Origin of the sequence: Saccharopolyspora mangrovi (genome assembly GCF_035320975.1) — a bacterium.
GTDB classification, from domain to species: Bacteria; Actinomycetota; Actinomycetes; order Mycobacteriales; family Pseudonocardiaceae; genus Saccharopolyspora; species Saccharopolyspora mangrovi.
In genome coordinates, this window is record NZ_JAWLNX010000012.1 from 115101 (window position 1) to 199076 (window position 83976).

The window sequence follows — 83976 nt, forward strand, 5'->3', positions numbered from 1 at the left end:
CGAGGTGAAGAACCCGTCGGCCTACTACTTCCCCGGCGCCTGGGTCCCCTGCTGCGTGCTGACCAAGGGCCTCGACACCGACCAGCTGGCGCGCGCCTTCACCGCGCTCCTGCCTCCCGAACCGGTGCGGGCCGCGGTCCGCGAGGTCAGCGTCCTCGACACGCGCACCGGAGACACCGACGTCCTGCTCCAGGTCACATAACCGCAGATCATTACGAGTTGCCGGGACGCGATCTAGCGGCCACTTTGTACGTGCATTGCCTCCACTATTCGAGGGGAGGAATCATGTACGTCCTCGGCGCGGGCATCCTCGCGCACGGGATCGCCGCGAAGGGGCCGGAAGGCGTCGTGTTCGCCAACCTGGACCTCCGCGTCGAGCCCGGTTCGCTGACCGCGGTGACCGGGCCCAGCGGTTCCGGGCGAACGTCGTTGCTGCTGGTGCTGTGCGGGCGGCTGCGGATCATCACCGGTGAGCTGGACGTGGACGGTTTCGCGTTGCCGCGCAAGGCGCGCAGGGTGCGCAAGCTGATCCGGCCGGCTCGGTTGCGCCCGGGCTGCGAGCTGGAGGACCGGCACCGGGTCCGGGAGGCGATCACCGAGCGCAGGCTGATCAGCGGCACCAACAAGGCCTCCATCGAGCTGGGCTTGGAGCTCGTCGGACTGGACGTGGACCGATCGCTGCTGATCGGCGAGCTGCCGCCGGAGGAGCGGCTGCTGCTCGCGGTGGGGCTCGCCGCCGCCCCGGCGCCCGCCGGGATCGTGGTGGACGACGTGGACGAGGGCCTCACCCAGCCCGGCCGGGCACGGGTGTGGGCTGCGTTGCGCGAGGTCACCAGGATCGGGATGACGGTGATCGCCAGCACCACCGACCGCCCGTCCGGCGACGTCAACGTGGTGCGCCTGCCCGCGGGCCGGTTCCACGAGCCGACCGCGGAGATCGAGATGTCGGAAAAGGGCGGCAGGTGAAGGCCGTTCGACTCGCCTGGCTGGAACTGCGGCGCTTCCGAGGCCCGCTGCTCCGGCTGGTCCCGCTCGTCCTGATCCTGGTGCCGCTGCTGTACGGGTCGCTGTACCTGTGGTCGAACTGGGACCCCTACGGCAAGCTCGACCGCGTTCCGGTGGCGGTGGTCAACAACGACCGGGCGGTGGACCGGCAGGGCGAGCACCTCGACGCGGGCGTGCAGTTCATCAAGCAGCTCAAGGTCAACGACGTCTTCGACTGGCGGTTCGTGCGCGGCACCGACGCGCGGCGCGGACTCGCCGAGGGCCGCTACTACTTCGTCATCGAGGTGCCCACGGACTTCAGCGCCAAGCTCGCCGCGGCCGCCGACGGCAACCCGCAGCGCGCGGCCGTGCGGCTGACCAAGAACGACGCGAACGGCTTCATCGCCGGGATCATGGCCGACACCGTCAAGCCCGAGCTGCAGAACCAGATCAACGCCGCCGCGCACGCCAGCTTCGCCCGCGCCCTCTACGGCGAGCTCGGCCAGATGCGGGAGAAGCTGCAAGCCGCGTCGGAGGCGTCGAAGAAGCTGGTCGACGGCACCGCGCTGAGCCAGCAGGGCACGGCGGCGCTCACCCGCGGCCTCGGCGGCGTGCGGGACGGCACGAGCCTGGTGTCCAACGGGGTGCGGGACATCTCGCAGGCGACCGGTCAGCTGGACCGGCAGCTGAACACCATCGCCGACTTCACCGCCGACCAGCTGCCGGGCGCGGTGAACTCGCTGGTCAACGCCAGCGGTGTCGCGGTCAGCAGCTTGACCTCGATCTCCACCGCGACGGGGCTGCTGGAACAGCAGGCCGCGGACGGGCTTTCGGCGGTGCAGGGGCTGGGCAGGTCGCACCCGGAGCTGCGCGGTGATCCGGCGTACGAGCAGGCGCTGGACACCTCCGGCCGGATCGCGTCCGGCGCTGCCTCGGCCGACTCGCGGGCGCGCGAGGCGCTGCGCACCGCGGAGGAGGCCAACCGGCGGGCGCGGGCGGTGCAGTCGAGCATGGGCCCGCTGCAGGAGCGGGTCCGGTCGATCACCGCGCCGGTGGACACGCTGCACTCCGGGACGACACAGGTCGCGTCGGGTTCGCAGGGCATCGCGGGCGGGCTGAACTCGCTGGTGGCGGGCAGCAACGTGCTGCAGACCGGGGCGGGCCAGCTCAACGACGGGTCGCGGGACCTGCAGGGGATGATCGACGACACGCTGCGCCGGATCCCGCCGACCAACCCGACGGAGGTGTCCCGCGCGGCCGACGTGCTGGGGTCGCCGACCGAGATCCGCACCGACAACCTCAACCCCGCCTACGTCTACGGGCGCGGGCTGGCGCCGTTCTTCTTCGGGATCGCGCTGTGGGTGTTCGGGCTGTTCGCGTACCTGCTGCTCAAGCCGGTGAACCTGAGGGCGCTCGCGGACAAGGTCAACCCGTTCACGATCGCCGTCGCCGGGCTGCTGCCCGCGGCGGCGCTCGGGGTGATCGGCGGGCTGGTGCTGTTCGCGGTGGTCAACTTCGGGCTCGGGCTGAACCCGGTGAGCGTGTGGTGGACGGTCGGGCTGCTGTCGCTGGCGGCGGTGACGTTCGTGTCGATCGACCACCTGCTGCGCACCGCGCTGGGCGCGGTCGGCGACCTGCTGTCGCTGGTGCTGCTGATCGTGCAGCTCACCGCGTCAGGTGGGCTCTACCCGATGGAGACAACGCCGACGCCGTTCCAGGCGATCCACCCGTTCCTGCCGATGACGTACCTGGTGGACGGGTTGCGGGTGACGATCTCCGGTGGTCTGGAGGTGCACCTGTACCGGGACCTGATCGTGCTCGGGTGCGTGCTGCTGGCGGTGGTCCTGCTGACCACGGCCGTCGTGCACCGCCAGCGCACGTGGACGCTCGGGCGCCTGCACCCGCAGATCGAGCTCTGAGCCAACGCGGGTGAGATCGACGAGACACGGTGCGTCGGGGCGTTCGCTCGTAGGCTTGGCTCATGGCTGTTGTGAAGATCAATGCGATCGAGGTCCCCGAAGGTTCCGGCCCGGAGCTGGAGAAGCGCTTCGCTTCCCGGCACGGCTCGGTCGACGACGCGCCCGGTTTCCTGGGCTTCGAGCTGCTGCGCCCGGTGAAGGGCGACAACCGCTACTTCGTCTACACGAAGTGGGAGACCGAGGAGGACTTCCAGAACTGGGCCAACGGCCCGGCCAAGGAGGCTCACGCGGGCGAGCGCAAGAACCCCGTCGCGTCCGGCTCCAGCCTGCTGGAGTTCGAGGTCGTGCTGGGTTCGCACCCGGAGAAGTGAGTCAGCCGGCGACGCGCAGGGTCGTGAACACGGCCCTGTGGTCGCTGCCCGGGATGTCGACGACCTCGTAGTCCTCCGGCAGCACGCCGCCGGAGGACAGCACGTGGTCGATGGTCACCGGCGGCGCCGTCCAGCCCGACGGCCACGTCGGCGTCAAGCCCTCGCCGAGCGCCCCGGCGGCGTCGACGTAGCCGCGACCGATGAGGTCCTTGAGCCGCGTGTGGTCGAGGGTCGCGTTGAAGTCGCCCGCCATCACCCTGGGCTGCCCGGTCAGCGACGGTTCCGGCAGCGCGACCAGGTCGCGTTGCCAGACCGGTGTGGTGTCGGCGCCCATCGGGTAGATCGGGTGCACCGCCACGAACTCCACGTCCCGTCCGGTCGGCACGTCCACCAGCGCGGACGGTTGCGCCAGCGTCGTCGTCGGCACCAGTGAGAGCTCGCGCAGCGGGTAGCGGGAGACGATCCCGGTTCCGTCGGCCTTCGGGCCCGCTTGCAGCACCCGGTTCGGCAGCTCGGCGAACAGACCGGCCCGCTCCAGCTCGGTGACCATCTCCGGGGTGAGCTCCTGCAGGCTGAGCACGTCGACCCCGCGGTTGCGGACCTCCTCGACGATCTTGGCCGCGTCGGCGCCGCCGAAGTAGGTGTTGACCGACAGCACCCGCAGCGCCTCGCCCTCGGCCACCACCGGGTCCGGGATCACCCGCGGCGCGACCGTGTAGACCAGCGCCACCGTGGCGAGCAGCGCGAACAGGACGTTCAGCCAGCGCCGCAGCAGCAGGCCGAGCAGCACCAGGACCGCTCCGGCGATCACGGCGTACTGGGTCAGCGCGGTCAGCGCGACCGTGTAGCGCTCGACGTCGAGCTCGACGATCGGCAGCGCCGCCCAGGCGAGGAAGCCCAGCGTGAGCAGCGACAACAGCGCGGTCGTGCAGCCGCCACCGGGTTTGCGGGCGACGTCGTCCGCCGGATCGTCGAGCACTTCGTGCGCCGTCCGCGTCATCGCCGCCTCCGTCTTTCGCCGAGCTCCCGGCCATCAGGACGTCTGACGTCCCCGAATGGTTGTGCCGCCAGCGTGCCAAAGATCACCGGACACGCCGGAGAGTGCCACAGCTCACACCTCTCGGAGGTGAAACGTCCGATCCCGCTGGAATCATGGATTGAAACGGCATTCGACCCCGGAGTTCACCCCGCATGGATCTGACGACGACAGCCGCCACGTCCGCCCAGCCCACCGGCTTCACCGCCTGGGTCATCGGGGTGATGGAGACCCTCGGCGGGCCCGGCGCGGGTTTGATCATCGCCCTGGAGAACCTGTTCCCGCCGATCCCCTCCGAGCTGATCCTGCCGCTGGCCGGGTTCACCGCCAGCCAGGGGAACATGTCGGTGCTCGGCGCGGTCCTGTGGACCACGCTCGGGTCGCTGGTCGGCGCGATGGCGCTCTACGGGCTCGGCGCGTCGCTGGGCCGGGAGCGGACGCGGGCGATCGCCGCGAAGCTGCCGCTGGTGAAGCTCTCCGACATCGACAAGACCGAGGCGTGGTTCGCCAAGCACGGCGTGAAGGCCGTGTTCTTCGGCCGGATGATCCCGCTGTTCCGCAGCTTCATCTCGCTGCCCGCCGGTGTCGAGCGGATGCGGCTGAGCACGTTCGCCCTGTTCACGACGCTGGGCAGCCTGATCTGGAACACCATCTTCGTTCTCGCCGGCTACCTGCTCGGCCAGCACTGGTACCTCGTCGAGCAGTACGCGGGGCTGCTGTCCCGGGCCGTGGTGATCACCTCGGTGCTCACCGTCGCGGTGTTCGTGGCCGTCCGCGTCCGCAACAACCGCCGCGAGCAGGCCGTCTCGGAGGCCCCGACGGTGCAGTTCGCCCGCGTGTCGGCAGACCACCCCACCGAGGAGATTCACCGGATCCGATGACCTTCCCAGGTCAGCGGGCGGTCCTGCCGAGCAGTTCCAGAACCGCGGCCCAGTCGAGCGAAACGGCCCCCGCACCTGCGAGAGGTGCGGGGGCGGGGGCGCGGTCCGCGGGGGCGGGCGCCGCGGGGCCGGGGTCCTGCTGGTCCTCGCCCTGGGCGGAGACGCTGACCGGCGGGGCGTCCGGCACCGCGGACGGCTTGGGCTCACCGCGGAAGGTGAAGTGGGCCTTGTCGTCCGGCCCTTCGCCTTCCCAGCCCTCGACGTCGACGATGACGATCTGCCCCGGCTCGACCTCGCCGAACAGGATCTTCTCGGACAGCTTGTCCTCGATCTCCCGCTGGATCGTCCGGCGCAGCGGCCGCGCACCCAGCACCGGGTCGAACCCGCGCTTGGCCAGCAGCTTCTTCGCCGTGTCGGTGAGCTCCAGGGCCATGTCCTTGCCCTTGAGCGCCTTCTCCACGCGGTTGGAGAGCAGGTCGACCATCTGGACGATCTCGTTCTCCGTGAGCTGGTGGAAGACGATCACGTCGTCGATCCGGTTGAGGAACTCCGGCCGGAAGTGCTTCTTCATCTCCTCGTTGACCTTGGACTTCATCCGCTCGTAGTTGGACTCAGCGCCCTGACCACTGGAGAAGCCCAGGCCGACGGCCTTGGAGATGTCCTGCGTGCCGAGGTTCGAGGTGAAGATCAGCACCGTGTTCTTGAAATCCACCGTGCGGCCCTGGCCGTCGGTGAGACGACCGTCCTCCAACACCTGCAGCAGCGTGTTGTAGATCTCCTGGTGGGCCTTCTCGATCTCGTCGAACAGGACCACGGAGAACGGCTTGCGGCGGACCTTCTCGGTGAGCTGGCCGCCCTCCTCGTAGCCGACGTACCCGGGCGGGGCGCCGAACAGCCGCGAGGCGGTGTAGCGGTCGTGGAACTCACCCATGTCGATCTGCACGAGCGCGTCGTCGTCGCCGAAGAGGAACTCCGCCAGCGCCTTGGACAGCTCGGTCTTACCGACACCGGACGGGCCGGCGAAGATGAACGAGCCGGACGGGCGCTTCGGGTCCTTCAGGCCAGCGCGGGTGCGGCGGATCGCCTGGGACACGGCCTTGACCGCGTCGTTCTGGCCGATGATCCGCTTGTGGAGCTCGTCCTCCATGCGGAGCAGACGGGTGGTCTCCTCCTCGGTGAGCTTGAAGACTGGGATGCCGGTCCAGTTGGCCAGCACCTCGGCGATCTGCTCGTCGTCGACCTCGGCGACGACGTCCAGGTCACCGGCCTTCCACTGCTTCTCGCGCTCCTCCTTCTGGCCGAGGAGCTGCTTCTCCTCGTCCCGCAGGCGGGCGGCCCGCTCGAAGTCCTGCGCGTCGATCGCGGACTCCTTCTCGCGGCGGACCTCGGCGATCTTCTCGTCGAACTCGCGCAGGTCCGGCGGAGCGGTCATCCGGCGGATGCGCATCCGGGCACCGGCCTCGTCGATCAGGTCGATCGCCTTGTCCGGCAGGTACCGGTCGTTGATGTAGCGGTCGGCCAGGCTGGCCGCCGACACCAGCGCGCCGTCGGTGATCGACACGCGGTGGTGCGCCTCGTAGCGGTCCCGCAGGCCCTTGAGGATCTCGACGGTGTGCTCCAGCGACGGCTCGCCGACCTGGATCGGCTGGAAGCGGCGCTCCAGCGCGGGGTCCTTCTCGACGTACTTGCGGTACTCCTCGAGCGTGGTGGCACCGATGGTCTGCAGCTCACCGCGGGCCAGCATCGGCTTGAGGATGCTGGCGGCGTCGATCGCGCCCTCGGCGGCACCGGCACCGACCAGCGTGTGGATCTCGTCGATGAACAAGATGATGTCGCCGCGGGTCTTGATCTCCTTGAGCACCTTCTTCAGGCGCTCCTCGAAGTCACCGCGGTAGCGGGAACCGGCGACCAGCGAACCCAGGTCGAGGGTGTAGAGCTGCTTGTCCTTGAGGGTCTCGGGCACCTCGCCCTTGACCACCTGCGAGGCGAGGCCCTCGACGACGGCGGTCTTGCCGACGCCGGCTTCACCGATGAGCACCGGGTTGTTCTTGGTGCGCCGCGAGAGGACCTGCATGATCCGCTCGATCTCCTTGTCCCGGCCGATGACCGGGTCGAGCTTGCCCTCGCGCGCTGCCTGGGTGAGGTTGCGGCCGAACTGGTCCAGCACCAGCGACGACGACGGCGTGCCCTCGCCGCGGCCGCCGGCCTCGGCCGGCTCCTTGCCCTGGTAACCGGACAGCAGCTGCAGGACCTGCTGGCGCACCCGGTTGAGGTCCGCACCGAGCTTGACGAGCACCTGGGCGGCGACGCCCTCGCCCTCGCGGATCAGCCCGAGCAGGATGTGCTCGGTGCCGATGTAGTTGTGGCCGAGCTGCAGCGCCTCCCGCAGCGACAGCTCCAGCACCTTCTTGGCCCGTGGGGTGAACGGGATGTGTCCGCTGGGGGCCTGCTGCCCCTGGCCGATGATCTCCTCGACCTGCTGGCGCACGCCCTCAAGCGCGATACCCAGCGACTCCAGCGCCTTGGCGGCGACACCCTCACCCTCGTGGATCAAGCCCAGGAGAATGTGCTCGGTGCCGATGTAGTTGTGGTTGAGCATCCGGGCCTCTTCCTGGGCCAGGACAACCACCCGCCTCGCGCGGTCGGTGAACCTCTCGAACATTCGCACTCCCTGACTGCTGCGCCGGCGGTCTAGTTCCGGGACACGGCTTTAGCGCTACGCCGCGATCCACGACGGGTTCAGCACTCTTGGGGACCACTGTAGTAGCCAACCCCGGTCGCGGTCCGTGCCCGCTGCGCCACATTCTTGCGCGGCACACTGCCCAACGGCGCGTTGGCCTGCAGGATTCCTGATCTCGGGGCCGTTCCGCTGAGCGCGAACAGCTCCCGCCGAGCCGTGACGCACCGTGTTCACGCCTAGGCTCCGGCTCGCCGTCCCCCGATCGGGACCACCATCGGGGTACCCGCCACCGGATCGGGAATCACGCGGGCGCGGAGGTCGAACACGTCGGCCAGGAGCTCCTCGGTGAGGACCTCGTCCGGTTTGCCCGACGCGACGATGCTGCCGCCCTTCATCGCCACCAAGCGGTCGGCGTAGCGGGCGGCCAGGTTGAGGTCGTGCAGCACCATCACCACGGTCCGCCCGCTCTCATCGTGCAGCCTGCCGACCAGCTCCAGCACGTCCACCTGGTGCGAGAGGTCGAGGTAGGTGGTCGGCTCGTCCAGCAGCAGCAGGTCGGTGCCCTGCGCCAGCGCCATCGACAGCCAGGCGCGCTGCCGCTGACCACCGGAGAGCTCGTCGAGGGTGCGTTCCGCCAGGTCACCGATGCCCGTCATGGCCAGCGCCTCGGCCACCGCCGACTCGTCGTCGCTGGACCACTGCCGGTACCAGGACTGGTGCGGGTGCCTGCCGCGCGCGACCAGGTCGGCCACGGTCAGCCCCTCCGGCGCCGCGGGCGACTGCGGCAGCACGCCGAGGATCCGGGCGACCTCCTTGGTCGACATCTTGTGGATCTTCTTGCCGTCCAGCAGCACCTCGCCGCGCGCCGGTTGCAGCAGGCGTCCGAGGGCGCGCAGCAGCGTCGACTTGCCGCAGCCGTTGGGACCGATCACCGCCGTGATCGTGCCGCCGACGACCTCGAAGTCCAGCCCGTCGGCGACGACCCGCTCGCCGTAGGCCAGCTTCAGGTCCCGCGCGCGGAGCCGGTCGGTGCCGGCCGGAGCCTGCTCGGTGTGGGCAGAGGCGGACGCGGTCATGCTCGGACCTCCCGGTACCGACGGATGAGCAGGTAGATCAGGTACGGGGCGCCCAGGATCGCGGTCACGATGCCGACCGGCAGTTCCAGGGAGCCGAACGCGGTCCGGGCGATCACGTCCGAACCGACCACCAGCGCCGCGCCGAGCACGGCCGAGGTCAGCAGCGGCGGGCGCGAGGTGCGCGCGACCCGCAGCGCGATCTGCGGGGTGGCCAGCGCGACGAACTGGATCGGGCCCGCGGCCGCGGTGGCGATCGAGGCCAGCACCACCGAGGCGAACAGCAGGAAGCCACGCGCCAGGTCCATCCGCACGCCGAGCCCGCAGACCGTGTCGTCGTCGAACTGCAGCGCCCCCAGCACGTGCGCGCCGACGAGCGTGAGCGGGACCAGCACCGCCAGCGCGACGCCGGTCGGCACCACGTGCTCCCAGCCGCGCGCGTTGAGGCTGCCGGTCAGCCACACCATCGCCCGACCGGCGTCGTTGACGTCGCCGACGGTCAGCAGCCAGTAGACGGCGTTGCCGGCCAGCGCGCTGACACCCACGCCGACCAGCACCAACCGGTAGGAGTCCACGCCGCGCCGGTAGGCCAGCAGGTAGACCGCCACGCCGGTGATCAGGCCACCGACCAGCGCCACCGCAGGCAGCCCGTAGTCCGACAGCGCACCGGCCAGGCTGCCCGCGGTCCCGGCGAACACGATCACCGCGACCGCCGCGCACCCGGCGCCCCAGGTGATGCCCAGCATGTCCGGGCTGGCCAGCGGGTTGCGGGCCAGCGCCTGCATGATCGCACCGGCCAGGCCGAGCGCGGCGCCCACGAACAGGGCGGTCAGCCCGCGCGGCATCCGCAGTTCCCAGATGATGATCGACTGCGCCCGGTCGCCGCCGCCGAAGAGCGTGCTGAGCACCTCCGGCGGGCTGATCTGGTACTCGCCGATCCCGACGTCGAGGACGAACACCGCCAGCAGCACCAGCAGGCCGCCGACCAGCGCCAGCAGCGGCCGCAGCCGCAGCACGCCGGAGAACGGGCCGACGCGCAGCGGTCGGCGCCCGGTGACCTCCTCGACCGGGCGCTCCTGAACGGTCGCCGTCATAGCCGCACCAACTTCCGGCGTCGCACGAGCGCGATGAAGAACGGGGCGCCGACCATCGCCAGCATCACGCCCACCTGGACCTCCGCGGGCCGGGCGACGACGCGCCCGAGCACGTCGGTCAGCAGCACCAGCGAGGCGCCGAGCAGCGCCGCGAAGGGCAGCAGCCAGCGGTAGTCGGCGCCGGTGAAGTAGCGGGCGACGTGCGGCACGACCAGGCCGACGAAGCCGATCGGGCCGCAGATCGCCACGGCGGCACCGACCAGCACGCTCACCGCCGCGATCCCGGCGCGGCGCGCCCACACCACCCGGTGGCCCAGCGAGCTGGCCACGTCGTCGCCCAGCGACAGCGCGTTGAGGCTGGTCGCGTTGGCCAGGCCCAGCACCAGGCCGACGATCAGGAAGGGAGCGACCTGCGGCAGCACCGAGGCGTCGGTGATGGCGATCGAGCCGACCTTCCAGAACCGGTAGGTGTCCATCGTCTGCTGGTCGGTGAGCACCAGCGCGGAGGTGATCGCGTGCAGCAGCGAGCTGATCGCCATGCCGGCCAGCGCCAGCGTCACCGGGGTGGCGCCGCCGCGGCCCATCGAACCGATCGCGAACACCGCCAGCGCGCCGATCAGCGAACCGGCGAAGCCGAACCAGATGAAGCCGAACAGCGTGGTGATGCCGAAGGTGTAGACGGCGAGCACGACGCCGAGGCCCGCGCCCTGCGTGATGCCGAGGATGCCGGGGTCGGCGAGCGGGTTGCGGGTGTGGCCCTGCATCAGCGCACCGGCCAGGCCCAGCGCGGTGCCGGCCAGCACGCCGGCGAGGGTCCGCGGGATCCGCAGCTCCTGGATGATCAGGTCGTTCTCGGTGCCGCTGGGCGCGACCAGGCCGCTCCAGACATCGCCGAGCGGAATCGTCTTGGCGCCGACCGCGACGCTGAGCACGGCGCTGGCGATCAGCACGAGCAGCAGGATCCCGAGGCCGGTCAGACGGCGGGATCGTCTGCGCTTCAGGCGCTCACCAGGCGCGGCGGACGCGGTTTCCGACGTGGGCGGCCCCACCGGAGCCTCCGTTCGAGCCACGTCCCACTCCCCTTCGGTGTTCACCGGACGTGCCTAGGTTAGGACAACCTAAGCCGCACCGACAGGGCGGGTTCGAATGTTCGCCGTCACAGCCGATAGCGGCGGCAGTTGTTCCGCTCCCGGCCGGAAAAGTTGAAGAGCCGTTGCGGACGTGCCACCCGAGCCGTCATGCCAGCGATTTTCGGGAAGAGTTGATCAAACGCGTTAAACCAGGGAAATGAGTTATCCGAACGCAACAAGAGGCGTTTACCGGGCCCCGACGACCCGGCAAACGCCTCTTGAACGCGACTTCAGTTCGCCTGGTGGTACTGCTCGACGATGTCGGCCGGGATGCGGCCGCGGTCGGACACCTTCAGGCCGCGCTTGCGAGCCCATTCCCGAATGGCCTGGTTCTGCTCGCGGTCGGCGCTGGTGGAACCGCCGCCGCTGGAGGAACGCGATGCGGCCCCCGGACGCGGCCCCGGCTTCTTCCGGCCACCGGCGCGACGCGCGTTGGAGACGTAGTTGGCGAGCGCCTCCCGCAGGTCTCCGGCATTGTCGGCGGAAAGGTCGATCTGGTAGGAGACGCCGTCCAATCCGAACTCGACGGTTTCGTCGGCCTGCCCACCGTCCAGATCGTCGACAAGGGTGACAGTGACCTTCTGCGCCATCTTCTAAGTCCTCCCCGAGCAAAAACTGTGCATTAGCGGGACAGCAACCATCTGCTGGGAGCGGAAACCCCCTCGCCAGAACGCCAGCCGCACTTGGGCAAGTACGTCAGCCCTTGGACAAGCACGTCAAAAGCCGTCTCCGACACATTCTGAGGTCAGGTTAGCGCAGCAACTCCGATAATGCACTCATCCTGTCCACAAAATTCTGTTGAGCCGCCCTGATCGGGTCATTCCGGGCGGACCAACGGGAACAGGATCGTCTCCCGGATACCGAGACCGGTCAACGCCATCAACAACCGGTCGATACCCATTCCAACGCCGCCGCTGGGAGGCATTCCGTACTCCAGAGCGCGCAGAAAGTCCTCGTCGACCGGCATGGCCTCGTCATCTCCGGCCGCCGCGAGCTTGGCCTGCTCCTCCAGCCGCTGCCGTTCCACGACCGGGTCCACGAGTTCCGAGTAACCGGTCGCGAGCTCGAAGCCGCGAACGTAGAGATCCCACTTTTCCGCAACACCCGCCTTCTCGCGGTGCTGCCGAGTCAGCGGGGAGGTCTCCACCGGGAAGTCGCGGACGAACGTGGGGGCCGTCAAATGGTCACCGACGGTGTGCTCCCACAGCTCTTCCACGAGCTTGCCGTGGCCCATCTTCGGATCGACCTGCAATCCGAGCGCGTCCGCGTGCTTGCGCAGCGCCTCAGCCGGAGTTTCCGGGGTGATCTCGGATTCCAGCGCTTCGGACAACGACTCGTACATCGTCAGCGTCGCCCACTCGCCGGAGAGGTCGTACTCGGTTCCGTCGAACCACGTCACGACCTGCGAACCGGTGACCCGCTCGGCCGCTTCCTGGATGAGCGACCTGGTCAGATCGGCCATGTCGTTGTAGTCGGCATAGGCCTGGTAGAACTCGAGCATCGCGAACTCGGGCGAGTGGGAAGAATCACTGCCTTCGTTGCGGAAGTTTCGGTTGATCTCGAAAACCTTCTCGATCCCGCCGACAACGCAACGCTTCAGATACAACTCCGGCGCGATGCGCAGGAACAAGTCGATGTCGAAGGCGTTGGAATGCGTCGTGAACGGACGAGCGGCGGCACCGCCCTGCAACGTCTGCAGCATCGGGGTTTCCACCTCGACGTATCCGCGCTGTTCGAAGGAATCGCGCAGCGAGCGCTGCACCGCGGCGCGCGTGCGGACCGTGTCGGCGGCCTGCTTGCGCACGATCAGGTCGACGTAGCGCTGCCGGACGCGCATTTCCTCGCCGAGTTCCTTGTGCATGACCGGAAGGGGACGCAGCGACTTCGCCGCCATCCGCCATTCATCGGCCATCACCGAAAGCTCACCGCGCCGGGAGGTGATGACCTCGCCGTGCACGAAAACGTGGTCGCCGAGATCGACTTCGCCCTTCCAGGACGTCAGCGATTCCTCGCCGACCTGCTTGAGGCTGAGCATCGCCTGCAGCTCGGTCCCGTCGCCCGCGCGCAGCGTGGCGAAGCAGAGCTTGCCGGTGTTGCGCAGGAACATGACGCGGCCGGCCACGCCGACCTGCTCACCGGTCGCGGTGTCGGGCTCCAGGCCCTCGTGGGCGGAGCGGATCTCGGCGAGCCCGTGCGTGATGGGCAGCGTCACCGGGTAGGGGTCGACTCCGGCGTCGAGCAGGCGCTCCCGCTTCTCCCGCCGGATCCGCATCTGTTCCGGCAGGTCTTCGACGCCGTCAGCGCTGGTTGCCGGGGGATTGGAACGGTCCTGGTCAGTCACGCAAAACAGGGTACGTAGTGACTAGGAATGTCTTTCCAGCGGCCTGCTTGCCTGACGGTTGGGATCAGCGGAAGTTTCGGTCGTAGACCAGGCGCAGGCCCAGGAGGGTGAGGTCCGGGACGTGGTGGGTGATCGTCGTGGACTCGGAGAAGACCAAGGGGGCCAGGCCTCCGGTGGCCAGGACGGTGGTGGGTCCGCCGTGGGTGGCTTCGAGTTCGTCGACGATTCGGCGGACGAGTCCGTCGACCTGACCGGCGAATCCGAAAAGAATTCCGGATTGCAGGCATTCGACGGTGTTTTTTCCAATCACCGAACGCGGGCGGACCAACTCCACCTTGCGCAACTGCGCGGCGCGCGAGGCCAACGCGTCCAGCGAGATCTCCACACCAGGGGCGAAGGCACCGCCGAGGAATTCGCCCTTGGCGGAGATGACGTCGATGTTGGTCGAGGTGCCGAAGTCGACGACCACGCAGTTGGTGGCGTGCAGGTGGTGCGCGGCCAGCGTGTTGATCACGCGGTCGGCGCCGACCTCCTTCGGGTTGTCCACCAGCAGCGGCACCCCGGTTCGCACGCCGGGCTCCACGACCACCCGGGGCACGTCGGCCCAGTAGCGCCCCAGCATCACCCGAAGCTCGCGCAGCAGCGCCGGGACCGTGGACAGCGCCGCGATGCCGGTGATCTTCTCGGCGTACTCGCCGAGCAGGCCCCGCATGGTCAGCGCCATCTCGTCGGCTGTCATCCGCGGCTCGGTGCGCATCCGCCAGTCCCGGACCAACGTCGCGGCGAGATCCGGCGGATCATCGACGTCGTCGTACAGCCCGAGGACGATGTTGGTGTTTCCGACGTCAATGGCCAGCAGCACGAACTATCCCTTCACACGAAAGCACGCATCAGGCAAGCGCCGAAGGTGCTTTCTCCTTGCCCCACCTGAGCAATTGGCACCGCCGCGGGTTCTCAGACGTCTCCTGGTGAGGACAGCCGCAGCGCCGCGTATTGGTCGTCGCGGATCCCGGAGCCAGAAGACGTCTGCGCTCTCCCCCGGGGTTTCCGCTACCCGCACCGCTGAGCAAGCCGACCACAGACTCTTGATCCGATCAGTTCTCTGGTTGCTGGAGCAGTGCGTCCAGCTTGGCCGCGTCGTCGGTTTCGGCATCCGCCTGGGAGGTGAGCAGGCCCGAACCCTCCGGGGCGTGACCGGGGTTGTCGCCCAGCTCGACCGGCTTGTTGTCGGCGTCGACGAAGATCACCTTGGGCTTGAACGAGCGGGCCTCCAGCTCGTCCATCACGCCGTAGGCGATGAGGATGACGATGTCGCCGGGCTCGATCAGGTGCGCGGCGGCGCCGTTGATCCCGATGACGCCGGAACCGCGCTCACCGGTGATCACGTAGGTCTCCAGGCGGGCGCCGTTGGTGACGTCGACGATCGCCACCTGCTCGCCCTCGAGCAGGTCGGCGGCCTCCATCAGGTCCTTGTCGACGGTCACCGAGCCGACGTAGTGCAGGTCGGCCTGGGTGACGGTGGCCCGGTGGATCTTGGACTTCAACATCGTGCGGAACATCGCTGACCTCCTAGGGGCCGGATTTCACTCGCCGAGCAGGACCATCGCGTTGTCGATCAGCCTGGTGGAACCGACCTTCGCGGCCACCAGCAGTCGCGCCTCCCCGGACGCCGGGGCCGGGCCCAGCTCCGGATCGCGCAGTTCCAGGTAGTCCGGCTGCACCAGGGGTTCGGTGGCCAGCACCTCGCGGGCGGCCTTGAGCACCGCTTCCGGGCCGCCCACGGCGGCGTGCGCACCGGCGGTCAGCGACGCCGACAGCGCCAGGGCCGCGCGGCGCTGGTCGGAGTCGAGGTAGACGTTGCGGCTGGACAGGGCCAGCCCGTCGGACTCGCGGACGGTGGGGATGCCCTGGATCTGGGAGTCCAGGTTGAACTGCCGCGCCATCTTCCGGATCAGCACCAGCTGCTGGTAGTCCTTCTCGCCGAAGAACGCCAGGTCCGGGCGGACGATGTTGAGCAGCTTGAGCACCACGGTGAGCATCCCGTCGAAGTGCCCCTTGCGGGTGGCGCCCTCCAGCTCCTCGCCCAGCGGGCCGGCGTGCACCGACAGCTCGCGGCCGCCGCCGTACATCCCGTCCACCGTTGGCGCGAAGACCAGGCCCACACCGGCCTCGCGGCAGGCCTCGACGTCGGCGTCGAAGGTGCGCGGGTAGCGGTCGAAGTCCTCGTTCGGGCCGAACTGCAGCGGGTTGACGAAGATCGACACCACCACGACGGCGTTGATGTCCTGCTTCGCCCGCTTGATCAGCTCCAGGTGACCGCGGTGCAGCGCGCCCATCGTGGGCACCAGGTGCACCTTGCGACCGGTCGCCCGCAGCGCGCGGGTGACGCGCGCGAGCTCGGCCGGGTCGGGGTGCACGGTCAGCTCGCCGCGCTGGTAGCCGGGGTTGTTGGTCATCGTCGACTCCATGTCATCGCCGCGGGGACCGCGGTCAGGCCTGTTCCTCGTCGAGGGCCTCGCGCACGCGCGCGGCGACGTCACCGCGCAGCAGGCCGCTCTGCTCGGCCCGGAACGCCGTGCGGCGGGCCAGTTCGCGGTACCCGGGTACGACGTCCGGGTCGGCGTCCGACAACGCGCGCAGGTGCCCGCGCACCGTCCCGGAGTCACCGCGCACCACCGGGCCGGTGTAGGCGCGGTCGCCCAGGCGCAGCGCGTTGTCCAGCGACGCCGACAGCAGCGGCGCCATCACCCGGCCCGGCACTTCCACCCCGGCGTCGCGCAGCAGCTGCTGGCACTCGTTGACCAGCGTGATCAGGTGGTTCGCGCCGTGGGTGAGGGCCGCGTGGTAGAGCGGGCGGGCCTCCTCCGGGATGCGCACCGGCTCCATGCCCAGCTCGATCGCGATGCTCTCGGCGACGCTCCAGCCGGTGAGCTCGTTCGCGGTGATCACCATGCAGGCGTCGGAGAGCCGGTCGACGTCCTCGGGACGGCCGGTGAAGGTCATCGCCGGGTGCATCGCCATCGGCAGCGCGCCGATCGCGGCGGCCGGCTCCAGCGCGGTCACGCCCTGCGAACCCGAGGTGTGCATGACCAGCTGCGACCCGTGCAGCGCATCGGCGGAGACCAGACCCTGCACCATGCCGGGGAGGGCGTCGTCCGGGATGGCCAGGACCAGCAGTTCGGCGTTCTTGGCGACCGAGTCCGGCGGCTCGACCGGCACGCCCGGCAGCAGTTCCTCCGCCCGGCGGAGCGACGCGTCCGAGACGCCCGAGACCGCGACGACCTCGTGCCCGATCCGCTGCAATGCAGCGCCCAGCACGGCACCCACCCGACCTGCGGAGATGATTCCCACGCGCAGTCGAGGGCCCGTGGGTTCAGCAGACATCGCCACGTGTTCCCTCCAAAACCGTTCCAGTCCCGCTACCGGGTACCAGACAGCGCCGCGAGAGTAGCCCCAACACCCGGCACCGGGGCTACTCCGCGACCGTTAAAGGTGGCGAGAACCACCCTTTCCATACGTCACTCAGCTCGTGGCTCGACGCCGGAGCTCAGGCCCGCGGCTTCGGGACGCGGCGGGTGAGCTCGTCGATGTTGATCTTCGCGGTCTGGATGGCCTCCTGGCGGCCCGCAGCCGAACGGCGGGCCTGCTTGAGGTCGGCGATCAGCTTCTCCCGGCGGGCCCGGCGGGCGGCGCTGGTGGTCCGGCCCGCCTCCGAGCGGTGCTGCAGGAACGCCAGCTCGGTGACCGCGATCTGGTAATCGCGCACCGACTTCGCGGCCTGGACGCCCGCGCGCTTCTTGACCTTGCGCAGCCAGCCCTGCCTGCCGGTCAGGCTCGCCAGCAGCTCCATCTCGCTGCGCGCGATCAACCCGGCCCGCTCCAGCTTCGGCAGCTGCTCGTTGACGATGCGCTGCTCCCGCTTGCGCTGCCAGATGATCAGCGCGAAGGTGCCGAGGAACACCGGGACCATGATCAAGAAGTAGACGTTGATGAACCCGGTGCCGCCGAGGAACGTCGCCGAGTTCCACACCGCGTGCAGCAGCACCGCCACCAGGTAGCCGCCGACCAGCCAGCCGAGCTGCTGGAGCCGGCTGCGCGCGCCCCACGCGAAACCGACGGCGATGCCGAACATCGCGGTGAACAGCGGGTGCGAGAACGGCGCCAGCACACCGCGCAGCACGAACAGCGCCACGACCGCTCCCCCGGTCACGCCGCCGTCGGCGAAGGCCTTGCCGAAGTACAGGATGTTCTCGGTGAACGCGAAACCGGCGGCGGTCAGCGACGCGTAGACGATGCCGTCGACCAGACCGTTGAACTCGGCGCGGCGGCGCATCCACAGGCCGACCACGAACACGGCCTTGGCGGCCTCCTCCACCACCGGACCCATCACAGCGGTCAGGAAGAAGCGGTGATCGCCCTGGCCCACCAGCAGGTTCGTCACCGACTGGGAGGTGTTGTTGAGCAGCAACGAGCAGGCCGTGGCCCCACCCGCGCCCCACAGGAACGCGCCGATCATCAGCATCGGCGGCTCGGGCTCCCAGCGGTCGATCCACACCGTGGCGGTCACGACCATCCCCACCGGCAGCAGCGCGGCGGCCGCGCCGAACACGGCGGGCACCGCACCGACCCGTGACGTCGTGATCCCCAGCATGACCAGCCCGATCATCCCGAGCAGGATCAGACCGGCGATGGGCCAGCCGACGGCGTGGTGCTTGCGGCTCTGCAACCGGCGAGCGCGGGAGACGTCAGCGACCGGACCCGCGTGATCAGTACTCGACACGCCCCAGACCCTAGAGAACCCGATTCACGGCTGACCGAATGGTCGCCTTCTCACGATCTCAGGAACGGCGACGGCGGCGGCGCTGCAGGTCGGGAGTCCCGCCGTACGCGGCGATGAGGTCGTTGACCGAGGTGCCCGCGGTGTGCGCGCCCGCCGGATCCGGCTCGCTCGGCTTCTCGTAGGCCGTGCGGTCCGGGCGGCGCGGCGCCGACCGATCCGGAACCGGTTGGGCCACCTGGGTTTTCGGCGCTGGCTTCGGGGCGTCGTGCAGCGGGACCTCGCCGGAGAGCTTGGCCATCACGTCGGTCTTCGCGGCGGCGGGCACCGGCGCCTGCTTCTTCGGCTCAATCGGCTGCTGGATCGTCTTGGGGCGCTGCGGCGGGCGCTGGATCAGCTTCGTCTCGCCCTGCGAGCGCTCCGGCAGCGAGCGGACCCGGGTGGACTCGGCGCGCAGCGCGACCCGCTCGAAGAGCACGTCACCGCCGATCACCTGCTCCAGAGTCGTGCGCAGCTTAGTCAGCTCGGCCTGCAGAGCGCGGATCTGCGCGTCGGACTCCTCCGAAGCTCGGCGTCGCGCCTCCGCCTGGGCCTCCAGCTCGTACTCGCGGCGCGCGGCGATCTCGCGCTCCAGCTCCAGCTCGTAGATCCGCTGGCGGTCGGCGGCGGCCTGCTCGCTCTCCGCAACCCGGTGGCGCAACCGCGCGACCGCGAACGCGCCCAGCAGCGCGCCCCACAACGCGGCGATCAGGCCGAGGCGGAGCAGCCGCGCGTCGTTGCTGAGCACCAGCACCGACGTCGCGGCCGCGGCGAGCACGAGCGCGCCGCCCCACAGGACGTTGGATCGCCCGTTGTCGGGGTCGGTTTCGGTGGTGCCGCGCTCGGACATGGAACCCACGGTACAAGGCGGTTATCAGTTCGAGACCTGAAGGTGCAGCAAACCGTTCGCGCATTGCGCAGGGCAGCTGAACGGTCACTGCTCCGAACGGCCCATCGGGTGGGCGGTTTCACTCGTCCTCGTCGGGCTCGTCCGGCTCATCCGGATTGCGGAGGCAGTGCTCCAGCCACAGACCGGCGCCGATCAGGGCCGCGGCGCTGATCAACCCGACGACGGCGGCGGTGGTGTCCGATCGCGCGGCGTCCACCGTGCTCATCATCGGCAGCAGGTAACCGAGCAGCCCAATCCAGCCGCCGGCCATGATCGCCCCGGCCAGCGACGACGCCTTCGCCAGCGCCACGGCCCGCGCCGCGGTCAGCGCCTCGACGGGCTCCACCCCGGGTTTGCGCTGCACCCGGGGCCGCAGCACGGCCGCCAGCACCACGTCGACGGCGGCGATCAGCAGCAACGTCGCGCCCGCCAGCGTGGGCAGCGGCGGCAGTTCCCCGTACATCAGGCGGGAAACCAGGAACACCACCGCAGCCGTCACCAACCCCGCAACCACCAGCTGTCCGGGTTTGGTGAACGTCATCTGCTCAATACGTCGCGGCGCCACACCCCCAGCATCCCACCTCCCCCAACCCACCGACCGGGTCCCCAGGCGACGGATTGCGCCGGTATTCAGGTGACGGATTACTCCGGTATTCGGTCACCTGAATACCGGAGTAATCCGGGTCCTGGCCGCGTCGGTGACCAGGAGGAGGGGTTCCGGTCCCTAGTGGAGGGTGAGGTCGTCCCGGCGGTGCACGTCGTCGATGTCCGATGACGGGAGGGTGGCCAGGAGGTCGGCGACGGGGCCGTGGCCGGGGAGGTGGGCATCGGGTTCCACGTCCAGCCAGGGGATGAGGACCGTGGCCCGGCTCGGGGTGCCCGGGTGCGGGAGGAGGAGGTCCGGGTGGGTGCTGCGGACCTCGTCGACCGAGACGACGTCGACGTCGAGGGTCCTCGGACCCCAGCGCTGCTCGCGGACGCGTTCGGCCTGCTGCTCCAGCGATTGGGCGCGGCGGAGCCAGCCCCACTCGTCGAGGTCCGGGGACTCCACGACGAGGATCGCGTTGAGGAAGTCCGGCTGATCGGTGACGCCCCACGGCGCCGTCTCGTACACCGGGGAAGCCGCGACGAGGACGTCGGAGAGGCCCTCGACCGCCAGCCGCAGGTAGCTCAGCCGGTCACCGAGGTTCGAGCCGAGGGACAGGACCGCTCGGCTCACGCCGGCACCACGTTCCCGCGACCGCCCCGGCGGGAGCGGCGGATGGTGACCGCGACGTCGGCGAAGCTCAGCGGGATCGGCGCGTGCGGTTTGTGCAGGGTGACCTCGGTGGCGTAGACGCGCTCGTCGGTCATCACCTGGTCGGCGATCTCGGCGGCGACGGTCTCGATGAGGTCGCGGGAGGGGCCGCCGACGATCCCGGCCGCCATCTCGGCCAGCTCGCCGTAGTGCAGCGTCTTGGTCAGGTCGTCGGTCGCGCCCGCGTCGGCCAGGTCGAGCCAGACGGTGATGTCGACCAGGAAGTTCTGCCCGTCCTGCTTCTCGTGGTCGAAGACGCCGTGGTTGCCGCGCAGCTCCAGGCCCGTCAGCGTGATCCGATCAGCCAAAGATCTCTCCTCCGCTGCGCCAAGCGGCCGTCACCGCGACCGCGTCCAGCGAACACCGCACGTCGTGCACCCGCACTCCCCACGCACCCCGGTCGGCCGACAGCGCGGAGACCACCGCGGTGGCCGTCTCGCGGCCGTCCGGCGGACGCGGCGTTCCGTCGTCGTCGGCCAGCAGCGCGCCCAGGAACCTCTTGCGCGAAGCCCCCACCAGCACCGGGAATCCCAGGTCGACGAGGCTGTCGAGGTTCTGCAGCAGCTGCCAGTCGTGCCTGCCGGTCTTGGCGAAGCCCAGACCCGGGTCCAGCACGATCGCCTCCTCCGCGACGCCCGCGCGCACCGCCGCGTCGACCTGCCGCAGCAGCTCCTCGCGGACGTCGGCGACCACGTCGCCGTACTCGGCCAGCGCGTTCATGTTCTTGCTGTGGCCCCGCCAGTGCATCAGCACCCACGGCAGCCCGGTGTCGGCGGCGACGCGCGCCATCTCCGGATCCGCGAGCCCGCCCGACACGTCGTTGATCATCGAGGCGCCCGCGCCCGCCGTCGCCGCGGCGACCTCGGCGCGCGTGGTGTCCACGCTCACCGGCACGCCCGACGCGACCAGCTCCTGCACCACCGGCAGCACCCGGTCGACCTCGGTGGCGGCGTCCACCCGCTCCGAACCGGGCCGGGTCGACTCGCCGCCGACGTCAATGATGTCGGCGCCCAGCCGGTGCATCTCCACGCCGTGCGCCACCGCCGCCTCGCGGTCCAGGTAGCGCCCGCCGTCGGAGAACGAGTCCGGCGTGACGTTGAGGATGCCCATCACCGCGCAGCGCGCCGGGTTGGGCAGCTTCGCGTGCATCAACGCCCCCTGATCAGCGACAACGCTTCGGAGCGCGAGGAGGACGAGCTGCGGAAGATGCCGCGCACGGCCGAAGTCGTGGTCGTCGAGCCCGCCTTGCGCACCCCGCGCATCCCCATGCACAGGTGCTCGGCGTCGATCACCACGATCACGCCGCGCGGCTCCAGCCTGCGCACCAGGGCGTCGGCGACCTGCGAGGTCAGCCGCTCCTGCACCTGCGGGCGCTTGGCGTAGAGGTCGACCAGGCGGGCCAGCTTGGACAGCCCGGTCACCCTGCCGTGCTCGTTGGGGATGTAGCCGATGTGCGCGTTGCCGTGGAAGGGCAGAAGATGATGTTCACATTGTGAGTACACAGGAATGTCCCGGACCAGGACGAGTTCCTCGTGGGCCTCGTCGAAGGTCTTGTCCAAGACCTCGTCGGGATCGGTGTAGAGCCCCGCGAACAGCTCGCGGTAGGCGCGCGCGACGCGCTGCGGCGTCTCCTTCAGGCCGTCGCGCTCGGGGTCCTCACCGGCTGCGATGAGCAGTTCCCGGATCGCGGCCTCCGCGCGGGCCTGGTCGAACTGGGGCATGTGAAAAGAGCCGTCGGGGCGGGAGTCCCCCGCCCCGATCGGCTCGTCGACCGCACTGGTCACTGTTGCTTTCCTCCACTGGCTCGGCAGCGCCCGGCGGGCGCTGCGCCCGCCAGTATCAGCGGCCGTTGTTGCCGCTGCCGTTCTCCCTGGCAGAGTCCTGGCCCTCAGACCGCTCGGACTGCGAGTCTCCCTGCTCGGAGGGCTGCTGACCGCGTTCCCAGGAAGGGGTCCAGTTGTAGTTGGAACCGGACGGGTTGGTCGCCGGGGTCCACCCGGGCGGAGCACCGTAGTTCGGCGGGACCGCCGAGGGGACCTGCTGGCCGGACTGCGGCTGCTGGATCTGCACCGTGCCCTGGCTGGCCCCGGCTCCGGCCGGTTCCTGCTCCTGGGCCGGGGTGCCGTTCTGCTGCGCACCGGTGGCCTGGGCGGAAGGCGCCGGGGTCGGCTCCTCCACGACCGGGGGCCACGGCTCGCCGCGCTCCTTGGCCAGCTCACCCGGGGTCTTGACCGGCGGCTTCTCCGACGGGGTGCGCCCGCCGAAGTCGTTGAACGCGGTGATCCGCGGCCGCTTCTCGACCCGCGAGAAGACCCGCTCCAGGTCCTTTCGGTTGAGCGTCTCCTTCTCGATGAGCTCCAGCACGAGGTCATCGAGCACGTCGCGGTAGGTGTTGAGCACCTCCCACGCCTCGGTGTGCGCGGCCTCGATGAGCCTGCGCACCTCCTCGTCGATCTCGTGCGCGACCTCCAGCGAGTAGTTCGGCTGCTGACCGGCGGTGCGGCCCAGGAACGGGTCGCCCTCCTCCTTGCCGTACTTGACCGCGCCCAGCCGGGCGGTCATGCCGTACTCGGTGACCATCGCGCGGGCGATCTTGGTCGCCTGCTCGATGTCGCTGGAGGCGCCGGTGGTCGGCTCGTGGAAGACGAGCTCCTCGGCGGAGCGGCCACCGAGCGCGAACACCAGGCGACCGATCATCTCCGAGCGGGTCATCATGTCCTTGTCGTCCTCGGGGACGACGAGCGCGTGACCACCGGTGCGGCCGCGCGGCAGGATCGTGAGCTTGTAGACCGGCTCCAGGTCGGGCATCGCCCACGCGGCCAGGGCGTGCCCGCCCTCGTGGTAGGCGGTGATCTTCTTGTCCCGCTCCGAGATGATCTTGCTCTTCCGGCGCGGGCCGCCGACGACCCGGTCCACCGCCTCTTCCATCGCGGCGGCGTTGATCAGCTGGCCGTTCTCGCGAGCGGTGAGCAGCGCGGCCTCGTTGACCACGTTCTCCAGGTCGGCACCGGAGAAGCCGACCGTGCGCTTGGCCAGGCCCTCCATGTCGACGTCCTGCGCGAGCGGCTTGCCCTTCGAGTGCACGCCCAGGATCGCCTTGCGGCCCCGCAGGTCCGGCGCCGAGACCGGGATCTGCCGGTCGAAGCGGCCGGGACGCAGCAGCGCCGGGTCCAGGATGTCCGGGCGGTTGGTGGCGGCGATCAGGATGATGCCGCCGCGCGAGTCGAAGCCGTCCATCTCCACGAGCAGCTGGTTCAGCGTCTGCTCGCGCTCGTCGTGACCACCGCCGAGGCCGGCGCCGCGCTGGCGGCCGACCGCGTCGATCTCGTCGACGAAGATGATGCAGGGCGCGTTCTGCTTGGCCTGCTCGAACAGGTCGCGGACGCGGGAGGCACCGACACCGACGAACATCTCGACGAAGTCGGAACCGGAGATCGAGTAGAACGGCACGCCGGCCTCGCCGGCGACCGCGCGGGCCAGCAGCGTCTTACCGGTGCCGGGCGGGCCGTAGAGCAGCACGCCCTTGGGGATCTTCGCGCCCAGGGCCTGGTAGCGGCCCGGGTTCTGAAGGAAGTCCTTGATCTCGTGCAGTTCCTCGACGGCCTCATCGGCGCCGGCGACGTCGCCGAACAGCGTCTTGGGCATGTCCTTCGTGAGCTGCTTGGCCTTGGACTTGCCGAAGTTCAGGACGCGGTTCCCGCCGCCCTGGACGTTGTTCATCATCCACATCAGCAGCAGCACGAGCAGGCCGATGGGCACGAGGTAGAACAGCATCTGCACCCAGAAGTTGTCCTGGGTGACCTTGGTGTTCCAGGTGGGCACGTGGGCGTTGCGAATCTCGCCGACGACCTGCTCGGTCGAGCCGGCGGGGTAGTTCGCGATCAGCTGGTTGCTGCCCTGGAAGTTCTGGCCGTCGTTGAGGGTCAGCCGGACCCGCTGCTCCTTGTCCTCGATGGTCGCTTCCTTGACCTTGCCCTGGGCGAGCTGTTCCAGGGCCTGCGAGGTGGAGACTTCGCGGTAGGCGCGAGTCTCATCGAAGAGCAAGCTGAACGCGTAGATCAACAGGAACGCTGTCAGGATCCACAGCAGCGGGTTGCGGAGCAGGCGCTTTCGGTCCATTCACTTGCGGCCGACGGGCGGCCTCGACCCTCCCTGACTGTTACTTCGGGTGACGGCTCCTGATAGGGACACCCACCGCCAACCCCTTCAGACCAGCGTACCGGCCGATGCGCGGGCACGACCATGCCGCGCCCAGCACAGGGCGCCCAGCCTACTAGGATCGCCCCGCCGCACGTGGGCGGGACGATCCATTCCCCGCATCACACGCCCGAGGTGTAGACCTTCGGGTCGAGCGTGCCGATATAAGGCAGATCACGATAGCGCTCTGCGTAGTCGAGGCCATAGCCCACGACGAACTCGTTCGGGATGTCGAAGCCGACGTAGCGCACCGGGACGTCCACCTGCACGGCATCCGGCTTGCGCAGCAGCGTGCAGACCTCCAGCGACGCGGGGTTGCGCGCCTTGAGGTTCTTGAGCAGCCAGGACAGCGTCAGGCCGGAATCGATGATGTCCTCGACGATCACCACGTGCTTGCCCGCGATGTCGCGGTCGAGGTCCTTGAGGATGCGCACCACACCGGACGACGACGTCGACGAGCCGTACGAGCTGACCGCCATGAACTCCAGCTGCGCGGGCTGCGGCAGCGCCCGGGCGAAGTCGGTCATGAACATCACCGCGCCCTTGAGCACGCCGACCAGCAGCAGATCGCCGCCCTGCTGGTAGTCGTCGTCGACCTGCTTGGCCAGCTCCGCGACCTTGTCCTTGATCTGCTGCTCGGTGATGAGCACAGAAGCGATATCGCCGTCGTACACGGCTCGGCTTCCCCTCTTGTCGGATCAACAATTCCCCAAGCCGGAGACCCGCCCCGACGCTGATGCCGGTGCACCGTCAGCCATTCGGCGGCTTGCGGTCCGCCGTCTCCACCCGCAGCCTGCCATGCGCTCGGCGCAGCACAAAGTCGCCGGGCAGCGCCGGACCGCCCTGCCCCCGCCAGTCGGCGATGAGCGCGTCGGCCGAGCGCAAGTGCGCATCGGTCATTTCGGGCACCCCCTCGGAGGTGAGCCACTCCCGCAGCACGCGGCGCCGCACGGCCGCCGGGAATCGCCGCAGCTCAGCGCAATCGAGGCCATGATCGGCGCGGACGCGGGCGAGCTCGACCCCGGCGACGGCCTCCAGCGCGTCGGAATCCTCCCGCAGCTGGCGGGCGGTGCGGGCCAGCGCCTCCGCGACTCCGCCCTGCAGCACGTCCTCCAGCAGCGGAACCACCTCTGTGCGCAACCGCACACGGGTGAAGCGGGGGTCGGCGTTGTGCGGGTCGTGCCAGGGTTCGAGGCCCTGGGCCCGGCAGGCGGCCTCGGTCGTGGTGCGGCGGACCGCCAGGAACGGGCGGGCCCACGGGACGTCGAGCGGGCGCATCCCGGCGATCGACCGCGCCCCGGAACCGCGGCCGAGCCCGAGGAGCACGGTTTCCGCCTGGTCGTCGAGGGTGTGGCCGAGCAGCACCAGCGATCCGCTCGGGCGCTCGGCCCGCAGCGCCGCGTAGCGCGCCTTGCGCGCCGCCGCCTCCAGGCCGCCCATCCCGTCGACGTCGACCTCCACGACCTGCGCGGACATCCCGATCCCGGACAGCTGCTCGACGGCCCGGCGGGCGATCGCGTCGGAACCGACCTGCAGGCCGTGGTCGACCACGATCGCCTGCGCGCTCGTCCCGGACTGCCGGGACACGTGCGCGACCGCAGCCGCGAGCGCGAGCGAATCCGCTCCCCCGGAGCAGGCCACGACCAGCGGCGATCCCGCGAACGGCGCCGCTTCGGGCGAGGACAGCAGCCGCCGCACGGCGGTCCGGGTCTCGCTCACAGCGGGATCAGGCGGCATCCCCCGATTCTCCCCACCCGGCCGGAGCGCGCTCGTCCAGGCCGGTCAGCCGTGAACCCGGCGGATCCAGGCGGCCGGATCGGTGATCTCGGCCCGGGTCGGGAGGTTGTCCGGGTGCGCCCACACGGCGTTGAAGCCCGACATGCCGATCCGGTCGACGACGTGGTCGGTGAAGGCTGCGCCCTGGGCGTACTGGCGGATCTTGGCGTCCACGCCCAGCAGGCTGCGCAGGATGCGGTCCAGCAGGCCACCGCCGTTGCGGCGCTCGGTGAAGCGCCGGCGGATGGTGCCCACGCTGGGCACGACCTGCGGACCGACGGCGTCCATCACGTGATCTGCGTGGCCCTCCAGCAGCGTGGAGATCGCGATGATCCGGTCCAGCGCGGCTCGCTGCTCCGGCGACTGCAAGAGCTCCAGGACGCCGAGCACGCCCGGGCTGGAATCGGCGCGGCGGGCCGTGCGGGCCTCGCGGACCACGTTCGGCAGCCGGCTCAGCAGCTCAGCGGTACCGCCCTCCATCTGCGAGAGCAGCTCGCCGAGACCGGCGGCGAAGTGCTCGCGCAGCCACGGCACGGAGTTGAACTGCAGCCGGTGCGTCGACTCGTGCAGGCACACCCACATCAGGAAGTCGTCGGCCGGCACGCCCAGCGACTGCTGCGCGGCCACGACGTTCGGCGCCACCAGCAACAACCGCCCGCGCTGGCCCTCCACGCCGGACTCGCCGTAGGGATCGAACTGGCCGAGCACCTTGCCGCCCAGGTAGGCCAGCACCACCCCGGCCTGCACCCCGGCGCTGCGGGCGCTGATCTGGCCCAGCAGGTCCCCACCGGGCAGCGCGGACGAATCCACGGTGGACAGCGCGGCGGTGGTCAGCTCGGACAGGCCGAAGGCCGCCCCGCGCACCCAGTTGGGCCGGTCCACCACGTCGCCTTCGACGATCGGCAGGTCCAGCCCCAGGCCGGTCTGCTCGCGGACGTGCGATTCGGCTTCGACGCTGAACCGCCGCAGCGAGCGCACGGCCCGCTCGGCCTCGGCGCGCGGCACTTCCGGGCCCGGCTTCATCAACCGGACCGCGGTGCCCACGGCGACGTTCCAGTCCAGCGCCCTGGGCGCCTCGACGGCGGGAGTGGCGTTCACGTCACCGACCGTACCCGTCGAAGCACTCCGGAGGAATCGAGCTTGTGCGCTTTGACCAGGACTTAACGGCAGCCGCAGCTGCGGAGGGCGTCGGCGAGGGAGTCCAGGGCGGGGCGAGCGGTCGACGAGCTCGTGCCGTTGGACATCATCGCGAAGACCAGCAGCCTGCCGTCCTGGGTGACCACGGTTCCGGCCAGGCTGTTGGCGCCGTCGAGCGTGCCGGTCTTGGCGCGCACCCAGCCCTGGCCCGGGCTGCCCTGGTACCGGTCGGTGAGGCTGCCGCTGCCACCCGCGATGGGCAGGCCCGGCAGGAGGTCCCGCAGCTTCGCCGAGACCTCCGGCAGCGCCCCGCCCGGGCCGGCCGGAGCGGTCGCCTTGTGCAGCAGCTGCCCGAGCAGCTGCGGCGTGATCCGGTCGTCCAGCGACAGGCCGCTGCCGTCGGCCATCGTGGTGCCGGTGACGTCGAGGCCGTTGCGCTGCAGCACCTCGCGGACCGCCTGGGTGCCGCCGGAGAACGACGGCTCCTTGCCGGTGGCGATGGCGACCTCGCGGGTCAGCGCCTCGGCCAGCACGTTGTCGGAGTGCTGCAGCACGTTCTCGACCAGCTCGGACACCGGCGCCGACTGCACCTGGCCGAGCACCTGCGCGTTCGCCGGGGCGTTGCCCGGCGCGGCGGTCGCGGCGCCCAGCCGCTCGGCCAGCTCCTGACCGGCCTGCAGCGCGGGCGTGGAGGTGCGCGGGCTGTAGTCCTTCGTCGGGTCGGCGCGGCCGCCGTCGAGCATCACCGGTTCCATCGGGGCGTAGAAGCCGGCGGCCACGTCCTGCGGCAGCCAGCCCGACGCCGCCGTCGGACCCCGGTAGCGGCTCGTGTCGACCAGCACGGTGCTCACGTTTCCACCGGAAGCGGCCTTGACCTGCGCAACCAGGTCATCGAGCTTCGCCGCGCCCTGGTACACCGACTCCTGGTCCCCGGACAGCGAGGACAGCGTCGGGTCGCCGCCGCCGACGAGCACCACCGTGCCCGGCTGGCTGCCGAGCACGACCTTGGTGGTCAGCCGCGCGTCGTGGTCGAGGGTGAGCAGCGCGGCGCTCATCGCCAGCAGCTTCCCCGTCGACGCCGGCATCAGCGCCTGGCCGGGGTTCTGCTGCCACAGCACGCTGCCGCTGCGGGCGTCCATCACGACCCCGCCGAGCGTGCCCAGCGCCGGGTTGGCGGCGGGCGCGGCCAGCGCGGCGCTGATCCCGGACTGCGCGGGCGTCGGGGCGTTCTGACCCAGCGGCTTGATCTTCGGGTCGAGGTGGACGGGCGCGGGCGGGTCGGCGACCTGCGTCTTGCTCAGCGCCTCGACCAGCGACGGGCCGAACGCGACCGCCGCACCCAGCAGCACCACCAGGCCGACGGCGATGCTGATCAGCGGACCGCGACCCTTGCGGCCGGTGGTGGTCCCGGCCTGCTGCGAGGGGAAGCGCCGCGGCTCCGCCCGCGGAGCGACCGGGTCGGTGGTGTCCTCGGGCCGGTGCGCTGCGGTGAGGCCGGCGAAGTGCTCCGGGCTCGCGTAGGGCTGCTGCGCCTGCGGCGGCTGCTGCCCCTGCGGGCTCGGAGCAGGCGGTGTCAGCCCCACCGTCTGGTCGGCCTGCGGCACGGCCAGACCGGCGAAGTCGGCGGCCGACGCGGTGCGCGGCTCGTCGAAGTCGATCCGGTCGATCCACTGCGTCTGCTCCGCCGGAGACTCCGCCGGAGCTGATTTCCGCAGGTCCGCGAGGTCGATGCGGGTCGTCTGCTCGGCAGCGGACTCCGGGGGCTCCGCCTTGGTCCCGGGCTTGGCCAGGGCCTCGTCCAGCGCCGCGCGCGAGATCTGCTGGGTCTTCTCAGCAGGCCCCTCCTCCGGCTCCGCGGCCTTCTCGGGCTCGTCGACGACGACCGGAGCGAGCATCTGCGTCTGCTCGGCAGGCCACTCCGGCTCCACCTCCGTGCCCGCAGCTGGCGTCTCGTCCTCGTCGACGTCGGTGGAGGTTCCGGTTGAAGCCTCTGCCCCACCCGAGGACTCGCCCTCGCCGGGTCCTTCCTCGTCGTCAGCAGGCTCCGCCGAGTCGGCGGGAGCCTCCGTTGAAACCTCCGACTCGGACTGGTCCTCCTGGGCCTGCTGCTCGTCCTCGGGCTTGCCGTCCTGGGACTCCGCCGCGGGCTCCTCTTCCCCGGGCTCAGCGTCTTCCGGGGCAGCGGCCTGCGGGGCGGACTCGTCCTCGACCTGCTCGGGGACCTCGGCTTCGACGGGCTCTTCCTCAGCGGACTCGACTTCAGCGGCCCCGGCTTCGGCAGGCCCTTCCTCGACGGATTCCGCTTCGGCCTCGGCATCGGCGTCCGCGTCCGGGGTGTCGGTCGGCTCGTCGCCCGAGAGGTGCTCGTCGCCATGGTCCTGGGCGCCGGGCTCCTCGGGGGCCGATGCCGAGTCGTCGGCGGGCGGGGTCTCCGCTTCCCCGGTCTCCTGCTCCGCGGATTCCTGATCACAGCCTTGCTGATCAGCGGTTTCCGTCTCGGACTCCGCTGATTCGGCTTCCGGCTCCCCCGGGGCCGCAGCCTCGACGGGCTCGTCCGCCTCCTCCGACCCGGCCTCTGAAGGGCTTTCGGGTTTGGTGAGCTCCTGCGTCTTGGCGACGGCACCGGCGACGGCGCCCTTCGCGAGCTTCACCGTGCTGGACGCGCCATCGCCGCCGGTCTCGTCGAACAAGCTTCCGGCCACGCGGACCGTGGCGGTCGGCGCGTCGGCGGGTGTGGTCTTGGTCCCAGAATCCGGGCCGCTCGAATCGGTCTCCCCCGATTCAGGTGCGGCTTCCTCGGTTCCGGCGGCATCGCTGCCTGCGGTGTTCACCGGGCGCTCCGCCGGGTCGCTTGCGGGCGGGGTGTTCTCCGACGTCTCAGCAGCTCGTTCCGGGGACGGCGCAGCGGTGCGCGGCCGGTTGTCCTGGTCCGGCGAGGCCGCTTGGACGTCGGTTTCGGACACCTCACCCCGGGTGTTCTGGGGTTCGGGCACGTGCTCCTCCTCGACTGGAGGTCAGACTGCCAGATTGCGAGCTCTCGCACTGCGGTGGGGCCTGGACGCCGAGCGTGGTCCACACTAGACGTGGTCGCGCGCGCGAGCGTGCTTCTGCATCCGACGCAAGACGAGTGAGGAACCGCGTGGACTTCGACGTCACGATCGAGATCCCCAAGGGGAACCGGAACAAGTACGAGGTGGACCACGAGACGGGTCGTATCCGTCTCGACCGGACGTTGTTCACCGCCACGCAGTACCCGGCTGACTACGGGTTCGTCGACGACACCCTGGGTGAGGACGGCGACCCGTTGGACGCGCTGGTGCTGGTTCAGGAGCCGACCTTCCCGGGCTGCCTGATCAAGTCGCGCGCCATCGGCATGTTCCGCATGCGCGACGAGAAGGGCGGCGATGACAAGCTCATCTGCGTTCCTTCGGACGACCCGCGCCAGGAGCACCTGCGGGACATCCACCACCTCTCCGAGTTCTACAGGCTGGAGATCCAGCACTTCTTCGAGGTGTACAAGGACCTGGAGCCGGGCAAGAGCGTGGAGGGCGCCACGTGGGTCGGCCGTTCCGAGGCCGAGGCCGAGATCAAGAAGTCGTACGAGCGCGCCAAGGAAGCGGGCCACTGAGGCCGCTCCTGAGCAGAACCGGAAGACCCTCCTCGCGGACGCGTGGAGGGTCTTTTCGTGCCGGATGAGTTCTCCACAGTTGTGGACAACTTTCCCCAGCCCTGTGGACAGCTGGGGACAAACTTGTGGACGAACCCTCACCGGTACCGCATCTTCCCTGGTCGCGGGACTCTCCCCAGGGGTGAGCCATCGATCCTCCGGAGCACCACCATCGGCTCCGCCGACGCGTGTTTTCCACAGCCTTGGACGTAGGGCCGCCGCTTGGGCGGTTGGTAGAACCAGCCCATCTCGACCTTCGCCCGGGCCACCGACCGCCTGCGCACCAGGTGCCTCCGCAACCACCGCACCATCGCCACGACCGCGGCTCCCGCCGCCGCGGCCAGCATCAACCACGCCATCGCACTCCTTCCACCGGAGAAGGGATGCCCGGCCGCCGAGATCATGACGACCCCGCGGCCGGAGATCACCCTGATGGCCCCAAATTCAACGACCGTTGATTTCTGTTCCGCCCCGGAGTTACCGTCGAGCTGACGCACGAGGGGGTGGTCGCCGTGCCGGTTCTGCGACTGGAGAAGGTCAACGCCCGGATGGGCGAGGTGGTCGGCGGCAAGGCCGCGAACCTCGGCGAACTGCTCGCCGCCGGGTTCCGGGTGCCACCTGGCTTCGTGATCACCACCGACGCCTACGAGGACGTCTGCCGGGTCACCGACCTGCTCGACGGCCTCCCGAACTCGGCGCCCGAGATCCGCGAGCGGATCCGCACCACCGCCCTGCCGCCGGAGCTGATCACCGCGATCACCGCCGGCCACGAGGAGCTCGGCGCCGGTCCGGTGGCGGTGCGCTCGTCGGCGACGGCCGAGGACCTGCCGCACGCCAGCTTCGCCGGTCAGCAGGACACCTACCTCAACGTCGTCGGGCCCGAAGCACTGCTGGACGCGGTCCGCCGCTGCTGGGCCTCGCTGTGGACGGACCGCGCGGTGGCCTACCGCGAGGCGAACGGCGTCGAGCACTCCGCCGTGCGCTTGGCGGTCGTGGTGCAGCGGATGGTCGACGCGCGCACCGCCGGGGTGCTGTTCACCGCCAACCCGGTCACCGGCGACCGGTCGGAGTCCGTCATCGACGCCAACACCGGGCTCGGCGAGTCGGTGGTCTCCGGGTCCGTCACCCCGGACCACTTCGTGGTGTCCGGGAACCGCGTGACCGCGCGGCTCGGCGACAAGCCCACCAGCATCCGGTCCGCGGCGGCTGGGGGCGTCGAGACCGTCGCCCAGGACTCCGAGGTCGCCTCGATCGATGACGAGCAGGCCCGCGAGCTCGCCGAGCTCGGCCGCGACGTCGCCCGGCACTTCGGCGCACCGCAGGACGTCGAGTGGGCGATCGGGGCCGACGGCGTGTGGCTGACCCAGTCCCGGCCGATCACCACGCTGTTCCCGCTGCCCGCCGAGGCCGAAGCCGGGCTGCGGATGTACGTGTCGATCAACGTCGCGCAGGGCGTCTACCGGCCGCTCACGCCGATGGGCGTGGCGACGCTGGGCCTGCTGGCCTCCGGGGTGCTGCGCGAACTCGGGCTGCCAGCCCCGGGGGTTCGGCCGGAACCGTTCCGCTCGGCCGGCGGGTGGGTGTTCCTGGACATCACCAGGACCGCGCGGAACCGGATCGGCCGGGCCGTGGTGCCCCGGCTGATGGCGGCGGGCGAGGCGCGCACCGGCCGCGTCTACGAGTCCCTGCTGGCCGATCCCCGGTTCGCCCTGGAACCGGGTGTGCCGTGGCGGTTGTGGCGGGCCCTCGGCAGGTTCCTGGCGCGCAACCGGATTCCGCTGCTGCTGGCCGGGGTCCTGCGCGATCCCGCCCGCGCCCGCGACGAGGCGTTCCGCCGGGTCGAGGAGCTGCGCTCCGACCTGGCAGCACCGGAACCGGCGACGGCGCGGGAACGGCTGGAGACCGCCCGGCACGCGCTGCTGAGGGCGACCGCGCCGCGCATGGCCTGGGTGGCCCCGCGGATGATGCCGATCCTGCTGCTCGGCCGCCTGCTGCCGAAGCTCACCCGCGCGACCGAGTCCGAGATCCACGTCGTCCTGTCGGGGATCCCGCACAACGTGACCACCGAGATGGACCTGGAGCTGTGGTCGATCGCGCAGCACATCGGCCCCGACGTCGACGACCTCGCCGCGCGCTACCGGGACCGCTCGCTGCCCGCTGAAGTCCTCTGCGGACTGGACGAGTTCCTCCAGCGGCACGGGCATCGCACGGCCGCCGAGATCGACGTGGGCGTGCCGCGCTGGTCGGAAGATCCCGATCACGTGCTGGGTCTGGTGGAGAACTACGCGCGCACCGGCGGCGCCGGGCACGACGCGGCGCAGCGCTTCCGGGAGTGCGCGGACGAGGCCGAGGTGATGGCATCCGAGATCGTCTCCCGGCTGCCCAACCGCGTGCACGCCCGGATCGCGGCCTTCCTGCTCGACCGGGTGCGCGGCCTGGCCGGGCTGCGGGAACTGCCGAAGTACTGCGCGATCCTGGGAATCGCCTCAACCCGCAGGCATCTTCGCAGGATCGGTGACGAACTGTCCTCGTCCCGAAGGATTTCCGATCCTGCTGATGTGTTCTTCCTGGACTTCGACGAACTCTCAGACGTCATCGACGGGAACGATCATCGCGACCTGATCGCCGCGCGCCGGGAGACCCACAAGCGCGAACTCCGCCGCAAGCACCTGCCGAGGCTGCTGCTCTCCGACGGCACCGAGCCGGAAACCCAACTGGCGGTTGAGGAAACCGGCGACGGACTGCGCGGAACGTCGGCCTCGGCGGGCACGGTCACCGGGGTGGCTCGGGTCATCCGCGATCCGGTGGACGCCCACCTGAACCCGGGCGAGATCCTGGTCGCCCCCTCCACCGACCCGGGCTGGACCCCGTTGTTCCTCACCGCGTCCGGACTGGTCATGGAGATGGGCGGCCCCAACTCCCACGGCGCCACGGTCGCCCGCGAGTACGGGATCCCCGCGGTCGTGGGCGTCACCGACGCCACCACGCGGATCACCGACGGCCAGACCATCACCATCCACGGTTCCACCGGCACGGTCGAACTCTGAACGCTCCCGCGTCGGTGGTGCTCGACACGAAAGGGGCGGTGCGCGACGGGAAACGCGCACCGCCCCCTGGGTCACTTCCTCGCCGGGAGGGGCGGGGCGAGGTGTGAATGCTGTTGTGTCGGGGGCTGTTCACCCGGTTCGCCCGGCAGGAAGGGGATGCGCCGGTTCGTCGACGGGTGGGCCGGGCCGGGGATGTCAGTTGCCGAGCTGGGTGGCGCTGCCGAGCGGCCCGTGCGAAACCACGTCGTTGACCTTGTCCAGCGGAGAACCGGTCTTGCCGGTGAGGTTCTGCGCGTCGCTGACGACGGGGAGGCCACCTGCCACGTCGCTGACCGGGTCGCCGCTCTTGCCGGTGGGCAGCGGAGCGCCGCCGAGCTCGGTGTTGTTCTCCAGCACGTTGCTCGCGGTGTCGCCGACGATGTTGGTGGGCAGCTGGCCGGGCTTGGTCTGCGGGGCGCTCTGGGTGACCTGGTCCAGGGTGCCGGTGAGGGTGGTGGGCAGCGCGTCGGTCGCACCGGACTTGCCGACGGGCAGCGAGTCGGCCAGCGGCAGGCCACCGGCGATGTCGGTCACCGGGCCGAGCGCGTCGAGACCGGGCAGGCCGGGCAGACCGGTCTTGCCGGTGGGCAGCGCGGAGCCGACCGGCAGGCCACCGGCGACGTCGGACACCGGACCGAGCGCGTCCAGACCCGGCAGACCGCTCTTACCGGTGGGCAGCGTCGAGCCGACCGGAAGACCGCCGACGACGTCGGACACCGGACCGAGCGCGTCCAGACCCGGCAGACCGCTCTTGCCCGCGGGCAGCGTCGAGCCGGACGGCAGCGGGGCCTCGTCGATCGCGGAGGCCGGGTCGAGGCTGTGGGTGTGACCGGTGCTGGCGTCCTGCACCGCGTCGACGACCGGCTTGACCAGCCCGGCAGCGGGGGTGCCGCTGACGACCTGGCTGACCGGGTCTCCGGAGCGGCCGGTGAGATGTTTTTCGAGCGGGACCACGTCACCGACGGTCTTCTGCGCCGATGCGACGGTTCCCGCGGCGTGGAACACGGTGTTGGCCACGCCGTTGTCCGTGGGCAGCGATGCCGGCAGCTGCGGGGTCTCGGCAGCTGTGGCCGTGGTCGCGAAACCGACGGCGCCGGCGCCACCGACCAGTACGGCGGCCGCCGCGGTAAAGGTGCGCTTCATCGCAATGCTCCTCTCTGCACAGGCCGAGTCCTGTGCGCCCGGCGGAGATTACGGAAGAAACACTTGCCACTATTCAGCGATCACGTCGGGAGGAAATATCAACAACGCGTGATTGCCAAGCGCGAGCCCATCTTCACTATCGAGGGAATGCCCACCGATCTTGATTACTGCATGAGCCCGTCGTTGACTGCCGACGGCAACCGCCGGGCCCGTTCGGCGCGCAACGCCTCGACCGCTTCGGCGAATTCGGCGTAGGCCTCGCGCTCGGAGTCGAAACGGCGGTAGCGGCCCACCCGCAGTTCCACCGCCTCGTACTCGCGCTCCAGCGCGTCGGCGGTCTCCTGCCAGGAGGCGCTGCGGTCGCGGTGCTTGGCATAACCCGCGTACGCGGCGGAAACCGCCACCAGCAGGCTCAGTCCGATGGCGAACCAGCGGATCTCCGCGACGGAGGCCGCGGTCGCCGTGGCCGTGGCGGCGACGATCGACCCCCCGATGACGACGGTCTGCAGCGCGCTGTCCTTCCAGCGGTCGCTGCGCGCCTCGTGGCGGTAGCGCTCGATCAGCTCCGGCAGCTGCGCCCGGTAGCGCTTGTGCGCGTCGAGCAGGTCGCCGGTCCCCAGTTCGTCCAGCAGTTGTTCGCGGTGCGCACCTTCGAGCGCGCGCAGGTCGGTGTCCACCGCGCGAACCTTAAAGTGCTGCCGGTACACGAACACGGCTGCCACGCCCGCAGACGCGACGGTGACGAAGAACGTCACCGCTGCGGGCACCACCGAGGCCGATAACGCCAGCAGCGCGACTCCCACCGCCGCCAGCAGCAGGTTCCCCGGGACCGCCCACACGAGCAGCAGCCGCTGCACGATGCGCTCCCGGTAGAGCTCCTCGGAGCGCTGGGCGATCCGACGCTCCCAGTCCCCCTGATGGACGCTGTCCCCCTGCTGGCGGTCCTCGGCGAGCACCCCACCGCCGATGATTCCGGCCGTATCCACTCGCTCCATCACATGTCCTTCCAGCGCGTTAGTGCGATCGAAGTGTCTCCCGGAGTTCCACGACAATCGGCCAGGAGGGTGACTCTCGACTAGGCCTTTAGGTCCATCATCGACTGCGCCGAGTGATCACCGCTGGGCTCGAGTGCCGCGAAGCTCGCAATACCCGGCAGTGATAACAGTGAGTGGCGCGATGCCGGGGAGTGCTGGGCGGTTCCGGGGTCAGGACACTGTGGCAGCGCCGCCGGGATGCCGTTCAACCGGGTGGGCCGAACGGCATCCGGCGGCCCGCCGGTGCGCTGGAACGTGATGAGCAGTGCGAACGCCGTGCGCCGCACCAATTCCTAATGCTCGGGCCAATCGGTCAGCATCCGAGCCTCTCCGTAGAACGGGACCGGATCGACCGCCTCCCCCTCGATCTCGATCTGGAAGTGCAGGTGCGGACCGGTGGATTGGCCGCGATTGCCCATCGTGGCGATGAGATCACCGGCTTGCACCTTTCGGCCCACTTCGACCTGGGACGAATCGATGTGGCCGTAGGTGGAAACCGTGTCGTTGGCGTGCGCGATTCGGATCCACAGCCCGTACCCGCTGGCCGGGCCGGAATCGATGACGGTGCCCGCGGAGGCCGCCCGGATGGGCGTGCCCACGTCGTTGGCGATGTCGATGCCCTTGTGCATCTCGCCCCACCTCATCTCGAAACCGCTGCTGATCACGCCTCGGGTCGGCGCGAGCCACGGCGCGGGCCGGCGAGCTGGTGGTCCGGAATCGATCGGGGGGACGGCGGTGACGTGCGCAACGGGGTGCACCGCCGGGATATTCCGCTCGGGGTGGGCATCCTGCACAGCGACCGCTGCCGCAGCTGTTCCACCGGCGCAGAGCCCGGCGGTGAGCAGGAAACCGAGAACATCATTGATTACGGGTCTTTTTCGCAATGCCATTGTGCTTCACTCCTGGCGCCGCCGGCGCTTCGCGCGCCTCAGCTCGGTGAATTCCGGTGGCATACGCCGGTCGTATTTGTTCCGGCGTCGGGGCAGCCCGAAAAAGATTGGAGCGGAGCGCGCCCGGACATGCATTTCCGCATTGACCTGAACTGCTCTCAACTTGTGTTCATCGGCATTGGCGGGGTGGGCCGGGAATCCACCACAAGAATCGTTCCGAACACCCAGAGTCCACTTTGGTCGTCATGAGCGGTGAAGGGCGCGCGGCCGGTTCCGCTCGGTCCGGGGAGGGGCCACGGAGGGTGCATGGGAGTGAAGGAGTTTCCGGTTCAGCACCCCGAAGCCAGTACCACCCGACCGAGAGTCACCCGATCAGGTCAAAACACATGCCCTTCCCGGCGCGTCGGCGCGTTCCTAGGCTGACGATCAGGTCGAGCACCGGGAGGGGCCAGGATGGACGAGGACCGGATCGAGACGCGGGCGGTGCACGGCGGCGAGCGCCGCCCGGGCCCCGAGGGATCGGTGGTGTACCCGATCTACCAGGGCACGGTGTACTCGGTGCCGAGCGGAACCGACTACCACGACCTGCGCTACATCCGGCTGAACTCGACTCCGTCGCAGTCCTACCTGCACGACAAGCTCGCCGCGCTGGAGGGCGCGGAAGCCGGGCTGGCCACCGCCTCCGGGATGGCCGCCATCTCCACCGCGCTGCACAGCGTGCTGCGCAGCGGCGACCACCTGCTGGTGGGCGACCACCTCTACGGCGGCACGCACGACTTCCTGACCCACCACGCCGCCGACTTCGGCTGGAGCTACACCTTCATCGACCCGCACCGCCCGGACACCTGGGAGGCCGCGCGCACCCCGCAGACCAAGGCGGTGCTCGTGGAGACCATCACCAACCCCCTGGTCAGGGTCGGCATGCTGCCCGAGGTCGCTGAGTTCTCGCGGGCCAACGGGCTGATCAGCCTGATCGACAACACCTTCGCCACGCCGGTGAACTTCCGCCCGGTGACCGCCGGTTTCGACCTGGTGCTGCACAGCGCGACGAAGTACCTCAACGGCCACTCCGACATCGTGGCCGGGGCGATCGTCGGCCACGCCGAGCACGTCGAGCGGGCCCGCACCACCGCCAACCACTTCGGTGGCAGCCTCGACCCGCACGCGGGGTTCCTGCTGGCCCGGGGCCTGAAGACGCTGGCGCTGCGGGTGCGCGCGCAGAACGAGAACGCACTGCGGCTGGCCGAATTCCTCGCCGGGCGACCCGAGATCGACCAGGTCAACCACCCAGGACTGGCCTCCCACCCCGACCACGAGCGGGCCTCGGCCTTGTTCGACGGTTTCGGCGGGATGCTCAGCATCCGCCCGACCGGTGGCGTCGCGGCGGCGCAGAAGCTCATCGACGCGCTGCGGCTGCCGTTCGACGCGCCCAGCCTCGGCGGGGTGGAATCGCTGATCACCCGCCCTGCCGCGACCTCCCACGCGGGCATGAGCCCGCAGGACCGGCTCGCCCTCGGCGTCACCGACGACCTCGTCCGCATCAGCGTCGGGGTCGAGAGCCCGGAGGACCTCATCGGGGACTTCGACCAAGCCGTCGCGGCGCTGTGAGCGGGACGGGCGCCTTGGCAAGTTGTCGCAGATGGCGGCTTCGTCCTGGGGGTGCTCGGTAAGTTCGCCGGTGTGATTCCTCCGCTCGGCGGGGCTTCTGGCCCGTACTACACCGTGGGTGAGGTCGACGACCACGACGAGGTCGTCCCGATCATCCCCAGGGACCAACCGTTCGTTCCGCCGACCGCAGTCGAAAGAGAGCTTTGCGCAGCAGCAGTCGACGAAGACCCCTGGACCTACCTGTGCGTGCTGGCCGCCGTCGGCGCCTACCACCCGGTGGCGCTGGTGCACGCGCACGGCAATCCCGCGAAGCGGCAGATGGTGACCTCCGCGCTGGGAGACGGCCGGATCGCGACCTTCGTCTACACGCAGGACATGCTGCCGCGCCCGCACCCCTACCTGGTCTACGAGTTCGCCTCGATCCGCACCCTGGCGGACATCGTCCCCGACGAGGTCGAGGTGCTGGCGGTCAACGCGAACACGCCGTGCGAGCTGTACCTGGAGGTCACCGACGAGGAGCGGGAACGCTGGCTGGACGCCTACGACCGCTGCGGCACAACGGGTTTCGGCGGCAACCGGCTGGTGACGCGGATGAGCCGGGGTGCGGAACCGACCGAGCTGCTGCACGGTCTGGCCTGCGGGGCGCACCTGTGCTTCCTCAACGGCGACGCGTGGAACAACCTCGACTGGCACGGGCTCGGCTACAGCGGCGAGGTGGAGCGGCTGGCCGACGGCTGGGGCGTGAAGGTGCGCCAGGACTGGATCACCCTGCAGAACCGGCTGCTCAACTGCGATGTCAGCACCTCGGACTGGGATTTCGTGCTGGGCGCGCGGAACTTCCTGGCCAGCACCGAGAGACCGCAGGTGGATCCGCAGCGGTGGCGGGAGTGCGTGGACACCACGATCCGCAACAACATCGCGGCGAACGTGCCGGGCGCGTCGGCCGAACGCGGCGGGAGTCCGGAGGTGGACTCCTACGCGGACTTCCTGTGCGGGCTCGTCGGCAAGATCATCCGCTACGAGGCCCGGTTCCGCGCCGACGAGCTGCTGCCGCCGGACGGCCACGTGCGCACGGTCGCGGCGTGGGACCTGGGGCGGGCGTCGAAGGTGGCCCGCTGGGGCCGGGGAGCCCGCTACGCGACCCAGGCGGAGATGTACGAGGCGCTGGACCTGGTCGGGCAGGAGGCGCGGTCCCGCTACGGGTCGTGGGCGGAGTTCTCCGTCGGTTACATCCTGGGCCGCTGCCTGCACTTCGACGACGAGGCGTTCGGCCCGACCTACACCGACGTGCTGGAAGCCCACCGCGCTCTGCTCACCGACGCAGGCAGCCCCTGGCGCACGGTCCCCTTCCACCTGCCGGAGTGAGCGCGGATCACGCCGGTTCTTCCGGTTCTCCCGCGCCGTGGCCCTGAGCTGGGAGCTTCGCCGATGTGGCGAGAAGTCGACAAGATCGATGCCAACCCAACCTGCCGAGGATGTCACCTGATCGGGTGGTGTTTGTCTAGGATCAGCGGGTCCCGCGATGACCCGGCTGCATTGGATCGACGTTGAGCGAGCAACCGAGCACGAGATCCGGCCACGGGCTCTGGCTGTCCCGAGCCGCCCTGGGGTTCGTCGCCCTCGCCGCACTCATGGGCTGGGGCGCCAGCTTCGTCGGCCTGCACGCGTACGGCCAGGACCAGATGGTCGGCTTCAGCTACTGGACCGCGTGGCTGATCCCGGCGACCTTCGACGGCGCGGCCTTCGGCGCCACGCTGATCACCTACCGCGCGTCGATCTACGGCCGCAGCGCCGTGCGCGGCCGACTGCTGATGTGGATCTTCACCGCGATCTCGTCGTGGATCAACTGGATCCACCAGCTCACGCCGGAAGCCCGCATCGTCGCCGCCGGCCTGCCGGTCGCGGCCGTCGCGGTCTTCGACGTCGTGCTCGCCGAGCTGCGCGCCGACTTCGAGGAACGCCACGGCAAGCGGCGCCTGCGGCTGCGCCCGGGACTGCTCGTGCTGCGCTGGCTGGTCGACCGCGAGGGCACCGCGGGCGCCTTCCGTCGCCAGGTCACCGACATCCCGGTCTCGGAGATCGCCGGTCTCGGCGTGCAGGACGAGGCCCGCACCGCGATCGCACCCGCCGCCGCAGCGCCGAAACCGCAACCCGCGCCAGAACCGGTGGAGCGCACCAACGGCGCACCTCAGCCGCATCGGCCGACGCAGGAACTCCCGAAGCAGGCCGCGGAGAAACAGGCCACGGAGGAGCGGGCCGGGGAAGAGCCCGCCGCCGAACGGGAAACCGTCGTCGTCCAGGAGACCCCCGCAGCGCCGGTCGAACGCGAAACCCACCCGCCCGAACCGGAAACCAGCGCCGACGAACCCGCGTACGACGAAAACCTCCCGGATGAAACGACTTCCGAGGACGACCGGCCGAACCCGTCCGAGCAGACCCTCACGCTGCCGCCCGTTCCTGCGGACCCGCTCAGCGACGAGGACAAGCGGACCTTCGCCCGCCGCGACTACCGGCTCTCGCTGGAGATCGGCGAACCGATCACCGGCGCCCAGCTGGGCCACCGCTACGGCTTCTCCGAGCGCTGGGGCCGCCGCCAGATCGCCGCGGTCCGGGTCGAGATGGACCAGGAGGAGGAGTCCCGGCACCTGGTGGCCGCCAACTGACCTGCCAGGTCAGCGGGTGAGGGACTCCACCAGCGCCTTCCGGTGCTGCCGGGTCTGCTTGGGCAGGTTCCATCCGAGCACGCCGACGGGACGGCCGTCGCGGTGGTGCAGCTGCACGAAACGCCGCTCGGCCCGGTCGCCTTCGACCACGGCCACCTCGTCGTCGGGCGAAAGAACGCCGTGCACGTGGATCTTCGCGTCGAACTGGTCGGTCCAGAAGTACGGGACCGGGCGGTAGGCGCGGTCGCCGCCGAGGATGTTGTCGGCGACGGCCATCGCCTGCTCGCCGGCGTTGGTCCGGTTCTCCAGGCGGATCAGGCCGTACTCCGGATGTTCCCAGCGCGCCACGTCACCGACCGCGTAGATCCCCTCAGCGGCGCGGCAGCGGGAGTCGCACACCAGCCCGCGCTCGACCTTCAGCCCGCTGCCCTCCAGCCAGTCGGTCACCGGATCGGCCCCGATCGCGACCACGACGACGTCGGCGGGGAGCACCTCACCGGTGGCCAACCGGACCCCGCTGACCGCGCCCGCGTCGCCGACGAACCCGTCGACAGCGGTCCCGAGGCGGAGTCGCACGCCCTCACCGGCGTGCAGTCCGCCCAGCGCAGCAGCGGCTTCCGGGCCGAGCTGGGCGGCCATCGGCGCGGCGAGCGGGCCGGTCAGCGTCACGTCGAGCCCCATGCCGCGCGCGGTCGCGGCGATCTCGCTGCCGAGCACGCCCTCCCCGACCACGACCAGCCGCTCGGCCGCGAGCAGATCGGCGCGCAACGCGACGCTGTCGTCGAGGGTGCGCAGCACGTGCACCCCGGACAGCCCGTCCTGACCGGGCAGCCGGCGCGGACGAACGCCCGTGGCCACGACGATCGCGCCCGCCCGCAGCTCGCGCCCGGACGCGGTCCGCACGGTGCGCTCGGCCGCGTCCAGACCGACCGCCGGATCGCCGAGCAGCAGCTCCACGTCCAGCTTCGCCAGCGCTTCCGCGCTGCGGAGAGCCGTCCGCTCGGCCTCCCACCGCCCGGACAGCACCTGCTTGGACAGCGGCGGGCGGTCGTAGGGCGGGTGGGTTTCGGCACCGAGCACCGTCAGGTCGCCGTCGAAACCCTTGCGCCGCAAGGCGTCCGCCGTGGTCAACCCGGCTGCTGCGGCGCCCACGACCAGCACTGAGCTCACGTTCTCGGTCTCCCGGTTCATCCGGTGACCGGCGCCAGCCACAGACCGGTGAGCGCGTCGATCACGTTCTCCGCGGTTTCTTCCCAGGTCAGACGGGCTGCCCCCTCGGCGAGGGCGCGTTCCTGCTCGGCCATCATGTGCACCAGCACGTGCCGGGTCATGTCGTTGCGGACGATCTTGGCCCGCAGCGGGAGGTCCGGCAGGCAGTCGTTGAGGCCGTCCATGACCCGCATCAGCGTCGGACCGGACAGGGCTTCGGACACCACGAGCTCGCGCAGCGACGGGTCGCTCATCAGCTGCGCGGTGAAGCGCGCGAGCGTCGAATCGCGCAGCGAGGCGTGGTGTTCGACGGAGGGCAGCACCAGGCACGTCAGCCAGTCGCGCACCTCGCGGGAGTCGCCGCACTCCGCCACCAGCTGCTCCCGGCGGACCTCGACCGGCTCGGCATGCCTGCGCACGATGGCGCGCAGCAGGTCGGACTTGGTCCCGAAGTGGTAGCCGACGGCGGCGTTGTTGCCCTGACCTGCGGCTTCGCTGATCTGCCTGTTGGACACGGCGAAGACGCCCTGCTCGGCGAAGAGCCGCTCGGCTACGTCGAGGATGCGCTCCTTGGTGGCGTTGGCCCGGGAGGTCGCGGCATTCATGGGAGCCACCTTAAGTCACGTGACTGATTATTGGCCAGCCAGCAGGTTCGCGTATCGCACCAGGTCGACGTTGCCGCCGCTGATGATCACGCCGACCCGCTTGCCCTCGATCTCGCCCCCGGCGTTGCGGGCGGCGGCGAGCCCGAGGCATCCGGTGGGTTCGACGACGATCTTCAGGTAGGTCGCGAACAGCCGCATCGCCTCGACCAGCTGGTCGTCGCTCGCGGTCCGGATGCCGTCCACGGCCTGCCGGATGATCTCGAAGGTGTGCACGCCCAGGTGCTGCGTCTGCGCCCCGTCGGCGATGGTGCGGGGCGTGTCGATGTGCACGATCTCGCCGCTGCGCAACGACCGCAGCCCGTCGTCGCCGGCTTCCGGCTCGACCCCGAGCAGCAGGCAGCCGGGAGACAGGGCCCTGGTGGCCAAGGCCGTCCCGGACAGCAGACCGCCTCCGCCGAGCGGCACGAACAGCGCGTCGAGCTCGCCGACGTCCTCGAAGAGCTCCTTGGCAGCGGTGCCCTGCCCGGCGATCACGTCCGGGTGGTCGTAGGGCGGGATCAAGGTGAGCCCCTGCTCGGCGGCCAGCGCCTCCCCGATCTCCTCGCGGTCCTCGGCGTAGCGGTCGTACCGCACGATGTTCCCGCCATAACCGCTGGTGGCAGCCACCTTCGCGGCCGGAGCGTCGTGCGGCATCACGATCGTCGCCGGCACCTCGAGCAGCTGGCAGGCCAACGCGATCGCCTGCGCGTGGTTCCCGGAGGAGTAGGTGACGACGCCCCGCCGCCGCTGCTCCTCGGACAGCTCCGACACGGCGTTGAAGGCACCCCGGAACTTGAAAGCCCCCATCCGCTGGAAGTTCTCGGCCTTGAAGAAGACCTCAGCCCCCACGACCTCGTCCACCAACCGGGACCGGAGCACGGGCGTCCGGTGCCCCACCCCCTCCAACCGCCGCGAAGCGGCCACGACATCCCCGAACCCCACCATCCCGACCTCCGCAACCGTCACCCGCGAGCTCTCCCGGTCACCGGGCAGTCCTGGTGAAAATTGACCGGGCTAAGAGGACATCGACCACGGGCAATTCTGGCAAGAACCACCCTCTGGCGACACCACCTCGAGAGAACCGGGAGAAAGCGATGGGTCACGTGCTTCACGACGCTGCGTTCAGCCGCTGAACCTGTCGTCCTTCACCGCCTCGATGAACACCGACCACTGCTGTTGATCAGCGACGAAGCAGCCCGCCCGATCCTTGGTGTCACGAACAGCGGCGACCGAGCGTCCTTCTGACGGGCAGACTTCCACGAGATGGTCAAGGTCTCCCGAGCGGAATGACCCACCTCCCGCGACGAACGAAGAACGCCCCGGCGCCGCCCCAGGCGCAGGGACGTTCCCGATTACGGCCTTGATCGGGAACCTGATTACGCCGGTATTCGGGTCCCCGATTACGGCGGTAATCCGGGTGCTCAACGGAACACCGCCGTAATCCGGGTGCGCTCTGCGTGACGGCGAGGAAGCCGATCTCAGCGAGGAGGCCTGGTTCTTCCCGGCTTGCGCCGAGTGCGACCAGCACGCGCACGAGATCGCGGCTGTTCCCATGCCCGGCGGGGTTCACCCGCGCTGACCGATCGCGACATCGCGGTGCGGATGCGAGGGGTGATCAGGTCGTTCGAGATCGCGCTGCCCGGCGGGTGGTACTCGGCCGAGGACTACGAACGCCTCGCGCCGTACCTCGACAACACGGCACGCGCGATGCGCGCCCGCAGCGGGAGGACTCGTTGGTCGACGGAGAGGTGTCGTAGAAATCGCCGCTCGCGGGAACAACCTTCGGTGGGGTTGTTGCGTCTTGTGGACGAAGACCGGCGCAGGCGGCGGTTTTCGCTGGGGATCACGCCTGGGCGGCGCTCACCGCCGTCCTGTTGAGGAGGATTGCATGGCACGAGCAGTTCTGGCCGCACTGGTCGCGGCACCGTTGCTGGCCGCGGTCGGCGGGCTGCCCGCATCGGCCGCCGAGCCGAGCTCGGTGTCCGGGACCGTGTTCCACGACCTCAACGGCGATCGCCAGCAGCAGCCGGACGAGCCCGGCGCGGAGGGCTTCCGGGTGTGGGTCAACCCGACCTCCGACGACACGGGCTACGAGGCGTTCACCGACGCGAGCGGGCACTACCACATCGGCGGCATCACCTCGCCCGGCAAGTTCTCGGTCCAGCTCGACGGCGCCGGGCACGAGCACACCACCCCGTGGGCCGTCGGCGGCTCGTTCGGCGAAGGCGGCGTCAACGCCGTCCAGTACTTCGGCATCAAGTAACCGCAAGTCCAGCAGAAGACCGCAGGTCACTGGGGGTGATCTGCGGTCTTCTGCCGCTTCCGGCTCAGCTGGGGCGGCTGGTGGCCATCCGGACGGCGAAGAAGCCCAACAGGGTGCCGGAGGCGAAGCGCTGCGCGCGCAGCACGCGGGGATGCCGGGCGAGGTATCCGGCGAGTGCGGCGGCCGTGAGCACGATGAGGCCGTTGACGGTCACGGCGACGACGATCTGCGCGAGGCCGAGCTGGAGGAACTGCCACCACGTCGCACCCAGCGCGGGGTCGATGAACTGCGGGATCAGCGCGGTGTACAGGAGCGCGATCTTGGGGTTCAGGAGGTTCGTCAGCAGTCCCGTGCCGAACAGCCGAGCGGCCGAATGCGGCACCAGGTCGCGCAGTTCGAACGGTGAAGCTCCACCGGGACGCAGGATCTGCCACGCCATCCACGCGAGGTAGGCCGCACCCAGCAACTTCACCACGTGGTACGCCTCCGGCACGGCCACGAACAGGGCCGACAGGCCGGCAGCGGCGGCGACCAGGTAGACGAGGAACCCGATCCCCACCCCGGCCAGCGACACGAGCCCGGCGCGCCGCCCCTGCGAGGTCGCTCGCGAGGCGAGGTAGACCATGTTGGGCCCAGGAGTCAGCACCATGCCCAACTCCACCAGCACGACACCGAGCAACGAAGCGAGCGGCACGAATTCCACGCGCCGAACCTACCGGAGGCTCCGGCGAGCCCAGCGCGAGAAGACGAACACCGGAGCCGCCTGGCGGAATCGACCTGCAACGAGCAAGCGCTCGACAAGCAAACTCCTCCAACTCCCGCGTGATCTCGGCAGCTGCCCGAGTGCTACCTTCAACTGTTCAGCCCGCTCTGGCACCATGCGCGAACGTGTCCCGGCCAGCCGGAGCCTGGAGGTGATGCGGATGCACCGGACCCATCCGGGAACGCCGACGATTCAGGTCGCTGACCTGTTCGACGCCATCGAAACTGTTCACAACGCTCGGAAGCAGTTCGTCGAGAACGACGACCATGCCGCGGCCGGCATCGCCGAGCAGGTGTTGAACCAGCTGCTCCACGAGCTTGACTCCCGACTCGGGCTAAGACTGCCGGGGACTCGATAGACACTCCACAACCACCGCACCCGAGCTTGCTCTTGCGCAGTACAGGTTTCCGTCGTCCCGTCCGGCTCAATGATGGTCGCTTCGAACAGGTCCTCACCGGTGGTCGAATCCACGCCGACGCGGGGTCGTAACCGGCTCCGGTGATGCTTTGGACACCGCAGCAGGGATTCAGACCTGATCAGCAGCGGGAAGACACGACCGAGAAATGAAAGACCCCAGTTCACGCGGGGTGAACTGGGGTCTTCCTGCCGAGCCGCCTGAGGGAATCGAACCCTCGACCTACGCATTACGAGTGCGTCGCTCTGGCCGACTGAGCTAAGGCGGCAGTGCGCGGACAAGTGTAGCTGGCCTGATCCGGAGCTCACCGGGACCCCCCGCCTCGCGCGTTGACATCGATGTCGGAACTGTATCGAAAAAGCTTTGACATCGATGACGTAGGACGGGTTCAGTGGCGTCCGTGAGCGGCTGAGCAGCCGCGCTACCAGCGAGGGAGGTGCCGGGTGGGCTTCGCGACGACCGAGGCGGTCGTGGGCGTCGACGTGGGAAGCACCGAGATCAAGGCGCTCGTCGCCGATCTGGGTGGTGTGACGTTGAGCGTCCAACGGACGGCCACCGGATGGCACCGGGGCGCCGACGGACGCAGCGAGCTGACCGCCGACGTGCTCCTGCGACGCGTGCTGTCCGCGCTGTCCGACGCCGTTCGGGTGGCCGAGGAATCCGCGCGCCGGCTGAGGGTCGTCGGCGTCGCCGTGACCGGCATGGCCGAGTCCGGCGTGCTGGTCGACCGCGGCGGCGACCCGCTGCACCCGATCATCGCGTGGTTCGACCAGCGCGGCGGCGAGGAGCTGGTGCTGCTCCCCGACGAGCTCTCCGGCTCGTTCAGCAGGCACACCGGCCTCCCGCTGAGCCCGCTGTGCTCCTTCGCGAAGCTGAACTGGCTCCCCTCCCACGGGATTTCGCCGCCGGAAGCGGACACGTGGCTCAACGTCCCGGAACTGGTCGCCGCGAGGCTGGGCGGCGACGCCGTCACCGAGCCGTCGCTGGCGTCCCGGACCGGGCTGCTCGACCAGAGCACCCTCGCCCCCTGGGCGCCCGCGTTCGAGCACCTCGGACTGCGCACCTCGGCGCTCCCGCCGATGGCGACCGCAGGCACCCCGATCGGCCGGGTCGACCACCCCGACGTCCCGGACGCGGTGCGGGGAGCCGCGCTCACCGTCGCCGGGCACGACCACCCGGTCGCGTCGGTGGCCAGCGGCGTCTGGCACGGCGAGCACCTCTTCGACTCCTGCGGCACCTCCGAGGCGCTGCTGCGGGTGGTGTCCGCCCCGCTGCGCGACGACCAGCGCGAACGGCTCACCGACCACGGCGTCGCCCAGGGCGCGCACGTGCTGCCGGACCGCTGGATCCTGCTCGGCGGCACCCGGGGAGGGCTGCTGCTGGACCGGGTCCTCGCGCTGGTCGGCTGCCAGGACCAGCGGGCGCGGGCCGAGCTCGACGAGCAGGCCGCAGCAGGTGCCGGACCGACCGGCTCGGTCGTGATCAGCGGTGCGCACGCGCGGAGCGACCAGGTCACCGTCCAGCTCGTCGGAACCGACGTGGCACCGCTGGCGGCGTGGTCGGCGGCCCTGGACCACGCCATGTCCGAGACCGACGCGGTCATCGCGCTGATGTCCGCCGAAGCGGGTCCGCACGAGCACGTCACCGCCGCCGGTGGCTGGACCCGGATGCGCAGCTTCCGCGCCGCCAAGCAGCGCAGCCTGCCCGCCGTCGAGTACGCCCGCGTCGACCAGCCCAGCGCCTACGGCGCCGCCATCTTCGCCACCCAGGCCGCCCGCCGCGCGGCCGGGGACACCGGCGTGTCCGCAGTGGACATCGCCCGCGAATTCACCGGAAGCACCCTCGCAACGACAGGAGCCGAGCTGTGACACTGGCCGACATCGCCCGCCCCGACGGCACTTTCGCCATCGTGGCCCTCGACCAGCGCAACACCCTGCGCCGCATGTTCACCGCCGCCGACCAGCACGTCGACGACGACGTGCTGCGGACCTTCAAGGGGGACGTCATCGGTGGGCTCTCGCCGAGCGCCAGCGGACTGCTCGTCGACCCCGACTTCGGCGTTCCCGCCGCGATCGCCGACGGCAACCTCGCGCCCGGTGCGGGGCTGGCGGTGGCCGCCGAGCCACCCGAGCGCGGCAAGTTCGGCGACGAGCCGCTCACCCGCCGGGAACCCGCGCAGAACGCGGAGTGGGTGCGCGACATGGGCGGCCACGCGGTGAAGTTCCTCGTCCAGCTGCGCGCCGATCGCGACCGCACGCTCGGCGGGCGGGACGTGTCGGCGGAGGCGTTGGACGCCACCGCGCAAGTCGTCGCCGACTGCCGGGCGGACGGGGTTCCCTCCGTCATCGAGAACCTGATCTACCGGCTGCCCGGCGAAGCCGAGCTGTCCCCGCAGGCCCGCGCCGACGCGATCGTCGAGGCCGCTCGCGCGCTCAACGACCTCAAGCCCGACCTGCTGAAGCTGGAGTACCCGGGCTCGGCCGAGGCGTGCCGCCGGATCGCCGAGGCGGTCACCGTCCCGTGGGTGGTGCTCTCGGCCGGTGTCGGGTTCGAGGAGTTCCAGGACGTGCTGCGCATCTCCTGCGACGAAGGCGGTGCTTCCGGGTTCATCGCCGGCCGCGCGTTCTGGAAGGACGCCGTCGCGCTGGACCCGGCCGAGCGGCGCCCCTTCCTCGCCGACACCGCCCGGCGCCGGTTGGACGCCTGCGCGTCCGAGATCGACGGCAAGGCCACGCCGTGGACCTCGATCGCCACCGACTGATCCACCCTTCAACCAGAGGAACTTCACCGGCAACGAAGCCGGAGGAATGAGGTCCGACCGTGGTCACCGCACCGGTCACCCCCACCACGTCCACCACCGCGAGACGAGCGGTCGCCGGAGCGACGGCGGTCGCCGCGCTCGGCGGCCTGCTGTTCGGCTACGACACGGGTGTCATCTCCGCCGCGCTGCTCTACATCGCCCCGGCGTTCCAGCTCTCCGAGCTGTGGCAGCAGGTCGTGGTGGCCTCGCTGCTCGTCGGCGCGATCGTCGGCGTCGCGGCCGGCGGTGTCATCGCCGACAGCCTCGGCCGCCGCCGGACGCTGTCGATCACCAGCCTGGTCTTCACGGTCGGCGCGGTGATCTCGGCGGTGGCGCCGGACCTGCCGACGCTGCTGGGCTCGCGGTTGCTGTTGGGCTTCGCGATCGGCACCGCCTCGCTGTCGGTGCCCGCCTACATCGCCGAGATCGCGCCACCGGAGAGCCGGGGCAGGCTGGTGTCGATCAACCAGATCATGATCAGCTCCGGCATCCTGCTGTCCTACCTGGCCGGGTTCCTGCTGGCCGAGGCCGCGGCCTGGCGGTGGATGCTGGGGCTGGCCGCGGTGCCGTCGCTGCTGATGTTCGTCGGGTTGCTGAGCCTGCCGGAGAGCCCGCGCTGGCTGGTGTCCCGAGGACGACTGGACGAAGCGCGCGCCGTGCTGCGCAAGGTGGTCGGCGCCGACCGCGTCGACGCCGAGCTCCACGCGCTGTCCTCGGCGGTGACGGCCGAGCGCAACGTCACCTACCGCGACGTGCTGCGGCCTTCGCTGCGCCCGGCGATCTACCTCGGCATCGGGGTGGCGGCGGTGAACCAGCTGGTCGGCGTCAACGCGATCACCTACTACGCGCCGACGCTGCTGACCAAGGCCGGTTTCGGCGAGTCCGCGGCGATCCTGTCTTCGGTGGGGATCGGCATCGCCAACGTCGGGTTCACACTGGTCGGCCTGCTGCTGATCGACCGGGTCGGCCGCCGCCCGCTGCTGCTGGTCGGCCTCAGCGGCGTGGTCGTGTCGCTGGTCGCCATCGGACTGCTCTACGCCGTGACCGACCTCAGCGGCGTCTGGGCGGTGGCGCTGGTGGCGTTCCTGATCATCTACGAGGCGATGTTCTCGGCCAGCATCGGCCTGGCCATGTGGCTGATCAACAGCGAGATCTTCCCGACGGCGCTGCGGGGCAAGGCCGGCAGCTTCGGCATGTTCACCCACTGGGGCCTGAACCTGATCATCTCGCTGACCGTGCTGACCGCCTTCGAGGCGTTCACCCCCAGCGGCCTGTTCTGGCTCTACGCGGCCTTCGGCCTGATCGGCTTCTTCTACCTGAAGAAGTACCTGCCGGAGACCCGCAACCGCACGCTGGAAGAGGTCGAGCAGATGCTGCGGTCGAGGGCGCGCGGGTGAAACCGCTCGCGCTGCTCGTCTCCGGCGCGCCGGCCAGCGGCAAGACCACGCTGGGCGCAGCGGCGGCCGAGCACTGCTCGGCCGCCCTGCTCGACCTCGACGTGCTCACCGGGCCGATGGTCGAGCGGCTCGGCGTGGCCTTGGACGACCCGTGCGTGCGGGAAGCCCGCTACGCGGCCCTGCTCGACACCGCGCTGGACACGGTGCGGATCGGCACCTCGGCGGTGCTCGTGGCGCCGTTCACCGCCGAGCGCACCGACCTGCGGCTGTGGTCGGCCACCGCCGACCGGATCCGCGCCGCGGGCGCCGACCCGGTGCTGGTGTGGGTGGACTGCCCGCCCGAGCTGATCTTGGAGCGGATGCGCGGACGGGCCGCTCCGCGCGACTCCGGCACCCTGGCCGACCCGGCGAAACTGCTGGCAGCGCGACCGATCGAGCCGATCGGACCGCACGTTAGAGTCGATGCGACACGTCCGGTCGCCGCACAGCTCGCCGCGCTCGACCGGCACTTGCGAAGCGGAAGGGAGCAGGCGTGCGCGCAGGCAACGTCACGCTCTACGACGTGGCCGCCGCGGCCGGAGTGAGCCCGAAGACCGTTTCCCGGGTGATCAACGGGGCCGCCGGGGTCTCTGCGGCCACCCGCGAACAGGTGCAGGCGACGATCGACGAGCTCAACTACCGCCCGAACTTCCACGCGCGCTCGCTGCGCGTCGGACGGGACGAGGCGATCGGCGTGGTGCTGGAGTCGTTGTCCGACCCGTTCTTCGCGACGATGGCCAGCGTCATCGAGGAGCAAGCCCTGGAACGCGGCCACGTCGTGCTGGCCTCCAGCGTGGGCGGCGACCCCGAGCGCGAGCACAAGCTGGTGCAGAACCTGCTGCAGCGGCAGGTTTCCGGGCTGATCATGGTGCCGGTGAGCCGGGACCAGAGCTACCTGCGGGCGGCCGCCGGGCAGACGCCGGTGGTGTTCGTCGACCGGCCCGCCCGTTCCGCCGACGGGCTCGGCACGACCGTGCTCGGCGACGACTTCGGCGCCGCCGCAGCGGCCACCGAGCACCTGCTCCACTCCGGTCACACCGAGATCGCGCTGATCGGCGACCGCCCCGACGTCTACACCACCGCCGAGCGGATCCGCGGCTACCGCAGCGCCCTGGCCGAATCCCGGGTCGGGGTGCGCGAAGACCTCATCAAGACCGGCGTTTCCAGCGCGGCGGAGGCGCGCCGAGCGCTGGACGAGCTGCTCCGCTCCGAACGGCCGCCGACCGCCGTGTTCTCCTCCAACGCGCGCTGCTCGCTCGGAGTCGTGCCCGCGCTGCACGCGCGCGGACGCCCCGACATCGCGTTCGTCAGCTTCGGCGACTTCCCGATGGCCGACTCGCTCTACCCGGCCGTGACCGTCGTCGACCAGGATCCCGCAGCGGTCGCGCGCACCGCGACCCAGGAGCTGTTCAAGCAGCTCGACGGAGCACCGGCGGCGGAAGCACCGCTGTCCCTCCCGCTGCGGCTGGTCGCCCGCGGCTCCGGGGAGATCCCGCTCGCCGCGGTCACCCGGCCGTAGTCACGGCGTCACCAGAAGTCGGTGTGATCGTTGATACACCTGCCGAGGCAGTGACGCCTATCACGGAGGATGTGGGATGCGCGCGTTTCGCCGGCTCTGCGCCTGCACGGCGGCGGCCTTCGCGATCGCCGGGATGTCGATGCCCGCGGCGACGGCCCAGAGCTCCTACCCCACGACGCCGACGCCGCAACCCGTCGACCCCGGTCAGCCGCCGGGACGCGTCCCGGAGAACATCTCGCGGCCGGTCGTCGCCGACGCCGGGACGTTGCTCGGGATCGTGCGCGTGCTGCCCGCGACCGTGCCCGGCGACTCGTTCTTCAACGACCCCGAGTTCGAGAGCAAGCTGCCCAAGCAGTCCGTGCTGGAAGCCGGCATGGGACGAGCCGTCGCGCAGGTGAACTCCGAGGCCTACTTCGCGCACGAGCGCTCCATCGCCGAGGCCTCGCCGTTCGGCGTCGCGATCATGGGCAGGATGCCGCAGATCCCCGGTGGGCTCGCGCAGGACGCGCTCGCCGACCACGAGTCGCCGACCACCAGCTCCCTGGCGCCACCGGCCTCCCCCGCCGACCAGCTGGTCAAGCTCAGCGGGTTGAACGGCGGCGTGCACGCGCGGTGGAACGAGCAGACCGGGCCGTGCGGCGTGGCGCCGCTGTCCGACGCGCACTACACGATGGGCAACGGCTCGGCGATCAACCAGCTGCCCGGTCTCGGCGGATCGCTGGTGGACGTGCCCACGCTCGCCGAAGCGCACTCCCACGTGCGGCTCGGCGACGTCCCCGGGCAGGCGGGCAAGGCCGTCGTGTCGACATCGGAACTGCAGATCTCGCAGGTGAAGCTGTTCAGCGGCACGCCGCAGGAGGTCTCGATCGAGGTCGTCGGGCGCCCGGAGCTGGTGGCCACCGCGACCGGTGACCCCGCCACCTCCGGCGTCGACTACACCGCACCCGTGGTGCGGATCAGCCAGGGCGGCAAGGAGATCGCCGCGCTCGACGCCGCGAACCCCACCGCGGACGTGCCGATCCCCGCGCTTCCCGGGCTGGACCAGCGCGTCCTGGACCTCGGGGTGCTGCGGATCGGTGTCGGCGAGCTCAAGGAGGAGTCGCAGGGCAACGAGATCCGCGGGACCGCGCGGCTGTTCGACCTCAAGCTGCTCGACGGCACCAAGCTCGGACTGCCCGCGTCGTTGACGCAGATCTCGTTCGGCGAGCAGGTCGCGCGGGCTGCCGCGCCCGCGGGCGGCGTCAACTGCGAGCCGCCCACCGCCGGGGCGGTCGGTGACGGCTCGGAGGCCACGCCCGCCGGCCACTACCAGGGGCGCACCGAACCGCTGGCGCTGACCAGCGGAAGCTACTTCGCGGTCCCGATCTTCTGGACCGGCGCGGGCCTGCTGCTCCTCGGTTCCGTCCTCGTCGCCGCCTTCCCCCGCCGGAACGCGAAGCACTGACCGGGCGGCGGAGGTTCGGCGGAACCTCTCACCCCGTGAAGAGGGTGGCGAGCATGGCCTCGGCGGCGATGAGCGGTTTGACGTTCTGGGTCAGGGCCGTGCGGCATTCGAGGACCGCTTCCAGGCGGCGCAGCGTGGACTCCGAAGTCCACTCGGCGGCCGCCTTCTGCGAGGAGCGGGCGAAGTCCGGGTGGTTGAGCGCCGATCGGGAACCGGTGCGGGTGACCAGGACGTCCCGGTAGAAGCCGGCGAGATCGACCAGCGCCAGGTCCAGGGCGTCGCGCTGGGAGCGCGTGGCCCGGGACTTCTGCCGCTTCTCCAGCTCCTTGAGCGCGGCGTTGGCGCCCCGGGTGGCCGACGCCGTGCCCTTGCCCGTGCCACCGGCGCCCATCGCGGTCTTGAGCTCTTCGCGCTCGGTCTCGTTGCGTTCCTCGTTGGCCGTGACCGCCTCGGTCTCGGCCAGCTTGACCAGGCCCGATGCTGCGGTGAACACGTCGGCGAAGCGCTGCAGGCCGAGCGGGATCCGCAGCACCGACTCGCGGCGCTCGCGGGCCTGCTCGTCGGTCGCCAGCCGCCGGGCGCGGCCGATGTGCCCGCCGCAGACGTCCGCCGCCCACTCCGCGAGCTGCGGCTCGATGCCGTCGCGCTCGCGCAGCACCTCGGCGATCGCGTCCGACAGCGGCGTGCGCAGCTGCACCACCCGGCAGCGCGAGCGGATCGTGACCGACACGTCCTCCGGGTGGTCCGACGGCGCGCACAGCAGGAACACCGTGCGCGGAGGCGGTTCCTCGACGGCCTTGAGCAGCGCGTTCGCCGCGCCCTCGGTGAGCCGGTCGGAGTCCTCGATGAGCACCACGCGCCACTGGCCGGTGCTCGGCCGCCGCGCGGCGGCCTGCACCAGCGCGCGCATCTCCGCCACCGAGATCGACAGGCCCTCCGGCACCACGAGCTTCACGTCCGCGTGGGTGCCGTGCAGCACCGTGCGGCAGGCGGTGCACCGACCGCAGCCCAGAACACCGGGGTCCTCGCACTCCAGGGCCGCCGCGAAGGCGCGAGCCGCGATCGAGCGGCCGGAACCGGGCGGTCCGGTGAACAGCCACGCGTGGGTCATCGCGCCGGGCGGCACCGGCTCGCCGCGGACCTGCGCGCGCGCCGCCTCGGCCGCCGCGTGCAACGTGCGAACCGCGTCCGGCTGGCCGACGACCTCCGCCCACACCCCGGTCGCGGGTACCTCCGGAGCGCCGGTGCGCATCGCGTCAACTCCCTCGTGCCGAGCTATCGGGTCACGACTCTACGATGCCGCACCGACGCGGCCGTCAGGACTTCGAGGTGGTCGACTTCGACGACGCGGTCTTCTTGGCCGCCGTCTTGGTGCCGGTCGACTTCGAGCCCGTGGACTTCGACGCGGTGGTCTTCTTCGCCGCGGTGGACTTCGAGGCCGGGCTCTTCGAGGTCGACTTCGAGGTCGTCGACTTCTTCGCGGGCGCCTTCTTCTTCGCCGGCGCCTTGGCCCGCCGCTCCGCCAGCAGCTCCACCGCGCGGTCCATCGACAGCTCCTCCACCGTGTCGCCCTTGCGCAGCGACGCGTTGGTCTCGCCGTCGGTGACGTACGGGCCGAAGCGGCCGTCCTTGATCACCAGAGCCTTGCCGGTGTCCGGAGCCTCACCGAGCTCGCGCAGCGGCGCCGCGGCTGCCCGGCGGCCCCGCTGCTTGGGCTGCGCGTAGATCTTGAGCGCCTCGTCGAGGGTGATCGAGAAGATCTGCTCCTCGGTCTCCAGCGACCGCGAGTCCGTGCCCTTCTTCAGGTACGGGCCGTAGCGGCCGTTCTGCGCGGTGATCTCGTTGCCCGACTCCGGGTCGGTGCCCACCACGCGCGGCAGCGACAGCAGCTTCAACGCGTCCTCGAGGGTCACCGTGTCCAGCGACATCGACTTGAGCAGGCTGCCGGTGCGCGGCTTGGACTTGTCGCCCTCCGGGAGCACCTCGGTCACGTACGGGCCGAAGCGGCCCTCCTTGGCGACGACCTCGTGCCCGCTCTCCGGGTCGCTGCCCAGGCTGCGCCCCTCCATCGGGGTGGCGAACAGCTTCTCGGCGATCTCCACCGTCAGCTCGTCCGGCGGCAGGTCGTCGGGCAGGTTCGCCCGCTGCGCCGTCTCGTCCTCCAGCGTGCGCTCCAGGTAGGGCCCGTAGCGGCCGACGCGGACGTAGATGGTGCGCCCGGCGTCGTCGTCGAACATCGGGATCGAGTTGATCGCCCGCGGGTCGATCTCCTCGACCGACGAGCCGACCAGCTTCTTGAGCCCACCGGCGCGGCCGATCGAGTCCTCCGGACCCACCTCTCCGCCGAAGTAGAAGCCCGACAGCCAGCGGGTGCGCTCCTCGCGCCCCTCGGCGATGCCGTCCAGCTCGTCCTCCAGGGCTGCGGTGAAGTCGTAGTCCACCAACCGGCCGAAGTGCTGCTCCATCAGCCCGACCACGGCGAAGGCGATCCACGACGGGACCAGGGCGGAGCCCTTCTTCCACACGTAGCCGCGCTCCTGCACGGTGCTGATGATCGACGCGTAGGTCGACGGCCGGCCGATGCCCAGCTCTTCCAGCGTCTTGACCAGGCTCGCTTCGGTGAACCGCGGCGGCGGGTTGGTGGTGTGCCCGTCGGGCTCCAGCTCCGGGGCCGTGACCTGCTGGTCCTGGGTGAGCTGCGGCAGCCGCGACTCGGCGTCGTCGGCGATACCGCCGGCCTCGGAGTCCACGGCCTCGACGTAGGCCTTGAGGAAACCGGGGAAGGTGATGGTGCGGCCGGACGCGGCGAAGGTGCACTCCTCACCGCTGGTGGCGGTGCCGGTGATGCGCACCGACAGCGTGGTGCCCTTCGCGTCGGCCATCTGGGAGGCGATGGTGCGCTGCCAGATCAGCTCGTAGAGCTTGAAGCCGTCGACGTCGTTGGACAGCTCGTTGGCCACCTCGCCGGGGGTGCGGAAGCTCTCGCCCGCCGGGCGGATCGCCTCGTGCGCCTCCTGCGCGTTCTTGACCTTGCGGTTGTACTGCCGCGGCTGCGGCGAGAGGTACTGCTCGCCGTAGAGGTCGCGGGCCTGGTTGCGAGACGCCGCGATCGCCGTCTCGGACAGCGTCGTGGAGTCGGTTCGCATGTAGGTGATGTAACCGTTCTCGTACAGCCGCTGCGCCGTGCGCATCGTGCGGTCCGCCGAGAAGCGCAGCTTGCGGCTGGCCTCCTGCTGCAGCGTGGAGGTCATGAACGGCGCGTACGGCTTCCGCGTGTACGGCTTCTCCTCGACGCTGGAGACGCGCAGCTGGGCGTCGGTCAGCGCCTCGGCGAGCTGCCGGGCCTCGGCCTCGGTGAGCACCTTGGTGTCGGAGTTCTTCAGCCGGCCGTCCGGGCCGAAGTCGCGGCCGGTGGCGAGCTTGGCGCCGTCCACCGTGACCAGGCGGGCGCCGAAGCGGCGCGGCGAGGCGTCCGGGCCGGCGTCCATCGTCGCGGCGATGTCCCAGTACTCGGCGGAGACGAAGCGGATGCGCTCGCGCTCGCGCTCGACGACGACGCGGGTCGCCACGGACTGCACGCGGCCCGCCGAGAGCTTCGGCATGACCTTCTTCCACAGCACCGGGCTGACCTCGTAGCCGTAGAGGCGGTCCAGGATGCGGCGGGTCTCCTGGGCGTCGACGAGGTCCTGGTCGAGGTCGCGCGGGTTGGCGGCGGCGGCCTGGATGGCCGACTCGGTGATCTCGTGGAAGACCATCCGGCGCACCGGGACCTTGGGCTTGAGGGTCTCCAGCAGGTGCCAGGCGATGGCCTCGCCTTCGCGGTCACCATCCGTGGCGAGGTAGAGCTCGTCGACCTGCTTGAGGGCGTCCTTGAGCTCGGTGACCGTCGACTTCTTGTCGGCGCTCACCAGGTACAGCGGCTCGAAGTCATTCTCGACGTCGACACCCAGTCGCGCCCACGCCTGGCCCTTGTACTTCTCGGGCACGTCCTTGGCGTTGCGCGGCAGATCGCGGATGTGCCCACGCGAGGACTCCACGATGAAGTTAGAGCCGAGGTAGGAGGCGATCTTCTTGGCCTTCGCCGGTGACTCGACGATCACCAAGCGCCGGGTAGCGGAGCCGTTCCCGTTGGGAGACCCCGAAGCCCGACCGGCCCCGCCGCCGGCCTTCTTCGTTCGTGTCGACCCAGCCAACGCTTACCTGCTCTCTTCTTCCGGAAGCATCCCTTGCACCCGGCGCCCATCCGTTTCGTGTCCCCGGAGTGTGCGCGCCGCACGGTTCACCGTGCCGCACCGGGAAGGCACAGGGTTGCACATAACACGCCGATGTTCGCCGACGTCTTGTTGTACGAACGTATCGGGTTACCGAGGTGTTCCGTTTCGTGACCTGGCGTGATGTGCGTCAACCCGGTCAGGAGACGAGCGGGATCATTCCCTCGATCGCACCATCGGGCAGCGGTCCTACCAGCTCGGCGAGCCTGGCGAGGCGTCTCCGGCCGGTCACGCGCAGCGCCGGTCCGCCCGCTCGGGCACCGACGGTCTTGGCCGGCAGTCCGCAGCCGCGGAGGGCTTCCGCGAGTGGTTCGTGCGTGTCGGGGGCGTGCGGGTCGAGCCCGAGGCGGTAACCGTTCGGGTCGGCGGTGCCGGACGTGAGCGCCCAGATCCGCAGTGCCCAGCCATCCGGCACGTAACCCGACGGTACAGACTTCACGGCGCCGCGCAGCCACTGCGCGGCCAGGCCGGTGAGGTCGGAGCGGAACGCGGTGCGGACCAGCGGTCGCCCTTCGTCGGAGCGGCCGAGCTCGGCCTGCACGCCCCGCTCGGAGCAGGCGGCGAGCAGGCAGCGGGCGCGCCACTCGGCGTCGACCACCACCGACAGCCGTGCCGCGGTCCCGCGGCCGAAGCCCACGGCCTGCCCGGGTCCGCACAGCATGCCCGCGAGGTCGGCGACGTCCGCCCGCCGAGCCTCTGCCGAGTAGAAGGACAGCTGGTCCACGATCGGGATGCTAGAACAGCAGTTCGAGATTATCCACCAACGTAACCCGATCGATTGAGTCCCGACGCCCGGTGGACACGATTTCAATGGAAATCGTGGACCCGAATTCCATCGAAGTCCGGGACCTGATTTCCATTGAAATCGCGTCGTTCACCCAGGTGAGTGGGATTACTGGGGTTGCCCTGGCTGGGCTGGGGCGGGAGCGGGTTGTCCGGGGGCCGGTTGAGGTGGGGCCGGGTTGAAGAAGGGCTTGCAGCCCGGGGCCTGCTTGGCGGCCTCGGCGAGCTGCTGGTTCTTCTCCAGGGCGCCGAACTTGCTGTTGAGGTCGACCTGCGTGCTCTTCTGGAGTTCGCCCTGCAGCGCCGTCATGCCCTCGGTGAACTTCTGCTTGTCGTTCGGGTCGACCTGGTCGGCCTTCGCCCGGGCGCCCACCAGGATGTCGCGGATCTGCACGAAGCCGTCCTGGATGCCCTGGTTGACCTGGTCACCGCCCGCGATCGGCGACGGCGGCAGCTGCTGCAGCCCGCGGACCGTACCGTCAGCGGTCTTGCTCGCGGTGTCCAGCCGGGCGACCACCGAGTTCTTCATCGCCGCGGTGTTGCTCTTGTCCACCCCGGGCAGGTTCTTCTGGGACGCGGAGAAGTCGTTGACCAGCCCGCACAACCGGCCTGCCCACTCGATCCCCTCCGGGCCCGCCGCCTTCGGCGGAGCCGGGGCCGGTTCGGGCGCCGGTGCCGTTCCGCAAGCGCTCAGGGCCAGCGGGATGGCCGCGAGCGCCGCGAGGGACGTCGCACGGAACCTCATTGCGAACTCCTCACATGGATCGGAGTAGCTCTCGCTGTGCGGTCGGACTCTCTCGTACCGCCACACCTCCCGGTGAAACCGGGGTCGCCCGTCACGATGACTCCCCTGCGCACAGCGATGGGCGCCACCCGAACCGGGTGACGCCCATCGTCGAGGCCGATCTAGGCGCGAGCGCCGTTGATCGTCTTGTCGTCCGCTGGCTCGTCCGCGATCGCGGTCGAGCGCCGCTTGGAGATCACCACGGCACCGGTGATCACCGCCAGCGCGACCACCGCGATGCCGATCCGCACCGCCGGGTTGGCTGCGTCACCGACGGCGAAGTAGACCACGGCCGGCGCGATCAGCACCGACACCAGGTTCATCACCTTCAGCAGCGGGTTGATCGCCGGACCGGCGGTGTCCTTGAACGGGTCACCCACGGTGTCACCGATGACCGTGGCGGCGTGCGCCTCGGACCCCTTGCCGCCGTGGTAGCCGTCCTCCACCAGCTTCTTCGAGTTGTCCCAGGCACCGCCCGAGTTGGCCAGGAAGATGGCCATCAGGGTGCCGGTGGCGATGGCACCGGCCAGGTACCCGGCCAGCGGCCCGACGCCCAGGCCGAAGCCGACCGCGATCGGCGCCAGCACCGCCAGCAGGCCGGGCGTGGCCAGCTCGCGCAGCGAGTCGCGGGTGCAGATGTCGACCACCCGGCCGTACTCCGGGCGCTCCGAGCCGTCCATGATCCCCGGCTTGTCCTTGAACTGGCGCCGCACCTCGTAGACCACGGCACCGGCCGCGCGGGACACGGCGTTGATCGCCAGACCGGAGAACAGGAACACCACCGCGGCACCGATGATCACGCCCACCAGGACGTTCGGCGCGTAGACGAAGAACTCCGAGGTGGACAGCTCGCCCGCCACGTCGGACAGCGCGGCGCCGATCGCGTCGGTGTAGGAGCCGAACAGCGCCGTCGCCGCCAGCACCGCCGTGGCGATCGCGATGCCCTTGGTGATCGCCTTGGTGGTGTTGCCGACCGCGTCGAGCTCGGTGAGGATCTTCGCGCCCTCGCCCTCGACGTCACCGGACATCTCGGCGATGCCCTGCGCGTTGTCGCTGACCGGGCCGAAGGTGTCCATCGCGACGATGACGCCGACGGTGGTCAGCAGACCGCAACCGGCCAGCGCGATCGCGAACAGCGCCACCGGCAGCGAACCGGACAGCAGGAACGCGCCGAACACGGCCGCGCCGATGATCGCCGCGGTGTAGACGGCGGACTCGAAACCGACCGACAGACCGGTCAGGATCACGGTGGCGGCACCGGTCAGCGAGGACTTGCCGACGTCCTGCACCGGGCGGTGCTCGGTGGCGGTGAAGTAGCCGGTCAGCTTCAGGATGACCACCGCGAGCAGGATGCCGATGATCACGGCCATCAGCGCCACCAGCGCCGGGCTGCCCGGAGTCGCGCGGACCTCCTCCGACACGCCGGAGAGCTCGGCGAAGGTGCTCGGCAGGTACAGCATCGCGGCGACCGCGCACAGCACCGCCGAGATCCCGGCTGAGATGTAGAACGAGCGGTTGATCGCGGTCAGCGCGCTCTCACCGGCGCGGGCCTTGGTGATGTAGACGCCGATGACCGCGGTGAGCACGCCGATGGCCGGCACGATCAGCGGGAACAGCAGCCCGTGCGCGCCGAAGGCCGCGGTGCCCAGGATCAGCGAGGCGACCAGCGTCACCGCGTAGGACTCGAACAGGTCGGCCGCCATGCCCGCGCAGTCACCCACGTTGTCGCCGACGTTGTCGGCGATGGTCGCGGCGTTGCGGGGGTCGTCCTCGGGGATGTTCTGCTCGACCTTGCCGACCAGGTCGGCACCCACGTCGGCCGCCTTGGTGAAGATGCCGCCGCCGACTCGCATGAACATCGCCAGCAGCGCGGCGCCGAAGCCGAAGCCCTCCAGCACGCGCGGCGCCCCGCCCGCGTAGACCAGCACCACCAGCGCGGCACCGAACAGGCCGAGGCCGACGGTCATCATGCCGACCACACCGCCGGTGCGGAACGCCACGCGCATCGCCTTCTCGCGCCCCTCGCCCGGCTCGCGGGCGGCGGCGGCCACGCGCACGTTCGCGCGGGTGGACAGCCACATGCCAAGGTAGCCGATGGCGGCCGAGAACGCGGCGCCGAACAGGAAGAACACCGATCGGCCGATGCGCTCGCCGATGGTCTCCGCGGGCAGCGCGAACAGCACCAGGAACACCGCGACCGCGAAGATCGCCAAGGTGCGGAACTGCCGGTTCAGGTAGGCCGACGCTCCTTCCTGCACGGCCTTGGCGATGTCCTGCATCTTCGCGGTGCCCTGCCCTGCGGCGAGCACCTCCTTGATCAGGACGTAGCCGAAGGCCAGTGCTGCCAGAGCGATGACCATGACGGCACCGACCACTCCGTAGTCGATGCCTGCGAGCTCGATGCCGGTGGCTTGCTGGGTGAGGTCCATCCGGGTTTGCGAGCTCGGTGGTGCAGCGCCCTGGGCCCAGCCGTGCTGGACCGGGGTGAGCAGGGACATCCGTCCTCCTGGGTTGTGCTCGGTTCTCACACCGGAGGCCCCGACACGCTCTAACCGGGCCCCGATGCGCGGTGGGCGGCCCCGCCCGGTACGGCCCGTGTTCGTTCGCTGGCCGTCCGTGGCGACGTCGTGGGTCGGGAGTCTATTCAGACCACGAGTGGCTTACCTCACGGTGTGATACGCAACTCGTGTCGACGTGCAGATCTGTTACCGAATAATCGATCCAGAGGGCCACTTGATCCCCTGTTCGGACATATTTCAATTTGGACCGAACGGGTGACATGAGGTATGGCGTGTCGCCCCGTGATCCGCAGGGACCCCTCCGTCAGGGCGGAACACGGTCTGGAATTGCCCCGAAGGCGTGAAAGCGGACGCAGATCTCGTGCGGGATCCGCGGCCTCGTGCCGACTCGCGAGGGGAACACCTGTGCGGGTGCGGATCAGGTTTGTGCAAGGCTGAACACGTGCGCGAGGAGGACAAGGGACAGCGGCTGCTCGGCCGCGTCCTCGCCGGGATCCCGGCCGACGAGTCGCCCGTGACGCACGTCGAGCACCGGTCGGCCCGGCCCGCCCAGACCTCCGACTGGCCGAAGTGGGCACCGCCCCGGCTCGTCGAAGCGTTCCAGGCCCGCGGCGCGGACGAACCGTGGATCCACCAGGTCGAGGGCGCCGAGGCCGTGCAGGACGGCGAGAACGTCGTCGTGGCCACCGGCACCGCCTCCGGGAAGTCGCTGGTCTACCAGCTGCCGGTGATCTCCCAGCTGCTCAGCGACCCCAAGGCCACCGCGCTGTACCTCTCCCCGACCAAGGCGCTGGCCGCCGACCAGCTGCGCAGCATCTCCGAGCTGGAGCTCGGGGAGATCCGCGCGGTGAGCTACGACGGCGACACCCCGCAGGTCGAGCGGGACTGGGTCCGCCAGCACGGCCGGTGGATCTTCACCAACCCCGACATGCTGCACTTCGGCGTGCTGCCCGCGCACGGGCGCTGGGCGCACTTCTTCCGGCGGCTGACCCACGTCGTGATCGACGAGTGCCACACCTACCGGGGCGTGTTCGGCTCGCACGTCGCGCTGCTGCTGCGCAGGCTCCGCCGGATCGCCAACCGCTACGGCTCGGACCCGGTGTTCGTGCTGGCCTCGGCCACCGTCTCGGACCCGGCCGAGCTCGCCGAACGGCTGACCGGGGTGCGCTGCCGCGCGATCACCGAGGACGGTTCGCCGCGCGGTGCGCGCACCGTCGCGCTCTGGGAACCGCCGCTGCTGGACGACCTGGTCGGCGAGAACGGCGCTCCGGTGCGCCGCAACGCCGGGTCCGAGGCCGCGCGGATCCTGACCGAGCTGGTCATCGAGGACGCCCGCACGCTGGCCTTCATCCGCTCCCGGCGCGGCGTCGAGCTCGCTGCGCTCGCCGCGCGACGCGCTCTGTCCGAAGTGGACTCCTCGCTGCCCGACCGGGTCGCCGCCTACCGCGGCGGATACCTGCCGGAGGACCGCCGGGAGCTGGAACGTTCGCTGCTGACCGGGGAACTGCGCGCCGTGGCCACCACCAACGCGCTGGAGCTCGGGGTGGACATCTCCGGACTGGACGCCGTGGTCGTCGCCGGATACCCGGGCACGCTCGCGTCGTTCTGGCAGCAGGCCGGTCGCGCCGGTCGGGACGGGGACGGCGCGCTGGTGGTGTTCGTGGCGCGCGACGACCCGCTGGACACCTACCTGGTGCACCACCCGCCCGCGGTGCTGTCCCGACCGGTGGAGGCCACCGTGCTCGATCCGGCCAACCCGTACGTGCTGGAGCCGCACCTGGTCTGCGCGGCGGCCGAGCTGCCGCTGACCGAGGAGTCCTTCGAGATCTTCGGCGGCGAAGCCGCGCACCGCGCGGTGGAGGCGCTGACCGCCGACGGCGTGCTGCGACGGCGTCCGCACGGCTGGTTCTGGACCGAGCGGGAACGCCCGCACCGCAACGTCGAGCTGCGCGGCTCCGGCGGGCCTCCGATCGCCGTGGTGGAGGGCGAATCCGGGCGGATGCTCGGCACGGTCGACCCGGATTCGGCGTGCTCCACGGTGCACCCGGGCGCGGTGTACCTGCACCGGGGCGAGTCGTTCGTGGTCGACGAACTCGACCTGGACGCCGCGATCACGCTGGTCCACGAGGAGAGCCCGGACTGGACGACCTCACCGCGCAACGACGTGGACATCTCCGTGCTGCGGACCATCTCCAGCAGCGACACCGGAGCCGGGGTCACGGTGCACCTCGGCGAGGTGGAGGTGACCTCGCAGGTCATCGGCTACCTGCGGAAACGACCCACGGGCGAGGTGCTGGACCAGGTCCCGCTCGACCTGCCCGCGCAGACGCTGCGCACCCGAGCCGTCTGGTACACGGTGAGCCAGGAGCTGTTGATGAGCAGCGCGCCGGGGGGCGCCGGGCTGGAACCGGCGCGCATCCCCGGCGCGCTGCATGCTGCCGAGCACGCGGCGATCGGCCTGCTACCGCTGTTCGCGACCTGCGATCGATGGGACATCGGCGGGGTCTCAACCGCGCTGCATGCAGACACCGGGGAGGCAACGGTGTTCGTGCATGACGGCCATCCGGGAGGGGCCGGATTCGCCGATCGCGGTTTCGCCGCATTGGTCCCCTGGCTGGTCGCGACGCGGGAAGCGATCGCTTCCTGCGACTGCCCGGCCGGATGCCCGTCCTGCGTTCAGTCACCGAAGTGCGGGAATGGCAACGAACCGCTGGACAAGGCAGGGGCGGTGGCTGTTCTCGACGCGGTGTCGGCCGTGCTTCGGGGCAACACCGGCGGTCCGGGTGGGCTACCCGACCAGGCACGATGAGCACGTCTGGCTGGTGCGTGCTCGCGGGAATCTCGTGACCGGTCGGGCCGGGGAGCCCTGGGCGCGGAAAACCGGACCGTTCGGTGCGTCACGGCCGCACAGGATCACCTGCTCGCTGCGAGAAGTTCCGCCACGTTCTCCGGTTGGTCATCGATTTCCAGTGCGGTCCGGAGCGCGTCCTGGACGAACTCCGGGCTGGGCAGCTGCCAGGCGCACACCTCGGGCTTGACCCGCCAGTGCACCGCGCCGCCGGGGTAGGCCGATGGCGGCAGCGGGACCCAGCTCCCCTTGCCGTGCAAGCGGATTCCGCGTTCCTCGGCCAGCTCGTCGTTGAGCCGACCCCCAGGGGCCATCAGGAAGAACCAGCTGCCGGTCGGGGTCGCCACGATCGGCACCGGGAATCCGCCGGCCCGCAGCGCCTTGGCCGCTCGCCTGCCGATCGCGGTGTCGACCTCGATGGCCTCGACCTGGTGCCCGGTGGCGAGCAGCAGGTTGTAGGGCTGCTCGTCCCACCAGGACATGACCTCGGACAGGTCAGCCCCCAGGCGGTCCTCCCAGTCGGCGTGGGCCGGGGTCGGACCGTGCAGCTGCCTGCCGCGGCGGCCGTGCCACTCGTCATCTCGGGGAAACGTTCCGGGCAACACCGACCAACCACGCGACGCGAAGTCGATTGCCTGCACGCGCAGGTCGATCCGGCTGCTGGTCAGCCCGGCCGGGTGGGCCGGGACGCCGCGGAAGGCGCTCTGCCACCTCTCCGCAGACCATTGCATGTGCTCCGCCTCCTTGTTCAGCGGTGAGCGGACTCGTGCGCCCCTGAGGTCGACCGGCCGGATTTCGGGGTTCCGGCCGATCCCCTGACCTCCTTGTCAGGTGGACCTCGGTTCGTGGCGAACCCGGGCTCGCCGCTCACACATTCAAAGAAACGTCATCCGGCACCGGGGCGTACAGCCCCCTTGCGACGACCGGTCGTTCGGCGGCGACGAACGTGAAAGGTTCAACACACGCACTGAAAGATCAATATCAGCGCGGAACTCCGCTGGTGACTCCGCGCCGACCGCTCCCCTGCCCACCGGACCGTTCGCCGACCGCTCGTCGTACGCCCGGCGTAATACGCGCGGCTCAGCCCGCCAGGGGTCCGGCCCGCGCTCGTGCGCTGGGCGGTCGCCGACCGGCTAGCAGGCCCGGCAGCTCCCCGGTGACCTCGACCCGGACCTCTCGTCCGGTCAGCGTGCAGGCGACGAGCTCCGCCCGCATCCCGCTGGTCACCCGTCCGGCCTGCGCGCAGGCGAGTTCCCGTCCACCGATCGCGTGGGACGCCGCCGCCAGCGCGGCGAGGTCGGCGGCGCCCTCGGCCCGGTGCCGGGCGACGGTCGCGGCGCCGAGCTGGACCAGCCACCACAGCAGGACCAGCACGACCAGCGACAGCACCGCGGCCAGCACGGTCGCCGAACCCCGGTCGTTCATCGTCCCTCCCCCGGTTCGAGGACGGCGACGGCCTCGGCGTGAAGCCAGTGCGCGCTCACCCGCACCTCGACCTGATCGCCGCTCGTTGTGCGCTCGTAGCGGGCGCCCACCGGCGCGATGGTGCGCACCGCCTGCTCCGCCCGGGGCGCGTCACCCCGGGCGAGCAGGCGGGCGGCCTCGACGGCGGCGTCCTGGCAGCGCAGCTGGCCCAGCACCGCAGCGGCGCCGAGCAGCAGTAGCCCGAACACCGCGACCAGCGCGCAGAGGCCGACCGCCGCCTCGACGGTCACCGAACCCCGGTCGTTCACGCACCGGCTCCCTGCAGGGCGCGCCGGACGAGTTCGGTGAGCGCCTCCTCGACGGAGCCGCTGGTCACCACCGCGTACAGGGTGGTCGCGAAGGCCACGGCGGCGAGCGTGCCGACCGCGTACTCCGCCGTGGACATGCCGTCGTCGCCGGTCAGCGCGGCTTGCAGCCGCCGGATCAGGTTCCGCATCTTCAGCTCCTCCGTCTACAGTGGATTTATCGGGAGTCGTTCGAGCATGCCGAGCACGACCGGCAGCACGCCCAGGCACAGGAACGCGGGCAGGAAGCACAGCCCCAGCGGCGCCGAGATCCACACGGCACCGCGCTGGGACCGCGCCTCCGCGAGTTCGGAGCTGCGCGACCTGGCGCGCTCGGCTATGTCGGCCGCCACCTCGGCGAGCGCGCTGCCGGTGCGCGCTGTTCTCCTCGCTGCGCGGGCGAGTTCTGCGGTGCCGGGGTCGCGCAGCGCGGGTTCCCACGCGGTCGCGGCGTCCGAGCCGAGGTCGAGGTGGTCGGCGACCTCGTGCAGGGTTCGCCGCGCGCCACCGCCGACCTCGACGGCCACCGCTCGCACGATCACCGGCACCGGCAGCCCGGCCCGCATCCCCGCCGCCAGCAGGTCCCACCCGGCGGCGAGCGCCAGCGGGTCAGCCCGCTCCTCCCGCTTCGGCCGGGGTTTCGCCGCTGCGCGCGGGCGGGGCCGGTGCACCCGGTGACGGGTCGACGGCACCGGGATCAGCAGCACCGCCGCAGCCGCGCTCAGCAGCGCGAACACCTGGCTCATGAGCGCACCACCGACCTCGTCAGCCGCGAGCTCCACAGCACTCCGGCGATCAGCAGCGCGACGCCGAGGAGCAGCAGCAGTTGACCGGCCGGGCCGCTGCCGAACACCGCGAACGGCGAAGCGCCGGCCGCCTGCCCGAAGGCCAGCCCCAGCACCGGGAGCCCGGTGAGCACGCCCGCCGTGGCGCGGGGACCGGCCATCTTCGCCGCGACCTCGCGCCGGAACGCGGTGCGGCGCTCGACGTCGCGGCGCAGCGAGTCCAGCAGTTCCGCGAGCGCGACGCCGTGCCGCTCGGCCAGCTCCCAGGCCCGGGTCAGCCGCTCCACCGGCGCGCGTGGTCGCCCGGCGAGCGCCGAGACGTCGCCGCCGAGCCGGGCGGTGGCCGCCAGGTCCCGGAAGAGCCCGGCGACCTGCGGACCCGCTTCGACTGCCGCGCCCTCGGCCGCCCCGGCCGGGTGCGCGCCCGCCCGCAGTTGCGTCACGAGCAGCCGCAGCGCCTCGGCGAACTCCGCGTGCAGCGCGAGTGCGCGCTGCTCTCCGCGGCGCTCGCGGAGCTGCCGACCTGCGAGCAGGGTCAGCGCCATCGCCGCGCAAAGGCCTGCTGGACCTGCGAACACCCACCCGGCGAGTCCCGTTGCCAGCGGCAGCAGGCGTTTCGGGTTCGACAGTCGCAGCGGCGGGCGCGGGAGACCGGGCAGCCGGTGGCGCGTGGTGGCCGGCGGCCAGCACAGCAGGCCGGCCGCGGCGAGCAGGGCACTGGTGATCAGCACGGCAACGCACCTCCCCTGGACTCGATCAGCTCCGCGAGATCGTTCCGCCCCACGCCCCAACCGGTTTCGGCTTCCCACGCCGGCCGGACGGTCACCTGCTCCCCCACCCGGTGCAGCACGCCGATCGCGGCGAGGCGCCTGCGGCGCACCTGCAGCACGACCTGGACGGCCGCGGCGAGCTGGCTGTGCAGGGCGTCGCGGGACAGACCGCCGAGCGCGGCGAGCGCCTCCATCCGCGCCGGGACCTCGCGCGGCGAGTTGGCGTGCAGCGTGCCGCCGCCCCCGTCGTGCCCGGTGTTGAGCGCGGACAGCAGCTCGCGCACCTCGGCGCCGCGCACCTCACCGACGACCAACCGGTCCGGGCGCATGCGCAACGCCTGCCGCACGAGTTCGCGCACGCCGACCTCCCCGGCGCCCTCGACGTTCGGCGGCCGGGTCAGCAACCGCACCACGTGCGGATGCCGGGGACGCAGTTCGGCGGCCTCCTCGACGCAGACGATCCGCTCGTGGTCCCCGACCTCGCCGAGCATCGCCGCCAGCAGCGTCGTCTTGCCGCTGCCGGTGCCGCCGGTGATCAGGAACGCGAGGCGGCGGGCCACGATCTCGCGCAGCACGGCGGAGATCCGCTGGTCGAAGGTTCCGGCTCGGCGCAGCGCGGCGAGGTCGTGCGCGGCAGGGCGCAGCACGCGCAGCGAGATGCAGGTCCCGTCGCCGGCGACCGGCGGCAGCACGGCGTGCAACCGGACGGCGCGCGAACCGCGTTGCGTCAGCCAGGCGTCGACCCACGGTTGCGCGTCGTCGAGCCGCCGCCCGGTGGACATCGCGAGGCGTTGCGCGAGCCGGCGCACCGAGTCCTCGTCGGGGAAGCGCACCCGCGCTGGACGCAGGCCGTCGCCGCGGTCGACCCACACCTTCTCCGGCGCGGTGACCAGCACGTCGCAGGTCTCCGGGTCGTCGAGCAACGGCTCCAGCACTCCCGCGCCGGCGAACTCCTGCTGCACGAGGCGCAGCGCGGCGAGCACGTCGGCGTCGGCGACCAGACCGTCGGACTCGGCCCGCACCGCTTCGGCGACAGCGGTGGGGCTCAGCGCCGAACCGCTGGCCACCAGCCGGTTTCGCACGCGCGCCAGCAGTTCTCGGTCCACGGACATGACGGGCCTTCCCTTCCCCGGCCGGAAAACGGCAGGACGGCATGGCCGATCGACCAGGATCGGCCTCGGATCAGCGGGGGTTCAGCGCCGGGCCGGCAGCTCCGCCGCGGCGAGTTCGGTGAGCACGGCGCCCGCTGCGGTGGCCAGCGGGCTCCGGTGGTGCAAGGCGGAGGCGAGATCGCCTCGGTCGACGGCGGCGGCCAGGCGCGGTTGTGGTCGCATCGTGGCGAGCACGGGCGCCCCTGCGGCCCTCGCCACGTCGCCTGGCCGCAAGCCGCCCGGCGACGGCCCGCGAACCACCAGCCGCACCGGGCATCCGGCGCGTTCGGCCACCGAGGAGACGACCCGGGCGGCCGCTGCGCAGGCCCGCACCTCGGCGGGAACCACGACGACGGCCAGCTCGGCGTCACCGAGCACCGGACCGTCCACCGGGGCCGGGCAGCGCGGCAGGTCGCACACCACTGTCGCGCCCGACCGGCGGCCCGCGCCGAGCACCGCGCGCACGCCCTCGGGGGTCAGCCCGCGCGGGGAGCGGTCCCGGTCGCAGGCCAGCACGGCGAGTTCGCCCGGTCCGACGCGCTTCTTCGGCAGCGCTTGGCGCAAGGTCGCGGCGCCGAGCCGGCCGGTGCCGACCGAGAGCCCGGACCAGCGCAGGCCTTCTTCGCGTTCGAGCCCGACCGCGAGGTCCAGGCCGCCGCCGAGCGGATCGCAGTCCACCAGCAGCGACCGGCCGCCGGAGCGGGCGGCGATCACCGAGGCCGCGGTGGCCAGCGCCGACGCGCCCGCGCCGCCGCATCCGCCGAGCACCGCCAGCACCCGTCCTCCGCCGGACGGTGCGTCGACGGCGTCGGCGAGCAGCTCGATCAGCTCGTGCTCGTCGGTGGGCAGGGTCAGCACCCGCTCGGCGCCGATGTCGAAGGCGGTCCGCCACAACCGCTCTCCGGGCGCCCGGCACAGCAGCGCGACGCCGCGTCTGCGCGGCAGACCGCGTGCGGCGCAGGCCTCGGCGGTGGGCTCGTCGAGCAGCACCAGCGGGGCGGTCCGCCAGGCGGTCGGCAGCAGTCGTGGGGCGCGTTCGAGCTCGCTCCCGGAGGCGGCGGCGAGCCGGGAGACCTCCTCGGCGAGCTCGGCCTCGCGCACCACCAGCAGCGGGCGAGCGGTGTCCGGAGCGGGCGATCGTGCGGCGGCGAACATGGCGAACTCCCAAGATCAGGACTTTTCGGAGGAGAACCACTTCCGGATCGACCGGAAGAAGGAGCGTGGTGCCGCGAATGGCCGCTCGTTATCCAAAGTGACCCGATGCCCGTCGACTGCCAAGCGATTTCTGAAATCTGTGGATGAACCCCCTCGCTGTGGACAACTCATCTAACTCGAAAGAGTTGCACGAGGTCCGCAAAATAAATGAAGGGAACTCACATTTCCCTCACCTGGAAACTGTTGCGCGAGCACGAACTTCGCGCAGGTGGGAGCATGCGCGTACGAGACGACCCCCGCCAGGGGGGAGGGGCGGGGGCCGTCGTAGTTCAGCTCCGGGGGGTCGAGCTGAACTGGTCCGGTCATGCCGGACTCCCAACACTGTAGCCCGCAGATCCCCAGTGATGCCTCCCGTCCATTTGAGGGAACGTCTTTGCTCTCAGTGCCCGATAACTTGCTCGGATCCATTCAATCGTGGCAATAAATCCATCACAGCGGCGAGCAACCTTCCGGCCACCACACGGTGCGTGAAAAATCGCGCTCCCATCGAGCCCTCCCCGGGCGGCGGCACCAGCACCCCGCGACAGGCGCGAAAGCCGCCTGGAAATGCCGCAACCGCACGGCTCGTATGCTGTCGGCGTGACTGAGCCCGCGAACCCCGCCGCTGCTTCCGGACGCCGGGTGGCCGCGTTCTTCGACCTGGACAAGACCATCATCGCCAAGTCGAGCACGCTCGCCTTCAGCCGCCCGTTCTTCCAAGAAGGGCTGATCAACCGCCGAGCGGTGCTCAAGAGCGCCTACGCGCAGTTCGTCTTCATGCTCGCCGGCGCCGACGCCGACCAGATGGACCGGATGCGCGCCCACATCACGTCGTTGTGCACCGGCTGGGACATCGAGCAGGTCAACGCCATCGTCGAGGAAACCCTCCACGACATCGTCGACCCGCTGGTCTACAAGGAAGCCACCCAGCTCATCGCCGACCACCAGGACCAGGGCCACGAGATCGTCGTGCTGTCGGCCTCCGGGCAGGAGGTCGTCGCGCCCATCGCCAAGCTCCTCGGCGCCGACCACTGGTCCGGCACCCGCATGGTCGTCTCCGAAGACCGCTACACCGGCGAGGTCGACTTCTACTGCTCCGCCGAGAACAAGGCCGTCGCCGCCAGGGAACTCGCCGACAAGTACGACTACGACCTCAGCGAGTCCTACGCCTACTCCGACTCCGTCACCGACATGCCGCTGCTCGAAGCCGTCGGCCACCCCACCGTCGTCAACCCCGATCGCGGCCTGCGCAAGGAGGCCGTCCAGCGCGGATGGCCCTCGCTGGCCTTCGAGCACCCCGTCTCGCTGCGCGCCCGCATCCCCACCCCCTCGCGCGCCGCGGTCACCGCGGCAGGCGTCGGGCTGGGCGCCGTGGCGGCCGCCGGCGCCACCTGGTGGGGCATCCGCACGTGGCGTCGCCGCAGGTGACCTGAGACCCCGGTGAACCACGCCCCGGTTCGCCCCGAAGAACCCTTGCAGTGACGGGCATCACGGTCTACAAAGGGAAGTGCGGACCCTGTTTGGCCAGGGACGTTACGGAGGAGAAGTAGCGTCCACCCCTCTCAGGCTCCGCGCGCGAGACTTGGAGCACCCACGCGTCGCCGCAGATAAGGCTGTCGTGCACAGGGTTGCGTACCGGGACGCCGGACGCCTAGCCCACAAGTTACGACGAACAGCACGCTTGGTAACCCAGGACCTCGCGCGAGGGGGCGGCGCCCAACACGGGCGCCGCTCCTTTTTGTTCTTGTGGGGTTGCTCGGTGGCTCTCGTTCGGCGAGACGACTCGGTTGGTCGGTGGGTTTCGCCGTAGGGACAAGACTCCGTGGTCACGTTGCTCAGCGGTGCCAGAAGCGGAACCTGGAGCGGCTTCGTGGACTCCGCGCGCCGCGACTTGTGTATGCCAACACACGGCGTCACGGCGTGCTCGCCACGAAGCCGCTCAGAACCCGCGGCGGTGCCAGCGCCCTAGGTGGGGGTAAAGAAAAAGCGACTTCCTCGCTTGCCTGACGGTGGTCGCCACTCGATCCATCTCGAACATTGACCTCCACATTCCAGGTGAGTAATTTCCTACTTCCAATGATTTGTGGTGAACAGTTCTCCGGTTGGAGGCCGATGTGGCGTTGCGTACCCGAACTCGACGTGCGCTGATCGCGTTGAGCGCACTGGCCGTCGGCGCCACCGCGCTGACCACCACCGGAAGCGCCCTGGAACCCCGCGCCCAGACCGCCGACGAGTTGCTCCGGGAGATGACGCTGGAGGAGAAGGTCGGCCAGCTGTTCGTCACCTACGCCTACGGCCGCACCGCCGACACGCCGGATCCCGTGAACCGGGAGGAGTTCGGCGTCGACACCCCGGCGCAGGTGGTGCAGAAGTACCACCTCGGCGGGATCATCCACTTCACCTGGTCCAACAGCCTCTACGACCCGAAGCAGATCGCCGAGCTGTCCAACGGGTTGCAGACCGCCGCGACCGGTTCCGGCGCGCAAGTGCCGCTGCTGATCTCCACCGATCAGGAGCAGGGGCAGATCACGCGGATCACCGAACCGGTCACCCAGCTGCCCGGAAACATGGCGCTCGGGGCGGGGCGCAACCCGCAGGACGCCGAGCGGTCCGCGGCGATCACCGGCCAGGAGCTGCGGGCGATGGGCCTGAACATGAACTTCGCGCCGAGCGGTGACGTCAACGTCAACCCGGAGAACCCGGTGATCGGCGTCCGCTCGTTCTCCTCCGATCCGGCGCTGGCGGCCCAGTTCACCGCCGCCCAGGTGCGCGGTTACGAGGACGCACAACCCGCGGGCGAGGGCGTGTCGGCCTCGGTGAAGCACTTCCCCGGGCACGGCGACACCAACACCGACAGCCACACGGCGCTGCCGGTCATCGAGCACGACCGCCAGCAGTGGGAGCAGTTGGACGCGCCGCCGTTCAAGGAAGCCATCGCGGCCGGCACGGATTCGGTGATGAGCGCGCACATCGTGGTCCCCAAGCTCGACGACTCCGGGCAACCCGCCACGCTCGCGCCGAACGTGCTGACGGGGATGCTGCGGAAGGAGCTCGGCTACCAGGGCGTGGTGTTCACCGACTCGCTGCAGATGGAGGGCGTCCGCCAGCAGCACCCGGACTCCGAGATCCCGGTGCTGGCGCTGCAGGCCGGTGCGGACGTGATGCTGATGCCGCAGAACCTGCAGGTCGCCATCGACGGCGTGATCGCCGCCGTCCGCGACGGGCGGCTCACCGAGCAGCGCATCGACGAGAGCGTGTCGCGGGTGCTCAAGCTCAAGGAGGGCCGCGGCGTGCTGGCCAACCCGTTCGTCGACGTGTCCCGGGTCGATTCGTTCGTCGGCAACGAGCAGCACCTCGCCGACGCCCAGCGGATCACCGACCGCACCACGACGCTGCTGCGCAACGAGGCCGCGCTGCCGCTGAAGTCCCCGGGCAAGGTGTTCGTCACCGGCGCGAGCGAGAAGGGCACCGAGGCGCTGTCGAACTCGGTGCGGGCGCGCGGGCCGCAGAGCTCGGCGCTGGCCACCGGCACCAAGCCGACGCCGGAGCAGATCAACCAGGCCGTCGAGCAGGCCGAGGCGCACGACGTCGCGGTGGTGCTCACCAACGCCGCCTGGAACCCGGACAACGCGGGGCAACTGGACCTGGTGCGCGCGCTGCAGCAGACCGGCAAGCCGGTGATCGCGGTCGCCACCCGCGATCCCTACGACGCCGGTCACGTCGACGTTCCGGCCTGGATCGCCAGCTACTCGGACAAGCCGGTGGCGATGGAGTCGGTCGCCAAGGTCCTCTTCGGCGAGACCACCCCGGCCGGCAAGCTGCCGGTCCCGGTCCCCGACCCTGGTAAGCCTGGTGCGGACAGGTATCCCTTCGGCTTCGGTCTGGCCTGGTGAACGACATGAGCTCAATCGGAAGGCGGCGCTTCCTGACCGCCTCGGCGCTGGCGGTCCCGGCCGTCGGCGTGGCCTCCAGTTCGGCCTGCGCGGCCAAACCGGCGCAGATCGCTCCCGGGCAGGTGCGCACCGGCGCGGACGTGCTGGCCGGGCGGGACTTCTCTGACCTCGCCGGCCGCAAGCTCGGCGTCGTCACCAACCCGACCGGCGTGCTGTCCACCCTCGATCACCTGGTGGACGTGATGCACGCGAGCGGCGCGGTCGACATCGCGGCGGTGTTCGGGCCCGAGCACGGGTTCCGGGGCACCTCGCAGGCGGGCGGGTCGGAGGGCGACTACCGCGATCCGCGAACCGGGTTGCCGGTCTACGACGCCTACGGCGCGGACGCCGCGAAGCTCGCCGAGCTGTTCCGCAAGGCGGGCGTCGAGCAGGTCGTCTTCGACATCGCCGACGTCGGCACCCGCTTCTACACCTACATCTGGACGATGTACACCGCGATGCAGGCCGCCCAGCAGCTCGGCCTCGGGTTCGTCGTGCTGGACCGGCCGAACCCGGTGGGGCCGCTGGTGGCCGGGCCGAAGCTGGACCCGAGGTTCGCCTCCGGCGTCGGCGAGCTGCCGATCGTGCAGCAGCACGGCATGACCGTCGGCGAGCTGGCCCGGATGTTCGACCGCACCTACCTGCCCGCTCCGCTGCCGGAGCTCAACGTGATCAGGGTCGAGGGGTGGGCCGGCCGCACCGCTGACACCGGGCTGCCGTGGGTTCCGCCGAGCCCGAACATGCCCACCCCCGACACCGCGGCGGTGTACCCGGGGACCGGGCTGTTCGAGGGCACGACGTGGTCCGAGGGGCGCGGCACGACCCGGCCGTTCGAGATCATCGGGGCTCCGGGCATCGACTGGAAGTGGGCGGAGGAGCTGAACAAGCTCTCGCTGGAGGGCGTTCGCTTCCGCGAGACCTACTTCGTGCCGACGTTCTCCAAGCACGCCCAGCAGCCCTGCGGGGGCGTGCAGCTGCACCGCACGGGTGATCTCGACCCGATCGAAGTGGCGGTTGCGATGTTGGTCACAGCCCGACGGCTCTTTCCCCAGCTGTTCGCTTGGCGCGAGGATGGAATGGTCGACAAGTTGTCCGGCTCCGACAGGCTGCGCGGCATGGTGGACGCGGGCGCCGGCGTTGGCGAGATCACCGATTCCTGGCGGCAGGACGTCGTCGACTTCCGCCGGCAGCGCGATCCGTACCTGCTGTACCGCTGAGGGGGCTCGATGGGCAAGACCGTGCTGGCGGCCGTGGCGCTGCTGTCGCTGACCGCGTTGAGCGGGTCCGCCGTGGCGGCCCCGGGGCGCGCGGCCGGGCACTTCGACCGTCCGCAGGACGGCTTCGCGCCCGCCGAGACGCTGCTGCAGGACGGCACCCCCTCGGGCATCGGGCTCGACCCGGAGCCGATCGACGACGCGTGGCGGCAGCTGGCCGCCTGGACCGAGAAGACTCCTGACCTGCAACATCCGATGTACGCCGGTGCCGTGGGGCTGCTCGCGCACGACGGCGTGGTCGTCAGCCGCACCGCCGCGGGCAAGGAACTGCGCTACGCCGACGGCAAGGGCACCGAGCTGCCCGCGCAGGACCAGGAGCCGATGCGGACCGACACGATCTTCGACGTCGCCTCGATCAGCAAGCTGTTCACCTCGATCACCGCGCTGCAGCTCGTCGACGACGGCGAGATCTCGCTGAACGACCCGGTCGCCCAGCACCTGCCGGAGTTCGCGGCCAACGGCAAGCAGGACATCACCGTCGAGCAGCTGCTCACCCACACCTCCGGGCTGCAGGCCGAGGTGCAGCTGTGGAAGCTGCCGCCGGAGCAGCGCATCCCGTCGGTCATGGCGCTGACCCCGGAGCACCCGCCGGGCACGAACTACGAGTACTCCGACCCGAACATGATCACGCTCGGCGTGCTGGTCGAGCGCGTCACCGGGCACCCGCTGGACCAGGTCGTCCAGGAGTGGATCACCAAGCCGCTGGGCATGTCCGACACCGGCTACAACCCGCCGGCGTCGAAGCTGGACCGCATCGCGGCCACCGAGTTCCAGGCCGACCCGCCGCGGGGCATGGTGCGCGGCCAGGTGCACGACGAGAACGCCTGGTCGCTGGGCGGTGTCGCCGGTCAGGCCGGGGTGTTCTCCACCGCCGACGACCTGGCGAAGCTCGGGCAGGCGCTGCTCAACGGCGGGGCCTACGGCGGCACCCGGATCCTGTCGGAGCGCACGGTCGAGAAGATGCTCACCGACTTCAACGCCGAGTTCCCGGGCAACGCGCACGGTTTGGGCTTCGAGCTCGACCAGCGCTGGTACATGGCCGGGCTCAGCGCCCCGCGCACCGCCGGGCACACCGGCTACACCGGGACGTCGCTGGTCATCGACCCGGCGTCGCGGTCGGTGGCGGTGCTGCTGACCAACCGGGTGCACCCGTCGCGCGAGTGGGGGTCCAACAACCGCGCCCGCCAGGCCCTCGCGCAGGGCATGGCCCGCGCGCTGGCGGTGTTCCCGCGCCAGGGCCGGGAGTCGTTCCACGCGCCGCAGGGCGCGACGCTGACCACCGATCCGCTGGGTCCGGCCGGGGGTCCGCTGAAGGTGTCGTTCGACGCGTTCGTCGACACCCAGCGGGACGCCGACGGCACCGATGCGCTCACCGTCGAGTCCAGCTCGGACGGGGTGAACTGGCGGCCGGTGCCGCTGACGGCGTCCGGTCCCGGTGCGCCGGAGGGCCCGCAGCAGGCGCTGGCGGGTTCCGGGCACCGGGCCTGGTGGAAGGTCAACGGCGAGGTCCCGTCCGGGCCGGGCGAGAAGGTCCAGCTGCGCTGGCGGTACAACACCGACGCCCAGTACGAGGGCCGAGGGGTGAACGTCGACGGCCTGAAGGCCACCGACGACGACCGCACGCTCCTGGACTCCGAGCGCGACTCCACCCGGCTGCACCTGCAGGGCTGGACCCCGGTCCCCCGCTGAACCTCTTCCCGGTATTTCCACCGATCAGGACGCCGGGAGCACCAGCGTCCCGGTCTTGTCGGTGGTCACGCACAGCGAGCAGATGATCTTGCCCTCCTCCGCGCTGGCCAGCACGTCGGGCCGCTCGAACTCCTGCGCGCAGTAGTCGCAGGTGTAGGCGGTCGCGACCGGGGTTCCTGCCGCGTCGAAGCGGGGCTCGGCGATGCCGTCGTCGCTGCGGCGCAGGTAGTACCGGCCGCCGGTCGCGATCGCCATCACCGGCGTCAGGACCACGGCGATCACCACGGCGGCGATCGGCGAGTACGGCTGGATCGCCGCGCCGAAGGCCCCGAAGTACATCGCGATCGAGATGATCGCCGAGGCCAGGAAGGCCGTGACGCCCACCGGGTTGACGGCGTGCAGCATGCCGCGCCGGAACTCCGGCTCCTTCGGCGAGATCTTCAGCGCGAACTTGTTGATCATGATGTCGGCGGCCACCGTGCACACCCACGCGATCGCGCAGTTGGCGTAGAAGCTCAGCACCGAGTTCAGGAAGGCGAACATGTTCGCCTCCATCAGGATCAGCGCGACCGCCAGGTTCGCCAGCACGAACACGATCCGGCCCGGGTAGCGCTTGGTGACCCGCGTGAACGAGTTCGTCCAGGTCAGCGAGCCGGAGTAGGCGTTGGTGACGTTGATCTTGACCTGGCTGAGCACCACCAGCACCACGGCCAGCGGGATCGCCAGCCACAGCGGCATGAACAGCTCGTAGATGCCCATGAACTGCTGCACCGGCTCGGTCGCCGCCGCCCCGGCCGCACCCATGATGAAGAACGCCAGGAACGCGCCGGTGGCCTGCTTGACCGCGCCGAACACGACCCAGCCCGGGCCCGCGACCAGCGTCGACAGCCACCAGGTGCGCTTGTTGGACTCGGTGCGCGGCGGCATGAAGCGCAGGTAGTCGATCTGCTCGCCGATCTGCGCCATGAGCGACAGCGCCACGCCCGCGCCGAGCATGACCGACGCGGCGCTGAGCCCGCCGCCCTCCTCACCGGCGAAGGCCAGCCAGCGGCTCACCGAATCCGGGTCGACGACCACCAGGTAGCCGATCGGGCCGACCATCAGCAGCAGCCACAGCGGAGTCGTCCACACCTGCAGCTTGCTGAGCGCCTTCATCCCGTAGATGACCAGCGGAACCACGACCAGCGTGGTGATCAGGTAGCCCAGCCACAGCGGCACGCCGAGGCCGGCGTGCAGGCCCTGGGCCATGATCGCGCCCTCGGTGGCGAAGAAGATGAAGGTGAAGCTGCCGAAGATCACGCTGGTCAGCACCGAGCCGTAGTAGCCGAACCCGGCGCCTCGGGTGATCAGGTCGAGGTCGATGTTGTAGCGGGCGCCGTAGTAGGCCAGCGGCACGCCGGTCACGAAGATGATCAGCGCGGCGACCAGGATCGCGACCAGCGCGTTGAGCGTGCCGTAGCTCAGGCCGATGCCCGCGCCGATGGAGAAGTCGGCGAGGTAGGCGATGCCGCCCAGCGCCGTCGTGGCCACCACGCCGGGCTTCCAGCGCCGGTAGCTGCGCGGGGCGAAGCGGAGGGTGTAGTCCTCCAGCGTCTCCCGCACCGCCTGGTCTTGCGACGAGTTCTTGCGCGGTGAATCGACGACCATCAAGTCCCTCCTCGGCCGAACACGCGTGCGCCCGGAAGTGTCCGCGGCCGATGTTTCCGGTGCCGGAGAGGCGTGTTTCTGTCAGATGACAAAAACGCGCGACGGGCACGCACCGTAGGAGGTGGACATGTCGATCTCGGGTGACCGGGTAGTTGGTCCTCACCGAACTTCGCGTCGGTCGTGCAACCTGGAAACACGGACGGACCGTCTACACGACGGACACTGGAAGAGACGCATTGACCTGCACAAGAAACGGTTAGTAAGTTTCCCACATGGCCACTACGGAAATTCCCGCTGAATCAGGCGAGGGCAGCCCCCTCGTCACGATTCGCTCGCTGCTGCCCGGACTCGCGCGGGCCGAGCAGCGCGTGGCCAACATCGTGCTCGCCGACCCGGCCTCGATCTCGCGCCGCAGCATCACCGAGGTCGCCGAAGCCGCCGGCACCAGCGAAACGACCGTCACGCGATTCTGCAAGGCGATCGGCGTCGGAGGATATCCCGACCTGCGCATCGCCCTGGCAGCCGACACCGCGCGCACCTCGACCCGCGACCGGGAGCTCGGCGGCGACATCGGCCCGGACGACGGCATCGGCGAGATCATCTCCAAGGTCGGCTACGCCGACGCCAAGGCCGTCGAGGAAACCGCGGGCCAGCTCGACCCGACCTCGCTGAACGCGCTGGTCGACGCCGTGGCCACCGCGCGGCGCATCGACGTCTACGGCGTCGGCGCCAGCGCCTTCGTCGCCCTCGACCTGCAGCAGAAGCTGCACCGCATCGGGCTGGTCAGCTTCGCCTGGTCGGACACCCACAACGCGCTGACCTCCGCCGCGGTGCTCGAACCCGGCGACGTCGCGATCGGCATCTCGCACACCGGCGCCACCACCGAGACCGTGGAGGCGCTGCGCGAGGCCAAGCGGCACGGCGCCACCACCGGAGCGATCACCAACTTCGCCCGCTCCCCGATCACCGAGGTCACCCACCACGTGCTGACCACGGCGGTGCGCGAGACGACCTACCGGTCCGGCGCGATGGCCAGCCGGATCGGGCAGCTGACCGTGATCGACTGCTTGTTCATCGGTGTCGCCCAGCGGCACCTGGAGCAGACCAGAACGGCGCTGGAAGCGACGCGCCAGGCGGTCTCCGGACACCGTCTCGGCAGTCGCCCCGATCGGCGCCGGCACAAAGAGGCGTGATGCTCCGCGCTCTCCACGGCCGGCCTCGAACAACCGAATCAGGAGGCATGAATTGAGCCGGGATCACGCGATCCGCGTCGCTTCGCCGACCGAGCAGACCAACCCCAACACCCGCGACATCGACCTGCTGCCGACGCTGGACGTCCTGCAGCTGCTCAACAGCGAGGACCGCACGGTGCCCGAAGCCGTCGGACGGGTGCTGCCGGAGCTGGCGGAGGCCGTCGACCTCGCGGTGGCGGCGCTGCGGTCCGGCGGCCGGGTGCACTACGTCGGCGCGGGGACGTCGGGGCGGCTGGCCGTGCTCGACGCCGCCGAGCTGATCCCGACGTTCAACGCACCGCCGGACTGGTTCATCGCGCACCAGGCGGGCGGGCCCGCGGCTTACCAGCACGCGGTGGAGAACGCCGAGGACGACGAGGACGCGGGTGCTCGCGAGATCCGCGCCCAGGGCTCGGACAAGGACTTGGTGTTCGGCCTGGCCGCCTCCGGCCGCACCCCGTACGTGATCTCCGCGCTGGCCGCCGCGAAGGAGATCGGCGCGAGCACCGCGCTGCTGACCTCGAACCCGAACCCCGGTGATGTCCCGGCCGACGTGGTCATCGCGCCCGACACCGGCCCGGAGCCGATCAGCGGGTCGACCCGGATGAAGGCCGGAACCGCGCAGAAGCTGGTGCTCACCTCGTTCTCGACGGCGGTGATGATCAAGCTGGGCCGGGTCTACTCGAACTTCATGGTCAGCATGCTGGCGACCAACGCCAAGCTGCGCGGACGCACGATCAACATCCTGCAAGAGGCCACCGGCGCCTCCGAGGAGACGTGCTCGGACGCGCTGACCGCGGCGGGCGAGGACCTCAAGACGGCCCTGGTCCACCTGCTCTCCGGCGCCGACGTCGAGCGCTCCGCAGCGGCCCTCGCGGTGGCCGACGGCCAGGTCCGCGACGCCCTCCGCACCCTGCAGCGCTGACCTCCGCCCGCGACGGGATGGACGCGGGATCGCGTTCATCCCGGGCCGGAGCGGTCAGGCCATCGACCTGGCGATGACGGTGAAGGCCTCGGTCATGAGGTCCCAGAAGCGGGCCTGGTCCAGGGTGGTCGGGACCAGGGCGTTGCGGGTCTCGGGCGGTGCCTTGAAGTCGGTGACCGTCATGCCGGAGGTGTAGCGGCCCTGGGTCTCGACGTCCACGCGCGCGGGAACGGCGTCCATCAGCGTCGGGTCGATCAGGTGCGCGATCGCGCAGGCGTCGTGGATGGCGGGGCCGAGCTCCTGGTAGTCGGGGAACCGGCCGTAGAAGTCCAGGCACGGCGTGAGCAGCTCGGCCTCGAGCCTGCCGAGCCCCTCGAACCGCCTGCGGACCTCGGCGTTCGCCCGGGCCTGGTGGGTCAGGTCGAGCCCGATCATGACCGTCGTCCAGCCGGCCTCGAACACCACGGCGGCGGCCTCCGGGTCGGTCATGATGTTGAACTCGGCCGCCGGGGTCCGGTTGCCGCGCGTGTAGGCGCCGCCCATGATCACGAACTCGGCTGCCCACTCCACGATCCGCGGTTCCTTGCGGACCGCGAGCGCGATGTTGGTCAGCGGACCCGTGGCGACCAGGCTGATCTCGCCCGGCGCCGCGGCCAGCGTGTCGATGATCAGGTCCACCGCGTGCCGGGGGTCCAGCTCGGCGGCGGTCTCGGGCAGCACGACCTCGCCCAGGCCCATCACGCCGTGCACGTTCCCGGCGTTGATGCCCTCGCGCTCCAGCGGTCGCCCGGCACCGCGCGCCACCGGCGCGGTCATGCCGTAGAAGTCGCGCAGCCGCAGCGAGTTCTCGGTGGTGAACTCCAGGGGCACGTTGCCGCCGACGGCGGTGATGCCCACGACCTCCAGCCGCGGGTCGCCGTGCGCCAGCGCGAGGGCCAGCGCGTCGTCGATGCCCGGGTCGCAGTCGATCAGGACCTTCTTCACCGTCATCCCTCCTGCACCGCGTCGGCGATCGAGGCCGCCTCGCGAGCACCGGTCTCCAGCGCCGAGCAGCAGTAGACTACCCAGGCCGCGACCGCCTCGGGGTCACCGGTGGCGAAGCCCAGCGCGCGCTCGGCGTAGTCCTCCTGCCTGCGGAAGTAGGCGACCTCCGGCACGACCAGGCCCTTCGGGTCCAGGCCGCTGCCGATGACGGCGAGCCGGGCGGCGGCGCGGGCGATGACGCCGTCGGCCTGGCCGAACGGGGTCAGCGCGAGCAGTTCGCCGTGCACGACGGCGGCCAGCACGGGACCGGCGCCGTGCGCCTTGGGCTCGGCGATGATCTCGCTGAGCAGGTCCAGCCGTTCGGAGATCACCGGATCGGTCTGCGGGCGGCCGAGCTGCTCGGGATCGTCGACGAGATCGCTGGCGGCGAGCACGTGCATCCGCGCCAGCGCCTGGCGGGGCGCGCGCTGCCAGGTGGGCAGCAGGGTGCCCATCGCTTCGGCGACGCGCAGCGAACCGGCCAGCAGCGGGTCGCTGACCTCACCGGATTCGGGGATCTCGGCGGCACCGCCGGCGACCGCGGCGGAGGCGCGAGCCGCGCGCACCGAGGCTTCGGCGGCCGTGGCCGGCCAGCCGCGCCGGTTGGCCGGGTGCCGGTGCACCTCGTCGATGGCGGCGCGAGCGGCGGCCACGGCGTCGGTGACCCCGTCGAGTTCCAGCAGCGGTGCCAGCGAGGGCTTGTCGTTCACGGGTGCAGACGCTACCGGCCCGAGCTGGAAACCCCAGCGAGCGGCCCGCATGCGAGTTGTGACACAGTTGCGAACGGGTTGCACGCGTTGAACCCAGCGTTACCGCAGGACAACGCACCGGATCCAATGCGGAACCGGACAGTGACGGTATGGATCCAGTCCGTTGCGACCGATTGGTCTGAACCAATAAAGCGAAACCTCTGTTGCAGTGAGCGAGATCGCACTACGGTTCCTCCTAGCACTGCATTCACATCTCCAGGGAGGTTCTGGGCAATGAGCCAGCCCGACGGGCAGAGCAACACGCTCGACAACCTGCTCACGGAAAGCAGGTCATTCCCGCCGTCTGAGGATTTCGCGGCGCAGGCCAACGCCACGTCGGCGCTGTACGGCCAGGCCGATGCCGATCGTGAGGCGTTCTGGGCCGAGCAGGCCTCGCGGCTGGCGTGGGACACCAAGTGGGACCAG

73 protein-coding genes, 1 tRNA gene and 1 pseudogene (1 of these 75 cut by a window edge) are annotated in these 83976 nt (G+C 70.5%); 26 read left to right on the forward strand and 49 right to left on the reverse strand.

The window, feature by feature from the left end; genetic code table 11:
- The 4 genes from R4I43_RS18355 to R4I43_RS18370 all read left to right on the forward strand — a co-directional run.
- Positions 1-202: the end of a 2'-5' RNA ligase family protein gene (locus R4I43_RS18355; RefSeq protein WP_324266862.1), read on the forward strand. Its footprint begins 311 nt before the window's first position; the window shows 202 of its 513 coding nt (coding positions 312-513); the start codon falls outside the window, past its left edge; the stop codon is at positions 200-202.
- Between the two features lie 83 nt (positions 203-285).
- Complete coding sequence (locus R4I43_RS18360) at positions 286-966, forward strand: ATP-binding cassette domain-containing protein (protein ID WP_324266863.1); 681 nt, start codon at positions 286-288, stop codon at positions 964-966.
- On the forward strand, positions 963-2903 hold the full coding sequence (locus R4I43_RS18365; RefSeq protein WP_324266864.1) for a YhgE/Pip domain-containing protein: 1941 nt from the start codon (positions 963-965) through the stop codon (positions 2901-2903). The genes R4I43_RS18360 and R4I43_RS18365 overlap by 4 nt, the downstream gene beginning before the upstream one ends.
- 62 nt (positions 2904-2965) lie before the next feature.
- Positions 2966-3274, forward strand: coding sequence for an antibiotic biosynthesis monooxygenase family protein (locus tag R4I43_RS18370; RefSeq protein ID WP_132623375.1), 309 nt, complete (start codon positions 2966-2968; stop codon positions 3272-3274).
- A 1-nt stretch (position 3275) separates the two neighbouring features.
- On the opposite strand, the gene R4I43_RS18375 is transcribed toward R4I43_RS18370, so the two are convergent.
- On the reverse strand, positions 3276-4274 hold the full coding sequence (locus R4I43_RS18375; protein WP_324266865.1) for an endonuclease/exonuclease/phosphatase family protein: 999 nt from the start codon (positions 4272-4274) through the stop codon (positions 3276-3278).
- A 191-nt stretch (positions 4275-4465) separates the two neighbouring features.
- On the opposite strand from R4I43_RS18375, the gene R4I43_RS18380 reads away from it, so the two are divergent.
- Positions 4466-5191, forward strand: a complete 726-nt coding sequence (locus tag R4I43_RS18380) for a DedA family protein (RefSeq protein ID WP_324266866.1) — start codon at positions 4466-4468, stop codon at positions 5189-5191.
- A 178-nt stretch (positions 5192-5369) separates the two neighbouring features.
- On the opposite strand, the pseudogene R4I43_RS18385 reads toward R4I43_RS18380, so the two are convergent.
- From R4I43_RS18385 to dacB, 22 genes and pseudogenes are all read right to left on the reverse strand, one after another.
- A pseudogene (locus R4I43_RS18385) lies at positions 5370-7853 on the reverse strand (ATP-dependent Clp protease ATP-binding subunit); the annotation flags it as partial.
- Positions 7854-8107: 254 nt separating this feature from the next.
- The gene (locus R4I43_RS18390; protein ID WP_324266867.1) at positions 8108-8947 is read right to left on the reverse strand and encodes an ABC transporter ATP-binding protein; all 840 of its coding nucleotides are present in this window, start codon (positions 8945-8947) and stop codon (positions 8108-8110) included.
- Positions 8944-10038 (reverse strand): FecCD family ABC transporter permease, encoded by a 1095-nt coding sequence (locus R4I43_RS18395; protein ID WP_324266868.1) that lies wholly within the window; start codon positions 10036-10038, stop codon positions 8944-8946. The genes R4I43_RS18390 and R4I43_RS18395 overlap by 4 nt, the downstream gene beginning before the upstream one ends.
- Positions 10035-11108, reverse strand: a complete 1074-nt coding sequence (locus tag R4I43_RS18400; RefSeq protein WP_324266869.1) for a FecCD family ABC transporter permease — start codon at positions 11106-11108, stop codon at positions 10035-10037. Before R4I43_RS18400 ends, R4I43_RS18395 begins: the two co-directional genes overlap by 4 nt.
- Positions 11109-11398: 290 nt before the next feature.
- A complete protein-coding gene (locus R4I43_RS18405) occupies positions 11399-11758 on the reverse strand; it encodes a histone-like nucleoid-structuring protein Lsr2 (protein ID WP_324266870.1) in 360 nt (119 codons plus the stop codon).
- A gap of 227 nt (positions 11759-11985) precedes the next feature.
- On the reverse strand, positions 11986-13440 hold the full coding sequence (gene lysS / locus R4I43_RS18410; protein WP_324266935.1) for a lysine--tRNA ligase: 1455 nt from the start codon (positions 13438-13440) through the stop codon (positions 11986-11988).
- 133 nt (positions 13441-13573) lie between these two features.
- Positions 13574-14371 (reverse strand): type III pantothenate kinase, encoded by a 798-nt coding sequence (locus tag R4I43_RS18415; protein ID WP_324266871.1) that lies wholly within the window; start codon positions 14369-14371, stop codon positions 13574-13576.
- A 232-nt stretch (positions 14372-14603) separates the two neighbouring features.
- Complete coding sequence (panD, locus tag R4I43_RS18420; RefSeq protein WP_324266872.1) at positions 14604-15068, reverse strand: aspartate 1-decarboxylase; 465 nt, start codon at positions 15066-15068, stop codon at positions 14604-14606.
- A 24-nt stretch (positions 15069-15092) separates the two neighbouring features.
- The gene (gene panC / locus R4I43_RS18425; protein ID WP_324266873.1) at positions 15093-15965 is read right to left on the reverse strand and encodes a pantoate--beta-alanine ligase; all 873 of its coding nucleotides are present in this window, start codon (positions 15963-15965) and stop codon (positions 15093-15095) included.
- 34 nt (positions 15966-15999) lie between these two features.
- Positions 16000-16893 (reverse strand): Rossmann-like and DUF2520 domain-containing protein, encoded by an 894-nt coding sequence (locus tag R4I43_RS18430; protein ID WP_324266874.1) that lies wholly within the window; start codon positions 16891-16893, stop codon positions 16000-16002.
- Between the two features lie 163 nt (positions 16894-17056).
- Positions 17057-18289, reverse strand: coding sequence for a PrsW family intramembrane metalloprotease (locus R4I43_RS18435; protein WP_324266875.1), 1233 nt, complete (start codon positions 18287-18289; stop codon positions 17057-17059).
- 58 nt (positions 18290-18347) lie between these two features.
- Positions 18348-19175, reverse strand: a complete 828-nt coding sequence (locus tag R4I43_RS18440) for a DUF6779 domain-containing protein (protein ID WP_324266876.1) — start codon at positions 19173-19175, stop codon at positions 18348-18350.
- Between the two features lie 118 nt (positions 19176-19293).
- Entirely contained in the window at positions 19294-19755 is a 462-nt protein-coding gene (locus R4I43_RS18445) for a DUF3180 domain-containing protein (RefSeq protein WP_324266877.1), read from the reverse strand.
- Positions 19756-19938: 183 nt separating this feature from the next.
- Complete coding sequence (folK, locus tag R4I43_RS18450) at positions 19939-20433, reverse strand: 2-amino-4-hydroxy-6-hydroxymethyldihydropteridine diphosphokinase (RefSeq protein ID WP_324266878.1); 495 nt, start codon at positions 20431-20433, stop codon at positions 19939-19941.
- The gene (gene folB, locus R4I43_RS18455) at positions 20430-20819 is read right to left on the reverse strand and encodes a dihydroneopterin aldolase (protein WP_324266879.1); all 390 of its coding nucleotides are present in this window, start codon (positions 20817-20819) and stop codon (positions 20430-20432) included. Before folB ends, folK begins: the two co-directional genes overlap by 4 nt.
- A complete protein-coding gene (gene folP / locus R4I43_RS18460) occupies positions 20812-21660 on the reverse strand; it encodes a dihydropteroate synthase (RefSeq protein ID WP_324266880.1) in 849 nt (282 codons plus the stop codon). Before folP ends, folB begins: the two co-directional genes overlap by 8 nt.
- Entirely contained in the window at positions 21660-22232 is a 573-nt protein-coding gene (folE, locus tag R4I43_RS18465) for a GTP cyclohydrolase I FolE (protein ID WP_324266936.1), read from the reverse strand. Before folE ends, folP begins: the two co-directional genes overlap by 1 nt.
- A 118-nt stretch (positions 22233-22350) precedes the next feature.
- Positions 22351-24630, reverse strand: coding sequence for an ATP-dependent zinc metalloprotease FtsH (gene ftsH, locus R4I43_RS18470; protein WP_324266881.1), 2280 nt, complete (start codon positions 24628-24630; stop codon positions 22351-22353).
- A gap of 200 nt (positions 24631-24830) precedes the next feature.
- Positions 24831-25382: a hypoxanthine phosphoribosyltransferase gene (gene hpt / locus R4I43_RS18475; RefSeq protein WP_324266882.1), complete on the reverse strand. Its 552-nt coding sequence runs from the start codon at positions 25380-25382 to the stop codon at positions 24831-24833.
- A 76-nt stretch (positions 25383-25458) separates the two neighbouring features.
- A complete protein-coding gene (gene tilS / locus R4I43_RS18480; RefSeq protein WP_324266883.1) occupies positions 25459-26445 on the reverse strand; it encodes a tRNA lysidine(34) synthetase TilS in 987 nt (328 codons plus the stop codon).
- Between the two features lie 45 nt (positions 26446-26490).
- Positions 26491-27582, reverse strand: coding sequence for a zinc-dependent metalloprotease (locus tag R4I43_RS18485; protein ID WP_324266884.1), 1092 nt, complete (start codon positions 27580-27582; stop codon positions 26491-26493).
- 62 nt (positions 27583-27644) lie between these two features.
- Positions 27645-30614 (reverse strand): D-alanyl-D-alanine carboxypeptidase/D-alanyl-D-alanine endopeptidase, encoded by a 2970-nt coding sequence (dacB, locus tag R4I43_RS18490; protein ID WP_324266885.1) that lies wholly within the window; start codon positions 30612-30614, stop codon positions 27645-27647.
- Between the two features lie 146 nt (positions 30615-30760).
- Between dacB and R4I43_RS18495 the strand changes: the two genes are divergently transcribed.
- Positions 30761-31249, forward strand: a complete 489-nt coding sequence (locus R4I43_RS18495; protein WP_324266886.1) for an inorganic diphosphatase — start codon at positions 30761-30763, stop codon at positions 31247-31249.
- Between the two features lie 137 nt (positions 31250-31386).
- On the opposite strand, the gene R4I43_RS18500 is transcribed toward R4I43_RS18495, so the two are convergent.
- Positions 31387-31647: a hypothetical protein gene (locus tag R4I43_RS18500; protein WP_324266887.1), complete on the reverse strand. Its 261-nt coding sequence runs from the start codon at positions 31645-31647 to the stop codon at positions 31387-31389.
- A gap of 153 nt (positions 31648-31800) precedes the next feature.
- On the opposite strand from R4I43_RS18500, the gene R4I43_RS18505 reads away from it, so the two are divergent.
- On the forward strand, positions 31801-34335 hold the full coding sequence (locus tag R4I43_RS18505) for a PEP/pyruvate-binding domain-containing protein (RefSeq protein WP_324266888.1): 2535 nt from the start codon (positions 31801-31803) through the stop codon (positions 34333-34335).
- Between the two features lie 195 nt (positions 34336-34530).
- On the opposite strand, the gene R4I43_RS18510 is transcribed toward R4I43_RS18505, so the two are convergent.
- From R4I43_RS18510 to R4I43_RS18520, 3 genes are all read right to left on the reverse strand, one after another.
- Positions 34531-35517, reverse strand: a complete 987-nt coding sequence (locus tag R4I43_RS18510; protein WP_324266889.1) for a hypothetical protein — start codon at positions 35515-35517, stop codon at positions 34531-34533.
- A 164-nt stretch (positions 35518-35681) separates the two neighbouring features.
- Positions 35682-36512, reverse strand: a complete 831-nt coding sequence (locus tag R4I43_RS18515; protein WP_324266890.1) for an SLATT domain-containing protein — start codon at positions 36510-36512, stop codon at positions 35682-35684.
- A 332-nt stretch (positions 36513-36844) separates the two neighbouring features.
- Positions 36845-37180 carry a M23 family metallopeptidase gene (locus R4I43_RS18520; RefSeq protein WP_324266891.1) on the reverse strand — a complete coding sequence of 112 codons (336 nt, stop codon included), beginning with the start codon at positions 37178-37180 and terminating at the stop codon, positions 36845-36847.
- A gap of 111 nt (positions 37181-37291) precedes the next feature.
- On the opposite strand from R4I43_RS18520, the gene R4I43_RS18525 reads away from it, so the two are divergent.
- The 4 genes from R4I43_RS18525 to R4I43_RS18540 all read left to right on the forward strand — a co-directional run bounded on the left by R4I43_RS18525 (position 37292) and on the right by R4I43_RS18540 (position 41712).
- Positions 37292-37690 carry a hypothetical protein gene (locus R4I43_RS18525; protein ID WP_324266892.1) on the forward strand — a complete coding sequence of 133 codons (399 nt, stop codon included), beginning with the start codon at positions 37292-37294 and terminating at the stop codon, positions 37688-37690.
- A gap of 204 nt (positions 37691-37894) precedes the next feature.
- On the forward strand, positions 37895-39049 hold the full coding sequence (locus R4I43_RS18530; RefSeq protein ID WP_324266893.1) for a trans-sulfuration enzyme family protein: 1155 nt from the start codon (positions 37895-37897) through the stop codon (positions 39047-39049).
- A gap of 72 nt (positions 39050-39121) precedes the next feature.
- The gene (locus R4I43_RS18535) at positions 39122-40414 is read left to right on the forward strand and encodes a DUF1266 domain-containing protein (protein ID WP_324266894.1); all 1293 of its coding nucleotides are present in this window, start codon (positions 39122-39124) and stop codon (positions 40412-40414) included.
- Positions 40415-40596: 182 nt separating this feature from the next.
- Complete coding sequence (locus R4I43_RS18540; RefSeq protein ID WP_324266895.1) at positions 40597-41712, forward strand: DUF2637 domain-containing protein; 1116 nt, start codon at positions 40597-40599, stop codon at positions 41710-41712.
- 9 nt (positions 41713-41721) lie between these two features.
- On the opposite strand, the gene R4I43_RS18545 is transcribed toward R4I43_RS18540, so the two are convergent.
- The 3 genes from R4I43_RS18545 to R4I43_RS18555 are packed head-to-tail and all read right to left on the reverse strand — an operon-like array spanning position 41722 to position 44531.
- A complete protein-coding gene (locus tag R4I43_RS18545; protein WP_324266896.1) occupies positions 41722-42903 on the reverse strand; it encodes an NAD(P)/FAD-dependent oxidoreductase in 1182 nt (393 codons plus the stop codon).
- On the reverse strand, positions 42900-43526 hold the full coding sequence (locus tag R4I43_RS18550) for a TetR/AcrR family transcriptional regulator (protein WP_324266897.1): 627 nt from the start codon (positions 43524-43526) through the stop codon (positions 42900-42902). The genes R4I43_RS18545 and R4I43_RS18550 overlap by 4 nt, the downstream gene beginning before the upstream one ends.
- Before the next feature lie 27 nt (positions 43527-43553).
- Complete coding sequence (locus R4I43_RS18555; protein WP_456115128.1) at positions 43554-44531, reverse strand: threo-3-hydroxy-L-aspartate ammonia-lyase; 978 nt, start codon at positions 44529-44531, stop codon at positions 43554-43556.
- A gap of 922 nt (positions 44532-45453) precedes the next feature.
- On the opposite strand from R4I43_RS18555, the gene R4I43_RS18560 reads away from it, so the two are divergent.
- A complete protein-coding gene (locus R4I43_RS18560; protein WP_324266898.1) occupies positions 45454-45828 on the forward strand; it encodes an SdrD B-like domain-containing protein in 375 nt (124 codons plus the stop codon).
- Between the two features lie 64 nt (positions 45829-45892).
- Here R4I43_RS18560 and R4I43_RS18565 read toward each other — a convergent pair whose 3' ends face one another.
- The 3 genes from R4I43_RS18565 to R4I43_RS18575 all read right to left on the reverse strand — a co-directional run bounded on the left by R4I43_RS18565 (position 45893) and on the right by R4I43_RS18575 (position 47274).
- On the reverse strand, positions 45893-46531 hold the full coding sequence (locus R4I43_RS18565) for a LysE family translocator (RefSeq protein ID WP_324266899.1): 639 nt from the start codon (positions 46529-46531) through the stop codon (positions 45893-45895).
- Between the two features lie 157 nt (positions 46532-46688).
- Entirely contained in the window at positions 46689-46904 is a 216-nt protein-coding gene (locus R4I43_RS18570) for a hypothetical protein (RefSeq protein WP_324266900.1), read from the reverse strand.
- A gap of 296 nt (positions 46905-47200) precedes the next feature.
- Positions 47201-47274 (reverse strand) — tRNA-Thr (locus tag R4I43_RS18575).
- Between the two features lie 175 nt (positions 47275-47449).
- On the opposite strand from R4I43_RS18575, the gene R4I43_RS18580 reads away from it, so the two are divergent.
- The 6 genes from R4I43_RS18580 to R4I43_RS18605 all read left to right on the forward strand — a co-directional run bounded on the left by R4I43_RS18580 (position 47450) and on the right by R4I43_RS18605 (position 54205).
- Complete coding sequence (locus R4I43_RS18580; protein ID WP_324266901.1) at positions 47450-48874, forward strand: FGGY-family carbohydrate kinase; 1425 nt, start codon at positions 47450-47452, stop codon at positions 48872-48874.
- Positions 48871-49767: a hypothetical protein gene (locus tag R4I43_RS18585; protein ID WP_324266902.1), complete on the forward strand. Its 897-nt coding sequence runs from the start codon at positions 48871-48873 to the stop codon at positions 49765-49767. Before R4I43_RS18580 ends, R4I43_RS18585 begins: the two co-directional genes overlap by 4 nt.
- Positions 49768-49826: 59 nt before the next feature.
- Positions 49827-51203 (forward strand): sugar porter family MFS transporter, encoded by a 1377-nt coding sequence (locus R4I43_RS18590; protein ID WP_324266903.1) that lies wholly within the window; start codon positions 49827-49829, stop codon positions 51201-51203.
- The gene (locus tag R4I43_RS18595; protein WP_324266904.1) at positions 51200-51787 is read left to right on the forward strand and encodes an AAA family ATPase; all 588 of its coding nucleotides are present in this window, start codon (positions 51200-51202) and stop codon (positions 51785-51787) included. The genes R4I43_RS18590 and R4I43_RS18595 overlap by 4 nt, the downstream gene beginning before the upstream one ends.
- Complete coding sequence (locus R4I43_RS18600; RefSeq protein WP_324266905.1) at positions 51736-52761, forward strand: LacI family DNA-binding transcriptional regulator; 1026 nt, start codon at positions 51736-51738, stop codon at positions 52759-52761. Before R4I43_RS18595 ends, R4I43_RS18600 begins: the two co-directional genes overlap by 52 nt.
- A gap of 76 nt (positions 52762-52837) precedes the next feature.
- Positions 52838-54205 (forward strand): hypothetical protein, encoded by a 1368-nt coding sequence (locus tag R4I43_RS18605; protein WP_324266906.1) that lies wholly within the window; start codon positions 52838-52840, stop codon positions 54203-54205.
- 28 nt (positions 54206-54233) lie between these two features.
- On the opposite strand, the gene R4I43_RS18610 is transcribed toward R4I43_RS18605, so the two are convergent.
- The 5 genes from R4I43_RS18610 to R4I43_RS18630 form a co-directional block, all read right to left on the reverse strand.
- Positions 54234-55457 (reverse strand): DNA polymerase III subunit delta', encoded by a 1224-nt coding sequence (locus R4I43_RS18610; protein ID WP_324266907.1) that lies wholly within the window; start codon positions 55455-55457, stop codon positions 54234-54236.
- 64 nt (positions 55458-55521) lie between these two features.
- Positions 55522-58308, reverse strand: a complete 2787-nt coding sequence (topA, locus tag R4I43_RS18615; RefSeq protein ID WP_324266908.1) for a type I DNA topoisomerase — start codon at positions 58306-58308, stop codon at positions 55522-55524.
- 307 nt (positions 58309-58615) lie between these two features.
- On the reverse strand, positions 58616-59200 hold the full coding sequence (locus R4I43_RS18620; RefSeq protein WP_324266909.1) for a hypothetical protein: 585 nt from the start codon (positions 59198-59200) through the stop codon (positions 58616-58618).
- Positions 59201-59368: 168 nt separating this feature from the next.
- A complete protein-coding gene (locus R4I43_RS18625; RefSeq protein ID WP_324266910.1) occupies positions 59369-60004 on the reverse strand; it encodes a hypothetical protein in 636 nt (211 codons plus the stop codon).
- Between the two features lie 161 nt (positions 60005-60165).
- Positions 60166-62472, reverse strand: a complete 2307-nt coding sequence (locus tag R4I43_RS18630) for a sodium-translocating pyrophosphatase (protein ID WP_324266938.1) — start codon at positions 62470-62472, stop codon at positions 60166-60168.
- A gap of 514 nt (positions 62473-62986) precedes the next feature.
- Between R4I43_RS18630 and R4I43_RS18635 the strand changes: the two genes are divergently transcribed.
- Entirely contained in the window at positions 62987-65371 is a 2385-nt protein-coding gene (locus R4I43_RS18635) for a DEAD/DEAH box helicase (protein WP_324266911.1), read from the forward strand.
- Positions 65372-65475: 104 nt separating this feature from the next.
- On the opposite strand, the gene R4I43_RS18640 is transcribed toward R4I43_RS18635, so the two are convergent.
- The 8 genes from R4I43_RS18640 to ssd all read right to left on the reverse strand — a co-directional run bounded on the left by R4I43_RS18640 (position 65476) and on the right by ssd (position 71040).
- Complete coding sequence (locus R4I43_RS18640; protein ID WP_324266912.1) at positions 65476-66141, reverse strand: bifunctional DNA primase/polymerase; 666 nt, start codon at positions 66139-66141, stop codon at positions 65476-65478.
- A 349-nt stretch (positions 66142-66490) separates the two neighbouring features.
- On the reverse strand, positions 66491-66835 hold the full coding sequence (locus R4I43_RS18645; protein ID WP_324266913.1) for an Rv3654c family TadE-like protein: 345 nt from the start codon (positions 66833-66835) through the stop codon (positions 66491-66493).
- On the reverse strand, positions 66832-67143 hold the full coding sequence (locus R4I43_RS18650; RefSeq protein WP_324266914.1) for a TadE family type IV pilus minor pilin: 312 nt from the start codon (positions 67141-67143) through the stop codon (positions 66832-66834). The genes R4I43_RS18645 and R4I43_RS18650 overlap by 4 nt, the downstream gene beginning before the upstream one ends.
- Positions 67140-67331, reverse strand: coding sequence for a DUF4244 domain-containing protein (locus R4I43_RS18655; RefSeq protein ID WP_324266915.1), 192 nt, complete (start codon positions 67329-67331; stop codon positions 67140-67142). Before R4I43_RS18655 ends, R4I43_RS18650 begins: the two co-directional genes overlap by 4 nt.
- A 15-nt stretch (positions 67332-67346) precedes the next feature.
- Positions 67347-67925: a type II secretion system F family protein gene (locus tag R4I43_RS18660; protein WP_324266916.1), complete on the reverse strand. Its 579-nt coding sequence runs from the start codon at positions 67923-67925 to the stop codon at positions 67347-67349.
- Entirely contained in the window at positions 67922-68695 is a 774-nt protein-coding gene (locus tag R4I43_RS18665; protein ID WP_324266917.1) for a type II secretion system F family protein, read from the reverse strand. Before R4I43_RS18665 ends, R4I43_RS18660 begins: the two co-directional genes overlap by 4 nt.
- Complete coding sequence (locus R4I43_RS18670) at positions 68689-69846, reverse strand: TadA family conjugal transfer-associated ATPase (RefSeq protein ID WP_324266918.1); 1158 nt, start codon at positions 69844-69846, stop codon at positions 68689-68691. Before R4I43_RS18670 ends, R4I43_RS18665 begins: the two co-directional genes overlap by 7 nt.
- A gap of 81 nt (positions 69847-69927) precedes the next feature.
- Positions 69928-71040 (reverse strand): septum site-determining protein Ssd, encoded by a 1113-nt coding sequence (gene ssd, locus R4I43_RS18675; RefSeq protein WP_324266919.1) that lies wholly within the window; start codon positions 71038-71040, stop codon positions 69928-69930.
- Positions 71041-71646: 606 nt separating this feature from the next.
- Here ssd and R4I43_RS18680 point away from each other — a divergent pair.
- The 4 genes from R4I43_RS18680 (at position 71647) to R4I43_RS18695 (ending at position 77974) form a co-directional block, all read left to right on the forward strand.
- Positions 71647-72507, forward strand: coding sequence for an HAD-IB family hydrolase (locus tag R4I43_RS18680; RefSeq protein ID WP_407691268.1), 861 nt, complete (start codon positions 71647-71649; stop codon positions 72505-72507).
- Positions 72508-73232: 725 nt separating this feature from the next.
- The gene (locus R4I43_RS18685; RefSeq protein ID WP_324266921.1) at positions 73233-74972 is read left to right on the forward strand and encodes a glycoside hydrolase family 3 protein; all 1740 of its coding nucleotides are present in this window, start codon (positions 73233-73235) and stop codon (positions 74970-74972) included.
- A 5-nt stretch (positions 74973-74977) separates the two neighbouring features.
- Positions 74978-76228 carry an exo-beta-N-acetylmuramidase NamZ family protein gene (locus R4I43_RS18690; protein ID WP_324266922.1) on the forward strand — a complete coding sequence of 417 codons (1251 nt, stop codon included), beginning with the start codon at positions 74978-74980 and terminating at the stop codon, positions 76226-76228.
- 9 nt (positions 76229-76237) lie between these two features.
- Positions 76238-77974 (forward strand): serine hydrolase domain-containing protein, encoded by a 1737-nt coding sequence (locus R4I43_RS18695; protein WP_324266923.1) that lies wholly within the window; start codon positions 76238-76240, stop codon positions 77972-77974.
- Between the two features lie 24 nt (positions 77975-77998).
- Here the strand turns inward: R4I43_RS18695 and R4I43_RS18700 are convergent, their stop codons facing one another.
- A complete protein-coding gene (locus R4I43_RS18700) occupies positions 77999-79621 on the reverse strand; it encodes a purine-cytosine permease family protein (protein ID WP_324266924.1) in 1623 nt (540 codons plus the stop codon).
- 272 nt (positions 79622-79893) lie between these two features.
- Between R4I43_RS18700 and R4I43_RS18705 the strand changes: the two genes are divergently transcribed.
- Both R4I43_RS18705 and murQ read left to right on the forward strand, forming a co-directional pair.
- On the forward strand, positions 79894-80814 hold the full coding sequence (locus R4I43_RS18705) for a MurR/RpiR family transcriptional regulator (protein WP_324266925.1): 921 nt from the start codon (positions 79894-79896) through the stop codon (positions 80812-80814).
- A 52-nt stretch (positions 80815-80866) separates the two neighbouring features.
- Positions 80867-81778, forward strand: a complete 912-nt coding sequence (gene murQ, locus R4I43_RS18710; RefSeq protein WP_324266926.1) for an N-acetylmuramic acid 6-phosphate etherase — start codon at positions 80867-80869, stop codon at positions 81776-81778.
- A gap of 54 nt (positions 81779-81832) precedes the next feature.
- On the opposite strand, the gene R4I43_RS18715 is transcribed toward murQ, so the two are convergent.
- Together R4I43_RS18715 and R4I43_RS18720 are read right to left on the reverse strand one after the other, a co-directional pair.
- Positions 81833-82762, reverse strand: coding sequence for a nucleoside hydrolase (locus R4I43_RS18715; RefSeq protein WP_407691269.1), 930 nt, complete (start codon positions 82760-82762; stop codon positions 81833-81835).
- Between the two features lie 2 nt (positions 82763-82764).
- A complete protein-coding gene (locus R4I43_RS18720; protein ID WP_324266928.1) occupies positions 82765-83511 on the reverse strand; it encodes a Fic family protein in 747 nt (248 codons plus the stop codon).
- 273 nt (positions 83512-83784) lie between these two features.
- On the opposite strand from R4I43_RS18720, the gene R4I43_RS18725 reads away from it, so the two are divergent.
- Positions 83785-83976, forward strand: a 192-nt coding sequence (locus tag R4I43_RS18725) for an acetyl-coenzyme A synthetase N-terminal domain-containing protein (protein WP_324266929.1), incomplete at its 3' end; no start/stop codon positions are given.

What these genes read in the sequence shown, in the direction of transcription:
- panD (WP_324266872.1), bottom strand. Translation starts at nt 15,068, where the DNA reads ATGTTCCGCACGATGTTGAAGTCCAAGATCCACCGGGCCACCGTCACC.
- folE (WP_324266936.1), bottom strand. Translation starts at nt 22,232, where the DNA reads ATGCCCCAGTTCGACCAGGCCCGCGCGGAGGCCGCGATCCGGGAACTG.
- R4I43_RS18705 (WP_324266925.1), top strand. Translation starts at nt 79,894, where the DNA reads ATGGCCACTACGGAAATTCCCGCTGAATCAGGCGAGGGCAGCCCCCTC.
- R4I43_RS18550 (WP_324266897.1), bottom strand. Translation starts at nt 43,526, where the DNA reads ATGAATGCCGCGACCTCCCGGGCCAACGCCACCAAGGAGCGCATCCTC.
- R4I43_RS18530 (WP_324266893.1), top strand. Translation starts at nt 37,895, where the DNA reads ATGGACGAGGACCGGATCGAGACGCGGGCGGTGCACGGCGGCGAGCGC.
- R4I43_RS18515 (WP_324266890.1), bottom strand. Translation starts at nt 36,512, where the DNA reads ATGGAGCGAGTGGATACGGCCGGAATCATCGGCGGTGGGGTGCTCGCC.
- R4I43_RS18670 (WP_324266918.1), bottom strand. Translation starts at nt 69,846, where the DNA reads ATGTCCGTGGACCGAGAACTGCTGGCGCGCGTGCGAAACCGGCTGGTG.
- R4I43_RS18360 (WP_324266863.1), top strand. Translation starts at nt 286, where the DNA reads ATGTACGTCCTCGGCGCGGGCATCCTCGCGCACGGGATCGCCGCGAAG.
- R4I43_RS18500 (WP_324266887.1), bottom strand. Translation starts at nt 31,647, where the DNA reads ATGGCGTGGTTGATGCTGGCCGCGGCGGCGGGAGCCGCGGTCGTGGCG.
- R4I43_RS18440 (WP_324266876.1), bottom strand. Translation starts at nt 19,175, where the DNA reads ATGTCCGAGCGCGGCACCACCGAAACCGACCCCGACAACGGGCGATCC.
- R4I43_RS18560 (WP_324266898.1), top strand. Translation starts at nt 45,454, where the DNA reads ATGGCACGAGCAGTTCTGGCCGCACTGGTCGCGGCACCGTTGCTGGCC.
- R4I43_RS18430 (WP_324266874.1), bottom strand. Translation starts at nt 16,893, where the DNA reads ATGTCTGCTGAACCCACGGGCCCTCGACTGCGCGTGGGAATCATCTCC.
- R4I43_RS18645 (WP_324266913.1), bottom strand. Translation starts at nt 66,835, where the DNA reads ATGAACGACCGGGGTTCGGCGACCGTGCTGGCCGCGGTGCTGTCGCTG.
- R4I43_RS18545 (WP_324266896.1), bottom strand. Translation starts at nt 42,903, where the DNA reads ATGAACCGGGAGACCGAGAACGTGAGCTCAGTGCTGGTCGTGGGCGCC.
- R4I43_RS18380 (WP_324266866.1), top strand. Translation starts at nt 4,466, where the DNA reads ATGGATCTGACGACGACAGCCGCCACGTCCGCCCAGCCCACCGGCTTC.
- ssd (WP_324266919.1), bottom strand. Translation starts at nt 71,040, where the DNA reads ATGTTCGCCGCCGCACGATCGCCCGCTCCGGACACCGCTCGCCCGCTG.
- R4I43_RS18445 (WP_324266877.1), bottom strand. Translation starts at nt 19,755, where the DNA reads ATGACGTTCACCAAACCCGGACAGCTGGTGGTTGCGGGGTTGGTGACG.
- R4I43_RS18625 (WP_324266910.1), bottom strand. Translation starts at nt 60,004, where the DNA reads ATGAGGTTCCGTGCGACGTCCCTCGCGGCGCTCGCGGCCATCCCGCTG.
- folP (WP_324266880.1), bottom strand. Translation starts at nt 21,660, where the DNA reads ATGCACGCGAAGCTGCCCAACCCGGCGCGCTGCGCGGTGATGGGCATC.
- panC (WP_324266873.1), bottom strand. Translation starts at nt 15,965, where the DNA reads ATGACCAACAACCCCGGCTACCAGCGCGGCGAGCTGACCGTGCACCCC.
- R4I43_RS18610 (WP_324266907.1), bottom strand. Translation starts at nt 55,457, where the DNA reads ATGCGCACCGGCGCTCCGGAGGTACCCGCGACCGGGGTGTGGGCGGAG.
- R4I43_RS18655 (WP_324266915.1), bottom strand. Translation starts at nt 67,331, where the DNA reads ATGCGGAACCTGATCCGGCGGCTGCAAGCCGCGCTGACCGGCGACGAC.
- R4I43_RS18510 (WP_324266889.1), bottom strand. Translation starts at nt 35,517, where the DNA reads ATGAAGCGCACCTTTACCGCGGCGGCCGCCGTACTGGTCGGTGGCGCC.
- ftsH (WP_324266881.1), bottom strand. Translation starts at nt 24,630, where the DNA reads ATGGACCGAAAGCGCCTGCTCCGCAACCCGCTGCTGTGGATCCTGACA.
- R4I43_RS18695 (WP_324266923.1), top strand. Translation starts at nt 76,238, where the DNA reads ATGGGCAAGACCGTGCTGGCGGCCGTGGCGCTGCTGTCGCTGACCGCG.
- R4I43_RS18375 (WP_324266865.1), bottom strand. Translation starts at nt 4,274, where the DNA reads ATGACGCGGACGGCGCACGAAGTGCTCGACGATCCGGCGGACGACGTC.
- R4I43_RS18630 (WP_324266938.1), bottom strand. Translation starts at nt 62,472, where the DNA reads ATGGACCTCACCCAGCAAGCCACCGGCATCGAGCTCGCAGGCATCGAC.
- R4I43_RS18640 (WP_324266912.1), bottom strand. Translation starts at nt 66,141, where the DNA reads ATGCAATGGTCTGCGGAGAGGTGGCAGAGCGCCTTCCGCGGCGTCCCG.
- R4I43_RS18690 (WP_324266922.1), top strand. Translation starts at nt 74,978, where the DNA reads ATGAGCTCAATCGGAAGGCGGCGCTTCCTGACCGCCTCGGCGCTGGCG.
- R4I43_RS18520 (WP_324266891.1), bottom strand. Translation starts at nt 37,180, where the DNA reads ATGCACAAGGGCATCGACATCGCCAACGACGTGGGCACGCCCATCCGG.
- lysS (WP_324266935.1), bottom strand. Translation starts at nt 13,440, where the DNA reads ATGCGGATCCGGCGGGAGAAGCGGGAGCGCCTGCTCGACGCCGGAGTC.
- R4I43_RS18700 (WP_324266924.1), bottom strand. Translation starts at nt 79,621, where the DNA reads ATGGTCGTCGATTCACCGCGCAAGAACTCGTCGCAAGACCAGGCGGTG.
- R4I43_RS18370 (WP_132623375.1), top strand. Translation starts at nt 2,966, where the DNA reads ATGGCTGTTGTGAAGATCAATGCGATCGAGGTCCCCGAAGGTTCCGGC.
- R4I43_RS18395 (WP_324266868.1), bottom strand. Translation starts at nt 10,038, where the DNA reads ATGACGGCGACCGTTCAGGAGCGCCCGGTCGAGGAGGTCACCGGGCGC.
- tilS (WP_324266883.1), bottom strand. Translation starts at nt 26,445, where the DNA reads ATGCCGCCTGATCCCGCTGTGAGCGAGACCCGGACCGCCGTGCGGCGG.
- R4I43_RS18660 (WP_324266916.1), bottom strand. Translation starts at nt 67,925, where the DNA reads ATGAGCCAGGTGTTCGCGCTGCTGAGCGCGGCTGCGGCGGTGCTGCTG.
- R4I43_RS18605 (WP_324266906.1), top strand. Translation starts at nt 52,838, where the DNA reads ATGCGCGCGTTTCGCCGGCTCTGCGCCTGCACGGCGGCGGCCTTCGCG.
- R4I43_RS18680 (WP_407691268.1), top strand. Translation starts at nt 71,647, where the DNA reads ATGCCGCAACCGCACGGCTCGTATGCTGTCGGCGTGACTGAGCCCGCG.
- R4I43_RS18405 (WP_324266870.1), bottom strand. Translation starts at nt 11,758, where the DNA reads ATGGCGCAGAAGGTCACTGTCACCCTTGTCGACGATCTGGACGGTGGG.
- R4I43_RS18390 (WP_324266867.1), bottom strand. Translation starts at nt 8,947, where the DNA reads ATGACCGCGTCCGCCTCTGCCCACACCGAGCAGGCTCCGGCCGGCACC.